Origin of the sequence: Kitasatospora sp. NPDC057223 (assembly GCF_042669755.1) — a bacterium.
Taxonomy (GTDB): Bacteria; Actinomycetota; Actinomycetes; order Streptomycetales; family Streptomycetaceae; genus Kitasatospora.
Genome location: NZ_JBHUWW010000002.1, coordinates 55,141 through 169,632, shown reverse-complemented (window position 1 = coordinate 169,632; position 114,492 = coordinate 55,141). Strand labels below are relative to the sequence as shown.

Genomic DNA, 114,492 nt, shown 5'->3' with positions numbered 1-114,492 from the left:
GCGGTCCGCCGCCGGGCCCCGGTGGCCGCCTACCTGGCCGGTTCGGCGGCCCTCGCGGCGGAGGCGCAGTGGCTGGTCGCCGACCCGGTCTCGCCGTACGCCAACCTGATCGGCCTGTACTCGCTCGGCCTGTACGCCACCCGCACCCGGGCCCGCTTCGGGCCCCTCGCCGTGCTGCTCGGCATGGCCGGCTACTTCGCCGACCGGTCGGGCGGGCTGCCGGAGATCCCCGGCGGGGTGCTCTTCCTCTGGCTGCTCGCCTGGGCCCTCGGCTACGCCACCGCCCGGCGCCAGGAGGACCGCGCGCGGGCCCGGCGCCGGCTCCGCCACCAGGTCGCTGCCGAGGAACGAGCCTGGATCGCACGGGAGTTGCACGATCTGGTCGGGCACACCGTGAACGTGATGCTGGTCCAGGCCGGGGCCGCCCGACGCACCCTGGAGCGGGACCGCGAGCGCGCCACCGAACTGCTCTCCGGCCTGGAGCAGACCGGTCGCGAGGCCTTGGACGAACTCGACCGGGTGCTGGGGCTGTTGAGGCGGGACGCCGCACCGGCCTTCGCCGCCGGGCACGATCCGGCGCCGAGCCTCCAGCCCGGCCTGGCCGATCTGCCCCGGCTGGCCGCCCGGCTGGCCCAGGCGGGGACTCGGGTGACCCTGCGGCTGGCGCCGTCCACCGGCCGGCTGCCGGCCACCGTGGACCGCTCCGCGTACCGGATCGTCCAGGAGGCGCTCACCAACAGCGTCAAGCACGGCCGTGCGGCCGGGGCCGAGGTCGTCGTGGGCCGCCGCGGCGCCACCCTGGAGATCGTGGTGCGCGACAACGGCTGTGGCCCGGCCCCGGGTTACGCACCCGGGCGGGGCCTGCTGGGGATCGCGGAGCGGGTCGCGGTGCTCGGCGGCACCGTCCGGCACGGGGGCGGTGACGGGGGCGGGTTCCAGCTGCGTGCGCTGCTCCCGCTGTCGTGACCGCCGGGGTGCCGGCCGGGGCCCCGGTCCGGGCCCTGCTGGCCGACGACGACGCCATCCTCCGGGCCGGCGTCGCCCTGGTGCTCGGCACGGACGAGGGCATCGAGCTGGTCGGCGAGGCCGCCGACGGCCTGCGCGCGGTGGAGCTCTGCCACGCCCTGCGCCCGGACGTCCTGCTGATGGACGTCCGGATGCCCGGCATCGACGGCATCGAGGCGACCCGCCGGATCGTCGCGGCGGGCCTCGCCACCCGGGTCCTGGTGCTGACCACGTTCCACCACGACGAGTACGTCTGGGGTGCGCTGCGCGCCGGCGCCGCCGGCTTCCTCCTCAAGCGTGCCTCGCCCGAGCGCCTGATCGACGCCGTCCACACCCTCGCCGCCGGACAGGCACTGCTCGACCCGGCCGTCACCCGCGACCTGATGACCCAGCTCGCGGCCTCCCCGCCGCCGCCCTCCGGGCCGCCGGACGACCACCGCCTCGCCCGGCTCACCGGGCGCGAGCGGGAGGTGCTCCGCCAGGCCGCCGAGGGCCGCTCCAATGCCGAGATCGCGGAGGAGCTCTTCCTGGCCGAGTCGACGGTCAAGACGCACATGAAACGCGTGCTGGCCAAGACCGGTGCCCGCGACCGCACCCAGGCCGTCGTGATCGCCTACCGGGCGGGCCTGATGGCCGGGCCCTGACCGTCCGTCGCCTGCCCGTCCGCCGCCTGGCCCGCCGCGGCCAGCACGGCCGGCAGCAGGCCGGGGAAGCGGGCGTCCAGGTCCTCGCTGCGCAGCCCCGTCAGCCGCCGGGTGCCCTCGGCCCTGGTCCAGGTCACCCCGGCCTCGCGGAGCACCTTGAGGTGGTGCGACAGCGTCGACTTGGAGAGCTGGACGTCCAGTTCGCCGCAGTACCGCTCGCCGGCCGCGCCCAGCTGCGCCACTATCGCCAGCCGGACGGGGTCGCTCAACGCGTGGAAGAGGCCGGGGAGCTGGATGTCCTGACGGGCCGGATGGCTGGGGGTGCGCACTGCGGTCTCCTGTCCGCCCGGGCGGCCGGGGCCGTACCCGGCGGGCGAGCGCGATTCTACGGCGCCCGCCGCCGCTACCAGGCGTCCCAGTGCGCGATCTGCTCCGTACCCACCCGGGGGCCGGGCCGGAAGTCGGTGCCGACGGTGTGGGCCAGCGGGATCAGCGCCGCCTGGACGGCCGTGTCGTACGGGATGCCGAGCAGCTCCGCGGCCTCCCGCTCGTAGTGCAGGTGCGGGGTCGTCCAGGCGGTGCCCAGCCCGCGGGAGCGGGCGGCCAGCATGAACTGCCAGACGGCGGGCAGGATCGAGCCCCAGGTGTTGGCCTGGCCGACCGGCGTCCCGAGCTCCTGGCGGTTCTCGACCCGTACGCACGGCACCACCAGGACGGGCACCTCGTGCAGGTGGTCGAAGAGGTGCTGGGCGCTCTCGGCGAGCCGGAGCCGGCGGGCGGTGTCGTGCGCGGTGCGGTCCACGCCGGTGCCGGCGAGCCGCTGCCGGGGGCTGGTCAGTCCGAGCCGGTAGAGGCCGGCCAGGGCGGCCCGCCGGGCGGGGTCGGTGACGATCACGAAGTCCCACCGCTGGCGGTTGCGCCCGGTGGGTGCCTGGGTGGCCAGTTCCAGGCACTCCTCGATGAGTTCGCGCTCGACCGGGCGCCGGAGGTCGAGGCGCCTGCGGACCGCCCGGGTGGTGCTGAGGAGCTCGTCGGTGGTCAGGCCGAGCTGCGTCATGGTCGCCCTCTCTTGGTGAATGTTCGTCAGAAGTACGTGTTGCCATGGCAGTTGAACTGTTTCTATGATTCGAGAACCATAGAACATTCGAACTGTGCCCGAAAGGCTGCGACCGGATGAATCCCGACGACCCCCGGCTCTCCTGGGACGGCATCTGCGGCTGGGAGCGCGGCCCGCGCGGCCTGCTCCCGCTGCGCATCCCGCAGCAGCGGATCGCCACCACGCTGTCCGCCAACTTCGCGCGGCTGGCCCGGATGCCGGCCGGTGCCCGGTTCGCCGTCCGGACGGACGCCGCCGAACTCGTCCTCGAACTCGACGCCGACCCCGGGCCGGCCCCGCTCGACGTCCGGCTGGACGGCGAACTCCTGCACCGCAGGCAGCCGGCAGGCGGCCCGCAGCGCCTCGCCCTGCCGCTCGGGCCCGGCGGCCGGGCCCGCGAGGTCGAGGTCTGGCTCCCGCACCTCAGCGAGACCCGGCTGCGCTCCGTCTCCTTCCCCGGCCACAGCGAGCTGGAGCCGGTGCGGCGCACCGGCCCGCGCTGGATCGCGTACGGCAGCTCGCTCACCCACGCGATGTTCCCGGCCGGCCCCTCGGAGAGCTGGACCGCCCTGCTCGCCGCCCGCCAGGGCCGGCGGCTGCGCAACCTCGGCTTCGCCGGCGAGGCCTACCTCGACCCGGTGGTGGCCCGGGCCGTCCGGGACACCCCGGCCGAGCTGATCACCCTGGAGATCGGCACCAACGCCTACATCCGCAACGTGTTCACCGCCCGCAGCTGGGGCTCGGCGGTCTGCGGCTTCGTGGAGACCGTCCGGGACGGGCAGCCCGACGCCGCGATCGCCGTGATCACCGCACTGCCCTCGGTGGAACGCGAGAACCTGGTCAACACGGCGGGCGTCACGCTGGCCGGCATCCGCGAGCTGACGGCGGAGGCGGTCCGGGTCCTCCAGGACCTCGGGGACAGCCGGCTGTACCTGGTGGACGGCCTCGCCGTGCTGCCGGTGGCCGACGCCGACGGCCTCTACGCGGACGGCCTGCACCCCACCCCGGAGGGGGAGTACCGACTCGCCGACCGGGTCGAGCCGTTCATCGAGGCGATCCCCCTCGGCAGGTAGCCGGCGGCAACCGTCCGGACCGGCCCCCGCCGTCGCGGGGGCCGGCCCGGACGCCGGGTCGCGGCGCCCGTCAGCCACCGGCGACCGGCAACCGGGCAGCGCTGGCCGGCCGGCCGGGCAGCCGGGGCACGGCCGCCAGCAGCTCCCTGGTGTACGGGTGTCCGGGGTTGCGGAACACCTCGTCCGCCCGGCCGTACTCGACCGCCCGGCCGTCCTTCATCACCAGCACCCGGTCGCTCACCTGCCGGACCACCGCCAGGTCGTGCGAGATGAAGAGCATCGCCAGCCCCAGCCGCTCCCGCAGGCCGGCCAGCAGGTCCAACACCTGCGCCTGCACCGAGACGTCCAACGCCGACACCGGCTCGTCGCACACCAGCAGGCGCGGTCCGGTCGCCAGCGCGCGGGCGACGGCGACCCGTTGGCGCTGGCCCCCGGAGAGCCGGACGGGCCGCCGCTCCAGGTGCTCCGCGCCCAGCCCGACCTGTTCCAGCAGTCGCAGGGCCCGCTCCGCCCGGCGGGCCCCCCGGGGCTCGCCGGCCACCGACAGGGCCTCCGCGAGAATCCGCCGGACGGTGAACCGGGGATCGAAGGAGCCCAGCGGATCCTGGTGCACCAGTTGGATCTGCCGGCGCAGCGGCCGGCGCTCGTGCTCCCGCAGCGCACTCCACGGCCGGCCGTCCAGCAGCACCTCGCCGCCGTCCGGCGCGAGCATGCCCATCACCAGTTGCGCGGTACTGCTCTTGCCCGATCCCGACTCGCCGACGATGCCGAGCGTCTCACCGGGCGCGAGCCCGAACGACAGCCCGGACACCGCCTCCCGGACGCCCCCGCCGGGGGTGCGGTAGCGCTTCACCAGGTTCCGTACGGTGAGGAGTTCGGTGACCTCGGCCTCGGCACGGCCGGCGGCACCGGTATCGGCGGTGGCGCTCGCGGGCCCGGGCCGGGCGCCGTCGGGCGGGAGGCCGGGAGCGGCGTCGAGCAGCATCGCCGTGTACGGGTGCGCCGGGGCCGTCAGGACCTGCTGCGCCGGGCCGCTCTCGACGATCCGCCCGTCCCGCATCACCGCGATCCGGTCCGCCAGCCGGGCCACCACCGCCAGGTCATGGCTGATCAGCAGCAGCGCGGTGCCGGTCCTCTTCAACTCCCCGAGCAGATCGAGCACCTGGGCCTGGACCGTGACGTCCAGTGCCGTGGTCGGCTCGTCCGCGATCAGCACCCGGGGGCCGGCTGCCAGCGCGGAGGCGATCAGTGCCCGCTGCCTCAGCCCGCCGGACAGTTCGTGCGGGTACTGCCGGGCCCGCGAGGCCGGCTCCGGGATGCCGACGTCCGACAGCAACGCCTCGACCCTGGAGGGGATCTCGCTCTTCGGGGCGAGCCGGTGGGCGCGCAGCGGTTCGCCCACCTCGGCGCCCACCCGGCGCAGCGGATCGAGCGCGGAGAGCGCGTCCTGCAGGACGAGCCCGATCAGCCGGCCGCGGATCCGCCGCCACTGCCGCTCGCCGTGGCCCGACGCGTCCTCGCCGTCGATCCGCAGCCGCTCGGCCCGGACGGTGGCGCCCGGAGCGGTCAGCCCGACCAGGGCGCGGGCGGTGACGCTCTTGCCCGAGCCGGACTCCCCGACCAGGGCCAGGCACTCACCGGGCGCCAGCGACAGCGAGACGTCCCGCACCGCGGTGGTGCGGGTTCGGCCCCGGCCGAACCCGACGCTCAGGTGGACCAGTTCGACCAGCGGACCGGCCGTCCCGGGGGAGTCGTCCGGGGCCTCGTGGGCGGGAGCCGTCATGACGGTCGTCCTTCCAGGCGGGTGTGCAGCAGCCGGCCGAGCACGGTGACGGCGACCACCACCGTGGTGATCGCGGCGCCCGGGAACACCGCGATCCACCAGGCGGTGGAGAGGAAGTCCCGGCCCTGCGCGAGCATCGCCCCCCACTCGGGGGCGGGTGCCTTCGGCCCGAGGCCGAGGAAGCTCAGCGAGGACCCGGCGATCACGGCGGTGCCGATCCCGAGCGTGGCCGGGACGGTCAACGGCCCGAGGGTGTTCGGCAGGACGTGCCGCAGCACCACTCGCCGGCGCGGCAGGCCGAGGGCCACCGCCGAGCGGACGTACTCGGCGTTGCGGACCACCAGTGCCTGCCCGCGCACCAGCCGGGCGTAGCCCGGCGCCGCCGCGAACGCGATGGCCAGCAGCGAGTTACCGGTGCCCGGCCCGGTCACCGCGATCACCAGCAGGGCGAGCAGCAGCTCCGGCAGCGCCAGCAGGATGTCGACGGCGCGCATCGCGACCTGGTCGCCGACCCGGCCGGCCAGGGCCGCCGGGATGCCGGTCAGGATCCCCGCCAGGACGGACAGGGCGGTGGCGCCGAGCCCGGTCAGCAGCGAGTAGCGGGCCCCGTGCACCACCCGGGCGTAGACGTCCCGGCCCAGTTGGTCGGTGCCCATCCAGTGCCGTGCGCCCGGCGCGGTGAGTGCGGCGACGGGGTCGGCATCGGTGGGGGAGGCGTGGGCGAGCAACTCCGGGCGGACGCAGGCGAGTACGGCGAGCACCAGGACCAGCGCGGCGAGCAGCAGGCCCGGCCGGACGCGGCCGAGCAGCTCCCGCGGCGTCCGGTCCGGCGCCGCCGCCGCTTCGACGGCTCCGGTCATGCGGTCACCCCCGTGCCCGGCCGCGCGCCGCGCAGCCGGGGGTCGATGAGCAGGTAGAGGACGTCCACCAGGGTGTTGACCACCAGGTAGACGGTGGCGGAGAGCATGATCAGCCCGACCACCACCGGGATGTCGTGGCTGTTCACGGCCTCCACCGCGACCCGGCCGATGCCCGGCCTGGCGAACACCGTCTCGACCAGCACCGTCCCGCCCAGCAGTCCGCCGACCAGCCAGCCGCCGATCGTGACGGCGGGGATCAGCGCGTGCCGCAGTGCGTGCCGGGCCCGGACCGCGAGCGGGCCCACCCCGCGCGAGCGCGCCGTCAGCGCGAACGGCTGGTCGAGCGCGGCCTCGACGCCCTCGCGCAGCACCTGGGAGAGCAGCGAGCCGAACGGGACGGCCAGGGTGAGGGCGGGGAGGACCAGCGAGCGCCAGCCCTCGTCCCCGGCGACCGGGAACACCTGGAGCCGGAACGAGAACACCGTGAGCAGCAGGATGCCCAGCCAGAACGCCGGTGTGGAGAAGGCCACCAGCTCCACCCCCGACACGGTGCCGCGGACCGGGCGCCGGCGCCCGGCGGTGCTGACCGCCGACACCAGGGCGATGGCCAGGATCAGTGCCAGTGCGAGCGAGGCCAGCACGGCGGTCGAGCCGAACTGCTCGCCGATGATCCGGCCGACCGGCTGCTGCTGCTGGTAGGAGAGTCCGAGGTCGCCCCGGGCCAGGTGCCCGAGGAACGTCAGGTACTGGGTGGCCGGCGGCCGGTCCAGGCCGAACTCCCGGGTGATCTCGGCGCGTACGGCGGCCGAGCCGGTGGTCACCGATCCGCCGAGCAGCACCGTGACCGGGTCGCCGGGGACGAGGTGCAGGGCGAGGAACCCGAGACTGGCGGCGCCCCAGAGCACCAGGGCGGCGCCGGCCGCCCGGTTCAGGACCAGGCGGCCCGCGGCTCGCAGCGGGATCCGCCTCACCTGCTCTTCCAGACACCGGCGAACTGCGGCCAGGCGTTGGCGTCGAAGGCCAGGCCCTGGACGGTGTCGGAGCGGCCGGTCAGGTTGGCCGTGACGTAGAGCGGCAGCACCGTCGCGTGGTCGACGGCCCAGCGCTCGGCCCTGGTGTAGAAGCCCCTGCGCACCGCGGGGTCGGGGGTCGCGGCGCCGGCCTTCAGCCAGCCGTCCAGCTCCGCGTCCTTGCTCAGCGAGACGTTCTGGCCGCCGGTGGCCGGCGTGTTGGTCGAGAGGTAGAAACCGCCGAGGACGGCCGGGTCGGCCCGGACCCAGGAGTTGTCCCACAGGTCGTAGTCGCCGCCGGCGTAGATCTTGAAGTAGGTGCCGTTGTCGATCGGGTCGCGGACCAGTTCGACGCCCGCCTTCCTCAGGTCGGCCTGGATGCCGCCGGCCAGCGTGTCCCGCTGGTCGCGCACCAGTGCGGCGATGAACGGCCAGTGCAGGGACAGGCGTTGGCCGTCCTTCGTGCGGTACCCGTCGCCGTCCCTGGTCGTCCAGCCGGCCTCGTCCAGCAGCTTCCCGGCGGCGGCGGTGTCGTGCGTGATCGCCCCCTCGAGGGCGGGGTCGTAGGCCCCGGGAGTGACCGGGCTGAGCGGGCTCCAGGCACGCTCGTACTCCCCGAAGTAGATGCTTCTGACCAGCGCGTCCACGTCGACGCTCTGCTGGATCGCCCTGCGCACCCGCTCGTCCTTCAGCGGCCCCCGGGTGGTGTTCAGGAACAGGGAGTACGCGATGCCGGGGTTCCGGGTCTTCTGCAGGCTGATGCCCTTGGTCGCCCGGACCGTCCTGAGCGCCGTCACGGGCAGCGCCGCCACGTCCACCTGGTGGCTGGTCAGCGCGCCGGAGCGGACCGAGTCCTCGGGCAGGAAGCGGACGGTCAGGCCGTCCAGGTAGGGCGCGCCCCGGTTGGCGGCGCCCTCGGGGGCCCACGCGTAGGCGTCGTTGCGCTCGAACCCGACGTGGTCGTTCTTGACGTACTCCGTCTCCCGGAAGGGGCCGGTGCCCACCGAGTCGGCGCCGCCCGAGCAGAGCCGGTCCGCCTTCTCCGTCAGTGCCCGGGGCGACTCGATGCCCAGGTACGGCGTGCTGGCGGCCTGCAGGAACGGCACGTACGGCTCGGAGAAGGTGACCTTCACGGTGTGCGGGTCCACCACCTCGCTCCCGGTGTAGGGGCCCAGCAGGCTGGACGCGTACAGGGACTTCGTCCTCGGGTCGCTGATGTGGTCCAGGTTCGCCTTGACGGCCGCCGCGTCGAAGACCGTGCCGTCGTGGAAGGTCACGTCGTCGCGCAGGTCGAAGAGGTAGCTCCGTCCGTCGTCCGCGATCTTCCAGGACTTCGCCAGCCACGGGTGGAACACCCCTGCGGCGTCCAGGTACACCAGTGAGTCGAAGACGTTGCGCTGGATGACGGCGGTCACGTCGCCGGGGCTGACGTGCGGGTCCAGGCAGGAGGTGCCGACCGCGACCGCGTACGTGAGGGTGCCGCCGCGCACCGGGGTCGCGGACGGCTTCGCGGCGTCCTGGCCGCCGGGGGCGCAGCCGGCGAGCAGCACGGTGGCCAGCACCGCCGCGGGCGCGGCGAGGGGCCGGGAGGAGCGCCCGGGGACGGGGCGCGGTCTGCTGGGCATGGGTTCTCCCTGAAGGAATGGACGTGCTGGGCCCCGGCCGGGAGTGACGCGGCCGCGGGGGAGGGGACGGCGCGGCCCGGCCCGGCCCGGCCCGGCTGAGCCGGAGCAGGGCGGGGCGGGGCAGGGCAGGGCAGGGCAGGGCAGGGCAGGGCAGGGCTCAGGCCGGGGCGGTACCGGGGCCTGCGCCGGTCAGGAGCGCGGACAGCTGCAGCGGACCCCCGCTGCCGGGGCCCTGTCTCCGCTGCTCAGCACTGCGGCCTCCGTCGCCTGATGCGCCCGCCGGTGCGCCCGCCGGTTCGTAGCCGGGCGCGTCGCCGCGTCCCGGCGCCGAACGGTCCGGCGCCGACGACAAGGCTGCCGGGCAGCGGCGGTTCCTGGCCACCGCGGCGTTTCACCCAGTGAAAACGGAGGCCCGGTCCGGGCCGGCGCCCTCCGCCTCGGCCCCGGGGGTCAGGACGGCCGCGCCGCCGCCCCGGTCTCCTGCGCCACCGACCGGGCCACCTCCGCCCGCATCGCCAGCCCTGCCTGCCGGAGCGGCCCGGCATACCTCGCCGGCTCGACGGCCGCGGGCACCACCAGGCCCAGCGCGGCCAGCACGCTCCCGTCCGGGTGGAGCACCGGGACGGCCGCCGCGCCGTAGGCGAGCTGCGTCTCCCGTCGCGCATAGGCGATGCCGTCCGCCCGCACCGACGCCAGCTCCTGGGTCAGCCGGCCCGGGGCGGTCAGCGTGTGCCGGGTGTGGCGGGGCGTGCCCGCACCCAGCCCGGCGGTCACCTCGCGGACCAACTGCTCGGGGGCGTGGGCCAGCAGGGCCCGGCCGGCGGCCGTCGCGTGCAGCGCCAGCCGGCCGCCGACCCGGGCCCGCAGCGGCGGGGAGGCCGCGGCGGCGCCCGGCAGCCGGTCCAGCAGCAGTGCGCTGCGACCGTCCAGGGCGGCGACCAGGACGGTCACCCCCGTCCGGGTGTGCAGGTCCTGAAGGACGGGCTGGGCGAGTTCGCGGATCCGGCGCAGGCACGGCGAGAGCGAGCCGAGCGCCCAGAGCCGCCCGCCCAGCCGGTAACTGCCGTCCTGCTGGCGCTCCAGGCCGCCCCAGCCGACCAGTTCGCGCACCATCCGCAGTGCGGTGGGCACCGGCAGGCCGGCCAGCCGGGCGATCTCGGTCAGCCGCAGGGACTCCGCGCCGCCGGCGAACACGTCCAGCACGGCGAGGACCCGCCCCACCGTCGAACGGCCGGATTCCGACGTGTTGCCCGCCATCGTGCTCCCCTGTCCGCCCTGTCCGCCCCGCCCGACCGCCGCCGGCCGCCCCGCCCGCCGGTTCACTGCCCGCCCCAACAGCAGGCCCGCGTCGCTGATTCCGGGGCGGCGCGCGGTCACCGCCCCGCTCCGGAGCGGAGCCCGTCCGGGTGCCCCGCCGGTTCGGCTACCCTTGAGGGTCACCCCAGTTCCTGTCGTAAGGGTTGCTAGTTACATGACTGTCGAATCGGTCTTCCCACGCCTGGAGGCCCTCCTCCCGCACGTCCAGAAGCCGATCCAATACGTCGGCGGCGAGCTCAACTCGACCGTCAAGGACTGGGACGCCTGCGACGTCCGCTGGGCCCTGATGTACCCCGACGCCTACGAGGTCGGGCTGCCGAACCAGGGCGTCATGATCCTGTACGAGGTGCTCAACGAGCGCGAGGGCGTGCTCGCCGAGCGGACGTACAGCGTCTGGCCGGACCTCGAAGCGCTGATGCGCGAGCACAGGGTGCCGCAGTTCACGGTGGACGCGCACCGCCCGGTCAAGGCGTTCGACGTGTTCGGCCTGAGCTTCTCCACCGAGCTCGGCTACACCAACATGCTCACCGCGCTGGACCTCGCGGGCATCCCGCTGGAGTCCAAGGACCGCACGCTCGACGACCCGATCGTCCTCGCGGGCGGCCACGCGGCCTTCAACCCCGAGCCGGTCGCGGACTTCATCGACTGCGCGGTCGTCGGCGACGGCGAGCAGGCCGTGCTCGACATGACCGAGATCATCCGGGCCTGGAAGGCCGAGGGGCGCCCCGGCGGCCGGGACGAGGTGCTGCTGCGCCTCGCGCGGACCGGCGGCTTCTACGTGCCGCGCTTCTACGACGTCGAGTACCTGCCGGACGGCCGCATCGGGCGGGTCGTGCCCAACCGGGCCGGCGTGCCGTGGCGGGTCTCCAAGCACACCGTGATGGACCTCGACGAGTGGCCCTACCCCAAGCAGCCGCTCGTCCCGCTCGCCGAGACCGTCCACGAGCGGATGTCCGTCGAGATCTTCCGGGGCTGCACCCGTGGGTGCCGCTTCTGCCAGGCCGGCATGATCACGCGCCCCGTGCGGGAGCGAAGCATCACCGGCATCGGCGAGATGGTCGAGCGCGGCCTGAAGGCGACCGGCTTCGAGGAGGTCGGCCTGCTCTCGCTGTCCTCCGCGGACCACACCGAGATCGGTGAGATCGCCAAGGGCCTGGCCGACCGCTACACCGAGGACAAGATCGGCCTGTCGCTGCCGTCCACCCGCGTCGACGCCTTCAACATCGACCTCGCCAACGAGCTGACCCGCAACGGCCGCCGCTCGGGTCTCACCTTCGCCCCGGAGGGCGGCAGTGAGCGGATCCGCAAGGTGATCAACAAGATGGTGTCGGAGGAGGACCTGATCCGCACCGTCGCCGCGGCCTACGGCAACGGCTGGCGCCAGGTGAAGCTGTACTTCATGGTCGGCCTGCCCACCGAGACCGACGAGGACGTGCTGCAGATCGCCGAGATGGCGAAGAACGTCATCCAGAAGGGCCGCGAGGTCACCGGCCAGAACGACATCCGCTGCACCGTCTCCATCGGCGGGTTCGTGCCCAAGCCGCACACCCCGTTCCAGTGGGCGCCGCAGCTGTCCGCCGAGGCCACCGACGCCCGGCTCGGCAAGCTGCGCGACGTGATCCGCCAGGACCGCAAGTACGGCAAGAACATCGGCTTCCGCTACCACGACGGCAAGCCCGGCATCGTCGAGGGCCTGCTCTCGCGCGGCGACCGCCGGATCGGCGCGGTCATCCGCGCCGTCTACGAGGACGGCGGCCGCTTCGACGGCTGGCGTGAGCACTTCTCGTTCGACCGCTGGATGGCGAGCGCCGAGAAGGGCCTGGCCGGCACCGGAGTCGACGTCGACTGGTACACCACCCGCGAGCGCGCCTACGAGGAGGTGCTGCCCTGGGACCACCTGGACAGCGGCCTCGACAAGGACTGGCTCTGGGAGGACTGGCAGGACGCCCTCGAAGAGGTCGAGGTCGACGACTGCCGCTGGACCCCGTGCTTCGACTGCGGCGTCTGCCCGCAGCTCGGCCTGGACATCCAGATCGGCCCCACCGGCCAGAAGCTGCTGCCGCTGACGGTCGTCAAGTAACCCGTACGCCCCGGATCCCCGGCCGGACGCCTCCGGCCGGGGATCCGTCGTATCCGGGCGCCGGGGCGCTGCACTACGATCACGAGTTCGAGACCGCCGCCGGGCGCACGGAGTTGAACACCCGTCGGCCGGCGCAGCCGGTTCGCCGGGGCGGGACGACTGACGGGGCGTGGGGCGATGGGCGGGTCCGACGGGCCGTCGGCGAGAGTCGACCTGGCGAAGGCGGAGCCGCCGCCCGAGGGGTGCCTGGTCGGGGTGATCCGGCTGCCGGTGCGGGTGTTCGCGTTCGCGGTGGTCGTGCCGCTGCGGTTCCTCTGGGAGCTGCTGCGCCTCGTGCTGCGCCCGGCCGGGGTCGCGCTGGCCCGGTGCGGGCGGCTGCTGGGGCGCGTCCTGTACGGCTTGCTGATATGGCCGTTCACCGCCCTCTACCGCTACCTGCTGACACCGCTCGGGCGCCTGCTGGTCCGGCTGCTGGCATGGTCGGCCGCCGCCCTGTTCCGCTACCTGCTGGCGCCGCTGGGGCGGGCACTGGCCTGGACCGGGCGTTCGGTGGTCCTCCCCGCGCTGCGGGCCCTGGTCAGGTATCTGCTGGTGCCGCTCGGCCGGGCGCTGGCGTGGCTGGTCCGCGTCCTGCTGGTGGTCCCGGTGGTCTGGCTCCTGCGGGTGGCGCTGCCGTGGTGCGGGCGGCTGCTGGGGCGCGTCCTGTACGGGCTGCTGGTGTGGCCGGCCGCCGTGCTGTACCGGCATTTGCTGGCGCCGCTGGGGCGCCGGCTGGCCTGGACCGGGCGTTCGGTGCTGCTGCCCGCGCTGCGGGCCCTGGTCAGGTATCTGCTGGTGCCGCTCGGCCGGGCGCTGGCCTGGCTGGTCCGCGTCCTGCTGGTGGTCCCGGTGGTCTGGCTCCTGCGGGTGGCGCTGCCGTGGTGCGGGCGGGCGCTGATCCGTGCCGACATCGCGGTCGGCCGGGCGCTCGTGCAGGCGGTGGGGCTGCTGGTGCGGGGCCTGGCCCTGCTGGTCGAGTACCTGCTGGTGCGGCCCGCCCGGCTGGTGTGGCGCTACCTGCTGGTGCCGGTGCTGAAGGCGCTGGTGTGGCTGGTCCGCGTCCTGCTGGTGATTCCGCTCGGCCTGCTCTGGCGGACGGCGGTGTTCCCGGTGCTGCGCGTGCTGGGCCGGGCCGTCGTGTGGGCCTGGCACCTGGGCGGGCGGCTCTGGCGCTTCCTGGTGCTGCGGCCGTGCCGGTGGCTGCGCCGCGAGGTGTGGTGGCCGGTCCGGGACGAACTGCGACGGGCCGTCCGGTCGGCGCGGGCGGCGATCGCCGCGACGATGCGTGAGGTCCGGCGCTCCGTCCGGGCGGCGCGGGAGACGACCGCCGCGACGATGCGTGAGGTCCGGCGGGCCTTCCGGGGCTGATCTTTCCGTTGATCATGGCGCTGACCTGGGGCGGAGCGAGGTGGGTGGTCAGGCGCGTACCCTTTGACGTGACAGAGTCCGGGCCGGGCGAGCGCCCGTGGCCGGACAGGGACACTGACTAAGGACTGAGCGCCCTGGCACGCCGTACGCCCGACGGTCCGCCGCCTGCGCCGACGGTGCAGCGCATCCGTCTCCGCTACACCAAGCGCGGCAGGCTGCGATTCACCAGCCACCGTGACTTCCAGCGCGCCTTCGAGCGCGCGCTGCGCCGCTCGGCGGTGCCGATGGCCTACTCGGCAGGATTCACCCCGCACCCCAAGGTCTCCTACGCGAACGCCGCCCCCACCGGGGTGGCCAGCGAGGCGGAGTACCTGGAGATCGGCCTCGCCGCCGTCCGCGACCCGGAGGCACTGCGCGCGCTGCTCGACGAGTCGCTGCCGGTCGGCCTGGACGTCACCGACGCGGTCGAGGTCCGGACCCCGAACTTCGTGGAGCGCCTGGAGGCCTCCGAATGGCTCGTCCGCCTGGACGGGGTGGCTCCCGACGAGGCCGCCCGCGCGGTCGCGCTGTTCCTCGCGCAGGAGCAGGTCGAGGTGCGGCGCCAGACCAAGAACGGCATGCGGGTCTTCGACGCGCGCGGGCCCGTCGCGGCGCTCGGCGTCGTCGAACCGCAGGTGGGAAATGGTCCGGACGTGCACTCGGAGGGGGAGTCCGATGTTCGGACGGCCCGTCCCTGTGCGATACTGCGCCTGGTAGTACGACACGCCACACCCGCCGTACGACCCGACGACGTTTTGTCCGGACTCCGTGTGACGGCCGACCTGGCGCCGCCGGTCCCCGCTGAGGTGACCAGGCTGGCGCAGGGGCCGCTCGACGAGGAGACCGGCACGGTGACCGACCCGCTGGCGCTCGACCGCGCCGCGGCCCCGGAAGGCCCTGTAGAGGCTGCCGGGCCGCGCGCAATCGCGTCCGCCTAGCGGGCGGAGGCCGGGTCCAGGACTACTGGACCGTCTGGCACTCCAGGCCCCCGCGGCTCCCCAGGGGAGCGAGCGTCGTCGAAGCACAGGCCGGCCCCTTGTGGCCCGCCGACCCCGATGGTCGGCGGGCCCGAGGACCCCTTCCGGGAGCCACCCGGGGTTGGGGGACGGCGCAGCTTGGGAACACCTGAGAAGACTGGTCAGACCAGAAGACTTTCGACACCCCGCAACTGTGCGGGGCGCCGAGCGAGACTACGAGCCCCTGTGCGGCCTCGCGTCCGCACGGTGGCACCGAGGAAGGTCCGGCAGCGGCATCCGCGAGGATGCCGGCCGGCCACCGGTGCCGTGCCGTGCCCGATGCGGAGCCCGGGGGTCTGACGGGAGATCCACCCGCATGCTCGATAACACCGATCCGCAGCAGTCCGCGGCCGCCCCGGACACCGAGGGCGGCAGCACCGAGGGCGCTTCCGCCGCCCCGCCGCGCAAGCGCCGCCGCGCGGTCTCGCGCCCGGCGGGCGCGCCGCAGAGCGCCGCCGCCGAGGGCGCCGGGAGCGCGGCCCCGGCCGAGCCCGCCGCCGAGCCGGTGGCCGAGCCGGCCGCCGAAGCCCCCGCCGAGAAGCCGGTCCGGGCCCGCCGTACCCGTAAGCGGGCCGAGGCCCCCGCCGGGGCGCCGGAGGCCGCCGAGGCCGTCGCCGCACCGGTCGTGCCCGCCGCCGAGCCGGCCGCCGAGGCCCAGCCCGCAGCGGCCGAGGCCGAGCCCGCCGCCGAGAAGCCCGTCCGGGCCCGCCGGGCGCGCAAGCGTGCCGAGGCCCCCGCCGGAGCGCCCGCGGAGGCGCCCGCCGCCGAGACCGTCGCCGAGGCCGCACCGGTCACCGGGAAGCCGGTCGTCGAGGAGCCCGCCGCCGCCGAGCCGGTCGCCGAGGAGGCCCCGGCCGCGCCGGCCCGCCGCCCGGCCCGCCGCCGCCGCGTGGTGGAGAGCGCCCCGGTCGTCGAGGAGACGCCGGTCGCGCAGGCCGAGCCCGCCGAGGAGGAGGAGCCGGCCGTCGAGCCCGAGGCCGCCCCCGTGGCCGAGCCCGCCCCCGCCCCGGTCGCCGCCCCCGCCCCCGCCGCCGAGTCGGCCGAGCCCGCGCCGCGGGTCCGCCGTCGCGCCGTGCGCCCGTCCACCGCGATCTTCCAGGCCCCGGTGTTCCAGGAGCCCGCCCCCTTCGTCGCACCGGCGCAGCCGCCGGCCCAGGCTCCCGCCCAGGCCGCGCCGCCGGCCGCCGCCAAGGCGCCCGCCGCGGCCCCCGCCGCAGCTGCGGCCCCGGCCGCCGCACCCGCCCCGGCCCCGGCCGCCGCCGAGTCCGAGGACGAGTTCGAGTACAGCGGTGTCGGCCGTCGCCGCCGCACCCGCACCCAGGTCCGCGTGCAGCCGCAGGGCGGCGGCCGCCGCTCCGCGGCGCCGGCCAAGGCCGCGCCCGCCGCCGCCCCGGCGCCGGCTCCGGCAGCGGTCGTGGAGCCGGCCGCGCCGGTGGCCCCGCCCGTCCAGGCCCCGGCGCTGGTGCAGGCCGCGCCGGCCAAGGCCGAGCCCGCCGCCGGCCCCGAGCACGAGGGTGACTGGGAGGAGGACGGCCGTCCGTCGCGCCGTCGCCGCCGGGGTGGCCGTCGCCGCCGTCGCGGTGAGGCCGAGGACTTCGAGCCGGAGACCCACGAGACCCCGGAGGCCGAGCAGGCCGCCGAGGAGCCCGTCCGGATCGACGAGGACGAGGACGAGGACGACGACCTGGCCTCGGGCCTGGCCTCGTCGCGCCGTCGCCGCCGTCGTCGTCGCCGCAGCGGTGAGACCGGCGCCGAGCCGGCCGAGGCCGCGCCCGCCGAGGACGGCGTGCGCACGGTCGTGAAGGTCCGCGAGCCGCGCCGCCGTTCCACCGAGCCGTCGTTCGACCCGGACGAGGTGCAGTCCATCAAGGGCTCCACCCGTCTGGAGGCCAAGAAGCAGCGCCGCCGCGAGGGCCGCGAGCTGGGCCGCCGCCGCGTGCCGATCATCACCGAGGCCGAGTTCCTGGCCCGCCGGGAGTCGGTCGAGCGCGTGATGGTGGTGCGCCAGAACGGCCTGCGCACCCAGATCGGCGTGCTGGAGGACGGCGTCCTCGTCGAGCACTACGTCAACAAGGAGCAGGCGACCTCGTACGTCGGCAACGTCTACCTGGGCAAGGTCCAGAACGTGCTGCCGTCGATGGAGGCCGCGTTCGTCGACATCGGTAAGGGCCGCAACGCGGTGCTGTACGCCGGTGAGGTCAACTTCGGTTCGCTGGGCGGCCACGGTGGTCCGCGCCGGATCGAGTCGGTGCTGAAGTCGGGCCAGTCCGTGCTCGTCCAGGTCTCCAAGGACCCGATCGGCCACAAGGGCGCCCGCCTGACCAGCCAGATCTCGCTGCCCGGCCGCTACCTGGTGTACGTCCCCGAAGGCTCGATGACCGGGATCAGCCGCAAGCTGCCCGAGAACGAGCGCGCCCGCCTGAAGCAGATCCTCAAGCGGATCGTCCCGGACGACGCGGGCGTCATCGTGCGCACCGCCGCCGAGGGCGCCAGCGAGGACGAGCTGACGCGCGACGTGCAGCGCCTGCAGGCGCAGTGGGAGGAGATCCAGAAGAAGGCCGCCACCGGCAACGCCCCGGCGCTGCTGTACGGCGAGCCGGACATGACCGTCCGGGTCGTCCGCGACATCTTCAACGAGGACTTCACCAAGGTCATCGTCTCCGGCTCCGAGGCCTGGAGCACCATCCACGAGTACGTCTCGAACGTGGCCCCGGACCTGGCCGACCGCCTCCAGCGCTGGACGTCGGACGTGGACGTCTTCGCGACGTACCGGATCGACGAGCAGCTGATGAAGGCGCTGGACCGCAAGGTCTGGCTGCCCAGCGGCGGTTCGCTGGTGATCGACCGGACCGAGGCGATGATCGTCGTCGACGTCAACACCGGCAAGTTCGTCGGCCAGGGCGGCAACCTCGAGGAGACCGTCACCCGCAACAACATCGAGGCGGCCGAGGAGATCGTGCGCCAGCTGCGGCTGCGCGACCTCGGCGGCATCATCGTGATCGACTTCATCGACATGGTGCTGGAGTCCAACCGGGACCTCGTGCTGCGCCGTCTGCTGGAGTGCCTGGGCCGCGACCGGACCAAGCACCAGGTGGCCGAGGTCACCTCGCTGGGCCTGGTCCAGATGACCCGCAAGCGGGTCGGCCAGGGCCTGCTGGAGTCGTTCTCCGAGCCGTGCGTGCACTGCAACGGCCGCGGCGTCATCGTGCACATGGAGCAGCCGACCGCCCCCGGTGGCGGCGGCGGCCCGGTGGGCACCTCGGGCGAGACCGCGACGGCGGGCAGCAAGCGCCGCCGCCGGGGCAAGGGCGGCGCGGGCCAGGACGAGCCGCAGCCGCACCTGCTGGACGAGGAGCTGGCCGGCGAGCACGCCGAGGCCGACGAGCACGACCACGAGCACGAGGAGTTCGAGATCGTCTCGGGCGGCGAGCAGCTCGTGATCGACGTTCCGGCGACCGAGCCGGCCGAGCCCGCCGAGGCCGCCGCCGAGGCGACCGTCGTCGAGGCCGTCGTGGCGGAGCCCGAGCGCCCCAGCCTGGTCGAGATCCCGGCCGCGCCGGCCGCCGGCGGCCGTGTCCGCCGTCGTGCGGTGCGCAAGGCGACGGCCCCGGCCGGTGCCCCCGCCGAGGCCGAGATCGTGGTCCTGCAGGCCCGCGCGGACGCGGCCATGGAGGCGGCGCTCGCCGCCGCCGCCCCGGCCGAGACCGTCGAGGTGCCCGAGGTCACCGCCCCCGCCGAGGCCGAGGCCGAGGTTGAGGCCGAGGCCCCCGCCGAGGTCGCCGAGGCCGCCGAGGAGGAGGCTCCCGCACCGAAGAAGCGGGCGCCCCGCAAGGCCGCCGCCAAGAAGACTGCGACCGCTGCCAAGAAGACCACCACCGCGGCAGCGGCGAAGAAGACCACCGCTCGCAAGCCCGCCACCAAGCGGACGAGCGCGGCGGCCAAGAAGGCAGCGGCCGCCGAGGGTGATTCGGCGGCCGAGTAGGCCCGTCACCGGGGGCGGGCAGCCACTGCCCGCCCCCGGTGCGTACGGATCGGCCGTGCCCGCGGGACGGCCGGTTTGCCCCAGGGGCGACCGATCCGTATTCTTGACCTTCGGCGTGTCTACGCCGTGCTCCCGAGCAGATCACCTCCCAGACCCTCCGGGGAATGGGGGAGGCCCCTGTGTCCGTACCCAGGTGGCTGGCATCGAGGGTTCCGACCGAGTACAGAAAGCAGGTACCGCATGTACGCGATCGTTCGCGCCGGCGGCCGCCAGCACAAGGTCGCCATCGGCGACGTGCTGGAGATTGACCGCGTTGACGTCAAGCCGGGTGACTCGGTCGAACTGTCGACCATCCTGCTTGTCGACGGCGAAGCCGTCACCTCCGACCCGTGGGTCCTCGCCGGTGTGAAGGTTCACGCCGAGGTCGTCGACCACACCAAGGGTGAGAAGCTCATCATCCTTCGCTACAAGAACAAGACCGGCTACCGTCGGCGCCAGGGTCACCGCCAGCGTCACACCGCCGTCCGCATCACGAGCATCGACTCCGCGAAGTAAGTAAGGGGATAGCGAGATGGCACACAAGAAGGGCGCAAGCTCTACCCGCAACGGCCGTGACTCGAACGCCCAGCGCCTCGGCGTCAAGCGCTTCGGCGGCCAGGTCGTCAGCGCCGGCGAGATCCTCGTCCGCCAGCGCGGCACCCACTTCCACCCGGGTGCGGGCGTCGGCCGCGGTGGCGACGACACCCTGTTCGCGCTGAACGCCGGTGCCGTGCAGTTCGGTACCCGTCGTGGCCGTCGTGTCGTGAACATCGTGGCCGTCGAGGCCTGATCTTCCTGACGTCGCGTCAAGCGACAACGGCAGCACAAAGTGGAGGGTGGACCGGCCCCAGTTCGACCTGGGGAATCCGGTCCACCCTTCACTGCTTTACACCAGAGCGGTTCGTCCGCTCTGACCCAAATTTTCCTAGCTGGAGGCAAACCGATGACCACCTTCGTGGACCGCGTCGAACTGCACGTCGCCGCGGGTAACGGGGGCCACGGCTGCGCCTCCGTGCACCGGGAGAAGTTCAAGCCGCTCGGCGGCCCCGACGGCGGCAACGGCGGCGACGGCGGCAGCGTCACCCTGGTCGTGGACACCAGCATCACGACCCTGCTGGAGTACCACCACTCGCCCAAGCGCAAGGCCGTCAACGGCCGGCCCGGCGCGGGCGGCCACCGCACCGGCTCCACCGGCGACGACCTCGTCCTGCCGGTGCCGGACGGCACCGTCGTGCTGGACCGCGAGGGCAACGTCCTCGCTGACCTGGTCGGCCACGGCACCAGCTTCATCGCCGCCGCCGGCGGCCGGGGCGGCCTCGGCAACTCCTCGCTGGCCTCGGCCCGCCGCAAGGCCCCCGGCTTCGCGCTGCTCGGCGAGCCCGGCGAGGCCCGCGACATCGTGATGGAGCTCAAGTCCGTCGCGGACGTCGCGCTGGTCGGCTACCCGAGCGCGGGCAAGTCCTCGCTGATCTCGGTGATCTCCGCCGCCAAGCCGAAGATCGCGGACTACCCCTTCACCACCCTGATCCCCAACCTCGGCGTGGTCACCGCCGGCGACACCGTCTACACCGTCGCCGACGTCCCCGGCCTCATCCCCGGCGCCAGCCAGGGCAAGGGCCTGGGCCTGGAGTTCCTGCGCCACGTCGAGCGCTGCACCGTGCTGGTGCACGTGCTCGACTGCGCCACCCTGGAGCCGGGCCGCGACCCGCTCTCGGACCTGGAGACGATCGAGGCCGAGCTCTCCCAGTACGGCGGTCTGGAGGACCGGCCGCGCCTGGTCGCCCTCAACAAGATCGACGTGCCGGACGGCCAGGACCTCGCCGACATCACCCGCGCCTCCCTGGAGGAGGCCGGCTACCGGGTGTTCGAGGTCTCCGCGTCCTCCCGCCAGGGCCTGCGCGAGCTGAACTTCGCGATGGCGCAGATCGTCGCCGAGGCCCGGGCCGCCAAGCCGGCCGAGGAGAGCACCCGGATCGTGCTGCGGCCCAAGGCCGTCGACGACGCCGGCTTCACCGTCACCGAGGAGGACGGCGCGTACCGCGTGCGCGGCATCAAGCCCGAGCGCTGGGTCCGCCAGACCGACTTCTCCAACGACGAGGCCGTCGGCTACCTCGCGGACCGGCTGGCCCGCCTGGGCGTCGAGGAGAAGCTCTGGAAGGTCGGCGCCAAGGAGGGCGACACCGTCATCATCGGCTCCGAGGAGAACGCCGTCGTCTTCGACTGGGAGCCCAGCATGGCCGCCGGCGCGGAGATGCTCGGCCGCCGCGGCGAGGACCACCGGATGGAGTCCCCGCGCCCGGCCGTCGACCGCCGCCGCGAGAAGCAGAAGGGCCGCGACGCCGCCGAGACCGAGTACCTGGCCTTCGAGGCGCTGTCCAGCAGCCGCCCGAGCGCCATCGACGAGGTCGACGACGAGGACATCTGACCCTCCGCCAGGCCGCCGCGGCCCCCGCCCTCCCCGCCACGGGAGGGCGGGGGCCGTCCGCCTGCCCGGCCCGTCCGGCCCGGCCGTCCAGCGGGTGACATGCCGTACGGGCCCGGTGCCCCGATCGCGTAGATTGCGGGGGAGCGGCAGGCTCCCGCGCCTGTCGTCCGGCCACAGCGAAGGGCACCAGCGCGATGAGCGAGCAGTCACTCCGTGAGGAGGTCCTGACCGCCCGGCGGATCGTCGTCAAGGTCGGTTCGTCCTCACTCACCACCGCCTCCGGCGGTCTGGACGCCGACCGGGTCGACGCCCTGGTGGACGCGATCGCCAAGGTCCGCAGCCAGCCGGACGCCCCCGAGATCGTGCTGGTCTCCTCCGGCGCCATCGCCGCCGGCCTCGCCCCGCTCGGCCTGGACCGCCGGCCGCCGGACCTGGCCCGCCAGCAGGCCGCCGCCAGCGTCGGCCAGGGCCTGCTGGTCGCCCGCTACACCGCCTCCTTCGCCCGGTACGGCATCCGCGTCGGCCAGGTGCTGCTGACCGCGGAGGACGCCAGCCGCCGGGCCCACTACCGCAACGCCTACCGCACCCTCGACCAGCTGCTGGCGATGGGTGCGATGCCGGTCGTCAACGAGAACGACACCGTCGCCACCGCCGAAATCAGGTTCGGGGACAACGACCGGCTGGCCGCCCTGGTCGCCCACCTCGTCCGCGCCGACCTGCTGGTCCTGCTCTCCGACGTGGACGGCCTCTACGACGGCGACCCGAGCCGCCCCGGCACCAGCCGGATCGCCGAGGTGCGCGGCAAGCAGGACCTCGAGGGCATCCAGATCGGCAGCTCCGGCAAGGCCGGTGTCGGCACCGGCGGCATGGTCACCAAGGTGGAGGCCGCCCGGATCGCCACCGGCGCCGGCATCCCGGTCGTGCTGACCGCCGCCAGCCACGCCGCCGACGCCCTCGCCGGGCGCCCCACCGGCACGCTGTTCCTGCGCACCGGGAGCCGCAGTGCCGACCGGCTGCTCTGGCTCGCCCACGCCAGCAGCCCGCGCGGCTCGCTGCACCTGGACCAGGGCGCCGTGGACGCCGTGGTCTCGGGCGGCGCCTCCCTGCTGCCCGCCGGGGTCACCAAGGTCGACGGCGATTTCGCCGCGGGTGATCCGGTGGACCTTCTTGCCGAAAACGGCCACATCGTGGCGCGCGGACTGGTCAACTTTGATGCGAGGGAGTTGCCCCGCCTGCTCGGCCGGTCCACCCGTGACCTGGCCCAGGAGTTCGGTGCCGCGTACGAGCGCGAGGTCGTCCACCGCGACGACCTGGTCGTCCTGCGCGGCTGAGGGCCGCTCCGCACGGGGGCGGGGGAGCGCGCCGCCCGCCCGGGACGGGGCGGGCCGGGGCAGCCGTAGCGCCGGGCCGGGGCCCCGGCCCGCACGACGACACGACATCGCCGAACAGGAGGCCGCCGGTGGGACGCAGGCACGACGGATCCCTGGCCGGAGCGACCGCCGAGCGCAGGCTCAGCAGCATCGCGGGTGGCCGCACCGCCGACGGGACGGCCACTTCGCCGGCCACCCCCGCTCCAACGGAACCGGCCGACACCGTAAGGGAGTTGCGCCCGGGCGCGCGGGCCGACGCGACCGCGCCGGCGGCGCCCGAGGAGCGGCTCTGGCACGTGGTGCTGAGCGTCGCGGGCGAGAACACCCCCATCGCCGCGCTGCGCGCCGGGCTGGAGCAGCTCGCGCACGACCACTCCTTCTTCCTCACCGCCCGGTACGCCACCGGGCACGCCGAGATCCGCTACTGGGAGCAGGCCCGCGACCTGCACGACGCGGCGGCCATCGCGCTGCGCCTGTGGGGCGAGCACAAGGCGACGGCCGGCCTGCCGCCCTGGGAGATCGTCGGCCTGGAGGTGGTGGACCGCGCGACCTACCACAAGCGGGTCGCGGAGGGCTTCGGGGACCCGCCGCCCCAGCTCGGCGGCGTGCACCCGTACTGACCGGCGGGCCCGTCTCACCGGACGGAATACGGCCCGGCCCGGGGCCGGGCAGTCGTTACCCTGTGCACCATGACCAGCGACCTCGCCACCGCCGACAGTCCCGTCCTCGCCGCCGCCCGCCGGGCCCGGGAGGCGGCCGCCACCCTCGCCCCGCTCCCGCGCCGGGCGAAGGACGCCGCGCTGCTGGCGATCGCGGACGCCCTGGTGGCCCGCAGCGCCGAGATCACCGCCGCGAACGCCGAGGACGTGGCCCGGGCCCGCGCGGCCGGTACCGCCGAGTCCGTCGTCGACCGGCTCACCCTCGACCCCGGGCGGATCGCGGCGATCGCCGCCGACGTCCGCGACGTGGCGGGCCTGCCCGACCCGGTCGGCGAGGTGGTCCGCGGCTACACCCTCCCCAACGGGCTGGACGTCCGCCAGGTGCGGGTGCCGCTCGGCGTGGTCGGCATCATCTACGAGGCCCGCCCCAACGTCACCGTGGACGCCGCCGCGCTCTGCCTCAAGTCGGGCAACGCCGTCCTGCTGCGCGGCTCCGCGTCCGCCTACCGTTCCAACACGGCGCTCACCGGCGTGCTGCGCGACGCCGTCGCCGGGGCCGGCCTGCCGGCCGACGTCATCCAGCTGGTGCCCGGCGAGAGCCGCGAGTCGGTGACCGAGCTGATGCGGGCGCGCGGGCTGGTCGACGTCCTGATCCCGCGTGGCGGTGCGTCGCTGATCCGGACCGTCGTCGAGGGCTCGACCGTCCCCGTGATCGAGACCGGCACCGGCAACTGCCACGTCTACGTGGACGCGGGCGCGGACCTGGCGATGGCCGTCGGCATCCTGCTGAACTCCAAGGCCCAGCGGGTCAGCGTCTGCAACTCCGCCGAGACGCTGCTCGTCCACCAGGACATCGCCGACACCTTCCTGCCGCTCGCGCTGGCCGCCCTCGCCGGGGCCGGGGTGACCGTGCACGGCGACGACGCGGTGCTGAAGGCCGCCGAGGGCTCGGCGGCCACCGTCGTGCCGGCGACCGACGCGGACTGGGAGACCGAGTACCTCTCGTACGACCTCGCGGCGGCCGTGGTGCCCTCGCTGGACGCCGCCGTCGCGCACATCCGCCGCTGGTCCTCCGGCCACACCGAGGCGATCGTCACCACCTCGCAGGCCGCCGCCCGCCGTTTCACCCAGCAGGTGGACGCGGCCACCGTCGCGGTCAACGCGTCCACCCGGTTCACCGACGGGGGTGAGTTCGGTTTCGGCGCCGAGATCGGGATCTCCACCCAGAAGCTGCACTCGCGGGGCCCGATGGGCCTGCCCGAGCTGACCTCCACCAAGTACATCGTCACAGGTGACGGCCACGTCCGGGGCGAGGCCGCGCAAACCGTGGGCGGATCCGGTACCGCCGTCTGAGCGGCGGGTGTCACACAGGTGACGGAGCAACTGCGAGGAGCCACAGACAAATCGGCCGCCCGGTAATACGCTGAGTCCGTGGCAGAGGATGTGGGGGGTTCTCCGTACCCTGACGACGCCGACCACGGTGCTGCGGACGACGAGTTCGCCACCGTGGTCTTCGACGAGGCCTTCGTACGGTCCGCCGCCGTGCACGAGCCGAGCGCCAGGGAGCGGCAGCTGGCCGCCGCCGAGGCCCGGTTCGAGCCCGAGACGGCGGGGCCGGGCTGGGGCTACGAGCTGTCCGCCGGGATCACCGGTGACGGGCTCCCGCTGGAGCTGCGTCCCTACCCGAGCGGCCTGGACGAGGACCACCTCTACCCCGACCCGTGGTCCGGCCCCGGCCGGAGCAGCGGGCGGAGCCGGGCGGGCCGCTGGGGCAGGACGGGCCGCTGGGGCCGGCACGCCGCCTACGACCCGGTCCGGGCGGCTCGCGGCCGGTCGGTCGCGCAGCAGCGCTGGCACCGGCCGGTGGCCTGGGTGCTCGCCGTGATCATGGGCGTCAGCCTCGTCGCGGTGGCGGTCGCGGCCGTCTGCCAGGGCGTCGGAGCAGCAGGCGCCGGCTCCCCGCAGCGCCCCGCACCAGGCAGCAGCAGCGCGGGGACGGCGCCCGCGGGGCCCCGCCCGGTGCCCTCGCTCGCGGTGAATGCCCCGGCGGGGTGAGCCACCGGGCGTGCCGTGCCCGGGCCCTCCCGGCACGGTCACCGGGCGTCGGGCACAAGTTGCGCGCGAGCCCTCGTGGCATGCTCCGCCGCGCCTTACCCTGGTCCTATGGGTGACCCGCGAGAGCCTCCTGAGGGTGGGCCCGAGGGCGGTTCCGGGAACGAGGACGAATACCGGTCCGTCGTCTTCGACGAATCGTTCGTCCGGGCTGCCCGCATCCAGGAACTCTCGGCGCGCGAGCGGCTCGGCAGCGGCTACGGCCGGGCGACCAGGCCCCGGCTCGGCCTCGGCGGACTCGGCTCCGTCCCCCGGCAGGCGATCGCCCTGCTGCTGCTCATCGTGGTGGCCTTCGCCGCCGCCGTGTACTTCGGGATCAGCTCACCGACCAGGGGCGGCAGCCGCCCCGCGGGCAGTCAACTGACCGTCAGCCTGATGGCACTCAGCCCCACTTCGCCGGTCCTGCCGGCGGCCGATCCCGCCAACCCCTTCGCCGGCCTGCCCGCCGGGTACGGGGACGGCCGGGCAGGCCTCGCGGTGCCGGCCGGGGCGGCCACCGCGCACTACACCAAGATCGAGGTGGCCCGGGCGCTGGACACCGTGCAGAGCTATCTGGTCGTCTCCGCACTGGCCCCGTCGACCCTGATCAAGGGCGACACCGGCGCCGTCCGGGACTTCGTCACGGCCGGCCAGCTGGCCCAGTTCGACCAGAGCGTGGCGGCCCCGCGCGACGACCGGCACCACGCGGCCACCGGCTGGATGGTCCGCTTCGACCCCGCGCACACCGTCCTCGCGACCGACACCGTCAAGGTGGCCGGCAGCATGCGGGTCGACGAGGCCGACGACGGGGCCCTGCAGGTCACCACCGACCACACCTTCGTCTACGCCCTGCAGGCCGAGGGGGCCGCGGCCAGCGCCCCCGTGACGGTACTGAGTGTGCGCCGCGAGCTGCGCTTCGAGTTCGACCGCGCCGAGCTCGCCGCCTCCCAGCTCCGGCTGGTCGACGCCGCCGTCCAGACCGGGCCCGCCGCCTGCGACACCCCGCAGACCACGTACCTGCAGCCCCTCCTCGCCACCGTCGGAGGTACGAAGCCCCCGGCGCCGCCCGCCGTCGACCCGGGCAGCCACAGCGTCCCGGCCTGGCAGCTGTGCGGTGTGCTGGCGGGCGGCTGACGCCGGCCCCCGGGGCCCGGGGGCCGGCTACCGGCCGGGTGGTCAGCCCTCTTCGCCCGGAGCGGCGCCCGGAGCGGCGCCGGCGGCGCTACCGGCCCGGGCACCGGTGAAGGTGTCGCGGAGCTTGCCGCCGACGGTGCCGACGCCGCCGGCCACGTCCCGGATCAGGCCCATCAGCGGGTCCTTGCTCTCCTTGACGGAGGTCGTGTAGTGGTCGGCGGCGGCCTTCCACTGGTCGGTGACGGAGGCGTCCGGGTCGCCGCCGCGGCGCGGGTAGGCACCGGCCAGGATCGAGCGGTACTCGTCGCTCTCCGACCACTTCTTCAGCTGGGCGACCCGGACGACGGCGAAGGGGTGGGTCTGCGGCAGGACCTGGAGCAGCTTCAGGACGCCGTCGCGCAGGTCACCGGCCTTCTCGTACTCCGCGGCCTGCTCCAGGAACGCGTCCACGTTCATCTCGCCGAGGTTGTGGCCGCCGGCCAGCTTCATCAGGCCGCGCATCGACGCCTGGAGGTCCTGGCCGGCGAGCAGCCCCGCGCGGTCGCAGGAGAGTTCGGCCTTGCGGAACCACTCCTTGAGCGCGGTGACCAGCGCCATGATGGCCAGGTTGCCGAGCGGGATCCAGGCGATCCGGGTGGCGATGTTGGTGAGGATCAGCAGCATCGTCCGGTAGACGGCGTGGCCGGACATCGCGTGGCCGACCTCGTGGCCGACCACTGCCCGCAGCTCCTCCTCGTCGAGCAGTTCGACCAGGCCGCTGGTGAGCACGATGATCGGGGTGTCGATGCCGATGCACATCGCGTTGACCGTCGGGTCCTGCGTGACGTAGAGCTCGGGGACCTTCTCCAGGTCCAGCACGTACGCGGCGTCGCGCACCATGTCGTACAGCTCGGGGAACTGACGTTCGGAGGTCTTCACCGCGGTGGCCAGGAACATCAGCCGGATGGAGCGCTCGGAGACCAGGCCGGCGAGCTTCTTCAGCACGTCGTCGAAGCCGGTGAGCCTGCGCAGCGCCACCAGGGCGGACCGGTCGGCGGGGTGCTCCCACGCTCGGGTGGAGATCTCGGGGAAGCGCTGGCGGCGCCGGCTCGGGCTCTTCGCCTGGCTGGTATCGGTCATGTTCTGAGTACCTCCTGGTCGACGCCGGTCCCGGCCGCTGGCCGGCCCCCGCTTCTCTCTGCCTGCAACGACTGCCTGTGCAACGCGTGCGGTTGCGTACTCGTCCCCGTGGGTCACCATACGCCGTGCGGTTGACGGCCTCCGAGGGTCCGGCGGGGGGTGTGGCCCGGCGGTGCGGCGGCCCGGTCTAGGCTGGACGCTCTGGAGAACCGGGACCAGATCTGGCCGCGGTGCAGAGCCGACCGAGGAGCCCGCCGATGTCCCCCGCCACCCTTGTCACCCTGGCCGCGCCGATCTCCGGCGAGGGCGGCCCCGGGCTGTTCCTGCGCACGATCGTGGTGGCCTCCTTCGTCGGCGTCGGCCTGCTGGCCTGGGTGCTGCTGCGGGCCGGCCGCAAGGGCTGAACGGCAGGCCGCCGGTGGCCGCGGGCCCACGCGTGGTCAGACGCGGTGGGGCGCCGCGCGGTTGCACGACGCCCACCCGTACGATGAACCGGTGGGCCCTCACCGGCCCAGACCCCTGGTCCGTCACCCGAGCCGAGAAGGTCCTGCGACCATGAGCACTGCCGCTGCACTCCCCGTTCTGAACCTGATCGCCGAGGGCGAGGGTGGCAACCACGAGAGCCTCAGCCCGTACCTCACGGGCGGCGCCGGGCTGTTCATCCTGCTGCTGCTGCTCTACATCACCACCCGGTTCAACCGCGACCGCTGAGCGGGCGGGCCGCCGGGTCCGTCCGGCGGCGGCAGGTCCGGCGGACCAGGCCCAGGGAGCGCCCGGCGCAGCCGGGGACGCTCCCTTTGCCATGTCCGCGCCGATAGGTACGCCGGGGGTGGCCAACGCGCAACGGGCGTCGCGTAAGGTGTGGCGGCATGGGACAGCAGGCCGAGACCCCCGGCGGACACGAACCGGCAAAGAAGCGCCTCGGCGTGATGGGTGGCACCTTCGACCCGATCCACCACGGGCACCTGGTCGCCGCCAGCGAGGTGGCCAGTGCGTTCCACCTCGACGAGGTGGTCTTCGTGCCCACCGGGCAGCCTTGGCAGAAGGTCGACCACACGGTCACCCCCGCCGAGGACCGCTATCTGATGACGGTCATCGCGACCGCCGAGAACCCGCAGTTCTCGGTCAGCCGGATCGACATCGACCGCCAGGGGCCGACGTACACCGTCGACACCCTGCGCGACCTCCGGGCACTGCATCCGGACGCCGACCTCTTCTTCATCACCGGCGCCGACGCACTCGCCCAGATCCTCTCCTGGCGGGACTCCGAGGAGCTCTTCTCGCTCGCGCACTTCATCGGCTGCACCCGCCCGGGACACGTTCTTTCGGACGCCGGGCTCCCGGCGGGCGGGGTCTCCCTGGTGGAGGTCCCCGCGCTGGCCATTTCCTCCACGGACTGCCGCAACCGGGTCGCCAAGGGCGAACCGGTCTGGTACCTCGTCCCGGACGGCGTGGTCCGCTACATCGACAAGCGGGCGCTCTACGCGCCGGCCCAGCCTTGATCCCGGGAGGGGCGGCGTGAGCGGAACGGCAGACCGCAGGGGCCAGCAGGACGACGGCTGGCCCGCCGGGCAGCAGCAGTCCTACCAGCAGTACCAGCAGCAGCCCGGCTACCAGCAGCCGGCCTACGAGCAGCCGGCCTACGAGCAGCCGGTGTACGAGCAGCCGCTGTACGAGGAACCGGTCTACGAGCCGTACGACCAGTCCGGCTACGCCCGGCCCCAGCAGCAGCCGTACCCGCAGGAGACGTACCCGCAGGAGGCCTACGGCGGCGGGTACGAACAGGCGGGCCACCAGGCGCAGGCGTACGGCCGCCCGCAGGCCTACCCGCAGCAGCAGGGCTACGACGGCTACCCGCAGCAGGACCAGCAGCAGGGCTACGGGCAGCAGGCCCCGTACCAGCAGCCCGGCTACGACCAGCCGGCCTACGAGCAGTACAGCCCGCCCGCGCCGCCGGAGCAGTACGCCCCCGCCCCGCCGCCGGCCGCCGCGCCGGCCCCGCCGCGCCCCCGCCGGCCCCGGCCGGTGCCCGCGCCCCAGGCGCCCGCCCAGCCGGAGCAGCCGTCCGAGCAGGTGGGCGGCACCCGACCGGCCAAGGCGGCGAAGGCGCCCGCGGACGACTACGCCACCGGCGAGTTCACCTTCGTCGAGGAGGAGGCGGAGGAGTCCGAGGACGTCATCGACTGGCTGAAGTTCGCCGAGTCGCGCAGCGAGCGCCGCGACGAGCGCCGCCGCAAGCTGCGCAACCGGCTGGTCGGCGCCGTCGTCGTACTGGCGGTGCTCGGCGGCGCCGGCACCGGGTACCTCTGGGTGACCGGGAAGCTCGGCGCCGCCGAGACGGCGGCCTCGGCGGCCGGGCCGCGCGAGGTCAACGTGGTGCACCTGCGCGACCTCCAGGGCAAGGTCTCCACCGCCCTGCTGGTGAACGACGCCTCCGGCCACAAGGGCTCGGTGCTGCTGCTGCCGGAGACCCTGACGCTGCCCGGCACCGGCGACGCCGCGACCGTCCCGCTCGGCCAGGCGATGGACACCCTCGGCACCTCCGACACCCGCGGCGGGCTGGGCACGGTCCTCGGCGCGAGCGTGGCCGGCACCTGGCGGCTGGACACCCCGTACCTGCAACTGCTGGTCGCCCAGCTGGGCGGCGTCCGGGCGGACACCAACGCGGAGATCCGCGAGGGCGGCAAGCCGGACGGCAAGGTGCTGGCCGCGGTCGGCAAGAACGTCCTGCTGAGCGGCCAGGCCGCGGTGGGCTACGCCACCTACCAGGCGGCGGGCGAGAGCCGGGACGCCCAGCTCGCCAGGTTCGGGCAGGTGCTGGACGCGATCGTGCGGACGATGCCCACCGACCTGAAGGAGGCCAAGGACGTCGTCCAGCGGATGGGCGCGGTCCTCGACCCGTCCCTCCCGCAGGACGCGCTGGCCGGGGTCCTGGTGCAACTGGCCCTGCAGGCCAAGGCCGGGCACTTCGCCACCTCGGCACTGCCGGTCGGGCCCGACGGCACGCTGGACGACGCGACCGCCGGCCAGCAGGTCAAGGACGTGCTCGGCGGTACGGTGCACAGCGCCGACAGCGCCGGCGCCGCGGCCCGGGTGGTCATCCAGGACGGCTCCGGCAACGACCAGGCGGCTGCCGCCGCCCAGGTCCAGATCGTGAACGCCGGCCTCACCTTCGTACCGGGCAGCACGAAGACCGCCCCGCAGGCGACCTCCGAGATCCGGTACACCGACGACGCCCGGCTGGCCGCCGCGAAGTCGCTCGCGACCAGCCTGAGCCTGCCCGAGACGGCGGTGAAGAAGGTCACCGGCGCACAGAGCGCGGACCTGCTGGTCGTGCTCGGCAAGGACTACCAGGCGCCGAAGACGCAGTAGCGCCCGGCGGCCACGCCGCCCGTCCCGCAGTGGCCCCGGAGTTAATCCGTCCGGGGTCGCTGCGGCGGCGTGAGATCCTGGACTGGGACCCCTCTGCCCGTTGGCGGGCCGGAGGGCGCCCATCTCTGCAGCCGAGCCGGAAGAACACAGTGACCGTCACCGACCACAGCCAGGAACTCATCAACGCGGCCGCCCAGGCGGCGGCCGACAAGCTGGCCCACAACATCATCGCGTTCGACGTCAGCGAGGTGCTGTCGATCACCGACGCCTTCCTGATCGCCTCCGCGAACAACGACCGCCAGGTCAAGTCGATCGCCGAGGAGATCGAGGACCAGCTGCGCGAGAAGCTGGACGTCAAGCCGGTGCGCCGTGAGGGCGAGCGCGAGGGCCGCTGGATCCTGCTCGACTACCTGGACATCGTCGTGCACGTCCAGCACTCCGAGGAGCGCTCCTTCTACTCCCTCGACCGGCTGTGGAAGGACTGCCCCGAGCTGCCCCTGCCCGAGGACGCCGTCGCGAGCCGCAACCGCCCCGAGGGCGCGGAGACCGACGCGGCCGGCAACGTCACCGCCCCGCCGGCGGACGACTTCGGCGTCGGGATCTACGTCTCCGAGGACCCCAGCTGAGCCGGGAGGCGCGGGGACCGCGCATCGTCTTCTGGCGGCACGGCCAGACCTCCTGGAACCTCGAATCGCGCTTCCAGGGCACCACCGACATCGAGCTGACCGGCCAGGGAGTGCTGCAGGCGCAGCGGGCGGCCCGGCTGCTCGCGGGGCTGCGTCCGGACCTGCTGATCTCCTCCGACCTCCGGCGGGCGGCCCGGACGGCCGCCGAGCTGTCCGCGCTCACCGGGCTGGACGTCCAGCATCACGAGGGTCTGCGCGAGACCTACGCGGGTGACTGGCAGGGCCTGACCAACGCCGAGATCCGCGACCGCTTCCCCGAGCAGTACGAGGCCTGGGCGCAGGGCGAGCCGGTGCGCCGCGGCGGCGGGGAGCTGTCCACCGAGGTCGCCGACCGCTCCGTCCCGGTGGTGCTGGAGGCTGCCCAGAAGCTGCCGGAGGACGGGACGCTGGTGGTCGTCAGCCACGGCGGCACCATCCGCACCATGCTCGGCCGGCTGCTCGACCTGGAGCCGGAGATGTGGGAGTGCTTCGGCGGCCTCTCCAACTGCTGCTGGTCGGTGCTGGGCCGGGGGGCGCGCGGCTGGCGGCTGCTGGAGCACAACGCGGGCACCCTGCCGCAGCCGGTGATCGGCGACGACACCTGACGGTGGTGGGTCTGCCGCGGGCGGGATTTCGCAGTTCCGGGCCTGACCAGCTAGAGTCTTCCTCGTTCGCAGGTGAGAACGCGGCCCGGAAGGGAAGCGGGAGAACCACACGAATGCGGGGCTGTAGCTCAGTTGGTAGAGCGCTTGCATGGCATGCAAGAGGTCCGGGGTTCAATTCCCCGTAGCTCCACTCCGCACCAGCGGTCCGAGAGGGCCGGTCGTGTCGCGGGGCTGTAGCTCAGTTGGTAGAGCGCTTGCATGGCATGCAAGAGGTCCGGGGTTCAATTCCCCGTAGCTCCACAACGATTCGAAAGGCCGTCACCCACCGGGTGGCGGCCTTCCGCGTTTCCGGCGGCCTTCCGCTCTTCCGGCGCCGTCAGCCGTGCGGACACCTCAACGGCGCGGCGGGCAGGCCGGCCATCCGCTCGACCCGCTCGCGGTCCACCGGACCGTCCGGGGTGTAGACCACCATGTAGTGCTCGGGCGCCGCCGGGATGGTCAGGTACGCGGCGGTGAACCGCAGCTCCCCGACGACCGGGTGCCGGAACACCTTGCGGGCCGGTCTGGCCGGCGCCACCTCCTGCCGGGCCCACAGCTCACGGAACGTCCCGCTGGCGAGCGCCAGTTCGCGGATGTACTGCTCCCAGACCGGTTCGCCCACGTGCTTGCCGTACGCGGCCCGCAGCACCCCGACCATCCGGGGCAGCTCCTCCTCCCGGTTCAGGAAGGTGTTGCAGCAGGCCGGGCCGGTGATGGCGCACCACAGGCTGTTGAACGTGCCGTGCGGCGCCGTCGGCCGGTCCGCCCCGAACAGCGACTCGTACGGCGCGTTGTGGAGCAGCACGTCGTACCGGCCGTTGCAGACCGCGGCCGGCAGCGGCGCCAGGGCGTCCAGGATGACCTGGGTGGACGCGTCGAGATGGGCGTGCGCGCCGTCGCCGCGCGGCTGCGGGGGCACCCCGGCCAGCCGGAACAGGTGGTCGCGCTCGGTGGCGTCCAGCCGCAGCGAGCCGGCCACCGCGGCCAGCACCTGCTCGCTGGCGTTGATCGGCCGCCCCTGTTCGAGCCAGGTGTACCAGGTCACCCCGACCCCGGCGAGCTGCGCCACCTCCTCGCGGCGCAGCCCCGGTGTGCGCCGCCGGAGCCCGGGCGGCAGGCCGACGTCCTCCGGGGTGACCCGGGCCCGGCAGGCCTTCAGGAACCTGGTGAGTTCGGTGCGGCGCCGGTCCTGGTGCTGCGGCGCGGATCTCTCGTCCAGGGTGGTCATGCGGCCCATCGTGCCGCAGAACGGGCCGCCCTTACAGGGTGCTGTCAGTACCAGGATCAGCAGGCTCTAACCACCGGTACCGGTACTCGGCCAGGCTGGGCCCATGACGGACCTTCAGACCAGACCCGCCGCCTCCGAGGGCGCGCCGGGGCGGCGGGCCGCCCGGCCCGGACCGCTCCTCGCCCTCGTGCTCACCGGCCAGTTCATGGCCGTCCTCGACGTCTCCATCGTCAACGTGGCCGTCCCCACCGTCCGGACGGACCTGCACGCCTCCGGCGCCGCGCTGCAACTCGTCATCGCGGGGTACACCATCGCGTACGCCGTGCTGCTGATCACCGGCGCCAGGCTCGGTGCCCGGTTCGGCTACGGGCGGCTGTTCCGGTTCGGCCTGGCCGGCTTCACCGCCGCCTCGCTGGCCTGCGGCCTGGCGCCCGGCACCGGCTGGCTGATCGCCTTCCGGCTGCTCCAGGGGGCCGGCGCCGCGCTGATGGTGCCCCAGGTGATGAGCCTCATCCAGCGGACGTACACCGGCGCGGCCCGGACCAGGGCGCTCGGCCTCTACTCGGCCGTGCTGGCCGGCGGGATGGCCTTCGGCCAGGTGGCCGGCGGCCTCCTGGTCAGCGCCGACCTCTTCGGGACGGGCTGGCGCCCGGTGTTCCTGGTCAACGTGCCGATCGGGCTCGCGCTGCTCGCGGCCGGCTCCCGGATGCTGCCGGCGGACCGGGGGGACCGCACCCGCGGCTTCGACGTCCCCGGCCTGGTGGTGCTGGCGGCGGCGCTGGGCCTGCTGGTGGTGCCGCTGGTGCTCGGCCACGAACTCGGCTGGCCCGCCTGGGGCTGGGCGATGCTCGGCGGCAGCGCGTCGATGTCCGCCCTGTTCTGGCTGGTCGAGCGACGGATCGCGCGGCGCGGCGGGCAGCCGCTGATCTCCGGGCGGGTCCTGCGCGCCCCGGGCCTGCTGCCGGCCGCCGGGGCGATCTTCATGATCATGGCCGGGTTCGCCGGGTTCATGTTCGCCTTCGCCCTGCACCAGCAGGCGGGCCTCGGCCACAGCGCCCTGCGGGCCGGTCTGCTGTCCGCCCCCGTCTCGGTCGGCTTCGGCCTCTCCAGCCTGCACTGGCAGCGCCTGCCGGCCCGGTTGCACGCGTTCCTGCCCGTGCTGGCCACGGCCGTGGTCGGCCCCGGCTACCTGTCCCTCGGCCTGCTGCTGCGGGGCGGCGCGGACGTCGGGCCCGGCACCGTCCTGCTGATGACCGGGCTCGGCCTGGCGGCCGGCTGCGCCTACGCCCCGCTCTTCGCCCGGGCGCTCGCCCGGGTCCGGCCGTCCGACGCGGCCGACGCGAGCGGGGTGATGGTGACGGTCATCCAGTTCGGGCAGGTGGTCGGGGTCGCACTGCTCGGCTCGGTCTTCCTGGGGCGGGCGGCCCTGCCGGCCCCGGCCCGCGAGTCCGGGCACGCCCTGCTGGTGACCACCGTGGTGATCGCGGCGGCGATCACGGCCGCCGGCGCCCTGGCGGCCCGCACGGTGCGCGCGGCCCGCGCCGGGTAGCGCCCGCTCCCGCCGTCCCCGCCGCCGTCCCCGCCGCCGCGCTCGCCCGCCGCCGCCCGTGGTCGCCGCCCCCGGGCCCCGTCCGGATACGGATTCGTGGAGCACCCCTGTGACCGTGTAAAGTAAGTGATGTCGCCGAGGGAAACCACAGTGTGGGCCTACGGTGACATCGCAGGTCAAGGGGCTGTAGCTCAGTTGGTAGAGCGCTTGCATGGCATGCAAGAGGTCCGGGGTTCAATTCCCCGTAGCTCCACAGGAACGAAGGGCCGCCTCCCGGCAACGGGAGGCGGCCCTTCGCGTTGCCGCGCCCGCTCCGGCCGATCGGCGGCCCCTTCCTGGGCCCGACGGCCGACCGCTACCGTCGATGACATGGCCGACCTGGTACGGAAGCGGAACGAAGAGCTGGCCCGGATACTGCACCAGCTCGGCTGGAGCCCGGAGCGGCTCTCCCGCGAGGTCAACCTGACCCTGCCGGCCGGCCTCGCGATCAGCTCCACGGCCCCGTACAAGTGGCGCGACCGCGGCATGGTGCCGCGCGCCCCGCACGACCAGACGGTGTGCGAGGTGCTGAGCCGCACCCTGGGCATCGCCGTCACGTACGAGCAGCTCTGGGGCCGGATGGGCGGCAACCGGGGCGCCAAGACGCTGTCCGCGCGGTTGCTCACCGACCCGTGGACGGCCGACACCGCGCAGACCGCGCTGCGCGAGGCGGGCGCCGACGCCGGGCCCGTCCGCCTCACCGCGCTGTTCCGCGGCGACGAACTCGAACAGGCCGCCCGGCACTGGGCCTCGCCGCCGCCCGCCGTCACCGGCGGCGAGGGCGCCCTGCGGATCGCCCCCGAACAGCTCGCCGACCTCAGGCTCTCGTACGCCGGGAAGCAGCGCCTCGAACAGGCCAGCGGCGGCGGCCTTGTCCTCGACCCGGCCAAGGCCGAACTCGCCATGGTCGGCAAGCTCCTCGAACTCGGCTCCTACGGCGAGGAGCTCGGCCGGGAGCTCTACGCGGCGGCGGCCCGCCTCTCCCGGCTCGTCGGCTGGGCCAACTACGACATGGGCAACGACGCCGCCGCGCAGCGCGCCTTCGTCGCCGCCCTGCGGGCCGCCCACGTGTGCGGCGACCCCCGGCTCGGAGTGAGCGTCGTCGGCTGCCTCGCCGTGCAGGCCACCGCCACGTACAACTCCGGCGGCCGGGGCCTCGACGCGGTCGCGATGCTCTCCACCGCCCTGCGCGCGGCCGACGAGGTGCTGACCCCCGCCGAACGGGCCCTCCAACTCGGCCGGATCGCCCGCGCGCACGGCCGCCGGGGCGAGCGGGACGGCGTCGAGGAGGTCGCCGGGCGGGCGTTCCTGACGCTGGGGGACGGGCCGCGGCACCGGCAGGAGCGCGCCGACCTGGACGGCATGGTGGGGGAGGCGTACCTCTTCCTCGGCGAGCACGAACGGGCCAGGGACCTGCTGCGCGGCGCGGTCGCGGTGCTGGAGCCGGCCCGGGCGCGCGCCAGGGCCCTGCTGATGGTGCGCCTCGCCGACTCCTGCCGGCGCACCGGCGAGGGCGGCGACGCCGGGCGGATCGCCGACGAGGCCCGGCTGCTGGCCGCCGGCATGCAGTCCGCCCGGGTCGCCCGGGCGTTGCGGGACTTCGACGCGGCGGCCAGGGCGGCATAACCGCCTGGGCCCTCACGGGCTTGCGGTACCCTGAGCCCATGCGAACCGTGCGCCTGCTCCTTAGCCGGCCGCGCTGACCAGGACCGGCCGCACCCTCGGGTGGGTGCCGGAGTCGGCGTGGCGTCCCCTCCTGCGAGGGGATTTTTTGTTTTCCGGCTCCCACCGGAACCCCCCGGGGTGCTTCCGGACCCGCCGACGGACTTCGCCGCCGGTTCGCTAACTGACATCGATGGAGCTTGAAGGATCATGACCGAGACGACACCTGCCTCCGGCGCGGCCGACGCCGCCACCGAGCCCTTCCGCGCGGAGTCTGCTTTCAAGTACACCGCCGCGCTGGCGGCCGAGATCGAGTCCCGCTGGCAGGACGTCTGGGAGAAGGAGGGGACGTTCAACGCCCCCAACCCCACCGGCGCGCTGGCGGATCCGGCGGCCGGTGACGTCTCGGCGAAGCCGCACAGCTTCATCATGGACATGTTCCCGTACCCGTCGGGCGCCGGCCTGCACGTCGGCCACCCGCTGGGCTACATCGCGACCGACGTGTTCGCCCGCTACCAGCGGATGACCGGCCACAACGTGCTGCACACCCTGGGCTACGACGCGTTCGGCCTGCCCGCCGAGCAGCACGCCGTCGCCACCGGCCAGCACCCCCGGATCACCACCGAGGCCGCGATGGCCAACATGCGCCAGCAGCTGCGCCGGCTGGGCCTGGGCCACGACTCGCGCCGGTCGATCGCCACCATCGACCCCGAGTACTACCGCTGGACGCAGTGGATCTTCCTGCAGATCTTCAACTCCTGGTACGACGCCGAGGCCGGCCGGGCCCGCCCGATCGCCGAGCTGGTCGCCCAGTTCGAGGACGGCGCACGGCCCGCCCCGGGCGGCCGCGCCTGGGCCGAGCTGTCCGCCGCCGAGCGCGAGGACCTGCTGGGCGAGTACCGGCTGGCGTACTCCAAGGAGGTGCCGGTCAACTGGTGCCCCGGCCTGGGCACCGTGCTGGCCAACGAGGAGGTCACCGCGGACGGCCGCTCCGAGCGCGGCAACTTCCCGGTGTTCAAGTCGAACCTGCGCCAGTGGATGATGCGGATCACCGCCTACTCCGACCGCCTGATCGCCGACCTGGACCTGCTGGACTGGCCCGAGGCCATCAAGCTGCAGCAGCGCAACTGGATCGGCCGCAGCGAGGGCGCACGCGTCGACTTCGCGGTCGACGGCGACCGGGCGATCACCGTCTTCACCACCCGCCCGGACACCCTGTTCGGAGCCACCTACATGGTGCTGGCCCCCGAGCACGCCCTGGTCGACTCGATCGTCCCGGCCGCCTGGCCGGCCGGCACCCACGACGACTGGACGGGCGGCGCAGCCACCCCCGCCCAGGCCGTCACCGCCTACCGGGCCGCCGCCGCCGCCAAGTCGGACGTCGAGCGCCAGGTCGAGGCGAAGGTCAAGACCGGCGTCTTCACCGGCGCGTACGCGACCAACCCGGTCAGCGGCGAGCCCGTCCCGGTGTTCATCGCCGACTACGTGCTGATGGGCTACGGCACCGGCGCCATCATGGCCGTACCCGCCCACGACCACCGCGACTTCGCGTTCGCCCGCGCCTTCGACCTGCCGATGCGCTGCGTCGTCCGGCCCACCGACGGCCGTGCCGAGGACCCGCACACCTGGGACGACGCGTTCGACACCTACGACTCCGTCATCGTCAACTCGGCCCACGCGGAGGGCACCGAGAACGGCATCTCCCTGGACGGCCTGAGCGTCGTCGGGGCCAAGGCCGCCGTGACCGCCTGGCTGACCGAGCACGGCATCGGCGAAGGCACCGTCAACTACCGCCTGCGCGACTGGCTGTTCAGCCGCCAGCGGTACTGGGGCGAGCCCTTCCCGATCGTCTACGACGAGGACGGCGTGATGCACGCGCTGCCCGACTCGATGCTGCCCGTCGAGGTCCCCGAGGTCGAGGACTACTCGCCGCACACCTACGACCCGTACGACGCCACCTCCTCGCCGAAGACCCCGCTGTCGCGCAACGCCGACTGGGTCAACGTCGAGCTGGACCTGGGCGACGGCGTGAAGCGCTACCGCCGCGAGACCAACACCATGCCCAACTGGGCGGGTTCGTGCTGGTACGAGCTGCGCTACATCGACCCGGCGAACAGCGACAAGGTCGTCGACCCGGCCAACGAGCGGTACTGGCTGGGCGCGACCGCCGAGAAGCCGGCCGGCGGCGCCGACCTGTACGTCGGCGGTGCCGAGCACGCCGTGCTGCACCTGCTGTACGCCCGGTTCTGGCACAAGGTGCTGCACGACCTGGGGCACGTCTCGTCCGTCGAGCCGTTCCACAAGCTGTTCAACCAGGGCATGATCACCGCCGACGTCTACCGCGACGAGCGGGGCTTCCCGGTGCCCGCCGCCGAGGTCGAGGAGCGCGACGGCGGCTACTTCTGGAACGGCGAGGCGGTCAAGCGCGAGGCCGGCAAGATGGGCAAGTCCCTGAAGAACGCCGTCGCGCCCGACGAGATCGCCGACGAGTACGGCGCGGACACCCTGCGCCTGTACGAGATGTCGATGGGCCCGCTGGACGTCTCCCGCCCGTGGGACACCCGCGCCGTCGTCGGCTCCTACCGGTTCCTGCAGCGGCTGTGGCGCAACGTCGCCTCCGAGACCACCGGCGAGCTGGTCGTCACCGACGAGCCGGCCGACGAGCCGACCCTGCGCGCCCTGCACAAGGCCATCGACGGCATCCGCGGCGACATGGCCGGGCTGCGCTTCAACACCGCCGTCGCCAAGGCCATCGAGCTGAACAACTACCTGGTGAAGCGCGGCTCCACGCCGCGCGAGGTGGCCGAGCAGCTGGTCCTGCTGGTCGCCCCGCTGGCCCCGCACATCGCCGAGGAGCTGTGGCGCAAGCTGGGCCACGACGAGTCGCTGGCCTACGCCGACTACCCGGTCGCCGACCCGGCGTACGTGGTCGACGAGTCGGTCACCTGCGTGGTCCAGATCAAGGGCAAGGTCAAGGCCCGCCTGGAGGTCTCCCCGGAGATCTCCGACGCCGACCTGGAGGCCCTGGCACTGGCCGACCCCGCCGTGGTCGCGGCCATCGGCGACGCGCCCGTCCGCAAGGTCATCGCGCGGGCGCCCAAGCTGGTGAACATCGTCACCGGCTGATCACCGGCCGAGCGTCGGCCGGCAGTAGGGCGGTCCCGCCGGGATTCCGGTGGGGCCGCCCTTTCGCTGCCGTCACGCTGCGGGCCGACGGCCCCGAGGACGGGGCCCGGGTGTGGGGGAGAACCCCGATCTGTCCCTGATCTCCGGGCCGGACGGCCTCACGCCCCGCACCGCGGCCGCCCGGGCGGCTACCGTGGAACCCTCGGCGCGTGCGGCCGGGCCGTGCACCCGTGCGGCCCGCCCGCGCACCAGGCCCGGTGTGCCCGGCTCGGCGGAAGGTGGCTCGTGATGGACGCACTCGGAGTGGTGCTGGCCCTGGTGATGCTGTTCGGCATCGGACTGCTGACCCTCGCGGTGGTCGGCACCGTCAAGGCAGCCAAGGCCGTTGCGGCGAAGGTCGAACGGCACGAGACCAACGCCAGGCGCGCGGTGGAGAACGTCACCCTGAAGGCGAAGTCGTACACCAAGCCCGGCCCGCAGGGCCGGATCTCGGCCACCCGGCTGGCGCTGCGCACCTCGCTCGACGGCACCCGCCAGGTCCTGGAGGCCGGCCTCGCCGAGGACGGCCAGCTCGCCGACTCGCTCCGGCTGCTCGCCCGGCTCGACGCCCACGCCGCCGAACTGGACGGCGAGTTGCGCATCCTGGAGCGCGAACCGGACGCCGGCCGGATCGCCGCCAAACTGCCCGAACTGCGCGAGCGTGCCGAGCGGATCACCCACTCCGCCGAGACCATGCGCTGGGCCGCCCAGGACCGCATGCACCGCTTCGCGGACGACGAACTGGCCCGGCTCGGCAAGGAGTGCGAGAGCGAGGCCGGGGTGCTGCGGCACTGGGACGCGGTGCCCCCGGCCGGAGCCTCTCCGGCGGACCCGGCTGCTGCCGCTTCCGGGGCCTCGTCGGCGGCCCCTTCCGCCGCGTCGGATCCGGGTGCGCCGCCGCGCCGCTTCGGGCTGACCGGCGGCAGCGGCCGGCCGAGCGCGGAGGAAGCGCTCGGCCTGGCCGACCCGTTGGCCCGGATCGCGCAGCGCCTGCGCAAGCCCTCGACGGGGTCGTCCGCCGGCTGAGGCTGCGCCGCGCCGCTCTGCCCCGGGCCGGGGTGATCGCTCGGGAGGCCCGGTCGGGTTGGTCCGGTCAGGTTGGTTCGCTCAGGTCGGTCCGGGCGGGCGCTCTGTCGGGCCGGTCCGGTCGGGTTGCCCACCCCCGGGTCGAAAGCGTGTGCGCCCGCCCGCGTGTCCGCCGCTGTCCTCAGGGGCGGACGGGGAGTAACCTCCGGCTCATGCCCGCCGACCTCGCCATCGTCACCGATTCCACGGCCTACCTGCCCCAGGACGCAGTCGACCGCCACGGGATCACGGTGGTGCCGCTGAGCGTCGCGGTCGGCGACGAGGCCCTCGTCGACGGCGTGGAGATCTCCCCGAAGGACGTCGCCGAGGCGATGCGCGCCAAGCGCCGGGTGACCACCTCCCGGCCCAGCCCCGAGACCTTCGCCGCCGCCTACCGGGCGGCCGCCGAGGCGGGCGCCCTCGGTGTCGTCTCGCTGCACCTGTCGGCGGAGCTGTCCGGCACCTGCGAGGCCGCCCGGCTGGCCGCGGCCGAGGCCCCGATCCCCGTCCGGGTGGTGGACACCCGGCTGATCGGGATGGCCCTCGGCTACAGCGTGCTGGCGGCCGCCGAGGCCGCCGAGGCCGGGCTCAGCCTGGACGAGGCCACCGCCGCCGCTGCGAACCGGGCCTCGCTGACCAGCGGATTCTTCTACGTCGACACCCTCGAATACCTGCGCAGGGGCGGGCGGATCGGCGCGGCCCGCGCGCTGCTCGGCTCGGCGCTCGCGGTCAAACCGCTGCTGCACCTGTCGGGCGGCCGGATCGAACCGCTGGAGAAGGTCCGGACGGCCTCCCGGGCCATCGCCCGCCTGGAGGAGATCGCCGTCGAGCGGGCGGGCGACCGCGAGGTCGACATCACCGTCCACCACCTCGCCGCCGAGGACCGCGCCGAACCGCTCGCCGAGCGGCTGCGCGAGCGCGTGCCCGGACTGCGGGAGCTCGTGCTCTCCGAGGTCGGTGCCGTGATCGGCGCCCACGCAGGGCCGGGGCTGCTCGCCGTGGTGCTCTCACCCCGCTCCCGCTGAGCCGCCTGGTCCGAAACAACCGGTCGGAGCCGACCGTCCCGAACCACCCGTCCGGGGGACACCGGTTGTCCACAGGCCGGAGTTGTCCACAGGCTCTCGGCGGATTCCCCGCCGGGCACGCTGCGGCCCGTACCGTCCTGCGCCATGAGAACCCTGACGCCGGGCGCGGCCAAGCGCCGCGAGACCGCCGAGACCGTCCGGGGCCGGCTGACGCACCTCCTCGCCATCCAGCCCCCGGCGGGTGACCTCCCGCCGGGCGGGCCGCCCGCGCCGCCCGGGGAGCCGCCCGGGGAGCCGCCGGAGGTGCCGCCGGGAGGCGAGCCGGAGCCCGTTCCGCCCCCGGAGCCCGAACAGCGCCCGCCCGCGCCCGTCCTTCGCCCGGCCGCCTTCGCCCGCCCGGTGCCCGCCCTCGACCGGCGGGCGGTGCTCGCGCTGGCCGTCCTGCTCCTCCTCGCCCTCGCCTACGCCGTGCAGCACTTCTGGCTGGGCCGCCCCCGGGCCGTACAGGTCCCGGTGGCCGCAACGGCAACGATCAGCTCGGAGCCGGGCCGGGGCGCCGGTCCCGAGCCGGCCGTCGTGGTGGTGGACATCGCCGGTCGGGTCCCGAGCCCCGGCGTCCGCGCGCTGCCGGCCGGATCCCGGGTGGCCGACGCCCTGCGGGTGGCCGGCGGAGCACTGCCCGACACCGACACCAAGCAGCTCAACCTGGCCCGCGTACTGACGGACGGTGAGCAGGTCCTGGTCGGCGAACCCGCCCCGCCGCCGAGCGGCGGCCCAGCCCCCGGAAGCCCCGTCAGCCTCAACCACGCGACACCCGAACAGCTCGACACGCTCCCCGGCGTCGGGCCGACGCTCGCCCAGCGCATCATCGCCTTCCGCCAGGCCCACGGGTCGTTCCGCTCGCTGGACCAGCTCAGACAGGTCAGTGGCATCGGAGCGCGCACCTACGACGAGATGAAACCGCTGCTCACCCTCTGATCCCGGACAGGCCGGGCCGAGAGGAACCGGACCAACTCGAACCGGTCCGAAGGAGGTGACCCCCGATCGCCGCACCCCTCTCCGGGCGGCCGCCGGACGGCCTGCCCGGCCCTGCCGCCGACCTCCGGCTGCTGCTCCCCGCCGCCTCCGCCTGGGCGGTCACCGCAGCCGTCCTCCGGCTGGGGCCCGGCCACCGCCCGGTTGCGGTCGCCGGAGCAGCAGCCGCTGCCACCGCAGCCGTCCTGCTGCTGCTCGACCGGCCCGGGCGCCGACCCCGGGCCCGCGCCACCCTTGCCGCCGTCCTCCTCACCGCGGCCGCCGCCACCGCCGCCACCGTCCTGCACACCGCCGACCTCCACCGCGGCCCGCTGGCCGCCCTCGCCCAGCCCCGCCCGGCCGCCACTCTGCCCGCCGGGCCCACTGCCGGTCCGACCACCGGTCCCCCTACCGGTCCCACCACCGGTCCCACCACCGGGCCTACTGCGGAGCCTTCCGCCGAACCGCCGCCGCCCCCCGACCTGCTGGTCGAACTCGTCATCGCGGGCGACCCGCGCAACCGCACCTCACGCGCCCGTGGGACGGCCCCGGGGCAGTCCCTGCTCACCGTGGAGGCAGTCGCCGAACGGGTGACCGTGCCCGAAGGCGCCGGGCCGGTCGGCACCACCCGGACCAGCACACCCGTCACGGTCATGGTCCGGGCCCAGGACGCGGCCGGCTGGCAGCCGTTGCTCCCCTCCACCCGCGTCGCCGCCGACGTCCGGGTGAGGCCGGCGGGAGACGGACCCGACGACGGCGCCGCACTGCTCCTCGCCCACGGGCCGCCCCGGCTGCTCGCACCGCCGAGCCTCCCGCAGCGCATCGCGGGCCGGTTGCGGGCCGGCCTGCGCTCCGCCGCCGACGGCCTTCCCCCCGACGCGCGGGGGCTGCTCCCCGGTCTCGTCGTGGGTGACACCTCGCGGCTGCCCGACGACCTCCGCGAGGCCTTCCGCGCCACCGACCTCGCGCACCTCTGTGCGGTCAGCGGGGCCAACCTGATGATCCTTTTGGCCGTCCTGCTCGGCGCCCCCGGCCGCGCGGGCAGCGCCGAACGCGGCGGCCTCGCCGGCCTCCTCGGCCTCTCGCTGCGCAAGACCGCGGTGCTCGGCACCGCCCTGACCCTCGCCTTCGTGACCGTCTGCCGGCCCGATCCCAGCGTGCTCCGCGCCGCCGCGACCGGCCTGATCGGGTTGCTGGCCCTGGCTGTCGGGCGCCCGCGCCACGCGGTTCCCGCCCTCTCGGGCGCCGTCCTCGTCCTCGTCCTGTTCGACCCCCTGCTCGCCCACTCCTACGGGTTCCTGCTCTCCGTGCTCGCCACCACCGGTCTGCTGGTCCTCGGCCCGCGCTGGACGGCCGCCCTGCGCGAGCGCGGTTGGCCCGGGCCGCTCGCAGCCGGGTTCGCCACCGCCGCTGCCGCCCAGGCGCTCTGCGCGCCCGTCACGGTGCTGTTGGCGCCACGGATCAGCCTGGTCGCGCTGCCCTGCAACCTGCTGGCGGAACTGGCGGTCGCCCCGGCCACCCTGCTCGGGTTCGTGGTGCTGGCGGTCGAACCGGTGTCGGCCCCGCTCGCCCACCTCCTGGCGCGGCTCGCCGGGCTGCCGGCCGGCTGGCTGGCCGCCGTCGCCCGCCACGGTGCGGCCCTGCCCGGCGCTCAACTGTCCTGGCCCGGAGGGCTCTCCGGTGCGGCCCTGCTGGCTGTGGCCACCCTCGCCGCGTACTGGGCCCTGCCGCTGCTGCTGCCGCCCACCGGGCGCCAGGGCGGCGTGGACGGCCCGTGGACGGCCCGCGCCGCCCGGCTGCGGGCCCTCGGGACCGCCGCCCTCGCCCTCACCCTGCTGGTGATCCTGCTCAGGCCGCCGACGCTGACCAGAATCGCCACGGGCTGGCCGCCCGCCGGGTGGCGCCTGGCGATGTGCGACATCGGCCAGGGCGACATGCTGGTGCTGCCGGTCCTCTCCGACGACAGGGCCGGCGGTGCCCCCGACAGCGCGGTCGTGATCGACGCGGGGCCGGATCCGGACGCGGCCGACACCTGCCTGCGGGGCCTCGGCATCACCCGGGTTCCACTGCTGCTCCTGACGCACTTCCACGCCGACCACGTGGAGGGCGTCCCGGGCGTGCTGCGCGGTCGCGCGGTCGGCGCAGTCGAGGCCACGACCCTGGATGAGCCGCCCGGCGAGGCGGCCCGGGTACGGGGCTGGGTGGCGGCGGCCGGCCTGCCGCTCCTGCGCGCGGTGCGGGGAGAGCACCGTACGGCCGGTCCACTGCTCTCCTGGGACGTGCTCTGGCCCGCCGGGCCACCGGGCCCGGCCTCACCCACGGCGCCTCCCGTACGCCCCGTGCTACCGGCGCCGGGCCCGAACAACGCCAGCGTCGCGCTGCTCGCCACCGTCGGCCGCGGCGGCGGGCCGGGCGGGGCCCTGCGGATCGCCCTGCTCGGAGACCTGGAGCCCCCGGCCCAGGCGGCGCTGACGGCCCGTTCCGTCCCGGGCCCGGTGGACGTCCTCAAGGTGGCCCACCACGGCTCGGCGAACCAGGACTGGAGCCTCACCACCGCCTGGCGCCCGCGCCTGGCCCTGGTCTCCTGCGGCCGGGACAACCCCTACGGCCACCCCGCGCCCCGCACGCTCGACCGACTGCGGGCCCTCGGCGCGACCGTCCTGCGGACGGACCTGGCGGGGGACGTCGCGATCCTCGGCGACACCCCCGCGACCCTCGCGGCAGCCACCCACCCGCACGACCGGCCGCCGGGCCACCGGTGACGAGCGTTCACCCGGTCCGGCCCGTCAGCCCCTCACCCCTTCACCCCTCCTCGCGCCAGCCCTCGTACTCGGCGGCGAGCGCCTCCAGCTCCAGCAGCAGTTCGCCCGTCCACCCGTCCTCCGGAGCCTCGACCACCACCAGCCACTGCGCGTCCTCCGCGTCGTCCTCACCGGCCAGCGCGTCCCGGACCACGTCGAGGCGGCCGAGGGCGGGGCGGCGCTCGGCCAGCTCCTGTGCGGCCTCGTCGGCGGCATCGCGGTCGGGCAGCACGAGCAGCTGGCGTGCGTGGAGGTCCGGGGCTTCGTCGTTCTCGTTCACGCCCCCATTCTCCAGACCCCGCCCACCGCGCCGGACCCCGCCCGGGCCGTCCGCCACCTCCCGCCCCGCGCCTCGGCCCCGCCCCGCCCCGCCCACCCTGCGCCCCGCCCGCCCTGCGCCCCGCCTGCCCTGCACCCTGCCCGCGTGCGCGATGCCCCGCTCCGCACCCCGGCGGGATTGTCGGGAGCCCGTGGGATGCTGGTACGCGATGGCCAGGAAGAGTGCACCCGATGACCTGCTCGCCCCGCTGACCCTCGCGGTCGGCCAGGAGGAGCTGCTGCTCGACCGTGCGGTCGCCCAGGTGGTGGCGGCGGCGAAGGCGGTCGACTCCGACACCGACGTACGGGACCTGGCTCCCGGTGCCCTCCAGCCGGGCAGCCTCGCCGAGCTGACCACACCTTCGCTGTTCTCCGAGCGCAAGGTCATCGTGGTCCGGGCAGCCCAGGATCTGTCCGCCGACTCCGTGAAGGAGGTCAAGGCGTACCTGGAGGACCCGGCCGACGAAGTGATCGTGATCCTGGTGCACGCCGGCGGCGTGAAGGGCAAGGGCCTGCTGGACGCCGGGCGCAAGGCGGGTGGCCGTGAGGTCGCGTGCGCGAAGCTGACCAAGGCGGGGGACCGGCTCGCCTTCGTCCGCAACGAGTTCCGCACGCTGGGCCGGTCGGCGAGCCAGGAGGCCTGCCAGGCCCTGCTGGACTCGCTCGGCAGCGACCTGCGCGAGCTGGCCGCCGCGTGCAGCCAGCTGACGGCCGACGTCGAGGGCACCATCGACGAGACCGTGGTGGCCCGCTACTACAGCGGCCGGGCCGAGGCCACCGGCTTCGAGGTGGCCGACCTCGCCGTCACCGGGCGGGCCGCGGAGGCGCTGGAGCGGCTGCGCTGGGCCCTCGCCGTCGGCCAGCCGCCCACCGGGATCACGTATGCGCTGGCCTCGGGCGTCCGCAGCATCGGCCGCCTCGCGACCACCGGCCGGAACATGCGCCCCGCCGACCTGGCCCGCGAGCTGGGCATGCCGCCGTGGAAGGTGGACCGGGTCCGCCAGCAGATGCGCGGCTGGACGGGCGACGCCGTCGCCGTGGCACTCACCGCGATCGCGCAGGCCGACGCGGCCGTCAAGGGCGGCTCCGACGACCCGGCCTACGCCCTGGAGCGCGCGGTGGTCACCGTCGCCAGGGCGGCCCGCTCAGGAGCCCGCTCGTACTGACCTCCGCCCTCGCCGGCCCCTCGGTTCCGTACCGGCCCCCGGTTCCGTACCGGCCCCCGGTTCCGTACCGGCCCCCGGTGCCGGCCGTCCTCAGGGGCCGCCGAGGGCCTTGAGCAGGTCCCGGCTGTCGGCGAGCAGCGCCTGCCGGATGGTCTCCCGGTCGGGCGGTGTGCTCCGGCCGTCCTGGTAGCTCCCGGACCAGGAGAGGTAGTACGTCATGCCGCCGTCCCGGACCTGCAGTTCGTGCGAGACGCTGTGCCAGCTCCGGTCGGTGCTGCCCGGCTCGTCCCGGTAGGCGAGGTAGGCGTCCTCGCCGAGACCGGGCACGTCGCTGGTCTGGTAGTGCTGCTGCTGCATCCCCGCCCGCTCGGCGTCGAACTCCAGACTCGCGTTGACGGCCTTGTGCAGGTTCACCCGCAGGTACAGCGAGGCGTAGTCGTCACCGCTGCTGCTACTGCTCGAATTCCGTTGCAGCGAAAGGATGCAGGACATCGAGTCGAGTGCCGGGTGCCGTTCGGTGTGATGGGCCGGCGAGCCGTCCGGGCTCGGGTACAGCTGGGTGAACCTGACCAGCCTGGCCGTCCGGCACAGGTCGTCGACCGGGCGGTACCCGTGCACGCTCTGCGGCGAGGCGGCCGTGGTCACCATCCCGGGCACGTTCAGCACGGCGGCGCCCCACACGGCCGAGGCGAGCACGGCGCCTGTGAAGGCCCACCCTGCCCTGCGGCGCAGCTCCCCGCGCGCCGTGGGCCCGCCCCCTGCGGGCTCACCCGGAGTCTGCGCCGGGCGGCCCGGGCCCGGAGTCTGCGGAGTGCGGCTCCCGTACGCCGGACCGGTCCGTGGCGGCGTCGACATGTCTGTGCGTCCTCCCCGCGGGTCCACCGCCGGCGGCCGGTGGTGACGGCCCGCTGCCGCTGCCGCCCCGCCGCCCTGGCGCCGCTGCGACGACCATAGCGGGAGCCCCCGGCCGCCCGGCCGGGTTGTGGCGGAATCCGTCAGCGGGGCCCCGGGCGGGCATGGCCTCGGAACGCGGACTGCCCGCCCGGAGTGATCCGGGCGGGCAGTGGGCGGACGGCCTGTCGCCAGGCGGGTCCGCGGTCGATCTGTGTGCACCGCACCCGCGTGGCGAACGCAGGCCGCGTGCGGTACGAGTCTGTGCGCCTCAGGGTCCCGGGTAGAGGGCCGGTTCGACCTGAGGGGGTGGGGCCGTGACGGCCCCGTGGCGTCAGGCCTGGACGGTCGCGTTGACGCGCTTGGTGATGGCCGACTTCTTGTTGGCGGCCTGGTTGGCGTGGATGACGCCCTTGCTGACGGCCTTGTCGAGGGCCTTGGAGGCCTCGCGGGCCAGCACGGTGGCCTTCTCGGTCTCGCCGGCGGCAGCGGCCTCGCGGGCCTTGCGCAGGGCGGTCTTGAGCGAGGACTTGACGGCCTTGTTGCGCAGGCGCGCCTTCTCGTTGGTCTTGTTGCGCTTGATCTGGGACTTGATGTTCGCCACGAAGGAGCCTCAGTCTTGTTCGTAATGGTTCTGACTAGGTCGCACCGCACGGTCCCGGTCTGCTGAGAGGGCATGCCAGGGCCAGGTGCAGCGGCCAACGCTACCAGGGGCCGGGGCCCCATCCCAAACCGGGCGCGAGCCGGTCACCGGTGGGGCTGCGCCGTGAGCAGCGCGTCCCCGTAGTGCTCGACCTCGGGGAACGGCGCGTAGAAGGGGTGCAGCAGCGCCCGCCAGCGCTGGTACTCGGCGGAGCGGCGGAACCCCTCGGTGTGGTCGGCGAGGGTGTCCCACTCCACCTGGAGGAGGAAGCGGGAGGTGCGGCCCTCGTCCAGGCAGCGGCGGACCGCCAGGGAGCGGAACCCCCGCTGCACCGCGATCAGGGGCTTGGCCTCGGCGAAGGCGGCGAGGAACTCGTCCTCGCGGCCGGGCAGGACGTCGAGCAGGGCGCTTTCCAGGATCACGGACGGATCGTAGCGGCCGTTCCGGGGGAGGCCGGACGGAGCTGGACGGCGAGCCGATGCGCGCTCGTGGGAGGATGGTCGGAGCCATATCGATCGGACGAGACCGTCCGGTCCCCGGGAAGCGGCTCCTTCGGTCGGCGTCAGTGCGATGTCGACGACGTTGAGGGGGGCGAGCGCCCGGCCCCCGGACCAACGGAGAATCGGACCAAGGTGCCCGCGACCCCCAGCAATGTGCCACAGCCCAGCCGTACCGACCCGGCGCTGATCCGCAACTTCTGCATCATCGCCCACATCGACCACGGCAAGTCGACGCTCGCCGACCGGATGCTCCAGATCACCGGTGTCGTCGACCCCCGGCAGATGCGTGCCCAGTACCTCGACCGCATGGACATCGAGCGCGAGCGCGGTATCACCATCAAGTCGCAGGCGGTCCGCCTCCCGTGGGCGCCGACGGTCGGCGAGGGGGTGGGGAAGACCCACATCCTCAACATGATCGACACCCCGGGCCACGTGGACTTCACGTACGAGGTGTCCCGTTCGCTCGCCGCCTGCGAGGGCACCATCCTCGTGGTGGACGCCGCCCAGGGCATCGAGGCGCAGACCCTCGCCAACCTGTACCTGGCGCTGGAGAACAACCTCACGATCATCCCGGTGCTGAACAAGATCGACCTGCCGGCCGCCCAGCCCGAGAAGTACGCCGCCGAGATCGCGCACATCATCGGCTGCGACCCGGAGGACGTCCTCAAGGTCAGCGCCAAGAGCGGCCTCGGCGTGCCGGAGCTGCTCGACCACGTGGTCGAGAAGATCCCGGCGCCGGTCGGCGTCAAGAACGCCCCGGCCCGCGCGATGATCTTCGACTCGGTCTACGACACCTACCGCGGCGTGGTCACCTACGTCCGCGTGGTCGACGGTGAGCTCACCAAGCGCGAGCGGATCGCGATGATGTCGACCGGCGCGACCCACGAGCTGCTGGAGATCGGCGTCATCTCGCCGGAGCCCAAGGTCGCGGACGGCCTCGGCGTCGGTGAGGTGGGCTACATCATCACCGGTGTGAAGGACGTCCGGCAGTCCAAGGTCGGTGACACGATCACCTCGATGCACAAGGGTGCGACCGAGGCGCTGGGCGGCTACAAGGAGCCGCGCCCGATGGTGTTCTCCGGCCTCTACCCGCTGGACGGCAGCGACTACCCGCTGCTGCGCGACGCCCTCGACAAGCTCCAGCTCAACGACGCGGCCCTGGTGTACGAGCCGGAGACGTCGGTCGCGCTGGGCTTCGGCTTCCGCTGCGGCTTCCTGGGCCTGCTGCACCTGGAGATCGTCCGGGAGCGGCTGGAGCGCGAGTTCAACCTCGACCTGATCTCCACCGCCCCCAACGTCGTCTACCGGGTGGTCATGGAGGACGGCACCGAGCACACCGTCACCAACCCGAGCGAGTTCCCGACCGGCAAGATCGCCGAGGTGAACGAGCCGGTGGTCCGCGGGTCCATCCTGGTGCCGAACGAGTTCGTCGGCGCCGTCATGGAGCTCTGCCAGGGCCGCCGCGGCAACATGCAGGGCATGGACTACCTGTCCGAGGACCGGGTGGAGCTGCGCTACACCCTCCCGCTCGCCGAGATCGTCTTCGACTTCTTCGACATCCTGAAGTCCAAGACCCGCGGCTACGGCTCCTTCGACTACGAGCCGATCGGTGAGCAGACGGCCGACCTGGTGAAGGTCGACATCCTGCTGCACGGCGACGCGGTCGACGCGTTCTCCGCGATCGTGCACAAGGACAAGGCGTACAACTACGGCATCATGATGGCCGGCAAGCTGCAGAAGCTGATCCCGCGCCAGCAGTTCGAGGTGCCGATCCAGGCCGCCATCGGCTCGCGCGTGATCGCCCGTGAGACCGTCCGCGCGATCCGCAAGGACGTCCTCGCGAAGTGCTACGGCGGTGACATCTCGCGCAAGCGCAAGCTGCTGGAGAAGCAGAAGGAGGGCAAGAAGCGGATGAAGATGGTCGGCCGCGTGGAGGTCCCGCAGGAGGCCTTCATCGCCGCGCTGTCCACCGACGCGGACGCCCCGAAGGAAAAGAAGTAGCGGCACCCCGGACACGGCGGAGGGGGCCACGGGCAGTCGTCCGTGGCCCCCTCCGCCGTATCCGGCCGCAGGTCAGTCGACCTCGGCCACCGCCTCGGCGAACTGTGCCTTGTACAGCCGCGCGTACGCGCCGCCGACGGCGATCAGGTCGTCGTGCGAGCCCTGCTCGACGATCGCGCCGTCCTCCATCACCAGGATCACGTCCGCGTCGCGGATGGTGGAGAGCCGGTGGGCGATCACGAAGCTCGTCCGGCCGCTGCGCAGGCGGGCCATCGCCCGCTGGATGAGCACCTCGGTGCGGGTGTCGACGGAGCTGGTCGCCTCGTCGAGGACGAGGATGCTCGGCTGCGCGAGGAACGCCCGGGCGATGGTGATCAGCTGCTTCTCGCCCGCGCTGACGCCGGTGCCCTCGTCGTCGATGACGGTGTCGTAGCCGTCCGGGAGGGTGCGCACGAAGCGGTCGACGTGCGCGGCCTTCGCCGCCTCGACGACCTGCTCGCGGGTGCTGGCGCCGTCGGCGCCGTACGCGATGTTCTCGGCGATGCTGCCGCCGAACAGCCAGGTGTCCTGGAGCACCATGCCGATGCCGGCCCGCAGCTCCTCGCGGGACATCGCCGCGATGTCGACGCCGTCCAGGGTGATCCGGCCGTGGCTGACCTCGTAGAACCGCATCAGCAGGTTGACCAGGGTGGTCTTGCCGGCGCCGGTCGGGCCGACGATGGCCACCGTGTGGCCGGGCTCGACCTTGAGCGAGAGGTCCGAGATCAGCGGCTTCTCCGGGTCGTACCGGAACGCGACGTCCTCGAAGGCGACCCGCCCGCGCAGCTCGGCCGGGCGCTCCGGCATGGCCGGCTCGGCGGACTGCTCGGGGGCGTCCAGCAGCTCGAAGACCCGCTCCGCCGAGGCGACGCCGGACTGCACCAGGTTGGCCATGCTCGCGACCTGCGTCAGCGGCTGGCTGAACTGGCGCGAGTACTGGATGAACGCCTGCACGTCGCCGATCGACAGCGCGCCGCTCGCCACCCGCAGACCGCCGACCACGGCGACCAGCACGTAGTTCAGGTTGCCGATCAGCATCATCGCGGGCTGGATGATCCCGGAGATGAACTGGGCCCGGAAGCTGGAGGCGTACAGCGCCTCGTTGTGCTCGCGGAACGTCTCGGCGGACTCCTTCTGCCGGCCGAACACCTTCACCAGCGCGTGGCCGGTGTACATCTCCTCGATGTGGGCGTTGAGCTGCCCGGTGGTCTTCCACTGGGCCACGAACTGCGGCTGCGCCCGCTTGCCGACCCGGGTGGCCACGACCACCGAGACCGGCACCGAGACCAGCGCGATCAGCGCGAGCAGCGGGGAGATCCAGAACATCATCGCCAGCACGCCGACGACGGTGAGCAGCGAGTTCACCACCTGGCCCATGGTCTGCTGCATGGACTGGCCGATGTTGTCGATGTCGTTGGTGACCCGGCTCAGCACCTCGCCGCGCGGCTGCCGGTCGAAGTAGCTGAGCGGCAGCCGGGTGAGCTTGGCGTCCACGGACTCGCGCAGCCGGAAGACCGTCCGCTGGATCGCGGTGGTGGCGATCCGGCCCTGGACGATGCCGAACACGGCGGAGGCGACGTAGATCGCCAGCACCCAGAGCAGGACGGTGCCGATGGCGCCGAAGTCCATGCCCTGGCCGGGGGTGAAGTCGACCGAGTTGAGCAGGTCGGCGACGCCGCTGTTGCCCTCCTGGCGCAGGCCGTCGATGACCTGGGCCTTGCTGACCCCGGCGGGGCTCTGCCGGCCGACCACGCCGGCGAAGATCAGGTCGGTGGCGCTGCCGAGCACCTTGGGCCCGACCACGGCGCAGCCGATGCTGAGCACACCGAGGCCGAGGACGCCGGTGAGGGCCGCCCGCTCGGGGCGCAGCAGGTTGAGGAGCCGCTTGCCGGAGCCCTTGAAGTCCATCGACTTCTCGGCGCCCTGGCCGCCCATGAACCGGCCGGGGCCGGCCGGACCGCGCCGGGCCGCTGCCGTCTGCGAGTCGCTGACCGGCGGCTTCGGGGCGTCCTTCGTGAGCCCGGGAGCGGTGTCCTTCGCGGGCCCGGAAGTCTCGGGGCCCTGGTCGTCCGGGGTGGTCACGCCGCCTCCTGCTCGGTGAGCTGGGAGAGCACGATCTCCCGGTATGTCGGGTTGTCGGCCATCAGCTCGTGGTGTGTCCCGGTGCCGACCACGGCGCCCTCGTCGAGGACGATGATCCGGTCGGCGTCCCGGATGGTGCTGACCCGCTGGGCGACGATCAGCACGGTCGCGTCGGCCGTCTCCTGGGCCAGTGCCTTGCGCAGCTTGGCGTCGGTGGCGTAGTCGAGCGCGGAGAACGAGTCGTCGAAGAGGTAGATCCCGGGCCTGCGGACCAGGGCCCGGGCGATCGCCAGGCGCTGGCGCTGCCCGCCGGAGACGTTGCTGCCGCCCTGGGCGATCGGGGCGTCGAGGCCCTCGGGGAAGGTCTCGACGAACTCCTTGGCCTGTGCGACCTCCAGCGCGTGCCAGAGTTCCTCGTCGGTGGCGTCCGGACGGCCGTAGCGGAGGTTGCCGGCCACCGTGCCGGAGAACAGGTACGGCTTCTGCGGGACGAGGCCGACCGTCTCGGCGATCAGCTCGGGTGCCAGGGTGCGGACGTCCACGCCGTCCAGCAGGACGGTGCCGCCGGTGGCGTCGAACAGTCGCGGGACGAGCCCGAGCAGGGTGGACTTGCCGCTGCCGGTGGAGCCGATCACGGCGGTGGTCTGGCCGGGCGCGGCCAGGATGTCGATGCCGCGCAGCACCGGGGCCTCGGCGCCCGGGTAGCGGAACTCGACGTCGCGCAGCTCCAGGTTGCCCCGGCGCAGCAGCTCGGTGACCGGATCGGCCGGCGGGACGACGCTGGACTCGGTGGCCAGCACCTCCTGGATCCGCTCGGCGCAGACCTCGGCGCGCGGCACCATCATGAACATGAAGGTGGCCATCATGACGCTCATCAGGATCTGCATCAGGTAGGAGAGGAAGGCCGTCAGCGCGCCGATCTGCATCCCGCCGCTGTCGATCCGGTGCGCTCCGAACCACATAACGGCGACGCTGGAGGCGTTCACCACGAACATGACGCTCGGGAACATGAAGGCCATCGTCCGGCCGACCCGCAGCGAGACGTCCGTGAGTTCCTGGTTGGCGCCGCCGAAGCGCCGCTGCTCGTGGCCGTCCTTCACGAAGGCGCGGATCACCCGGATGCCGGTGATCTGCTCGCGCAGCACCCGGTTCACCGTGTCGATCCTGGTCTGCATCGAGCGGAACGCCGGCCGCAGCCGGCGCACCAGCAGCGTCACCACGACGCCCAGCAGCGGGACCACGACCAGCAGCAGTGCCGACAGCGGCACGTCCTGGTTGAGGGCCATGATCACGCCGCCGAGGCACATGATCGGCGCGGCGACCATCATGGTGAAGCCCATCAGCACCAGCATCTGGACCTGCTGGACGTCGTTGGTGGTGCGGGTGATCAGCGAGGGCGCGCCGAACTGGCCGAGTTCGCGGGCCGAGAAGCTCTGCACCCGGTCGAAGACCGAGGCCCGGATGTCACGGCCGACGGCCATCGCGGTGCGGGCGCCGTAGTAGACGGCGCCGACCGAGCAGACGGCCTGGGCCAGGGTGACGGCGATCATCACCGCGCCGATCTGCAGGATGTAGGTCGTGTCGCCCTTCACCACGCCGTCGTCGATGATGTCGGCGTTCAGGGTGGGGAGGTAGAGCGCTGCGATGGTCGACACCAGCTGGAGCAGCACCAGCAGGGAGATCGGTCGGTGGTAGGGCCTCAGATGGGCCCTGAGCAGTCTGATCAGCACTGGCAACACTCTCATGCTCGACAGCGGGATTCGCATCCCGATTTTCGGTCCCGTGCGGACTTGTGTACGGCTGTTCCCGCAATGGCTTCGCCTTGCTCCGACCCTGAGACTAGCGACGCGCTCTGCACTCACGACGCGCCGGTGTGCCAGCTGGTGTCACCCTCTTACGGAACGGCTGCTTACCCCCTAGGCTGCTGCCATCCCTTGTTACCAGTGAGTTAACAAGATTGGGTCAAAAATGCCGGGCCCGGCGGCCTCCCCCAAGGCCGGCCGGTCACCGCCCACCCTCGGCCACCCGCCCCCCGGAGGTCTCGTTGAGTTCCGCGCAGTCCCTGATCGGCTCCGGCAGTGTCGACATCGTCGCCGGGCGCCCCGCCTCCGTCGCCCACCTCTTCCTCGACCGGGTGGCGGCGACGCCGAACGGTGAGGCCTATCGCTACCCCGTGCCGGTGGACGAGCACGCGGCGGACGGCGCCCCGGGTGCCGAGCAGTGGCGCTCGCTGACCTGGGCGCAGACCGCGGTCCGGGTCCGGGCCGTGGCCGCCGGCCTGATGTCGCTGGGCATCCGGACGGAGGACCGGGTCGCCCTGTCCTCCTCCACCCGGGTCGAGTGGATCATCGCCGACCTCGGCAACATGTGCGCCGGTGCGGCCACCACCACCGTCTACCCCAGCACCAACGCGGACGAGACGGCCTACCTGCTCGCCAACTCCGGCTCCAGGGCCCTCTTCGCGGAGAACAGCGCCCAGCTCGACAAGGTCGTCTCCCAGCTCGGACAGCTGCCCGAGCTGCGGACGGTCATCCTCTTCGACGCCCCCGACCAGCTCCCCGAGCCCGCGGGCGTGGCCGTCCTCACCCTCGCCGAGCTGGAGCGGCTCGGTACCGAGTACCTGGAGGAGCACCCCGACGCCGTCGACAAGTCCGTCGCCGCGCTGGACCGGGAGCAGCTCGCCACCCTCATCTACACCTCCGGCACCACCGGCCGCCCCAAGGGCGTGCGCCTGGTGCACGACTGCTGGGCGTACGAGGGCCGGGCGCAGGAGGCCAGCGGGCTGCTGCGCGCCGACGACGTGCAGTTCATGTGGCTGCCGCTGTCGCACGTCTTCGGCAAGACCCTGATCTCCGGGCAGATCGCCACCGGCCACGTGATGGCGGTGGACGGCCGGGTGGACCGGATCATCCACAACCTGCCGGTGGTCCGCCCGACCATGATGGCCTCGGCGCCGCGGATCTTCGAGAAGGTCTACAACGGCATCGCCGGCAAGGCCCGCGCCGAGGGCGGCGCCAAGTACAAGATCTTCCTCTGGGCGGCGAAGGTCTCCCGCGAGTACGCCCGTACCGCCCAGGCCAGCCGGATCGCCACCGGCCGCGAGTCGGTGCCGTTCGGGCTGAAGCTCCAGCACTCGCTGGCCGACAAGCTCGTCTACGCCAAGATCCGGGCCGCCTTCGGCGGGCGGATGCGCGGTTCGGTGTCCGGCAGTGCCGCGCTCGCCCCCGAGATCGGCTACTTCTTCGCCGGTGCCGGCGTGCCGATCCTGGAGGGCTACGGCCTGACCGAGACCAGCGCCGGCTCCACCGTGAACCGCGAGGAGGACTTCCGGGTCGGCACCGTCGGCCAGCCGCTGCCCGGCACCGAGGCCCGGATCGCCGAGGACGGCGAGATCCTGCTGCGCGGCCCCGGCGTCATGCGCGGCTACCACGAGCTGCCCGAGCAGACCGCCGAGGTGCTGGAGGCCGACGGCTGGTTCCACACCGGCGACATCGGCGAGCTCGACGCGAGCGGCTTCCTGCGGATCACCGACCGCAAGAAGGACATGTTCAAGACCTCCGGCGGCAAGTACGTCGCGCCGAGCGAGGTCGAGGGCAAGTTCAAGGCGGTCTGCCCGTTCGTCAGCAACATCCTGGTGATCGGCAACGGCCGCAACTTCTGCACGGCGCTGATCGGCCTCGACGAGGCGGTCATCATGCCGTGGGCGGCCGGGCACGACCTGGCGGGCAGGTCGTACGGCGAGGTGGTGGCCGCACCGCAGACGCAGGCGCTGATCGAGGGCTTCGTGCAGAAGCTCAACGGCGACCTCCAGCGCTGGCAGACGATCAAGAAGTTCACGCTGCTCCCGCGCGACCTGGACATCGAGCACGGCGAGCTGACCCCGAGCCTCAAGATCAAGCGCCCGGTCGTCGAGCGGACGTACGCGGACGCCGTCACCGAGATGTACGCCGGCACCCTGGAGGCCTGAGCCCCCGGCCCCGCCGGCTCCCGCCGTCCGGTACGGTCCACCCGGGCCGTACCGGACAATGGACGCATGCCCTCCGCACTCCCCGACGGCGAACCCGTGCCGTCCGACGGTTCCCTGCCCGCCCACGCCCTCGCCGGCCTCGGGGAGCGGCCCTTCGGCTTCTACGTGCACGTGCCGTACTGCGCGACCCGCTGCGGGTACTGCGACTTCAACACGTACACCGCCACCGAGCTGCGCTCCTCCGGTGCCATCGCCACCCAGGAGACGTACGCCGGCAACCTGGTCGCGGAGATCCGGCTCGCCCGCAAGGTGCTCGGCTCCGCCGAGCTGCCCGTCGAGACGGTCTTCCTCGGCGGCGGCACGCCCACCCTGCTGCCGGCCCGCGACCTGGTGACGATGCTGGCCGCGATCCGCGACGAGTTCGGCCTGGCACCCGGCGCCGAGGTCACCACCGAGGCCAACCCCGAGTCCGTCGACCCGGCCTACCTCGCCGAACTGCGCGAGGGCGGCTTCAACCGGATCTCCTTCGGGATGCAGAGCGCCCGCCCGCACGTCCTGGAGCTGCTCGACCGCCACCACACGCCGGGCCGACCCGAGGCCTGCGTCGCCGAGGCCCGCGCGGCCGGCTTCGACCACGTCAACCTGGACCTCATCTACGGCACCCCGGGCGAGTCCGACGACGACTGGCGCGCCTCCCTCGACGCCGCCATCGGCGCCGGCCCCGACCACGTCTCCGCGTACTCGCTGATCGTCGAGGACGGCACGAAGCTCGCCGCCCGGGTCAAGCGCGGCGAACTGCCGATGATCGACGACGACGTGCACGCCGACCGCTACCTGATCGCCGAGGAGGCCCTCGGCAAGGCCGGCTACAGCTGGTACGAGGTCTCCAACTGGGCCACCACCGAGGCCGGCCGCTGCCGCCACAACGAGCTCTACTGGACGGGCGCCGACTGGTGGGGCGCCGGCCCGGGCGCGCACAGCCACGTCGGCGGCGTCCGCTGGTGGAACGCCAAGCACCCGGCCGCCTACGCCCAGGCCCTGGCCGAGGGCCGCACACCGGGCCAGGGCCGCGAAGTCCTCCCCGAGGCCGACCGCCGGGTCGAGCGGATCCTCCTGGAGCTCCGCCTGGTCGCCGGCTGCCCGCTCACCCTGCTCGCCCCCGCCGGCCTGGAGGCCGCCCACCGGGCCCTGGCCGACGGCCTGCTCGACCCCGCCGCCTTCGAGGCCGGCCGCGCCGTCCTGACCCTCCAGGGGCGGCTGCTGGCGGACGGCGTCGTGCGTGACCTGGTGGACTGAGTCCCGTTGACGCGGGAGCAGCCGTCCGGGGGAGTGGTGACGACCGCCGTGGACAGGCGCTCAGTCGGCGAGCGTGACGAAGTCGATCAACTCCTCGACCCGGCCCAGCAGGGCCGGGTCGAGGTCCCTGTACGAGTTCACCGAGGCGAGGATGCGCTTCCAGGCGGCAGGGGTGTCCACCGGCCAGCCGAGGCGGCGGCAGACGCCCTCCTTCCAGGACTCGCCGCGGGGGACCTGCGGCCAGCCGGGGATGCCGACGCTGCCCGGCTTCACGGCCTCCCAGACGTCGATGTACGGGTGGCCGACGACCAGCACGGACGTGCCGGTGACCCGGGCGGCGATCCGGTGCTCCTTGGTGCCGGGCAGCAGGTGGTCGACCAGGACGCCGAGGCGCCGGCCGGGGCCGGGGGAGAAGTCGGCGACGATCGCGGGCAGGTCGTCGATGCCCTCCAGGTACTCCACGACGACGCCCTCGATCCGCAGGTCGTCGCCCCAGACCCGCTCGACCAGCTCGGCGTCGTGCCGGCCCTCGACGTAGATCCGGGACTCGCGGGCGACCCGCGCGCGGGCGCCGGGGACGGCCACCGAGCCGGAGGCGGTGCGGCCGGACGCCTTCACCGTAACGGCCCCGGCGGGCCGCACCAGGGTGACGACCTGACCCTCCAGCAGGAAGCCGCGCGGGCCCATCGGGAAGACCCGGTGCTTGCCGAAGCGGTCCTCCAGGGTGACGGTCAGGCCCTCGGCCGTCTTCTCGCACCGCACCACGGCCCCGCAGAAGCCGGTGGCGGCCTCCTCCACCACGAGGTCCCGCTCCGCGGGTACGTCGGGGGCGGGTGCCTGCCGCTTCCACGGCGGGGTGAGGTCCGGGCCGTAACTCCTGCTGTGCATAGGAGGACTATAGGAAATCCGACGGGGGCTCAGAGCCCCGGCGCGCCCCAGACCGGGAACCAGCGGGACAGGTCGGACTCGACCCGCAGGTCGTTGCCGAGCATCGCCTTGACCTGGAGTTCCAGCGGGCTGTTGCGCTTCTCGCCGCCGCCCGGCATCGGGGCGAACGGGTAGAAGGTGCCGCGCTTGTAGAGGTAGACCAGGGCGAGCGGCCGGCCGGCGTCGTCGCGGAAGGCGACCAGCGAGCAGAGCAGCTGCGGGCCGAAGCCGTTGGCCTCCAGCTCGCTGTTGACCGCGTGCAGGTCGTTGACCAGGTCGGGCAGTTCCTCGGGGGTGTGCCGGGCGAGCAGCCAGGAGTAGCCGTAGCCGTCCTGGCTGGCCTCCACGGGGACGCCGCCGCGTCCGGTGTCGGCGTCCAGCAGGGCGCGGACCTGGCGTTCGACCTCGCCGAAGGCGCCGCCCTCGACGGCGGCGAAGCAGACCGAGCCGAGCCCGGTGGGCCTGAAGCCGGCGGCGGCCTCCAGGGTGAGCGCGGCCGAGGGCACGCCGAACAGCTGGTCGAGGTCGGGCCGGACGGGCTTGCTGCGGCCGAGCAGGGCATCCAGGAATCCCACGGGTGTCTCTCCTCCGGAGGTGGGTCAGCGGCCGAGGTCGGTGGAGATCTTCGCGAGCTGCTCCAGCCGCTTCTCCAGCGACGGGTGGGTGGACAACAGCTGCGAGGCGGCCTCCCGGGCGCTCAGCGCGGGGGCGAAGTAGAACGCGTTGTAGGGCTGAGCCTGGCGCAGGTCCTTGGTGGGGATGGCGGCGATCTGGCCGGTCACCTTGGTCAGGGCGGAGGCCAGCGCGCTGGGGCGCCCGGTGAGCTGGGCGGCCGCCCGGTCGGCGGCCAGTTCGCGGTAGCGGGAGAGCAGCCGGGTGAGCAGGAAACTGATCGCGTAGACGACCATCGAGACCAGCGGGATGACGAGCATCGCGATGGCGGCGTTCTGGTCGTTGCTGTTGCGGTTGCCGCCCATCATCCCGCCGTACATGGCCATCCGGGTCATCGCTCCGGCGAGCACGCCGAGGAAACCGGCCACCGTCATCACGGCGACGTCCCGGTGGGCGACGTGCGACAGCTCGTGGGCGAGGACGCCCTCCAGCTCCTCGGGTTCCAGCCGCCGCAGCAGGCCGGTGGTGACGCAGACCACGGCCTTTTCCGGTTTGCGGCCGGTGGCGAAGGCGTTCGGCATGTCGTTGTCGGCGACCGCGACCCTGGGCTTGGGCATGTCGGCGAGCGCGCAGAGCCGGTCAATGGTGCCGTGCAGTTGGGGGTACTGCTCGGGGGTGACCTCGTGGGCGCCCATCGCCCGTTCGGTGATCCTGTCGCTGAACCAGAACTGGGCGACGAACAGGCCGCCCGAGATCAGCACGATGATCGGCCAGGCCCCGCGCAGCAGCACGATGAGCAGACCGGTGAAGCCCACGTACAGCAGGCCGATCACGAACATCGTGGCGACCATCCGGCCGGTGAGTCCACGGTCGGGTGCGAAGCGGGTGTGCTGGCCCGAGGCTGACATTGCTGCTCCTCCGATTAGCCGGTTGCCTTCGATGCTGCCACCTGGCCGGGCCGCGGGCATCACGCACCGGTGGCCGGGTGCGTGCAGGATCACCCCGGTCGTGCCGTTCCTGCCGTCTGTCCCGGGCCTTACACTGGCAGGTACGGTTCTGGCACTCGACTGTCCTGAGTGCCAAACGATCCGCCGCGAGAGATCCACATCGATCCACATCGAGTCATATCGGACAACGTGCGAAGACGGAGGTGCGTGCCCCATGGTCAGCGAGCGCAGGGCCGAGGACCGCAAGTCCGAGCCCCGCAAGTCCGACGGCCGGATCGACACCCGGCAGATCGACACCCGCCAGATCGAGGGCCGCCAGCTGGACGTGCGTCCGCTGGACGACCGCAAGCTGGCGGTGCTGCGGGCGATCGTCCAGGACTACGTGGGGACGGAGGAGCCGGTCGGCTCCAAGGCGCTGGTCGAGCGGCACAGCCTCGGGGTCTCCCCGGCGACCGTCCGCAACGACATGGCGGCCCTGGAGGAGGACGGCTACATCCAGCAGCCGCACACCAGTGCCGGCCGGATCCCGACCGACAAGGGCTACCGGCTGTTCGTCGACCGCCTCGCCGAGGTCAAGCCGATGACGGCGCCCGAGCGCCGTGCCATCCGGCACTTCCTGGACGGCGCGGTGGACCTCGACGACGTGGTCGCCCGTACGGTGCGGCTGCTCGCGCAGCTCACCCGGCAGGTCGCCGTCGTGCAGTACCCGTCGCTGTCGCGTTCGACCGTGCGGCACATCGAGCTGGTCGCGCTCGCGCCGACCAAGGTGATGCTCGTCCTGATCACCAACACCGGCCGGGTCGAGCAGCGGATGGTCGACTGCCCGGGCACGGTCGGCGAGACGGTGCTGGCGGAGCTCCGGGCCAAGGCCAACGCGCGGGCCTGCGGGCAGCGCCTGCCGGACGTCCCGGAGCTGCTGGAGGCCCTGCCGGCCGCCTTCGAGCCCGCCGACCGCCCGACCGTCACCACCGTGCTGGCCACGCTCTTCGAGGCGTTGGCCGAGCAGAACGAGGAGCGGATCATGCTGGCCGGCACGGCCAACCTGACCCGCTTCGGGCACGACTTCCCGCTCACCATCCAGCCGGTGCTGGAGGCTCTGGAGGAGCAGGTCGTCCTGCTCCGCCTGCTGGGCGAGACCGGCGACGCGTCGATGATGGTGCGGATCGGCCGGGAGAACGCGTACGAAGGGCTCAATTCCACCTCGGTGGTCTCGGTCGGTTACGGTTCGGGCGACGAGAGTGTGGCGAAGCTGGGCGTGATCGGTCCGACCCGGATGGACTATCCGGGCACAATGGGGGCGGTGCGAGCGGTGGCAAGGTACGTGGGCCAGATCCTGGCCGAGTCATAGAAACGACCACCGTCAGCCCTCTGACGGTGGCAACCCAGTCGCAGCACTTCTAGAGGCGGAACAAGCGGAGCATTTGGTGGCCACGGACTACTACGCGGTACTCGGCGTCCGACGGGATGCGGGGCAGGACGAGATCAAGAAGGCGTTCCGGCGCCTCGCCCGTGAACTGCACCCGGACGTCAACCCGGACCCGAAGACGCAGGAGCGGTTCAAGGAGATCAACGCCGCTTACGAGGTGCTCTCCGACCCGGCCAAGCGCCAGGTCTACGACCTCGGCGGCGACCCCCTCTCCCCGAACGGCGGCGCGGGCGGCTTCGGCGCGGGCGCGGCGGGCTTCGGCTTCTCCGACATCATGGACGCCTTCTTCGGCGCCGCCTCCGGCCAGCGCGGGCCCCGCTCGCGCACCCGGCGCGGCCAGGACGCCATGATCCGCCTGGAGATCACCCTGGAGGAGGCCGCTTTCGGCACCACCAAGGAGCTCCAGGTCGACACGGCCGTCACCTGCACGACCTGCTCCGGTGAGGGCGCGGCGCCCGGCACCTCGGCGCAGACCTGTGACATGTGCCGCGGCAAGGGCGAGGTGTCGCAGGTCACCCGGTCCTTCCTGGGCCAGGTCATGACCTCGCGCCCGTGCCCGCAGTGCCAGGGCTTCGGCACCGTCGTGCCGACCCCGTGCCCCGAGTGCGCCGGTGACGGGCGGGTGCGTGCCCGCCGTACGCTCACCGTCAAGATCCCGGCCGGTGTCGACAACGGCACCCGGATCCAGCTGGCCGGCGAGGGCGAGGTCGGCCCCGGCGGCGGCCCGGCCGGCGACCTGTACGTCGAGATCGCCGAGACCGCGCACCCGACCTTCCAGCGCCGGGGTGACGACCTGCACTGCACGGTCACCATCCCGATGACGGCGGCCTCGCTGGGCACCCAGGTGCCGCTGCAGACCCTGGACGGGCTGGAGGAGGTCGACATCCGGCCCGGCACGCAGTCCGGCCAGTCGATCCCGCTGCACGCCCGGGGCATCACCCACCTGCGCGGCGGCGGCCGTGGCGACCTGATAGTGCATGTCGAGGTGCAGACGCCCACCAAGCTCGACCCCGAGCAGGAGGACCTGCTGCGCCGCCTCGCGCTGCTGCGCGGCGAGGAGCGCCCCTCCGGGACGTTCGCGCCCGGCCAGCAGGGCCTGTTCTCCCGGCTGAAGGACGCCTTCAACGGCCGCTGAGCCGTCCGGAGTCCGTACCCAGGGGCGCGGGGCCCCCGCCGCACCGGCGGAGCCCCGCGCCCCTGGGGTCTGCCCGTTCCGTCCCGCACCACCGGAGGTTCCCGCCATGACCGCCCCCGTCTTCGTCGTCGGGACGTCGCAGCTGACCGGCCTGTCCGCAGGCGCTCCGGTCCGCCTCGACGGCCCGGAGGGCCGCCACGCCGCCGCCGTGAAGCGGCTGGAGCCCGGCGAGGCCGTCACCCTCACGGACGGGCTCGGCCTCGGCGTGGACGGCACCGTAGCGGCCGTGCACGGCAAGGACGCGATCGACGTCACGGTCGGCGCGGTGCGCCGCGAGGCCGAGCCGGTGCCCCGGATCGTGGTCGTCCAGGCCCTGCCCAAGGGCGACCGGGGCGAGCTGGCGGTCGAGACCATGACCGAGGTCGGCGTGGACGTGGTGATCCCCTGGCAGGCCTCGCGCTGCATCACCCAGTGGAAGGGCGAGCGCGGTGCCAAGGCGCTCGCGAAGTGGCGCTCCACCGCCCGGGAGGCCGGCAAGCAGTCCCGCCGGCTGCGGTTCGCCGACGTCCGGGAGCCGATGACGACCCGGCAGCTCGCGCCGCTGCTGGCCGCCGCCGCGTTCGCCGCCGTGCTGCACGAGGACGGCGCCGAGCCGCTGGCCGACGCCGCGCTGCCCGCCGCCGGCGACCTGGTGCTCGTCGTCGGCCCCGAGGGCGGCGTCTCGCCCGACGAGCTGGCCGCCTTCGCCGCGGCCGGCGCCCGCCCGTACCGGCTCGGCGCGTCCGTGCTGCGCACCTCGACGGCGGGCGTGGCCGCCGGCGCGCTGCTGCTGGGGCGTACCGGCCGCTGGTCCTGACGGCCCGCTCCCGGCCCGTCCCCCGTGCGGGGAGCGGGGTGGGGGAAAAGCCTTCGCGTGGTGCGTGCACGTGCATAGGCTGACGCCGTGACCGATCCCCAGAACACCCTCGCCGGCGCGTACCTGCGCCACCCCCACCTGCACGGTGAACTGATCACCTTCGTTGCCGAGAACGACGTCTGGCTCGCCCCCATCGACGGCGGCCGGGCGTGGCGGCTGACCGCCGATCAGGTCCCGGTCTCCCACCCGAGATTCTCCCCGGACGGGCAGCACGTCGCCTGGGCCTCCACCCGCGACGGCGCGCCCGAGATCCACCTGGCGCCCGCCGACGGCGGCCCCTCGCGCCGGCTGACGTACTGGGGCAGCGGCCAGACCAGGCTGCGCGGCTGGACGGCCGACGGCCGCCCCGTCGCCACCACCACGGCCGGCCAGGCCACCCTGCGCCGCAGCTGGGCGTACGCCGTCCCGCTGGACGGCGGCGAGCCCGACCGGCTGCCCTACGGCCCGGTCGGCGGCCTGGCCCAGGAGCCGGGCGGCGACGGCGTGCTGCTGCTCTCCGCCGCCAGTCGCGAACCGGCGCTGTGGAAGCGCTACCGGGGCGGTACGGCCGGCAAGCTGTGGATCGGTACCGACGAGTTCGCCCGGGTGCACGCCGGGCTGGACGGCAACATCGAGTCCCCGCTCTGGGTGGGCGGCCGGATCGCGTTCCTGTCGGACCACGAGGGCTACGGCCGGCTGTACTCCAGCCTCCCGGACGGCACCGACCTGCGGGCCCACAGCAGCTCCGACGACGGCTTCTACGCCCGCAACGCCTCCACCGACGGCGCCCGCGTCGTCTGGCACAGCGCCGGCGACCTGTGGATCCTGGACGACCTGGACGGCGCCGAGCCGCGCCGCCTCGACATCCGCCCGGCCGGGCCGGCGACCGGCCGTCGCCGCCGGCCGGTCAGCGCCGCGCACTGGCTGGAGACGGCCGCCCCGGACCGCACCGGCCGCGCCAGCGCCGTCGTCGTGCGCGGCAGCGTGCACTGGCTGACGCACCGGGAGGGCCCGGCCCGGGTGCTGGACGAGACGCCCGGCGTCCGCGCCCGGCTGACCAGGGTGGTGCCCGGCGAGGACGGCGCGCAGGGCGTCGTCTGGGTGACCGACGCCGAGGGCGACGACGCGATCGAGTACGCCCCCGCCGTGCTCGGCGAGGAGCGCCGCCGGCTCGCCGCCGGACAGCTCGGCCGGGTGCTCGGCCTGACCGTCTCACCCGACGGCAAGCAGCTCGCCGTCGCCTCGCACGACGGCCGGGTGCTGCTCGTCGGCCTCGCCGACGGCGCCGTGCACCAGCTGGCCCGGAGTGCGGACGGCGAGGTCAACGGGCTGGTGTTCAGCCCCGACTCGGCCTGGCTGGCCTGGTCGCAGCCCGCGCTCGGCCCGTGGTCGCTGCGCCAGATCGCCCTGGCCAACCTGGCCACCCGGACGGTCGGCGAGGCCACCCCGCAGCGCTTCATCGACACCTCGCCCGCCTTCACCGCGGACGGCAAGCACCTCGCGTTCCTGTCGGTGCGCAACTTCGACCCGGTGTACGACGCGCACGTCTTCGACCTGTCGTTCCCCACCGGCTGCCGCCCGTACCTGATCACGCTGGCCGCCGACACGCCGTCCCCGTTCGGCCCGCAGCGCGCCGGCCGGCCGTTCGGCGGCGAGGACGACGAGGCCAAGGGGAAGAAGGCGGACGCCGAGGAGACCGCCGACACCCCGCCCGTCACCCGGGTCGACCTGGACGGCATCGCCGACCGGATCATCCCCTTCCCGGTCGAGGGCGGCCGCTTCGGCAGCCTGCGCGCCGCCAAGGACGGCGTGCTCTGGAGCCGGCTGCCGCTGGTCGGCGAACTCGGCGACGACGCCGCCTCGCTGGAGGACGAGCGGCCGCGCCCGGTGCTGGAGCGCTTCGACTTCAAGAAGCTCCGCGCCGAGGAACTGCTCGCCGGACTGGACGCGTTCGCGGTCAGCGGCGACGGCGCCCGGCTGGCCGTCCTGGACGAGGGGCAGCTGCGGATCCTCCCGTCCGACCACAAGGCCGCCGGCGACGACGACGAGACCGACGTGGACCTCGCCCGGCTGCGGGTCACCGTCGACCCGGCGGCCGAGTGGCGGCAGATGTTCGACGAGAACGGCCGCATCATGCGCGACAACTTCTGGCGCGCGGACATGGGCGGCTTCGACTGGGCGGGCACGCTGGAGCGCTACCGTCCGCTGGTCGAGCGGCTCGGCTCGCACGACGACCTGGTGGACCTGCTCTGGGAGGTCCAGGGCGAGCTGGGCACCTCGCACGCCTACGTGACCCCGCCGGGCACCGGCACCGAGGCCGCCCGCCGGCAGGGCCTGCTGGGCGCCGACCTCGCCAAGGACGGCGACGTCTGGCGGATCGGGCGGATCCTGCCCGGCGAGTCCTCCGACCCGCGGGCCCGCTCACCGCTGGCCGCCCCCGGCGTGGCCGTCCGGCCGGGCGACGCGCTGCTCGCCGTCAACGGCCGCCCGGTGGACCCGGTCACCGGCCCCGCCCCGCTGCTGGCCGGCACGGCGGGCCAGCCCGTCGAGCTGACCGTGGCCGGCAAGGACGGCACCGACCAGCGGCACCCGGTGGTCGTCCCGCTCGCCGACGAGGAGCCGCTGCGCTACCACGACTGGGTGGCCGGGCGCCGGGCCGCCGTCCGCGAGCTGTCGGCCGGCCGGCTGGGCTACCTGCACATCCCGGACATGGTCAGCGCCGGCTGGGCGCAGCTGCACCGCGACCTGCGGGTGGAGATGGCCAAGGAGGGCGTGGTCGTCGACCTGCGGGAGAACCGCGGCGGCCACACCTCGCAGCTGGTGATCGAGAAGCTCAACCGGCGGATCATCGGCTGGGACATCGCCCGGGACGTCGCCGGCGCCCAGCCCTACCCCGGGGACGCCCCGCGCGGCCCGGTGGTGGCGCTGGCCAACGAGTTCTCCGGCTCGGACGGCGACATCGTCAACGCCGCCATCCAGGCGCTGGGGATCGGCCCGGTCGTCGGCACCCGCACCTGGGGCGGCGTGATCGGCATCGACAACAAGTACGGCCTGGTCGACGGCACCCGGGTCACCCAGCCGAAGTACGCCTTCTGGCTGGAGGGCTACGGCTGGGGCGTGGAGAACCACGGCGTCGACCCGGACGTCGAGGTCGTGATCGCCCCGCACCAGTACGCGGCCGGCGAGGACCCGCAGCTCGCCGAGGGCGTCCGCCTCGCCCTCGCGGCGCTGGCCGAGACCCCGGCGAAGACCCCGCCGCCGCTGCCCGAGCTGTAGCGCGGGCTGCGGGCCGGGCAGGGGCGTCCACCCCTGCCCGGCCCGCCCCGGCCCCCGGGCCCGCGGCCCGCGCACGGTGCGGTGGCGGCACCTGCGGGCGCCGCGGCTCGGCTAGCATGCGGCCGGTAGCCACCACGTGGTCACGCAGTACTCACGACGCCAGGAGACACCGATGGCCGGCGAGCCGCAGTCCGACTGCCTGTTCTGCAAGATCCTCGCGGGCAGCATCCCCGCGACCGTGGTCCGCGAGACGGAGCGCACCCTCGCCTTCCGGGACATCAACCCGCAGGCACCGACCCACATCCTGGTCATCCCGCACGCGCACTACCCGAACGCCGCCGAACTGGCCGCCGCGGAGCCCGCCGTCGCGGCCGAACTGCTCACCGAGGCGGCGGCGGTCGCCACCGGCGAGGGCCTCGCCGACTACCGCCTGATCTTCAACACCGGCGCCGGCGCCGGGCAGACCGTCTTCCACGCGCACGTGCACCTGCTCGGCGGCGCCCCGCTGCGCGAGGGCCTGGTCTGACACCGTGTCGCAACGCGAACTGGTCGTCCTCGGCACCGCCAGCCAGGTGCCCACCCGGCACCGCAACCACAACGGCTACCTGCTGCGCTGGGACGGCGAGGGCCTGCTGTTCGACCCGGGGGAGGGCACCCAGCGGCAGATGCTGCACGCCGGCGTCTCCGCCACCCAGATCACCCGGATCGGCATCACGCACTTCCACGGCGACCACTGCCTGGGCCTCGCCGGGGTGATCCAGCGGATCAACCTGGACCGCGTGCCGCACCCGGTGGACGTGTACTTCCCGGCCTCCGGCGAAGTGTTCTTCCAGCGCCTGCGGCACGCCACCGCCTTCCACGAGACGGCAGTGCTGCGCCCGCACCCGGTCGAGGAGGCCGGCCCGCTGCCCGCCCCCGGCGCCCGCTTCACCCTGGACGCCCGCCGGCTCTCGCACCCCGTCGAGTCCTTCGGCTACCGGCTCGCCGAGCCCGACGGCCGCCGCCTGGTGCCGGAGCGGCTCGCCGCACTCGGCATCCGCGGGCCCGCCGTCGGGCAGCTCCAGCAGCAGGGCTCGATCGAGCTCGACGGCCGGACGGTCACCCTGGAGGAGGTCAGCGAGCCGCGGGCCGGCCAGCGCTTCGCCTTCGTGATGGACACCCGGCTCTGCGACGGCGTCGGCGAGCTCGCCGAGGGCGCCGACCTGCTGGTCATCGAGGCGACCTTCGTGGACGCGGACGAGCACCTGGCCCGCGAGCACGGCCACCTCACCGCCGCGCAGGCCGCCCGGGTCGCCGCCGAGGCCGGGGTGCGGACGCTGGTCCTCACCCACTTCTCGCAGCGCTACCCGGACCTCGGCCAGCACCTGGCGCAGGCCCGCCGGTACTTCGACGGCGAGATCGTCGTCGCCGAGGACCTCGCCCGGGTGCCCGTGCCGCCACGCCGTTGACCCCGCCCCTGACCCCGCCTCCCGCCGGCGCGGCGGAAAACCACTCGCATCGACCCCCGAACTGCCGGAGCATCGACCGCGTGCGCGATTCGTCCGCCGGGAGGTGGCGCCGCACCGCCACGGCGAACACGCGCGCGGCGTACCCTGGTGACCCCGGACCGACCGAGCGGCACCACGAGACCACGGATGGGATGAGGCAGGCCTCAGCGCCGACCTATGAGTGACACATCGCATACCCGGACGAACGGACAGTCGCGACCCGAGGCAGCCGGCACCGAGCGTGCCGCCAGCGCCAGGATCGTCATCCCCGAGAAGCACCCGATGGTCACCCTGCTCGGTGCCACCGACTCCCTGCTGCGCGTGATCGAGGCGTCCTTCCCGGCCGCCGACATCCACGTCCGCGGCAACGAGGTGACCGCCACCGGGGACGCCGCCGAGGTCGCCCTCGTCCAAGAGCTGTTCACCGAGATGATGCTGGTGCTGCGCACCGGCCAGCCCCTGACGGAGGACGCCGTGGAGCGTTCGATCGCGATGCTGCGCAGTGCCGGGGACAACCCGGGCGACCCGTCGCCGTCGCAGGTGTTCACCGCGAACATCCTGTCCAACCGCGGCCGCACCATCCGCCCCAAGACCCTCAACCAGCAGCGCTACGTCGACGCGATCGACAAGCACACGATCGTCTTCGGCCTCGGCCCGGCCGGCACCGGCAAGACCTACCTGGCGATGGCCAAGGCCGTCCAGGCCCTCCAGGCCAAGGCGGTCAACCGGATCATCCTGACCCGGCCGGCCGTCGAGGCGGGCGAGCGGCTGGGCTTCCTGCCCGGCACCCTCTACGAGAAGATCGACCCGTACCTGCGCCCGCTCTACGACGCGCTGCACGACATGATGGACCCGGACTCCATCCCCCGGCTGATGGCCGCCGGCACCATCGAGGTCGCCCCGCTCGCGTACATGCGCGGCCGCACCCTCAACGACGCCTTCATCATCCTGGACGAGGCGCAGAACACCTCGCCCGCGCAGATGAAGATGTTCCTCACCCGCCTGGGCTTCAACTCCCGCGTGGTGGTCACCGGCGACACCAGCCAGGTCGACCTCCCGGGCGGCACCCGCAGCGGCCTCAAGGTCGTCCAGGAGATCCTGGCGGACGTCCCCGACATCCACTTCTCCGTCCTCACCAGCACCGACGTGGTCCGCCACAAGCTGGTCGGGCGGATCGTGGACGCCTACGAGCGCTGGGACGCCATCCAGGAGGCCGGGGAGCAGACCCCGGCCGCCCCCGCCCGCAAGCCGGCCCAGCGGCGCAGCGTCAAGGCGCCGTCGGCCCGTGCCCCCCGCCAGTCCCATCGCACCGAAAGCTGAGTAACAGCCCCTCCATGTCGATCGACATCGCCAACGAGTCCGGTTGGGACGCCGACGAGGACGCCATCCTCGACGTCGCCCGCTACGCCCTGGACAAGATGCGGATCCATCCGCAGTCCGAACTGTCCGTGATCCTGGTGGACAGCGCGGCGATGGAGGAACTCCACATCCAGTGGATGGACCTCCCGGGCCCCACCGACGTGATGTCCTTCCCGATGGACGAGCTGCGCCCCGGCAAGGAGGGCGACGAGCTGCCGCAGGGCCTGCTCGGCGACATCGTGCTCTGCCCCGAGGTGGCCAAGGAGCAGGGCCTCGCGGCGCCCTCCAAGCATTCCATGGACGAGGAGCTGCAACTGCTCACCGTCCACGGAGTGCTGCACGTGCTCGGGTACGACCACGAGGAGCCGGACGAGGAGCGGGCGATGTTCGCGCTCCAGAAGCGGATCCTGGACGACTGGCGTACCGGTCGGGGCCTGGGCGGCATCTCGCCGGCCCCCACCACCCACTGAGCGCGGGGTCCGATCCACTGTGAGTGGTGAAAGTACGAGCTTCATCCTCGGTGCCGTTCTGCTCACCGGCCTGGGCTGGCTGGCCGCCTGCGCCGAGGCGGGGATCTCCCGGGTCTCCCGCTTCCGTGCGGAGGAGGCCGTCCGGGCCGGGCGGCGCGGCGCCGACCGGATGCTGACCCTGGCGTCCGACCCGATCCGCTACCTCAACCTGGCCACGCTGATCCGGGTGGCGGCCGAGATGGCGGCGGCCGTCATGGTCACCGTGGTCTGCGTCCGCAACGTGGAGCCGACCTGGCAGGCCGTGCTCCTCGCGTTCGGCGTGATGGTGCTGGTGTCCTTCGTCGCGGTCGGCGTCTCGCCGCGCACGATCGGCCGCCAGCACCCGCTGAGCACCGTCACGGCGGCGGCCTTCGTGCTGCTGCCGCTGGCCCGGATCCTCGGCCCGATCCCGCGGCTGCTGATCCTGACCGGCAACGCGCTGACCCCCGGCAAGGGCTACCGCGAGGGCCCGTTCGCCTCCGAGGCGGAGCTGCGAGCGCTGGTGGACCTCGCCGAGAAGGACGACGTGATCGAGGACGACGAGCGCCGGATGGTGCACTCGGTCTTCGAGCTCGGCGACACCATCGTCCGCGAGGTGATGGTGCCGCGCACCGACCTGGTGATGATCGAGCGCCACAAGACCGTCCGTCAGGCCCTCACGCTGGCACTGCGCTCCGGCTTCTCGCGGATCCCGGTGGTCGGCGACAACGAGGACGACGTGGTCGGCATCATCTACCTCAAGGACCTCGTCCGCCTCACCCACATCAACCGCGACTCCGAGTCGGAGCCGGTCGGCGGCGTGATGCGCCCGGCCGTCTTCATCCCCGACAGCAAGCCGGCCGGCGACCTGCTGCGCGAGATGCAGCAGATGCGCTCGCACGTGGCCATCGTCATCGACGAGTACGGCGGCACGGCGGGCCTGGTCACCATCGAGGACATCCTGGAGGAGATCGTCGGCGAGATCACCGACGAGTACGACCGGGAGATCGCGCCGGTCGAGGACCTCGGGGACGGCTCGTACCGGATCACCGCCCGGCTGCTGGTCGAGGACCTCGGCGACCTCTTCGGCATCGAGCTGGAGGACGAGGACGTCGAGACCGTCGGCGGCCTGCTCGCCAAGCACCTCGGACGGGTCCCGATCCCCGGTTCGGCCTGCGAGATACCGCTCCCGGAGGACGCCGCCACCGACCTCACCGCCATCCTGCTGACCGCCGAGAGCTCGGCCGGCCGCCGCAACCGGATCGGCACCGTGGTCGCGTCCCCCGTCCGCCGGCCCGAGCCCGGCGAGGGCGAGGACGGCGACCGCGCCTGACCGCGCGGGCGGCCCCCGCGGGCGGGCCGCCGGGGCCGCCCGGAAGGCTCAGCCCGAGTTGCCCGGCCGCCGGGCCGGTCACCACCATGTGGTCATGACACATCAGTTGCGCGCTGAGTACGGCCCGCAGGGCCGGTCCGGTGGCGTCAGGACCTGGCACGTGGTGCGGACCGCCGGTGCCACCGAGGCCATGTGCGGCCGCACCGTCGAGGCGGACGCCGAGTCACGGCCGGAGCACGACTGGGGGAAGACTGAGCGGCCCTGCTGCCAGCAGTGCGGTTCGCTCTACCTGCACGAGGCCCCGTTCCTGCCCGCCGACGGGGGCTGACCGCCGCCCGCCGTGCGCCCCGCGCCGGGCGGAGTAGCGTGGAACCGCGGGTCGTGAGGGTTCGCGTCCGCTCCCGCAGTCTGCCTGCGTCGTGGAGGTCCCCATGAAGCTGCAAGACGAACTGCCCGTGGACCACCGCCTCGCCCAGGTGTACCGGATCGGTGCGGGCCTGGGCGGCGTGTTCCTGCTGGTGTTCGGCATCCTCGGGCTGCTGGACCACCCGGGGTTCCTGTCCACCTCGGGCGACCGCATCTCCGGGCTGTCGACCAACGGCGCGCTGAGCCTGCTGTCCGTGGTGATGGGCCTGGTGCTGATCGGGGGTGCGGTGGTCGGCGGCAACTTCGCCTCCACCCTCAACATGGTGGTCGGCACCCTCTTCGTGCTGGCCGGCTTCTACGGCCTGGCCGTGCTCGGCCGCCCGGACGCCAACATCCTGAACTTCCGGCTGTCCAACGTGCTGTTCAGTTTCATCTTCGGGCTGGTGGTGCTGACGTTCGGCATGTACGGCCGGGTCAGCAGTCATCTGCCGCTCGACAACCCGTACTGGCGCGAGCGCAAGGAGCGGGAGCGGCCGATGCCCTCCGGTCCGCCGGCCGTGGTGAAGATCCTGAAGCCGGGGCCGCCGAATCCGATCGGCCACTGAGCGGCCGGCGGCCGGGCCCGGCCGCCTATGCTCTGCGGCATGAGTGATGTCACCGAGCTGGACCCTGAGGACAAGAAGATCATCACCCTGGCCCGCTCCGCCCGCGCCCGCAACGGCGTGCCGGAGGGGGCCGCGGTGCGTGACGAGAACGGGCGCACGTACGTCGCCGGGACGGTCGCCCTGGAGTCGCTGAAGCTCAGCGCGCTGCAGACGGCCGTGGCGATGGCCGTGGCCAGCGGGGCGAAGAGCCTGGAGGCGGCGGCCGTCGTCTCGGAGGCCGAGCGGCCGGCCGACGCCGACCTGGCCGCCGTGCGCGATCTCGGCGGCGCCGGCACGCCCGTCCTGCTGGCCGGGCCGGACGGCGCCCTGCGCCTCGCGGCCGAGGCCCGCTGAGCGGCGTCCGGACGCACCGGCGGACGCACCGGCGGACGTAAGAGGCGGACGTACGAGGGACGCCCACACCCCATTCCGGCCCGGCACCGAGCCGGGCGGGCGGATAATCTCACCGGGAGAGCTCCGGCGGAGCTCCTGAGCGGGGGGAGCCGCAACCGTGGGGCCGTGGGCGTTCTTCGCAGGACTGCTGCTGAGCGTGATGGGCATGGGAAAATGGCAGGAGACCGGATCGCCGTTCTGGCTGGCCGGCTCGCTCACCCTCTTCGTGGTCGTCCTGATCAGCGGCCTCGCCTCGCTCGGCGGCGGGAAGAAGGGCTGACAGGGGCGGCTGTCCGCCCGGGCCGGATCGATCAGGGACAATGGGGCGCATGAGCGTCACTTCCCCCTCCCAGGCCGGCACCTACCGATCCGGCTTCGCGTGCTTCGTCGGCCGCCCCAACGCGGGCAAGTCGACCCTGACCAACGCCCTGGTGGGGACGAAGGTCGCGATCACCTCCGACCGTCCCCAGACCACCCGGCACACCGTGCGCGGCATCGTGCACCGCCCCGACGCCCAGCTGGTGCTGGTCGACACCCCGGGCCTGCACAAGCCCCGCACCCTGCTCGGCGAGCGGCTCAACGACCTGGTCCGCAGCACCTGGGCCGAGGTCGACGTGATCGGCTTCTGCCTCCCCGCCGACCAGAAGCTCGGCCCCGGCGACAAGTTCATCGCCAAGGAGCTCGCCGAGGTCAAGAAGACCCCCAAGGTGGCGATCGTCACCAAGACCGACCTGGTCGACTCCAAGGCGCTCGCCGCCCAGCTGATCGCGATCCACCAGCTCGGCCTCGAACTCGGCATCGAGTGGGCCGAGATCGTCCCCGTCTCGGCCGTCGCCGACACCCAGGTCGGCCTGCTGGCCGACCTGCTCGCCCCGCTGCTGCCGGCCGGCCCGCCGCTCTACCCGGACGGCGACCTCACCGACGAGCCCGAGCTGGTGATGGTCGCCGAGCTGATCCGCGAGGCCGCGCTGGAGGGCGTGCGCGACGAGCTGCCGCACTCGCTCGCCGTGGTCGTCGAGGAGATGATCCCGCGCGAGGGCCGCCCGGCGGACCGCCCGCTGCTGGACATCCACGCGAACGTCTACATCGAGCGGCAGAGCCAGAAGGCCATCGTGATCGGCGCCAAGGGCGCCCGCCTGAAGCACGTCGGCACGACGGCCCGCAAGCACATCGAGGCCCTGCTCGGCACGCCCGTCTACCTGGACCTGCACGTCAAGGTCGCCAAGGACTGGCAGCGCGACCCCAAGCAGCTGCGCAAGCTCGGCTTCTGAGCCGCGGCCGCCGGGCCGCCGGGCCGCCGGGCCGTCGTGCGGCCCGGCAGTCCGGCAGCCCCGTGGGACGGCGGCCGACTGTCCGTCAGGCGCCTTCGCGGAGCACCAGGGAGACCAGCTCGCGCTGGGAGTCCGTCAGCTTCGGGTCGGCGCAGTGGACGGTGCGGCCGTCGACGCTGATGGCGTAGTGGAAGCCGTCCGGAACCCCGTACGAGGGGGCGCGCAGCCCGCCCACGACGGCCTCGCGGGCGAGGGCGTGCACGTGCGGGGCGTCGGTACGTTCGGCGGTGTCGAGTTCCGCGCGGCGTGCGCGGCCCGCGAGGCCACCGGTTCGGGTCACCTGGATACGCATGGTGTCCATCCTGCTACGCAGGGCTGGGGTTTGACGACGCTTTCCGACAGCTTCACCTTAAGCCGGTCTCATCCCACGCTGATGCCGACCTTGGCCCACGCGGCCGTCACCGTGTTGGCCACCGCGGGCTCCGGGTAGCGGGCCGCGGCGGCCGCGACGGTGTCCCGCGCGAAGGCGGTGAAGTCGGCGTCGGCGGGCAGCCGGCCGCCCGTCAGGGTGTCGTACCAGATCTGCCCGGCCCGCTCCCAGGCCGGCCCGCCGAGGGCGGTGGCGAGCAGGTAGAACGCGTGGTTGGGGATGCCCGAGTTGATGTGCACCCCGCCCGCGTCCCCGTCGGTGTCCACGTAGTCGCGCAGATGCGCGGGTTGCGGGTCCTTGCCGAGCCGGGGGTCGTCGTAGGCCGTGCCGGGTGCCTTCAACGAGCGCAGCCCCACGCCCTGGACGCCGGGGGCGAGCAGGCCGGCGCCGATCAGCCAGTCGGCCTCGCCGGCGTCCTGGCGCAGCGCGTACTGCTTGACCAGTGCGCCGAAGACGTCGGAGAGCGACTCGTTGAGGGCGCCGGACTGGCCGCGGTAGTCCAGTCCGGCGGTGAACTGGGTCACTCCGTGGGACAGTTCGTGGCCGATGACGTCCAGGCAGGTGGTGAAGTCGCCGAAGACCACGCCGTCCCCGTCGCCGAACACCATCCGCTGGCCGTCCCAGAACGCGTTGTCGTAGTGGCGCCCGTAGTGGACGGTGGCGTCCAGGCGCAGCCCCGCGCCGTCGATCGACGGCCGGCCGTACACCTCGGCGAACAGCGCGTAGGTGGCGCCGAGGCCGTCGTACGCGTGGTTGACGGACTCGTCGTGGACGGGGGGCGCGCCCTCGGTGCGCACCGTGCGTCCGGGCAGCTGTTCGGTGTGCCGGGCGTCGCGGATGACCCGCCGCGGGCGGGCCGGGCCGGGGGCCGGTGTGCCGGGCAGCAGGCGGGCCTCTCGGTGCACGGCGTCGATGGCGAGCGAGCGGACGGCGGCCAGATGGCCCTGCTCGGCGAGCCGGTCGAGGACGTAGGGCGGAACGATCGCGCAGAACGGGGAGACTGTGGTCATGTTGCCCAGGGTGACGCATCAGTAACCCTTTGTCACTGCTTCCTCAGGGAGGCATTCGTCTCAACGGGTGGAAAACTCCCACGATGCGCTTCGGCCTCGTGGGGCCCTGGGTTACGCTTGGCCACATCATGCGTATCGGGCTGCTTCTTCTTAGCTGCCGCGGCGAGGGCCTGTAGTCCACTGAGGCCGGCTCCCTCGCCGCGGGGGACTGTGCTGTGCGCGTATGAACGCCGATCGCGGCAGCAGCCGGCCCGTCGGGTGTCCACCACCCCGACCAGCCCGCATCACACGGAAGCCGAGAGTCACTCCATGACCGAGCAGAGCTCCGCCACGTCGATCCCCGCCGGGCGCCCGTTCGTCGACCGTCCGACCCCGATCACCGCAGCCGCCGTGCAGCAGAAGCCCTCGGGCATGCCGTTCGGGCGCTACGTGCCCTTCGGCACCATCGACCTGCCGGACCGCACCTGGCCGAGCAAGGTGATCACGCAGGCGCCGCGGTGGCTGTCCACCGACCTGCGGGACGGCAACCAGGCGCTGATCGACCCGATGTCGCCGGCCCGCAAGCGCAAGATGTTCGACCTGCTGGTGAAGCTGGGCTACAAGGAGATCGAGGTCGGCTTCCCCTCCTCCGGCGCCACCGACTTCGCCTTCGTCCGTTCGCTGATCGAGGAGAACGCGATCCCGGACGACGTCACCATCTCGGTGCTGACGCAGGCCCGCGAGGACCTGATCGAGCGCACCGTGGAGTCCCTGGTCGGTGCGAAGAACGCCACCGTCCACCTGTACAACGCGACCTCCCCGCTGTTCCGCCGGGTGGTCTTCAAGGGCAGCAAGGACGACATCAAGGCGATCGCCGTGGACGGCACCCGCCTGGTGATGGAGTACGCGGAGAAGCTGCTGGGCGACGACACCGTCTTCGGCTACGAGTACTCGCCGGAGATCTTCATCGACACCGAGCTGGACTTCGCGCTGGAGGTCTGCGAGGCGGTGATGGACGTCTGGCAGCCGAGCGAGGGCCGCGAGATCATCCTGAACCTGCCGACCACGGTCGAGCGGTCCACGCCGAACGTCTACGCCGACAAGATCGAGTGGATGTCGCGGAACCTGTCCCGCCGCGAGTTCGTCTGCCTGTCCACCCACCCGCACAACGACCGCGGCACCGGCGTCGCCTCCGCCGAGCTGGCCGTGATGGCCGGCGCCGACCGCGTCGAGGGCTGTCTGTTCGGCCAGGGCGAGCGGACGGGCAACCTGGACCTGGTCAACGTCGGGATGAACCTGTTCTCGCAGGGCGTCGACCCGATGATCGACTTCTCCGACATCGACGAGATCCGCCGCACCGCCGAGTACTGCAACCAGATGCCGGTGCCGGAGCGCCACCCCTACGCCGGCGACCTGGTCTACACCTCGTTCTCCGGCTCGCACCAGGACGCCATCAAGAAGGGCTTCGACGCCCTGGAGGCCGACGCGAAGGCGGCCGGCGTACCCGTCGGCGAGTTCACCTGGGGCGTCCCGTACCTGCCGATCGACCCGAAGGACGTCGGCCGCAGCTACGAGGCGGTCATCCGGGTCAACAGCCAGTCCGGCAAGGGCGGCATCGCGTACGTCCTGAAGAACGACCACAAGCTGGACCTGCCGCGCCGGATGCAGATCGAGTTCTCCCGGATCATCCAGGCCAAGACGGACACCGAGGGCGGCGAGGTCACCCCCGCCGACATCTGGGCCGTCTTCCAGGACGAGTACCTGCCGACGCCCGCCAACCCGTGGGGCCGGATCTCGCTGAGCGGCTCCCGCAGCCTGACCACCGAGGACGGCCGGGACGCCCTGACCACCCAGGCCGTGGTGGACGGTGTCGAGACCACGCTGACCGGCACCGGCAACGGCCCGGTCTCCGCCTTCGGCGACGCGCTGGCCGGGATCGGCATCGACGTCCGCGTCCTGGACTACGCCGAGCACGCCCTGAGCGAGGGCGGCGACGCCCAGGCCGCCGCGTACGTCGAGTGCGCGGTCGACGGCAAGGTCCTGTGGGGCGTCGGCATCGACGGCAACACCGTGCTGGCCTCCCTGAAGGCGATGATCAGCGCCGTCAACCGGGCGCAGCGCGGGTAATCCGGACGGATACCCCCGGGCCACCGAGCGGGCCGCCCTTCCGGGCGGCCCGCTCGCGTGTGTTCTGTGCCACATTTTTCTGCGTCGGAACCCGTTCGGGGTGCTGACACGTGCCGGTAACCGTGGCAACATCGACCCACCGGAAATCCGGGGTCGGTGGGACGGCCACGGGTCCGGTCGCGTGACCTGCCCATTGTTGTGCAGGCCGCCTGCCATGTCTGGGGAGTGGCGCCGTGACAGGGTTGTGGGGTGTCCGTCCTCGCTGGCGGACTGACGTTCTCGGTGACTTCTTCTGCCCAGGCTGCGGCGGAGACCGCAACTACCGTCGGCAGCACGGCCGGCGGTGGCTGCGGGTTCTCGGCACACCGGTGCTCCCGCTCGGCCCGGTGATCGGCAGCGTGCAGTGCACCTCCTGCCACGGCCGCTACGGGGTGCAGAGCCTGGAGCAGCTCACCAGCGTCCGGCTCTCCGGCATGCTGCGCGACGCCCAGTACACCGTCGCCCTCGCCCTGCTCGCCGCCGGCGGCACCGGCAGCCGCAGCGCCCGGGAGGCCGCCTGCAGCGTCGTCCGGGAGGCCGGCTTCGAGGACTGCGGCGAGGCCCAGGTGATCGCCGCGCTGGCCGCCCTGTCCGGGCTCGGCGGCGAACTGCACGAGGCGCACGGCCTCGCCGACGGCCTCACCGTCGAGCTCCACGCCGCCCTCGAACCGCTCACCCCCCACCTCGCCCAGCAGGGCCGTGAGCGGCTGCTGCTGCAGGGCGCCTGGATCGCGCTCGCCGACGGGCGGTACCTGCCGCAGGAGCGCGAGGCGCTGGCCGCCGTCGGCCGATGTCTCGCCCTCGGCGAGGACCGGGTCGGCACCCTGCTGGAAGCGGCCACCCGCGCCGCGCACTAGCCCGGCCCGTCACCGGCCCACTGCCGGTTCACCCCCGAGCCGGGCCCGACCCGCTCCCGGCCGCAGGCCGGGCGGCGCCCCCACGTTCCGGGCCCGCTGTGACCCGCACCGGCGGACATCCCCCCACGGACCCGGTGCGGGTACACGGCTGCCCGCCCGGCGGCCGGTGCGCGGGTGCGGGTGCGGGAGAATGGGGGGATGTCCACTCTGTTCGCCGGCGGCCCGCCCGGTAGCCCGTCCGACCGCTGCGAGGCACCGGCATGAGCCTGTACCGGGACGACGGCGTCGTGCTGCGGGCGCAGAAGCTCGGCGAGGCCGACCGGATCATCACCCTGCTCACCCGCCACCACGGCAAGGTGCGCGCCGTCGCCCGCGGGGTGCGCAAGACGAAGTCGAAGTTCGGCGCCCGGCTGGAGCCGTTCTCGCACGTGGACGTCCAGTTCTTCAGCCGCAACAGCGACCTGGTGAGCCGCAGTCTGCCGCTCTGCACCCAGGTCGAGACGATCGCCCCGTACGGCGGCCGGATCGTCACCGACTACGGCCGCTACACGGCCGGCACGGCCATGCTGGAGACGGCGGAACGATTCGCCGAGAACGAGGGCGAGCCGGCCGTCCAGCAGTACCTGCTGCTGGTCGGCGGCCTGCGGACACTGGCCGCCGGGGCGCACGAGTCCCACCTCGTGCTGGACGCGTTCCTGCTGCGCTCGCTCGCCGTCAACGGGTACGGCGCGAGCTTCACCGACTGCGCCAAGTGCGGACTCGAAGGACCCAACCGGTTCTTCTCGCTCCAGGCCGGCGGGGTGCTCTGCGGGGACTGCCGGGTGCCCGGCTGTGCCGTACCCTCCCCTGAGACACTGGTACTGCTCGGCTCGCTGCTGTCAGGGGACTGGCAGACGGCCGACGCCTGCGAGCCGCGGTACTGGCGGGAGGGCAGCGGCCTGGTCGCGGCCTATCTGCAGTGGCACCTGGAGCGGGGAATCCGCTCGATGAGATACGTGGAGAAGTGAGCATGGCAGCGCGACGGCTCTTCGGCGGCAGCAAGCAGAGGGAGTACCTCCCCCCGACCCCGCACCCCAGTGGCGCACAGCCGCCGAAGATCCCGGGTGAGCTGGTCCCCGAGCACGTCGCCATCGTGATGGACGGCAACGGCCGCTGGGCCAAGGAACGCGGGCTGCCCCGCACCGAGGGCCACAAGGTGGGCGAGAGCGTCGTCCTCGACGTGCTCAAGGGCGCCATCGAGCTGGGCGTGAAGAACATCTCGCTGTACGCCTTCTCCACCGAGAACTGGAAGAGGTCCCCCGAGGAGGTGAAGTTCCTGATGAACTTCAACCGGGACGTCATCCACCGCCGCCGCGACGAGATGGACGCGATGGGCGTACGGGTCCGCTGGGCCGGCCGGATGCCCAAGCTCTGGAAGAGCGTCGTCCAGGAGCTCCAGGTCGCCGAGGAGCAGACCAAGGACAACGACGCCGTCACCCTCTACATGTGCGTCAACTACGGCGGCCGGGCCGAGGTCGCGGACGCGGCCGCGGCCATCGCCGCCGACGTCGCGGCCGGCAAGCTCGACCCGAAGAAGGTCAACGAGAAGACCGTCGCCAAGTACATGTACCACCCGGACATGCCGGACGTGGACCTCTTCCTGCGTCCGAGCGGCGAGCAGCGGACCTCCAACTTCCTGCTCTGGCAGTCCGCGTACGCCGAGTTCGTGTTCCAGGACGTGCTCTGGCCCGACTTCGACCGCCGGGACCTCTGGCGCGCCTGCGAGCAGTACGCCCGCCGCGACCGCCGCTTCGGCGGCGCGCTGCCCAACGAGGTGGCCGGCGCCGAGGTGCCGCCGCAGCGCTGACCGGCCGGCCGGGGAACGCGTGAGGGCCCGTGGGAGGTGACTCCCACGGGCCCCTGCGCGTTCCGGCTCAGGACTTCTTGGCGCACTCCGCGCAGGTGCCGAAGATCTCCAGGGTGTGCGCGATGTCGCTGAAGCCGTGTTCGGCGGCGACCGCGTTGGCCCAGCGCTCGACGGCGGGGCCCTCGACCTCGACGGTGGCACCGCAGTGACGGCAGACCAGGTGGTGGTGGTGCCCGCTGCTGCAGCGGCGGTAGACGGCCTCGCCGTCGGAGGTGCGCAGCACGTCGACCTCGCCGGCGTCGGCGAGCGACTGCAGGGTGCGGTAGACGGTGGTCAGGCCGACCGAGTCACCCCGGTGCTTGAGCATGTCGTGCAGCTCCTGCGCGCTGCGGAAGTCCTCGATCTCGTCCAGGGCCGCCGAGACGGCGGCTCGCTGCCGGGTCGATCGGGCGCGCGGCGTCGGGCCTGCGGTGGTCACCGTGGGTCCTCCTGGGGGTGGGGGCATCTCGCAGCTCATTGTGCCAGGCCCGCCCCGGCCTCCGGGCCGCCCGGGACGGCAGTATTCGGCGTGAGCACGCCCTGTCCGGGCAGTCGGACGTCGCAGACCTCCGGGCCGTGGTCCGGCCGGGCCCGGTGCCTGCGCCGGGCGAGCGGGGCCGCGAGCAGGCTGAACAGGGCGAAAACGGCGATGGCCAGCAGCACGATGGCCGGGCCGGAGGGCACGTCCAGCTGGTAGGAGCCGGTCACGCCGGCCAGCGAGACGACCACGCCGAGGGCGATCGCGGCGGCCTGGGTGGCGGCGAACGAGCGGGTGAGCTGCTGGGCGGCGACCACCGGCACCACCATCAGGGCGCTGACCAGCAGCAGGCCGACCACCCGCATGGCGACGGTGACGGTGACCGCGGCCATCACCGCGAGCAGCAGGTTGAGGAAGCGCACGGGCAGACCGGTGACCTTCGCGAACTCCTCGTCCTGGCAGATCGCGAAGAGCTGGCGGCGCAGCCCCACGGTGACGGCGACCACGACGGCGCCGAGCGCGGCGATGGTGGCGAGGTCGGCGGGGGCGACGGTCAGGATGGAGCCCCACAGGTAGCTCTCCAGGCTGCCGGAGCCGGCCTGGGCGGAGAGCGAGACGAGCAGCTTCCCGCAGGCCATGCCGCCGTAGAAGAGCATCGCGAGGGCGATGTCGCCGCGCTGGTTGCCGCGCGAGCGGACCAGCTCCATGGCGACGGCGCCCAGCACGCAGACCAGGACGGCCATCCAGACCGGGCTGGTCTGGAAGAGGAAGCCGAGGCCGACGCCCGTCATCGCGACGTGCCCCATGCCGTCGCCCATCAGCGCCTGGCGCCGCTGCACCAGGTAGATGCCGACGGCGGGCGCCGTGACGCCGACCAGGACGGCGGCGAGCAGCGCCCGCTGCATGAAGTCGTAGGAGAGCATCTCGGTCATGCCAGCAGCCTCGGGGTCGTCAGACGGTCGTCGTCCGCGTGCGGGTGGACGTGGTCGTGGCCGGGCAGCGCGTGCAGGCCGGTGTTCGGCACGGGCGGGCCGTCGTGGGCGACGCAGCCGTCGCGCAGCAGCACGACGCGGTCGATCAGCGGCTCCAGCGGCCCGAGTTCGTGCAGCACGAGCAGCACGGCGGTGCCCCGGGCGACCTCGCTGCGCAGGGTGTCGGCCAGCACCTGCTGGCTGGCGGCGTCCACGCCGGCCATCGGTTCGTCCATGATCAGCAAGTCCGGCGAGCCGACCAGCGCGCGGGCGATCAGCACCCGCTGCTGCTGGCCCCCGGAGAGGTCGGCGACGCCGTCCTGGGCGCGGTCCAGCATGCCGACGGCGGCCAGCGCGCGGTCGACCGCCTCGCGGTCCCGGCGGCGGAACGGCAGCAGCCGGTGCTGCGGCAGGCGCCCGGTGGAGACCACCTCGCGCACCGTCGCGGGCACGCCGCCGGCGGCGGTGGTGCGCTGCGGGACGTAGCCGATCCGGTGCCAGTCCCTGAACTTCGCGAACGGCGTGCCGAACAGTTCGAGGCCGCCGCGCTCCAGCGGGACGGCGCCGATCACGGTCTTGACGGTGGTGGACTTGCCGGAGCCGTTGGCGCCGAGCAGGGCGACCACCTCGCCGGGCTGCACCAGGAGGTCGACGCCGCGCAGGACGGGCCGGCCGCCGAGCGAGGCGACGGCGTCGCAGAGGCAGACGGCCGCGGGGGTGTGGGGCATGGTGCTGTCTCGTCCCGTCAGCTGGTGGCGCCGAGTGCGGCCCGCAGGTTGGTGAGGTTCTGCTTCATCACCGTCAGGTAGTCGGCCCCGGCGGTGCCGCCGGCCGACTCCGGCTTGATGCCCTCGATCGGGTCGAGGACGGCGGTCTTCAGGCCGAGGTCCTTGGCGACGGTCTCGGCCAGCTTGGGGCTGACCAGCGACTCGAAGAAGATCGTGGTGACGCCGTTCTCCCGGGCGGCCTTCTGCACCTCGGAGAGGCGGGCCGGGGTGGGCTCGGCCTCCGGGTCCACGCCGTTGATGGCGACCTGGGTCAGGCCGTAGTGGTCGGCGAGGTAGCCGAAGGCGGCGTGGCTGGTGACGAAGGTCTTCGTGGTGGTGTCGCGCAGACCGTCCCGGAACTCCTGGTCCAGGCCGGTGAGCCGCTTCACCAGGTCGTCGGTGTTCCTGGTGTAGTCGGCGGCGTGGGCCGGGTCCGCCTTGGCGAACTCGGCGCCCACGCTCCGGGCGACCGCCGCGTAGCGGGTCGGGTCCAGCCAGATGTGCGGGTCGCCGGCGGTCGCGGGGTGGTCGTGGCCGGCCTCCTCGGTGCCCTCGTCGAGGTGGTGGTCGACCAGCGGGCTCGCGGCGGTGGCGTCGATGACGTGCTTGGCGTGGGACTGCTCGACGGCCTGGTCGACGGTGGGCTGCAGGCCCTTGAGGTAGAGCAGCGCGTCGGCCTTCTGGACGGCGGCGACCTGCTTGGCGGTGAGCTCCAGGTCGTGCGGCTCGACGCCGGCGGCGGTCAGGTCGGTGACGCTGACGTGGTCGCCGCCTATCTGCCCGGCGAGGTACTCCATCGGGTAGAAGGACGCGACGACGTGCAGCTTGCCGTCCGATCCCTCGGCGCTGCTGTTCCCGCCGCAGGCGGAGAGCGCGAGCGCGCCGATCACGGCCGTGGCGGTCAGGGCTATGGCGCGGGGAAGGCGGCGGGTCATCGTCATGACAACCATTCTCATCTTATGTGGAAATGATTGTCAACTCACCCGATCGGATGAATGTCGTACGGGCGTGCGAGTGCCCTGCGCGGCCATCCGGCCGTCGCCGGCCCGGCACCTCGTGGCCGATACCGATTTGAACCCGGTACCCGTATGGCCGGTAACCTGAGGTATTCGGGTACGAGCAACCAGCCGTGCCCTGACCGTGCCGTCGTTATGAAGAGAGCACTGTGGCCGCCGACAAGATCGACACGATCGTCAGCCTGAGCAAGCGCCGTGGCTTCGTCTACCCCTGCAGCGAGATCTACGGTGGCCAGCGCGCCGCCTGGGACTACGGGCCACTGGGTGTCGAGCTCAAGGAGAACATCAAGCGCCAGTGGTGGCGTTCGATGGTCACCGCGCGGGAGGACGTCGTCGGGCTCGACTCGTCGGTGATCCTGGCCCGCGAGGTCTGGGAGGCCTCCGGCCACGTCGCCACGTTCAACGACCCGCTGACCGAGTGCCTCTCCTGCCACAAGCGGTTCCGCGCGGACCACCTGGAGGAGGCGTACGAGGCCAAGCACGGCAAGCTGCCGGCCAACGGCCTCGCCGACCTCAACTGCCCCAACTGCGGGAACAAGGGCTCCTTCACCGAGCCCAAGGAGTTCTCGGGCATGCTGAAGACCCACCTCGGTGTCACCGAGGAGGCCGGCGGCCTGGCCTACCTGCGCCCGGAGACCGCGCAGGGCATCTTCACCAACTTCAAGGCCGTCCAGCAGACCTCGCGCAAGAAGCCCCCGTTCGGCATCGCCCAGACCGGCAAGAGCTTCCGCAACGAGATCACGCCCGGCAACTTCATCTTCCGCACCCGCGAGTTCGAGCAGATGGAGATGGAGTTCTTCGTCAAGCCGGACGAGGACGAGAAGTGGCACGAGTACTGGCTCCAGCAGCGCTGGGACTGGTACGTCGGCCTCGGCCTGCGCACCGAGAACATGCGCTTCTTCGACCACCCGAAGGAGAAGCTCTCGCACTACGCCAAGCGCACGGTCGACATCGAGTACCGCTTCAACTTCGGCGGCTCCGAGTTCTCCGAGCTGGAGGGCATCGCCAACCGCACGGACTACGACCTGCGCGTGCACAGCGAGCACTCCGGCCAGGACCTCAAGTACTTCGACCAGGAGTCCGGCGAGCGCTACTTCCCGTACGTCATCGAGCCGGCAGCGGGCCTCAACCGCGCCATGCTGGCCTTCCTGCTCGACGCGTACTTCGAGGACGAGGCGCCCAACGCCAAGGGCGTCATGGAGAAGCGCGTCGGCATGCGCCTCGACCCGCGCCTCGCGCCGGTCAAGGTCGCCGTGCTGCCGCTCTCGCGCAACGCCGACCTCTCGCCGAAGGCCCGCGGCCTCGCCGCCGACCTGCGCACCGCGTGGAACGTCGAGTTCGACGACGCCGGTGCGATCGGCAAGCGCTACCGTCGCCAGGACGAGATCGGCACGCCGTTCTGCGTCACCGTCGACTTCGACACCCTTGAGGACAACGCCGTCACCATCCGTGACCGCGACACCATGGCGCAGGAGCGCGTCTCCCTCGACCAGGTGAAGACGTACCTGGCGGCCCGTCTGATCGGCTGCTGACACCACGGCACTCCCGAGGCCCCCGTGCACCGCTCCGGTGCGCGGGGGCCTTCGCGTTGTGGCCGGCCCACCGGCTGACCGGCTCCGCCCGGCTCGGGTCGGCAGGGTCCGGCTCGGCTCAGCGCCGGCCGCGTCGGCCCCGGGGAGGCTCGGCGGCCGTCGGCAGGCCCGCCGAGCGCAGTGCGGCCGCGGCGGCGCGCTGCCGCCCCTCGCCGGACTCGGCGACGGCGTCCAGCAGCGCGGCGTACCGGCCGGGGTCGCCGGTGAGGCCCCCGGCGACCAGCGCCAGGTCGGTGGGCGGGCGCAGCGCCACCAGCTCGCGCAGCAGCACGGCGGCCAGTTGCCCGTCCAGGGTCGCGGCCAGTTCGGCCACCTGCGGGACGGGCATCGCGGCCGCCTGGCGCAGCAGTGTCCGGGTGTCGGCCGGGCGGTCGGCCGCGGCCAGCAGCGCGGCCAGCGCCGCCAGTTCGGCCGGCGGCGCCGAGCCCCACTCCCAGAGCAGGGTCTGCCCGTCGGCGCCCTGGCCGGTGTGCTCCAGGGCGGCCAGCAACTCGGGCAGCGTGGCGGCCGGATAGCCCCACAGGGCGTGGAACAGCTCCGTCGCCTCGCCGCTCAGACCGGCCCGGCGCAGTTCGGCGAGGGTGCCGGCCGCGTGGCCGGGCGTGCCGTGCGCGACGGCGCGGGCCAGGTACGCGGCCGCACCCGCCGGGCCGCCCGAGCGCAGCAGCGCGGCGAGCCGGGAGACGTCGGCCGGGGTCAGCGTCACCGCGGCCTGGGCGACCAGGGCGGCCGACTCGTGCGTGGAGCCGCGCCGGTGCAGTCCGCCGATCCGGGTGGCGAGGGCGGTGAGTTCGGCTTGCGTGCGGGGCTGCGGGGCGGCAGCGGGGGCCGGGGCGGCGGCAGCCACCGGCGGTTGCGGTGCGGCTTCGGGCGCCCCGGTGTGCACACCGCCGAAGCGGGCTCCGGTCGCTCGCGGCGCGGCCGGAGCCGTTACCGGAACGGGTGCGGGAGCGGCCGGTTCCTGCTCGTACACGCCGCCGAAGCGCGCCCCCGTGGGGCGCTTGCGCCGGGGTTCCGGTACGGGAGCCGGCGCGGTCACGGGGGCGGGGGCAGGTGCGGGCTCAGGGATGCGCCGGCGCAGGTGGTCCTCGACGCCGAGCAGGCGCTCGCTCAGCTCCAGGCAGCGTGCGCCGAGCCCCTCGCGCAGGTGTCGCGCATGGTCGAGCTGCCGCAGCAGGTCCGGGTCCGGCCGCTGCTGCGGGTGGGCGTACCCGTGGTCGCGGTCCGGCTGGGCCGCCGCCTGCACGGCCTCGGCGAGGTGGCGTTCGCGCTGCGTCGCGTACTGCCTGGCGCGCAGCAGTTCGTCGAGTTCCGCGCGCAGTGCCTGGGCGTCCTGCTCCGCCGACGGGCGGATCCTGCTCTCCTGGTGCACCGTCATCGCGCCGTCCGATCCCTCCACCGCGCCCCGACCTTCGGAGCCGGGCCCCGAGAGACCGGCTCTGACTGCGGGTCATCCTCGCGGGGCGATACGGCGGGCGTGTTACGGCGGTGAGTCGGCTCGTTTTCGCAGCGGTTCGGGGGCGGTGCGGACGTGTCGGTCGGCGAGTGCGCAGACCCCGACGACCGTCAGCAGGAAGGCCGTCGCACCCCGGAGCAGGGCGGCCTCGTAGTACGCGTCGGCGGTGAGGCGGACGGCCGCCCAGGCAACCGCGGCCCCGGCCAGGCCTGCCGCCGTGACGACGCGCCCGTGCGTCAGCGCGGCCGCCGACCACAGGAGTACGAGGGCCGCGGCGGCCGCCGCCAGGGCCGGGGTGCCGAACGAGGCGCCGTACCGGATCGCCAGCGCGGGTACGAAGAACAGCACCAGCGCCCGGCCCAGCACGTCGGCGACCGTCGCCACGGCGGGACCGGCGGCCGGTGCCCGCCGTTCGGCCACCGCGGCGCCGTACTCGGCGGCGGCCAGCACGGCCAGTGCCGCAGCCGCGCCCGGCAGCCGGTCGCCGAGCCGGGCCAGGTTGTAGAGCAGCGCGGTGTCGTAGACGACCAGCACGAGATACCCGACGGCCCACAACGAGACGCCGGACAGCAGCAGGCCCGGTACCGACACCGGCCGTTCCTGGGCCCGCTCCCGCGCCGCCACGGCCCGGACCAGCAGCGGGGCGGCCACCGCGGACAGCAGCCTGAGCAGGATGTCGTCGACCGTGTAGGGGTTGTGCAGATCCCACTCGACCACGCAGAACGCCACCGTGTACGAGGCCGCGGCGAGCAGCAGCAGCGGGGAGCGCACCACCCGCAGGTACCGGCCGCCGTCCAGCCGGCGCAGCACCGTCGCGAACGCCAGGAGCACGAAGGGCAGTTCGAGGAACGCCTGGACGCGCAGCACGGTCGGCGCCAGCAGCCCGGGAGCGGGCACGTGCGCGGCCAGCCAGCGGACGGGCGCGTTTCCGTCCGCCACCGCGAACCAGCCCGGCGGCAGGTACCGCGCGACGAACGAGGTGTCGCCGCCGTGCACCCGGAGCACGTACACGCCGAACAGCACCTGGTTCAGGTAGATCAGCGCGACCACGGCCGCCAGTGCCGCCGCCGGACCGCCGAACCACCTGCGGCGCGCGGGGGCCGACGGCGGCACGGGCCGGCGCAGCACTCCCGGCGCAACGACCAGGGCGGCGCTGGCCGACACCACCACGGTGGCGTCCAGGAGCAGGGCGGTACGGGACAAGGCCCGCCCGCCTCAGTACGCCAGCCGGGCGCGGGCCTCCATCAGCGCGAAGCCGAGCAGGTTCAACCCCCGCCACTGGGACGGCTTCACGGCGTTCTCGTCGTCGGCCGCGAGCCCGATGCCCCAGATCCGGTCCAGCGGGCTGGCCTCCACCAGTACCCGTTGCGAGGTGCCCAGCAGGTACGCCCGCAGCGCCTGGTCCTGCCCGAACTTGGCGACGCTGCCCGCCACCACCAGCTCGAACCGGCCCGCCACCCAGCGCTTCTCCTCGAAGTTCTTCACCTGCCGGCCCAGCGACTTCGCCTCGGCCGGCGTGCGGGCCTTCAGGATGCGCGGCACGATCTGCTCGTCCCCGAAGATCCGTGCCTTGCCCGCCATCATCCAGTGCTCCGCCGTCGGGTACGTCTCGCCGTCGACGACGAACGGCGACGGCCACCACTGGCTGAGCGCCCCCGGCCCGATCTGCCCGCCCGGCTGCGGCCGGTGACCCCAGAACAGCAGGTACTTCGGCCGGGCGCCGGACGCCACCAGAGTGGTGAGCTCCTCGCGGGTGCGGGTCTCGGCGGGCGTGCTGGGCGTGGTCGTCGTCATGGCGCGATGATCCCACCGGGCACTGACACTCTTCCAACGGTTTGGCGCGGGCGGTACCTCGTGCACCTGTCCCGGCGTGTCCCCGGCGGGTTCGCCGGCGCCCGTGTCCGGGTCCGTTCCCGCGCAACTTCGTTGACTGGAAGATCATTTGGGTGCGATCTAGTGCAGGCGGGTGAATCGCGCCGTGGCGAGTGGCAATGGGCCTGCGCGGGCCTTAGCTTGACAGCACCTCACCCCTGGCGTTGAGGATGGCCAGGGGTGACCTGTTCGTCTACGATCAGATGGAGAGAAATGACCCTTCGTCAATGCAGTTCCGCCCATTGCAGCGGTGCCGACGAGGAGATCAACGAGGTCTGCAAGTCGGAGGGCTGGGCCGTCAACCACCCGGTCATCACCCGGGACGAGAACGGGATCTGCAACTGCTCCTGTTCCTGTCTCGCCTTCGGCACGCTGGTGCAGGAGGGGAGCGGCTCGTTCAAGGCGATCGAGACCTATCTTGTGGGCGACGAGGTGCTGGCCGCCGGGACGGGGCTGAACTGGGCGCCCCAGCGCGTCGTCTTCAGCGGTGGCACCACGGGCGCCTCGCGACAGAAGTACACGGTGCTGGTGCGCTACGACGACACCGCGATCGCCGTCACCAGCGACCACCTGTTCCTCCTGGCGGGGCCCGACAAGCTCCTCAGGCGGGCCGACCGGCTGAACGTCGAGGACCGCCTCGTCTCCCCGGCCGGTGAGCCCGTCGAGATCAAGGGCGTCCACATCGGCGACTACCTGGCCGGCTTCCACCACGTCGCCGCCTCCTCCCGCGGCCCGGTCGGCCCGGACCTCGACGGCCACCTGCTGAACACCAACGGCGTCGTCAGCGCCGACTACGTGGTGCAGATCACGGCCCGCAGCACGGATGTGGCCGGCTTCAACGTCGCGGCCCACCAGGACCTGCCGGTGGTCGGATCCCCCGCGTACATCGAGCGGTTCGGCGAGGCCAGCATCCAGGCTCCCGAGCTGCCCGCCGGCTTCGCCGGTGACTCGCCGATCAGGATCAGCAACAACAACGTCGCCGACCAGGAGACCGGCAACACCTTCATCCCCGCGGAGGCGACGAAGATCAGGATCCCGGAGGACGCCTGCAGCTTCCTCCCGCCGGACGTGGCGGAGGCGAAGAGGGCCTCGCCCAAGCGGGGCTTCAACGACCCCATGTCGCGCGAGTGGGTCGAGGCGCTGATCGCCCAGCACAAGCCCTTCTACCCCGATGTCACCTACTCGTTGGACTGGGCGAGCGACGAGGTCAACGCCTACGCCTGGGTCGAGAACGGGATCCGGCGCGTCGACCTCAAGGGGGGTCTCGTCCGTGACGCGGACCTGGAGCTGGAGGGCATCTCCGTCGTGCTCGCGCACGAACTGGCCCACCACTACGGGGGCGTGCCCACCTTCCCCAGCGGGATGTCCTGTGAAGGGCAGGCGGACTACCGAGGGGTGCGCAACATCATGCGCAAGGTGTGGTTCGGCGAGTCGTACTTCACCATGGTCGACCCGGGCATCGCACAGATGGCCGCCTTCTTCGGCGTGCCGAACAGCCCGACGGCCCCCGGCGGTTCCGCGGGATGCGGGCACCCCGCCGGGGCGTGCCGGGTCGCGACCTACCACGCGGCGGTCTCCTTCAGCGGAAAGCCGGCGTGTGCCGGATAGCCGGTGACTCCCCTCCGCCCGGGGCGCGGGCCCCGCTGAGGCAGGGCGCTCGGCGGCAGTCAGGTGGAGCGGCCGAGCGCTCGCGGCGGAAGCAGGATTCGCCGGGCAGTTGTGCACTTATCCGGATTCTTTTGAGGGAATTGAGAACATGACAGTCCAACAGGTCGAGGACGGCGCGGCAGTAGAGGGAGCGGATTCGGAGGAGATCGCGAGAAAGCTGGGCATTCCGGCCCAGCTGCTGACGAGTTCGGTGCTCACCCAGATCGTGGACGATCCGCTCTACCTCCATCACCTCGAACTCTGCAGGAACGACCCGGCGATGCTGGGTCTCCTCCTCGGGCCGGAGGCCGGCCGCACCGCCCCGCCGGAGATCCGCACCACCGAGCTGCTGTCGCGGGCCGGCGTGGCGATCGGGCGCTGGGCCGCCTCCGGGTTCGGACGGGTGCCCGAGGACGCCTACCGGGCTCGCATGACCGCCTGCCAGGGCTGCGAACACCTGGCCGTCCCGCCGAAGAGCAGGCTCTACCGGCTGACCGGCTCCGCGCAGCAGAAGAGCGTCTGCGGGCTCTGCGGCTGCGACGTCCGACGCAAGGCCTGGCTGCCCACCGAGCACTGCCCCGACGGCAGATGGAGCGCGGAGGGTTGACCGGGCAGCAGGTCGACCAGCCGGTGCGGATCACGGACAACGGAGTGCGCAGCTTCATCCCGCCCACCTTCTGCTTCGAGCTCCACCACGAGTCCGGAAGCCTGGTCGCCACGGTGTCGGAGGTTCTCCTGGCCGCGCGGAACGTCTCGGACTTCGAGGCTCTCGAACTGCTCCGGGCGGAGGGCCTGCGGGCGACCGGCACTCTCTCCGAGTACGACGCCGGGCCGCAGGCCCGCCAGGCCGGCCTTCGCTTCACCATCCGGAACACCGTGGCCGCCCCGGGCTAGCGCCTGTCCGGCCATTCCCGCCGGGCGCACGACGCCGGGCATCCTCCCAGCCGTCAGCCGTCAGCCGTCAGCCGTCAGCCGGTAGCCGGTGACGGCCCGGTCCACGTGGACGGGGTGCCCGCCGGCGGTCGCCACCCGGGCGGCCGTCCCGTGGGCCCGCTCCGGCGTCCCACGGCTCCGTCAGCCAAGGGGGCCGGCCGCCGGGCGCAGCATCTCGGCGCGGTGCCACGCCTCCAGGTGGTCCAGGCACCAGCCGCAGACCCGCAGCGGCACCGGTACACCCCCGGCCGTCAGGGTGCCGACGGGCGTCACGTCCTGGATCGCCAGGCACCCGAAGCAACGCCCCTCGGCCCAGCTGACGTCCGGAGCGGCAGCCGTCATGCCGGGCCCGCCGCCGTGCCCGGCTCCGGCGCCCGGTCCGCCCCGGGCGGACGGACGATCCACCGGGGGCCGGTGTCCCACTCCGGCCCGCCGGACACGGGTCGCAGGTACACGGCACCACCGAGCCTGTCCATGAAGGTCCCGAGGCGCCCGGACCGGACGTCGAGCACGAGTTCGCCCCGGACGCTCGGACGGTACGGGACGCCGGGCGGCGCGGCACCGAGGTGAGCCGGCTCCGGGGGAGTGACCGTCAGCAGTGCCTCGGGCCGCCCGTCGCACCGGGGACCGGCACATCGGCAGGGCGGGAAGGCGCGCTGTTCGGTCACGGGCCGGGGTTCGTTGTCTGCATGACGACCGGTCACGACTACCACTCCGCAGGGATGTTCGACTCTCAGCATTGTCACTGACTGTGCCTCCAGCGTGACTGTGCGCCGCTACGATCGGAAGTGTCTGAAGTCGCCACTTCGGGCAGGTTCAATTGGAGGCGGCCGTGAATCGCAAGGACCTCGACCCGGCGTCGTCCCCCCACGCCGCGCTGGGCGTGCAGCTCCGCCGGTCACGCGAGGCACAGGGTCTGACGCAGATCGGGCTCGGCGGCGTGATCCGGTACTCGGGTGCCTACATCTCCAGCGTCGAGCGTGGCGCGCGCCCGCCGAGCCGCAGGTTCGTGGAGGCGGCCGACGAGGCGCTTGTCACCGGCGGGACGCTGACCTTGATGCTCGACCAGCTTGAGCACAGTGTGCTGATCGAGGGCTTTCCGGAGTACGCGAGCAGGGAGGCCGAGGCCGTCGCCATCCGGTTCTTCCAGCTGGGAGTCATCTCGGGCCTTCTCCAGACCCTGGAGTACGCGACCGCCTACGAGTCCGCGCCCGTCCGGCGGGGCACCGCCACCCAGCAGCAGGCGGACGAGCGAGTGAGGTTTCTCCGGGCGCGGCAGGAGCGGCTGGACGCGGCCTCGCCCCCTTTCGTGCAGGCGGTGATCGACGAGTGGAGCATCCGGCGGCCCATCGGCGGCCCGGCCGTGATGGCAGCACAACTCGGGCACTTGGAGCAGCTCTCGGACCGGCCCAATGTGATCATCCAAGTGGCGCCGCTCAGCCTCGGGGAGGCCCGTCCGTTCACGCATCCCGTGACTCTGCTCACCATGCGCAACCGCACGGTGATCGGGTACACCGAGACCCATCAGAGGGGCTACCTGGAGCGTGACGTGGACACAATCGCGTCCTGGGCCAGGGACTACGATCGATTGCAGGTCGAGGCGCTCTCGCAGGCCGCGTCCTTCGAGCTGATCCGCGCAGTACGGAAGGAATTTGAGAGCCATGCACATTGACCTGTCCGGTGCCGGCTGGCGCAAGAGCACTGCGAGTGGCCAGGGGGGCGAGTGCATCGAGGTCGCCGACGGCTTCCCCGGCGTGATGCCCGTCCGTGACTCGAAGGACCCCGAGGGGCCCGCCCTGGTCTTTCCCGCCGATGCGTGGCGGGCGTTCGTGACCGCCACCGCCTGCGGCGAGTTCGGCGCCGTCTGACAACCGGGGGACGGGGACGGGCCCGCCCGGTGCTCAGCCTGCGGTGAGCGTCTCCCGGAGGAAGCCGAGCAGGATCGGGTTCACCGCGTCGGGCCGCTCCAGGTTGGGCAGGTGGCCCGCCCAGGGGAGTTCGAGGTGGCGTGCGTCCGGCAGCCGGTCGGACAGGTGGGCGGCGATCTGCCGGAAGTCGGCGAAGTCGTGGCTGCCGCTGACGAGCAGGGTGCGGGCGGTGACGGCGGAGAGGTCGGTGTCGTACCGGATCTGGGCGAACTCCTCGACTGCGGCGAGCTGGACGTCGAAGGCGTTGCGCTGCATCTCCCGTACCTTCTCCCGGGTCGCGTCGTCGGCCTCGGGGCCCAGCCAGGCGGCCACGTTGAGGTCGGTCGCCCCGGCGACGTCACCGGCTTCGAGCAGCGCGTCCTCACGGTCGCCGAAGGCGCTGAGTCCGGAGCTGGGCTGGTGTCCCGCGAGCGCGGTGCAGAGCAGTGCGAGCGCGGTCAGCCGCTCCGGCCGGCGGGCCGCGATCTCCAGGGCGACCCGGCCGCCGCCGGAGGAGGCGATCAGCGCCGCCTGCCCGACGCCGAGGTGGTCCAGCAGGTCCAGGACGTCCTCGGCGTTGTTGTACGGCCCGTCCGGTACCGGGGTCCGGCCGAAGCCGCGCAGGTCGCAGCGCACCACCCGGTGGCCGGCGGCGGCGAGGGCGGGCAGTTGCGGGTCCCACATCCGCCGGTCGCAGACGGTGGAGTGCAGCAGGACGACCGCCGGACCTGTCCCGGTCACGTCATGAGAAATGATCATCGAGTCACCGTAGGGAACCGGTGCGCGCCGCGCATCCCGGTTTTCACCACGACCCGGCCACCGGCCGGGCGCGGCCGAGCCGCAGCCGCTCCGCACTGCCGCCCCGGACGGCCTCCACCCCGCTGAACCGGCCCTCGGCCCGGGCCGTCCAGAACGCGCCCGACACCGTGACCACCCGGGCCGGGCAGCGCAGCGGCCGCAACCGTCCGCCGGTGAACTCCACCAGGGGCGGGCGGCCGTCCGCCGGGAGCCGGCCCCAGGCGAGGCCGACGGCCCGGCCGGCGGTGACCGAGCGCCGGGCCCCGCACAGCAGCGCCGGTGACAGCCGCGACAGCACCACCACGTCCAGCAGTTCGCCGTGCTCGTACACCTCCAGGGCGGCCCGCCCCCGCCGGCCGCCGGCGGCGCGTACCGACCACGGGCCCGCCGGGACGAGGAGGGCGGGGCCGGGCCGCTCCGGGGCTGCCTTCGCTGATGTCGTCATGCCGTCAAGGCTTCCGGACCGGGGCGCCGCTGTCAGTAGCGTGATCCACCCGACGGTGGTGTACCCAGCTCCACCCCCGGAACTGCAGCCTCCTTCATGGCGGGGCAAGACCACCGCGCGCCGGGCCGGTCCGCACGTCCTCCACCACGTTGCGGGTCCGGCGACCGCAGCATCGATCCGGTGCCGGCCGACGCCGGCTCGGCGCGAGCATCGACGTGGCCACCGGCTCGGGGTCGGTGATCATCGCCTCGTCCGGGAGCTGACGGGTCACTCGGCCGGGTGGGGGACAATGAAGAGTCCCGCACACTTCCCGCCGAGACCGCCTATCTCCTGAGGACGCCGCCCGCATGACCGCCACGCCCACCGCCAACGCCGACACGGCCACCGACCCCGTCACCCCCGCCGGGCCCGCGCCCGCCCCGGTCACTGCTCCGGCCGCCGCCGAGTTCGCGCCGCTGACCATCGGCCCGATGCAGGTGTGGCCGCCCGTGGTGCTGGCCCCGATGGCGGGCATCACCAACGCGCCGTTCCGCACCCTGTGCCGCGAGCAGAGCGGCGGCAAGGGCCTGTACGTCAGCGAGATGATCACCACCCGGGCGCTGGTCGAGCGCAACGCGAAGACCATGCAGCTGATCCGCTTCGACCCGAGCGAGAAGCCGCGCTCCATCCAGCTGTACGGGGTGGACCCGGTGACGGTCGGCAAGGCCGCCCGCATGATCGCGGACGAGGGCCTGGCGGACCACATCGACCTCAACTTCGGCTGCCCCGTCCCCAAGGTGACCCGCAAGGGCGGCGGCTCGGCGCTGCCGTACAAGCGGAACCTGCTGCGGGAGATCCTGCGCGAGGCGGTGGCGGGCGCCGGCGGGCTGCCGGTCACCATGAAGATGCGCAAGGGCATCAACGACGAGCACCTGACCTACCTGGACGCCGGGAGGATCGGCGCCGAGGAGGGCGTCTCGGCGATCGCCCTGCACGGGCGCACCGCCGCCCAGCACTACGGCGGCACGGCGGACTGGTCGGCGATCGCCAGGCTGCGGGAGTCCGTGCCGGCGCACATCCCGGTGCTGGGCAACGGCGACATCTGGTCCGCGCCGGACGCCGTGCGGATGATGCGCGAGACCGGCTGCGACGGCGTCGTGGTCGGGCGCGGCTGCCTGGGGCGCCCGTGGCTGTTCAAGGACCTGGTCTCGATCTTCGAGGGTGACACCGACCCGGCCCGGCCGTCCTTCGCGGACGTGGCGCGGGCGATGCTGCGCCACGCCCAGCTGCTGGGGGAGTGGATGGGCGACGAGCAGCGCGGCGTGGTGGACTTCCGCAAGCACGTCGCCTGGTACACCAAGGGCTTCTCGGTCGGCTCGGAGCTGCGGGTGCGGCTGGCGAACTCCAGCTCGCTGGAGGAGCTGGGCGCCACGCTGGCCCAGGTGGAGCAGTCGCAGCTGTGGCCGGCCGGCGCCGACGGTCCGCGCGGCCGGACCAGCGGCAACAACCGGGTGGTCCTCCCGGAGGGCTGGCTGGACGATCCGTACGACTGCGCGCTGCCGGGCGTTGACGCCGAACTGGACACCTCTGGCGGCTGACCCTGACGATCCGGCCAAGATGCCCCGCGAGGGGTGACTGCCGGAGCGGCCGAGCCCTCTTGGACAACCTGGCCAAGAGGGCTCCTTCAAGGCCAGTTCCGGTCACGGAACGAACTCGTTTCCGGACGCAGGGCGACGATCTGCGCGAGTCGGCTACGCACGACAGGTGAGATGCGTCCGTGACCCTGACCACATACGGTGGCGGCTGACGCCCGGTCAGGGTCCGATCCGGGCCGCAAGGGCGCCAAACGCCTTCCGAAGGGGGTCGGAGGCGTATCGGGTGGTTCGGGTGCAGGAAATCAATCCGGGGCAACACGGGGGGCGCCCGACCGCTACGCTCCGTCGGCCATATGTGATCTTCGTGTTTCCATTCCTTCAAGAGTTGAACGCTAGCTAGCGTCACGCGGACGATTTCCCCACCAGAGGTGAACGCCCGTAGGTGCATTCGATCCGTTGGGTTACCCATCGGTACCGGCCTCGTACGGCCTATTGGCAGCGCGACAACGCCTTGGAAATGGGTATGTTCTCCGGCGTCAGGGCAACCGTGTGCGAGGAGACCGACCCGTGCCGTCCACACAGAAGTTTGTTTACTCCTTCACTGAAGGAAACAAGGACCTCAAGGATCTTCTCGGCGGCAAGGGCGCCAACCTCGCAGAGATGACCAACCTGGGCCTCCCCGTCCCTCCGGGGTTCACCCTCACCACCGAGGCCTGCAAGGTCTTCCTGGAGACCGGCAGCGAGCCGGCCTCGCTCCACGCCGAGGTGAGTGCGCACCTCGACGCCCTGGAGCAGGAGATGGGCAAGAAGCTCGGCCAGCCGGACAACCCGCTGCTGGTCTCCGTCCGCTCCGGGGCCAAGTTCTCGATGCCCGGCATGATGGACACCGTGCTCAACATCGGGCTCTCCGACACCTCGGTGCTCGGCCTCGCCGCGCAGTCCGGCAACGAGCGCTTCGCCTGGGACTCGTACCGCCGCCTGGTGCAGATGTTCGGCAAGACGGTGCTCGGCGTCGAGGGCGACCTCTTCGAGGAGGCCCTCGAAGAGGCCAAGCGCGCCAAGGGCACCACCGACGACCTGGACCTGGACGCCTCCGACCTCCAGGTACTGGTCGAGACCTTCAAGGGCATCGTGCTGAGCGAGACCGGCCGCGAGTTCCCCCAGGAGCCGCGCCGCCAGATGGACCTCGCCATCCACGCGGTCTTCCACTCCTGGAACGGCGACCGGGCCCGCCTGTACCGCCGCCAGGAGCGGATCCCGAACGACCTCGGCACCGCCGTCAACGTGTGCAGCATGGTCTTCGGCAACCTCGGCGAGGACTCCGGCACCGGCGTCGCCTTCACCCGCGACCCCTCCACCGGCGCCGTCGGCGTGTACGGCGACTACCTCTCCAACGCCCAGGGCGAGGACGTCGTCGCCGGCATCCGCAACACCCTCCAGCTCGCCGAGCTGGAGCAGCTCGACAAGAAGTCGTACGACGAGCTGATGGCGATCATGCACAAGCTCGAACTGCACTACCGCGACCTGTGCGACATCGAGTTCACCATCGAGCGCGGCAAGCTCTGGATGCTCCAGACCCGGATCGGCAAGCGCACCGCCGCGGCCGCCTTCCGGATCGCCGTCCAGCTCGTCGACCAGGGCCTGATCGACCTGGACGAGGCGCTGCACCGGGTCACCGGCGGGCAGCTCGCCCAGCTGATGTTCCCGCGCTTCGCCCCCGACGCCACCTCCAAGCAGGTGGCCTGGGGCATCGCCGCCTCGCCCGGCGCGGCCGTCGGCAAGGTCGTCTTCGACTCCTACACCGCCGTGAAGTGGTCCCGCTCCGGGGAGCGGGTCATCCTGGTCCGCCGGGAGACCAACCCGGACGACCTGGACGGCATGATCGCGGCCGAGGGCATCCTCACCTCGCGCGGCGGCAAGACCTCGCACGCGGCCGTCGTCGCCCGCGGCATGGGCAAGACCTGTGTCTGCGGCGCGGAGGAGCTGGAGGTCGACACCAAGCGCCGCCGCTTCACCACCGCCGACGGCCGGGTCGTCGAGGAGGGCGACATCGTCTCCATCGACGGTGCGAGCGGCAAGGTCTACCTCGGCGAGGTGCCGGTGCTGCCGTCGCCGGTGGTCGAGTACTTCGAGGGCACCCTGCACGCCGGCGCCGACGTCCAGGGCGGGCTGGTCCAGGCCGTGCACCGGCTGATGTCGCAGGCCGACGTACGCCGCCGGCTCGCGGTCCGCGCCAACGCGGACAACGCCGAGGACGCCAACCGCGCCCGCCGCTACGGCGCCCAGGGCATCGGCCTGTGCCGCACCGAGCACATGTTCCTCGGCGAGGAGCGCCGCAAGGAGGTCGAGCACCTGATCCTGGCGGACAACGACAAGGACCGCGAGGTCGCGCTCGGCACCCTGCTGCCGCTCCAGAAGGGCGACTTCGTCGAGCTGTTCCAGGCGATGGACGGGCTGCCCGTCACCGTCCGGCTGCTCGACCCGCCGCTGCACGAGTTCCTGCCCGACATCACCGAGCTGTCGGTGCGCGTCGCCCTCGCCGAGGCCCGCAAGGACCCGAACGAGAACGACCTGCGGCTGCTCCAGGCCGTGCACAAGCTGCACGAGCAGAACCCGATGCTGGGCCTGCGCGGAGTCCGGCTCGGCCTGGTCATCCCCGGCCTGTTCGGCATGCAGGTGCGGGCCATCGCGGAGGCCGCGGCCGAGCGCCGGCTGGCCGGCGGCGACCCGCGGCCCGAGGTGATGATCCCGCTGGTCGGCACGGTCCAGGAGCTGGAGATCGTCCGCGACGAGTGCGAACGTGTGCTCGCCGAGGTGGCCTCCTCCACCGGCGTCAGGCTGGACATCAAGCTCGGCACCATGATCGAGCTGCCCCGCGCCGCCCTGACGGCCGGCCAGATCGCCGAGGCCGCCGAGTTCTTCTCCTTCGGGACGAACGACCTCACCCAGACCGTCTGGGGCTTCTCCCGCGACGACGTGGAGGCCTCGTTCTTCACCGCGTACCTGGAGAAGGGCATCTTCGGGGTCTCCCCGTTCGAGACCATCGACCGGGACGGCGTCGGCGCGCTCGTCAAGCACGCCGTCGAGGCCGGCCGGGCCACCCGCCCCGATCTCAAGCTCGGCGTCTGCGGCGAGCACGGCGGCGACCCCGAGTCGGTGCACTTCTTCCACGAGGTGGGGCTGGACTACGTCTCCTGCTCCCCCTTCCGGATCCCGGTGGCGCGCCTGGAGGCAGGCCGCGCCGCCCTCGAAACGGCGGGCAGCGACTCGCGCTGACGGCGGCGGGCACCCGGGCGGCCAGGCATCGGCCGCCCGGGGCCCGACCTCCGCAGCGACGACCGCTGACCGCATCCCCTCCCACCGGGGAGGGGCGTACACCGGAGCTCGGCGCAGGAGAACCGGCGTACGTACAGCAGTTGGGGCGGGAGGGGACAATGGCGTCCGCTCCCGCCCCGACCGCATGCTCTGAGCCGATCGGGTGATGACCGCGCCCCGCTCGGACCACCCGCCGGGCGCTCCCGGCAAGCTGGGGCCATGACCAGCTCCATGACCAGCCGCAACCGCATGATCGCCGTCGCCGTGCTCCTGGTCTGCGCCATCGCCGCCGCGGGCGCCTACGCGCTCACCGGCCACCAGGACAAGCCGGCCACCGGCGCCCGGCCCTCGGCCTCCGCCGCCCCGGCGGGCGGCTGGACCCCGGACAGCGCCGCCCTCGCCGACGTCTGCCGGACGAAACTCCCCGGCCAGGCCCGCGACACCCTCACCCTGATCGCCCGGGGCGGTCCGTACCCCTACCGCTCGGACGGCATCGTCTTCGAGAACCGCGAGAGCCGGCTGCCCAGGCAGCGCACCGGCTACTACCACGAGTACACCGTCGTCACCCCGGGCTCCGGCGACCGCGGCACCCGCCGGGTCGTCACCGGCGGCGCCGGCGAGCAGTACTGGACGGCCGACCACTACGCGAGCTTCCAGGAGATCGACGCCCGCTGCTGACCGGCCCGGCAAAACCCCTGGGCAGGATGTTCTCAGTCTGAGAAGATGCCGCCCGATGACTGATCCCACAACCGACTCCACGACCGACTCCACGCCGGCCGCTCCCGCGACCACCGATCCCGCGACCACCGATCCCGCGACCACCGATCCCGCGCTCGACTCCCTGCACGGACTCTCGGTCGCCGACGCCCTCGGTGCCCAGTTCTTCGTCCCCGGCGCCGGCGCCCACCTCGCCGCCCGCACCGCCCCGCCCGGCCCCTGGCCGTGGACGGACGACACCGAGATGGCCTGCTCGGTGCACGCCGCCCGTACCGAGCGCGGCAGCATCGACACCTTCGACCTGACCCGCGCCTTCGCCCTCCGGCACGACTTCGACCGCGGGTACGGGCCCGCCGCCAACCGGCTGCTGCGGCTGGTCCGCGAGGGCGGCGACGCGAAGCGGCTCGCGTCCGAGGCCTTCGACGGGCAGGGCTCGTACGGCAACGGCGCCGCGATGCGGGTGGCCCCGCTCGGCGCCGCCTTCGCGGCCGACCCGGCGGCTGCCGTCCGGCCGGCCGCCGACACCGCCGTGATCACCCACACTCACCCGCAGGCCGTCGACGGCGCCGTCGCCGTCGCGGTCGCCGCCGCCCACGCCGCCCGCCGGGAGCCGCTCACCCCGGCGGCGTTCCTGGCGGCGGTGCGCGACCTCACGCCGCACGGCGCAGTCCGCGACGGGATCGGCGAGGCGATCACCCTGCTCGCCGAGCCGGACCTGCGTACCGCCGCCCGGGTGCTCGGGAACGGCAGCCGGGTCAGCGCCGCCGACACCGTGCCGTACGCGCTCTGGTGCGCGGCCCGCAGGCTCGACGACTACCCGGGCGCGGTCTGGGACGCGATCAGTGCCGGCGGGGACGTCGACACCACGGCGGCGATCACCGGCGGGATCGTCGCCGCCCGCACCGGCACGGCGGGCATCCCCGCCGGGTGGCTGGCCGCCCGCGAACCGCTGCCCGCCTGGGCCCTGCCCGAGCCGGGCAGCGTGGCGACCGCCGCGACCTGGCAGGGCGGGGTGGAACCGTTGCTGCTGCCGCGTCCGCACCCCGTCCCGGCGGTGGAGTGGAGTGCGGCGCAGTGGGAGCGCATCCGGCACGGCCTGCGGCCGCGCGAGATGGAGCAGCGGTGGGTCTCCCACACCGCCGAGGGCACTCTCCACCTGTGCCGCAGCTGGACGGGGTTCGCGGTCTGGGCGGTCACCGTGGCGCCGGTCCGGGGCGGTGCTGTGCGGCCCGTGTCGGCGCTGGTGGAGTGTCACCCGGGCCGCTACGGCGGTCCGGGTGACCAGGCCCTGCTCGGTCAGGTCCTGGGCCTGGCCGAGCAGGGCTACCGGTACTGACGTGCGCTAGGCGGAGATCAGCTGCCCGCTGCCGCCGCCGTGTCTAAGGCACTCCTGGTTGATCGCCCGGTCCGGGGCGCTGGGCGAGGTGGCGGCGGCGATCCGCAGTTCGATGATGTCGCGCACGGCGGGCCACTCCTCGTCCAGGATCGAGTAGAAGGCGGTGCTGCGGACGACGCCGTCGAGCCCGCGCGAGTGGGCCCGGCGGACGCCCTCGCAGGTGGCGCCGAGCCGCTCGATGGCGGTGCGGGAGCGCTGGTTGCGGGCGTCGGCGCGCATCGAGATGCGCTGGACGCCCCAGACCTCGAAGGCGTGGCGGAGCATCAGCAGCTTCGCCTCGGTGTTGATGCCGGTGCCCTGGGCGCGCGGCGAGAGCCAGGTGTTCCCGATCTCGGCGGCGTCGGGCACGGCGGTGGCCGGGTCGCCGAACGGGATGCCCGGCACCGGCGGCCAGACCAGCGGGCCCTGCCAGTAGTCGAGTTCGAGGAAGCGGGTGGAGCCGACCACCCTGCCGTCGGCGACGCTCACCGTGGCGAACGGCAGCGAGCGGCCGGCCGCCCGGTCGGCGAGGGCGCGGGCGACGTAGTCGCGGGCCGCCTCCAGGCCGTGCGGGACGGGGGTGAAGGCGTAGGTCGAACGGTCCTCGGCGCCGGCCTGGGCCAGCGCTTCGGCGTGGTACGCGGCGAGGGGCTCCAGCCGGACGGTGCGGCCGTGGAGGATGACGGGTACGGGCACGGAACCTTCGGTCCTTCGGCGGTCGGAGGGGGACCTCGCGTGCCGGGGTACGGCGCGGAGGGCGACTGGACGTTCGCCCCGGCTCCGGACGACACCGCCCGTTCCCGCGTACGCCGGCGTGCCCGGTTCGTACGGAATGGGGGGTGGCGGCCCCGGAATCGGGCAGCGCGGTGCCGGAACGGACACGGGTCGACGGACCGGTCCGGCGGGATGAGCGAGGGGACAGTGTGCGTCCGCGAGATGGCCGAGGAAGGAACGGGAGCGCGAAGGGAAACAGGCGGCCAGATGAAGGCAAGGTGCGTCGTGTGGGCTGGCCCAGCAGCGGTCCGGGACGTGGTCAACGGCGTTACCGACGACGAGACGACGACGCGACGATGCGAGGCAGCGAGAGGACGATACCCGTGAAAGGGCGGTGCGTCACTTCGCGGCACGCGAATGGGGGCGCGTGGGCCGGCGGCGTACGCCGCGGCGGCTGCGCGTGGGCCCCGGAATCTGCCCGGCGCGCGGCGCGAGGAGCCATTGGAGGGGGTGTGACCAGCGGGTTTCCGCCGGGGTGCGATGATTCTCGGGTTCCGGGCCGGCGGGTGACAGTTCCTTGGACGAAGCACGGCCGCAACGGGAATGCCGACGGCGTCCGGCACGCTGGAGATGGCGAGAGCGCCGTGACGGCGGCGGCCCGCGCCGGGCCGCCGGTGGGCGGCACGGACGGACACGGAACCTACACCCGGCCGGTCGACCCGACCGGCACGGCCGACGACGAGAACGAACGGGGTTGGGTGCACGGTGCAAGATCCCCAGGCGCTGTACGAGCTGGAACAGCAAGGTGTGGCGGCGGTGGCCGCCGCGAACGCGGCGCTGGGCGACACGGGGGCCGGTCTGGTGCTGCTGTACCACTTCGAGGGCTTCATGGACGCCGGCGAGGCCGGCGGCCAGGTGGTCGCCCACCTGCTGGAGGAGGGCGCCCCGCAGGTGGTCGCCCGCTTCGACCACGACCGGCTGGTGGACTACCGCGCCCGGCGCCCCGCGATGCTCTTCGACCGTGAGCACTGGGCTTCCTACGACCCGCCGGAGATCCTCCTCCAGCTGGTGCACGACGCGGCCGGCTCGCCCTTCCTGGTGCTCACCGGCCCCGAGCCCGACGTCGAGTGGGAGCGCTTCGCGGCGGCCGTGCGCGAGCTGGCCGACCGCTTCGAGGTCCGGCTGTCGCTGGACTTCCACGGCATCCCGATGGGCGTGCCGCACACCCGCCCGGTCGGCCTGACGCCGCACGGCAACCGGCTCGACCTCGCGGCCGGCTACCCGCAGTGGTTCGAGCAGGCCCAGGTGCCGGGCAGCGCCCAGGCACTGCTGGAGTACCGGCTCTCCGAGGCCGGCCACGACGTGCTGGGCTTCGCCGTGCACGTGCCGCACTACGTGGCCCGCTCCGCCTACCCCGCCGCGGCCGTGCTGATCCTGGAGGCCGTCCAGTCGGCCACCGGCCTGGTGCTGCCCGGCAACTCGCTGCGCGAGCGGGTCGGCGAGGTCTACGCGGACATCGAGGAGCAGCTGGCCCAGGGCGACGGCGAACTGCGCTCGGCCATCCGGGGCATGGAGGGCCAGTACGACGCGGTGGCCGGCGCGGAGAGCCGGGAGAGCCTGCTCGCCGAGGCCGCCGCCGACCTGCCCTCCGCCGACGAGCTGGGGCGCCGCTTCGAGCAGTTCCTCGCCGAGCACGAGCGGGACGTCGACTAGCCGGGCGGCCGGCCGGGTGGCGGGGTAGCGCCGGGGGGTACGGGAGTCATCGGGCGGGGTCCGTTCGTTGGGGTGCCGAGGTGCCCGGGGGACGGGCCGCCGTCCGAGCGCGTACCGAGGGCGTGCTGATTCCTACCCCGGGGGGACCAATGCCGAGACGACACCCGCTGCCGGGCAGGCGGCGGGCCGCCGCCGCGTCCGCGCTCGCCGGGCTGCTGCTGGCCGCGGGCTGCTCGGGCGCCGTGCCCGCGCGGCCCGCGCCTGCGCCGTCCGGGCCCGCGACGCCCACCCCCACGCCCACTCCCACGCCGCCCCCCGGCCCGTACGTCGCGCTCGGCGACTCGTACACCTCGGGGCTGATGATCGGGCCGCAGACCGGGGAGCCGAAGGGCTGCGCGCGCTCCGCCGTCAACTACCCCTCGCTGGTGGCGGGGGCACTCGGCCTGGCGGGGGCGGACTTCCGGGACGTCAGCTGCAGTGCCGCGCGCACGGGCGACCTGACGGGCACCCAGCGGACCGACGGCGGGACGAACCCGCCCCAGCTGGACGCGCTGTCGCCGGCCACCCGGCTGGTGACGCTCGGCATCGGCGGCAACGACGCCGGTTTCGTCGACGTCATCACCGAGTGCGCCCGGCAGAACCTGGTGCAGTCGCTCATGACGGGCCTCGGCGCCGGCCCGGCCGCCGCCGCCCCCTGCCGCGACCACTACACCGCCGGAAGCGGCGCCGACCAGGTGCAGCGCAAGGTGGAGGCGGCGGGGGAGCAGCTGGCCGGCGTGCTGCGCGAGGCGGTCCGGCGGGCCCCGCAGGCCAGGCTGTACGTGGTCGGGTACCCGGCGCTGCTGCCCGCCGATCCGGCGGCCTGCGCACCCGTGCTGGGTGACGCCGTGACGCCCGCCGATCTGGACTTCCTGGCGGAGAAGGAGCAGCAGCTCAACGCGATGCTCCAGCGGCAGGCCCGGGCGGCCGGGGCGGGGTTCGTCGACGCGGCGGCGGCGTCCGCCGGGCACGACATGTGCGCCGGCGAGCAGGCGCGCTGGGTCGAACCGCCGGCCCCGGCGCCGGGTCTGGCCCCGGTGCACCCGAACGCGCGCGGGCAGCAGGGGATGGCGCAGGCGGTGCTGAAGGCCGTCCGGCAATGACGGAGCCGGCGGCCGTCCGCAGGTCAGGGCGCTGACTGCGGACGGCCGCCGGGGATTCGGGCGGGCGGGGATCAGGCGGGGGTCACCCGCGTGGTGTGGACGTCGATCCGGACGCTGTCGTCGTCCAGGCACTCGCCGGTGAGCAGGTCGAACCGCTGCTTGAGCAGCGGCGACGCGACGTAGATCCGGCCGTCCGGGGTGGAGCCGAGCAGGCCGCGGGAGAGGACGTACGCGCCGGTGAACGGGTCGCGGTTGGCGACGGCGTGCACCCGGCCGAGGTGGTCGCGGAACACCGCGGCCTGCCGCCCGTCCGGGAGCAGGGCGGCGACGCCGCGGCCCGGGACGAGCAGGGCCAGGTCGCAGAGCGGGGCCCAGGCCGTGCCGGCGAGCACCTCGACCACGGCGGTGGCCTCGAAGGGGTCGGCCGGGACGGCGAGATCGGTGGCAGTGGCGACGGTGGTCATCGGGCCTCCAGCAGGGGCGAGTTGTCGGGGTCGAGGCGGGCGAGCAGTTCGGCCTCGGTGGCGAGCAGCAGGAGGTCGGGCTTGACCTGGCCGCGCTCCGGGGTGAACCGGATGCTCGGGTCCTCGATACCGGGGGCGTTGACGAAGGAGACGAAGCGGCGCATCCGGTCCGGGTCGGCCAGCGTGGCGGCCCACTCGTCCTGGTAGTCGGAGACGTGGTTGGCCATCAGGGCCTCCAGCTCGTCGGCGATGCCGAGGCTGTCGTTGACGACGACGTCACGGACGTGGTCGAGCCCGCCCTCGATCCGGTCCAGCCAGGCGGAGGTGCGCTCCAGCCGGTCGGCGGTGCGGATGTAGAACATCAGGAACCGGTCGATGAGCTTGATCAGCTGCTCGTCGTCGAGGTCCTGGGCCAGCATGTCGGCGTGCCGGGGGGTGGCACCGCCGTTGCCGCCGATGTACAGGTTCCAGCCGTTGGAGGTGGCGATCACCCCGAAGTCCTTGCCGCGGGCCTCGGCGCACTCGCGGGCGCAGCCGGACACCGCCGACTTGAGCTTGTGCGGGCTGCGCAGGCCGCGGTAGCGCAGCTCCAGGTGGATCGCCATGGCGACCGAGTCCTGGACTCCGTACCGGCACCAGGTGGAGCCGACGCAGGACTTGACGGTCCGCAGGGACTTCCCGTACGCGTGGCCCGACTCGAAGCCGGCCGCCACCAGACGGGACCAGATCAGCGGCAGCTCGTCCACCGTGGCGCCGAAGAGGTCGATCCGCTGACCACCGGTGATCTTGGTGTAGAGGCCGAAGTCGCGGGCCACCTCACCGATCACGATCAGCTTCTCCGGGGTGATCTCACCGCCGGGGATGCGCGGCACGACCGAGTAGGAGCCGTTCTTCTGGATGTTGGCCAGGAAGTGGTCGTTGGTGTCCTGCAGCGCCGCCTGCTCGCCGTCCAGGACGTGGCCGGAGGCCTCCAGCTCGGGCGCCAGCGAGGCGATGATCGAGCCGACGGTCGGCTTGCAGACCTCGCAGCCCTCACCGCCGAGCCGCCCGTGCTCGGCCAGCAGCCGGCGGTGGGTGGAGATCCGCTTCACCCGGACGATCTCGTACAGCTCGGCGCGGGTCTGGCCGAAGCACGGGCACAGGCCCCGGTCGACCTCGACGCCGGACGCCTCCAGCTCGTCGGTGACGATCGTGGAGAGCAGCTTCACGCAGGAGCCGCAGCCGCTGCCGGCCTTGGTGCACTTCTTGACCTCGGGCACCGTGGTGCAGCTGTGCTCGGTCACCGCGTTGCGGACGGCGCCCTTGGTGACGTTGTGGCAGTTGCAGACCACCGCGTCGTCCGGCAGCGCGGAGCTGCCCAGCGAGACCGGCGCGCCCATTCCGGCGGGCAGCACCAGCGACTCGGCGGGCACCGGCAGCGGGATGCCGGTGCCGGCCAGCGGGCGCAGCGAGGAGTACGACTCGGCGTCGCCGACCAGGATGCCGCCGAGCAGCGCGCCCTCGGGCGTCACCACGAGCTTCTTGTAGATGCCGGAGCGGGAGTCGGAGTAGACGACGTCCAGCGCGCCGGGGGTGGTGGCGAAGGCGTCGCCGAAGCTCGCCACGTCCACGCCGAGCAGCTTCAGCTTGGTGGAGAGGTCGGCGCCGGTGAACGGCTTGTTGGCCTGTCCGGCGAGCTGCTGGGCGACGGTGATCGCCATCTCGTAGCCGGGGGCGACCAGGCCGTACACCCGGCCGTCCACGGCCAGCGCGCACTCGCCGATGGCGAAGACGTGCTCGTCGGAGGTGCGGCAGTGCTCGTCCACCGTGATGCCGCCGCGCTCGCCGACCGTCAGGCCGCAGTCGCGGGCCAGCTGGTCGCGGGGGCGGACACCCGCCGAGAAGACCACCAGGTCGGTGTCGAGGCTGCTGCCGTCGGTGAAGGTCATCCCGGTGGCGGCGCCCTCGGGGGAGACGATCACGGCGTTGGTGCCGATGCCGGTGTGGACGACGACGCCCATCTCCTCGATGGTGCGGCGCAGCGCGTCACCACCGGCCGGGTCCACCTGCACGGGCATCAGCCGGGGGGCGAACTCGACCACGTGGGTGGTCAGGCCGAGCCCCTTGAGCGCGCCCGCCGCCTCCAGGCCGAGCAGACCGCCGCCGACCACCGCGCCGACCCGGGAGCCCGCCGCGTACGCCTCGATGGCGTGCAGGTCCTCGATGGTGCGGTAGACGAAGCAACCCTCCGCGTCCTTGCCGTCGACCGGCGGGACGAACGGGTACGAGCCGGTGGCGAGCACCAGGGTGTCGTAGGAGATGCTGCGGCCGCTGGCGGTGGTGACGATCCTGAAGTCGCGGTCGATGGAGGTCGCCGGGTCCGAGAGGTGGATCTCGTAGCCGTGCTTCTCCGCGAAGCCGTCCTCGCCGAGCAGCAGGTCCTCGGGGGTCTTGCCGGAGAAGTACGAGGTCAGGGCCACCCGGTCGTAGGCGTGGCGGGGCTCCTCGGCGAGGACGACGACCCGGTAGCGGTCGGCGGCTCCGGCTTCGGCCAGGGCTTCCAGGAAGCGGTGGCCGACCATGCCGTATCCGACCAGGAGAACAGTCGGCTTGGTGGTGGTGGTCATCGGGTCCCTCCGGGGGTCGTGCTGCTCTGCGTGGTGGCGGTGAGCAGGTGGAGCGGGTGGGCTGACAGGGCCTCGTCGCCCTCCCAGGTGTGAGCCAGGGTGCCGACGGTGCCGAGATCGCCGAGCAGGACACCGCCGACCAGGCGGTCACCGCCCTGCTCGTCGCGGCGGACGATCACCTTGCGGTAGGTGCCGCGGGCGGCGTCGGCGAGGCGGATCACGCGGTCCTCGGGGGTGGACGGCTCGGTCTCCCCGAAGGCGGCGAGGTCGAGCGGTTCGTGGCCGGGGCCGGTCAGGGTCAGGCGGGTGAGCAGCCGGCTGCCGGAGTAGCCGGCGGAGCCGTCCGCGCTCCCGGTGCCGGTGGTGCCGGCGAGGTGGCGGGCCAGCAGGTCGGCCTGCTCCTGGGCGGGGCCGGCCAGGCCGTAGAGCACGCCGCGGTGCTCGGCGCAGTCACCGACCGCGTGGACGTGCGGGTCGCTGGTGCGCAGCCGGTCGTCGACGACGACGCCCCGGCGGGTCTCCAGGCCGGCCGCCTCGGCGAGGCCGGTGCGGGGGCGGACCCCGACGGCGACCACCAGCAGCCCGGCGTCCAGCCGGAAGCCGTCGGCGAGCTCGACGCCGGTGACGGTGCGGTCCTCGGTCAGCACGGACCGTACCCGGCACTCGGTGTGCACCTCGATGCCGAGGTCGGTCAGGTGCCGCCGGAGCAGCGCGCCCGCCTCGGGGTCGAGGTGGCGCTCCATCAGGTGCTCGCCCTGGTGGGCGAGGACGACGGCGACGCCGCGCGCCGCCAGTGCCCGGGCGGCGCTCACCCCCAGCAGACCGCCGCCGACCACCACGGCCTGCCGCACACCCGGCAGGTAGCCGTCGATGTCGGCGCAGTCGGCCATGGTGCGGAAGGCGAAGACACCGTTCGGCAGCTCGTGCCGGCCGCTGCCGGTCAGACTGTCGTCGAACAGGCCGCGCAGCGCGGGCAGCACCGGGTTGCTCCCGGTGGCGAGCACCAGGTCGCCGTAGCCGAGCGCCGAGCCGTCGTCGCAGAGCACCTGGCGCTGCTCCCGGTCGATCCGCACCACGCGGGCGTGGCGGCGTTCGACCTGCGGGGGCAGGGCCGCCAGGGCGGCGATCTCCGGTGCGTAGCGGCCCGCCAGCACCTCGGCGAGCAGCACCCGGTTGTAGGGCGCGTGCTCCTCCTCGGCGAGCAGCACGATCTCGCGCCGGGTGCCGTGCAGGACGAGCTGCTGGGCCAGTCGGTGGCCGGCCATCCCGGCGCCGACGACCACGATGCGGTCCGCTGGGGGAGTGTCGGTCGCTGTCATGCAATTGAGCATGCGAGACCGGTGTTTCCCGTCCGGGGCCGGTCTGTTTCGCGGGCGGAACGTTGACCTCAGCGGCGCCGTGAGCCCGGTGTGAGTCTGCGCGGAGCCCGTCACGGGGCGTGAGAATGCCGCCGCCGGCGTCGGCCGGCGGCGGCACGGGGCAGCCCTCGCGGGTCTCCTACGGCGCGCTCACGCCCTCGGCGGCGGCCTCCAGCCGCACCGCGCAGGCCTTGAACTCGGGCATCCGGGAGACCGGGTCGAGCGCCGGGTTGGTGTGGACGTTGGCGCTGCCCTCACCCGCCCAGTGGAACGGCATGAAGACGGTGTCGGGCCGGATCGCGGTGGTCAGCCGGGCGGGGGTGACGGTCCTTCCGCGTCGGCTCACCACCGCGACCCGGTCTCCGTCCCGCACTCCCAGCCGGTCGGCGAGCAGCGGGTGCAGCTCGACGAACGGGCCGGGGGCGGCGGCATTGAGGGCGTCCACCCGGCGGGTCTGCGCGCCGGACTGGTACTGGGCCAGCACCCGGCCCGTGGTCAGGCGCACCGGGTACTGTGCGTCCGGCTCCTCCGCGGCCGGCCGGTGCTGGACGGCGGTGAAGCGGGCCCGTCCGTCCGGCGTGGCGAAGCGCTCCAGGAACAGCCGGGGCGTGCCCGGGTGGTCGGCGGACGGGCAGGGCCAGAACACGCCGTCCTCCGCCGCGATCCGCTCGTAGCTGATGCCGGCGTAGTCGGCCGGCCCGCCCGCCGAGGCGCGGCGCAGCTCGTCGAAGGCCTTCTCGGCGTCGGTCGGGAACCCCTCGCCGTGGCCGAGCCGCGCCGCCAGGCCGTGCAGCACCTCAAGGTCGCTGCGCACGCCCCCCGGCGCGTCGACGGCCTTGCGGCGCAGGATGACCCTGCCCTCCAGGTTGGTCATCGTCCCGGTCTCCTCGGCCCACTGGGTGACCGGCAGGACGACGTCGGCCAGCTCGGCGGTCTCGGAGAGCACCACGTCGCTGACGGCCAGGAAGTCCAGCGAGCGCAGCCGCTCGGTGACATGGCTCGCGTGCGGCGCCGAGACGACCGGGTTGGAGCCCATCAGCAGCAGCGACTTCACCGCGCCGCCGAGGGAGTCCAGCAGCTCGTACGCGCTGCGTCCGGGCGCGGGCAGCGAGTCGGGGTCGACCCCCCAGACGGCGGCGACGTGCGCGCGGGCCGCCGGGTCGTCCAGCTTGCGGTAGCCGGGCAGCTGGTCGGCCTTCTGGCCGTGCTCGCGCCCGCCCTGCCCGTTGCCCTGGCCGGTGAGGCAGCCGTAGCCCGCGTTCGGGCGGCCGGCGTTGCCGGTGGCGAGGCAGAGGTTGATCCAGGCGCTGACGGTGTCGGTGCCCTTGGCCTGCTGCTCGGGGCCGCGCGCGGTGAGCACCATCGCGGTGGCGGCGTCGCAGAACAGCGCCGCGGCCTCGCGCAGCTGCGGCAGCGGCACGCCGGTGACCGCCTCGACGTGCTCGGGCCAGTGCGCCATCGCGGCGGCCCTGGCCTCCTCCCAGCCGGTGGTGCGGGCTGCGATGAACTCCTCGTCGGTGCGGCCGTCGGCGACCACCAGGTGCAGCAGGCCGAGGGCGAGGGCGAGGTCGGTGCCGGGGCGCGGGGCGAGGTGCAGGTCGGCGAGTTCGGCGGTGCGGGTGCGGCGCGGGTCGACGACGATCAGCGTGCCGCCGTTCTCCTGCAGCTCGCGCAGGTAGCGGACGAACGGCGGCATGGTCTCCGCCGGGTTGCCGCCGACCAGGATCACGCAGCCGGTCTTCGGGATGTCGGCGACCGGGAACGGCAGGCCGCGGTCCAGGCCGAAGGCCCGGATGCCGGCCGCCGCCGCCGAGGACATGCAGAACCGGCCGTTGTAGTCGATCGACGAGGTGCCGAGCGCGACCCGGGCGAACTTGCCCAGCAGGTAGGCCTTCTCGTTGGTCAGCCCGCCGCCGCCGAAGACGCCGACCGCGTCGCGCCCGTGCGCGCCGGCCGTCGCGGAGAAGCGCTCGGCGACCAGGTCCAGCGCCTCGTCCCAGCGGGCCGGCCGCAGCTGCCCGTCCCGGCGGATCAGCGGGGTGGTCAGCCGGGCACCGGGCGCCAGCACGGCGGCGGCGCTCGAACCCTTGCCGCACAGCGCGCCCTGGTTGACCGGGAAGCCGGGCCGTTCGACCACCGAGACCGGGACGGGGCCCTCGGCCGGGCGCAGGCCCATGCCGCACTGGAGGGCGCAGTACGGGCAGTGCGTGTCGGTGGTGGCGACGGCGTTGCTCATGCCGCCACCTTGCTACGGCGCTGTTTCGCCGCCACGACCCGTGCGTTACGACTGCCGCACACCTGCCTCACCCCGGAGGGCCCCCGCTGTGAGGGCAGGGAAACCAGTCGTGACCGCGGGGCAACGGGAGGGAAACAGCGGGCGGCCACTCTGGACGCATGACGCAGCCCACCTGGACCTCCAGCTCCTCGGACCTCCTCAGCGAGATCTCCCAGCAGTTCAACGCCCGGTCGGCCGCGCTCTGGTCCGGCCGCCCCGCCGCCCGGGCCCCCCGCGTCCTGCACTCCGCCCGGCGCCCGGCCCTCGTCCTGGTCGCGCACGGCTCCCGGGACCCGGCGGCCCTCGCCGAGATCCGCCGCCTGACCGCCGCCCTCCAGGGCGCCCGCCCCGAACTGGACATCCGCCTCGCCCACCTCGGGCTGAACGCGCCGCTGCTCCCGGACGTCCTGGCGGAGCTGGCCGGCCCGGTCGTCCTGGTGCCGCTGCTGCTCGGCCGCGGCTACCACGTCAAGGTCGACCTGCCCACCATGCTGGCCGCTGCCCCGCAGGTCAGCGGCATGATCACGGCCCCGCTGGGGCCGGACGGACTGCTCACCGAGATCCTCTACGACCGGCTGGCCGAGGCCGGCTGGACGGATCCCGCCACCGTGCGCGAGCGGCAGCGCCACGGACGCGACGCCGTCGTGCTGGCCGCCTCCGGCTCCCGCGACCCGGACGCGGCCACCGACACCGAGGCCCAGGCCCGGCTGCTCGCGGCCCGCCTGCACGTGCCCGTCCTGCCCGGCTACGTCGCGGCCGGCGGGCCGAGCGTCGCCGAGGCCGTCGCCCGGCTCAGGGCCCGCGGCTACCGCCGGGTCGCGGTGGCGGGCTACTTCACCGCCCCCGGCGACTTCGCCCGGCTGGCCGCCGCCGCCGGGGACTGGCTGACCAGCGCCCCGCTCGGCGCCCACGAGCTGATGGGCCGCCTCGTGCTCGCCCGCTACGAGCAGAGCCGGCTGTCCGCCGCGGCCTGAGCCCCGGGCGCCCTTCCGCGCGGCCGCCGGCCCTCGTGCGCGCGGGCGCGCCGTGGGAGGGTGTCGCCGTGAACTCCGCCACCGCGCAAGGGAAGAAGCCCGTCCGCACGCCGGACGTGCTCCGCTTCACCGTCGAGCTGATCGCCTGGACCGCCACCCCGTGGGCGCTGGCACCGCACTCCGTCCCGCTCGCCGTGCTGTCCGTCGTCGTGCTGATCGGCCTGCCGACGGTGTTCGCCACCCCGGGCGACAAGAGCCAGGTGCTGGTCGCCGTGCCCGGCGCCGGGACGATCGCCCTGGTGCTGCTCCAACTGCTCGCCGCCGTGGTCTCCTCCTGGGCGGCCTGGCCGCTGCCGGTCGCCGTCGGCGTGAGCGCCCTCGCGCTCGCCTGCGCGGTGGCCGAGCTGCCCCGCTGGCGCACCCTGCTCGCCGGGTAGCCGGGCGCGGTGCGGCAGCGCGCGGCACACCCCCGGTGTCCGACGGGCGGCGTACCGTGACAGGCATATGGATGACACCGCTATGGACGCCGCCGCGCACCGCACCACCGACCCGAACCCGTACGACGGCGCCGCCGAGGCCCGCTGGGTGCCC

100 protein-coding genes and 3 tRNA genes (2 of these 103 cut by a window edge) are annotated in these 114,492 nt (G+C 73.5%); 68 read left to right on the top strand and 35 right to left on the bottom strand.

From position 1 onward, the window contains the following. Positions 1–966 carry the 3' portion of a sensor histidine kinase gene (locus ACFUK0_RS02085; protein ID WP_380246064.1) on the top strand. It extends 255 nt beyond the left edge of the window, so only the last 966 of its 1,221 coding nucleotides appear in the window; its start codon lies beyond the left edge, outside the window; it ends in the stop codon at positions 964–966. After that, positions 963–1,649 carry a response regulator gene (locus ACFUK0_RS02080; protein WP_380246063.1) on the top strand — a complete coding sequence of 229 codons (687 nt, stop codon included), beginning with the start codon at positions 963–965 and terminating at the stop codon, positions 1,647–1,649. The genes ACFUK0_RS02085 and ACFUK0_RS02080 overlap by 4 nt, the downstream gene beginning before the upstream one ends. Here the strand turns inward: ACFUK0_RS02080 and ACFUK0_RS02075 are convergent. Both ACFUK0_RS02075 and ACFUK0_RS02070 read right to left on the bottom strand, forming a co-directional pair. Next, complete coding sequence (locus ACFUK0_RS02075; protein WP_380246062.1) at positions 1,619–1,978, bottom strand: ArsR/SmtB family transcription factor; 360 nt, start codon at positions 1,976–1,978, stop codon at positions 1,619–1,621. The genes ACFUK0_RS02080 and ACFUK0_RS02075 overlap by 31 nt on opposite strands. A gap of 74 nt (positions 1,979–2,052) precedes the next feature. After that, entirely contained in the window at positions 2,053–2,706 is a 654-nt protein-coding gene (locus ACFUK0_RS02070) for a nitroreductase family protein (protein ID WP_380246061.1), read from the bottom strand. Between the two features lie 116 nt (positions 2,707–2,822). Here ACFUK0_RS02070 and ACFUK0_RS02065 point away from each other — a divergent pair, with 116 nt between their 5' ends. Then, positions 2,823–3,818 carry an SGNH/GDSL hydrolase family protein gene (locus ACFUK0_RS02065; protein WP_380246060.1) on the top strand — a complete coding sequence of 332 codons (996 nt, stop codon included), beginning with the start codon at positions 2,823–2,825 and terminating at the stop codon, positions 3,816–3,818. A gap of 70 nt (positions 3,819–3,888) precedes the next feature. On the opposite strand, the gene ACFUK0_RS02060 is transcribed toward ACFUK0_RS02065, so the two are convergent. The 5 genes from ACFUK0_RS02060 to ACFUK0_RS02040 form a co-directional block, all read right to left on the bottom strand. Then, on the bottom strand, positions 3,889–5,601 hold the full coding sequence (locus ACFUK0_RS02060) for a dipeptide ABC transporter ATP-binding protein (protein WP_380246059.1): 1,713 nt from the start codon (positions 5,599–5,601) through the stop codon (positions 3,889–3,891). Continuing rightward, positions 5,598–6,461, bottom strand: coding sequence for an ABC transporter permease (locus ACFUK0_RS02055; RefSeq protein WP_380246058.1), 864 nt, complete (start codon positions 6,459–6,461; stop codon positions 5,598–5,600). The genes ACFUK0_RS02060 and ACFUK0_RS02055 overlap by 4 nt, the downstream gene beginning before the upstream one ends. Beyond that, complete coding sequence (locus ACFUK0_RS02050) at positions 6,458–7,432, bottom strand: ABC transporter permease (RefSeq protein ID WP_380246057.1); 975 nt, start codon at positions 7,430–7,432, stop codon at positions 6,458–6,460. The genes ACFUK0_RS02055 and ACFUK0_RS02050 overlap by 4 nt, the downstream gene beginning before the upstream one ends. Then, positions 7,429–9,096, bottom strand: coding sequence for an ABC transporter substrate-binding protein (locus ACFUK0_RS02045; RefSeq protein WP_380246056.1), 1,668 nt, complete (start codon positions 9,094–9,096; stop codon positions 7,429–7,431). The genes ACFUK0_RS02050 and ACFUK0_RS02045 overlap by 4 nt, the downstream gene beginning before the upstream one ends. 450 nt (positions 9,097–9,546) lie before the next feature. Next, positions 9,547–10,353, bottom strand: coding sequence for an IclR family transcriptional regulator (locus ACFUK0_RS02040; protein WP_380246055.1), 807 nt, complete (start codon positions 10,351–10,353; stop codon positions 9,547–9,549). Between the two features lie 214 nt (positions 10,354–10,567). On the opposite strand from ACFUK0_RS02040, the gene ACFUK0_RS02035 reads away from it, so the two are divergent. From ACFUK0_RS02035 to ACFUK0_RS01980, 12 genes are all read left to right on the top strand, one after another. After that, positions 10,568–12,493 carry a TIGR03960 family B12-binding radical SAM protein gene (locus ACFUK0_RS02035; RefSeq protein WP_380246054.1) on the top strand — a complete coding sequence of 642 codons (1,926 nt, stop codon included), beginning with the start codon at positions 10,568–10,570 and terminating at the stop codon, positions 12,491–12,493. Between the two features lie 177 nt (positions 12,494–12,670). Beyond that, complete coding sequence (locus ACFUK0_RS02030) at positions 12,671–13,900, top strand: hypothetical protein (RefSeq protein WP_380246053.1); 1,230 nt, start codon at positions 12,671–12,673, stop codon at positions 13,898–13,900. 176 nt (positions 13,901–14,076) lie between these two features. Continuing rightward, a complete protein-coding gene (locus ACFUK0_RS02025) occupies positions 14,077–14,877 on the top strand; it encodes a TIGR03936 family radical SAM-associated protein (protein ID WP_380246052.1) in 801 nt (266 codons plus the stop codon). A 394-nt stretch (positions 14,878–15,271) separates the two neighbouring features. Then, positions 15,272–18,937: a ribonuclease E/G gene (locus tag ACFUK0_RS02020; RefSeq protein ID WP_380246051.1), complete on the top strand. Its 3,666-nt coding sequence runs from the start codon at positions 15,272–15,274 to the stop codon at positions 18,935–18,937. Positions 18,938–19,177: 240 nt separating this feature from the next. Beyond that, positions 19,178–19,492 carry a 50S ribosomal protein L21 gene (rplU, locus tag ACFUK0_RS02015; RefSeq protein ID WP_380246050.1) on the top strand — a complete coding sequence of 105 codons (315 nt, stop codon included), beginning with the start codon at positions 19,178–19,180 and terminating at the stop codon, positions 19,490–19,492. 16 nt (positions 19,493–19,508) lie between these two features. Next, on the top strand, positions 19,509–19,766 hold the full coding sequence (rpmA, locus tag ACFUK0_RS02010; protein ID WP_380246049.1) for a 50S ribosomal protein L27: 258 nt from the start codon (positions 19,509–19,511) through the stop codon (positions 19,764–19,766). A gap of 153 nt (positions 19,767–19,919) precedes the next feature. Further along, positions 19,920–21,401, top strand: coding sequence for a GTPase ObgE (gene obgE / locus ACFUK0_RS02005; RefSeq protein ID WP_380246048.1), 1,482 nt, complete (start codon positions 19,920–19,922; stop codon positions 21,399–21,401). Positions 21,402–21,595: 194 nt separating this feature from the next. Further along, positions 21,596–22,732 (top strand): glutamate 5-kinase, encoded by a 1,137-nt coding sequence (proB, locus tag ACFUK0_RS02000; RefSeq protein WP_380246047.1) that lies wholly within the window; start codon positions 21,596–21,598, stop codon positions 22,730–22,732. Positions 22,733–22,860: 128 nt separating this feature from the next. After that, complete coding sequence (locus ACFUK0_RS01995) at positions 22,861–23,391, top strand: hypothetical protein (protein WP_380246046.1); 531 nt, start codon at positions 22,861–22,863, stop codon at positions 23,389–23,391. A gap of 69 nt (positions 23,392–23,460) precedes the next feature. Further along, complete coding sequence (locus ACFUK0_RS01990) at positions 23,461–24,783, top strand: glutamate-5-semialdehyde dehydrogenase (protein ID WP_380246045.1); 1,323 nt, start codon at positions 23,461–23,463, stop codon at positions 24,781–24,783. Between the two features lie 78 nt (positions 24,784–24,861). Next, entirely contained in the window at positions 24,862–25,485 is a 624-nt protein-coding gene (locus ACFUK0_RS01985; protein ID WP_380246044.1) for a hypothetical protein, read from the top strand. A gap of 108 nt (positions 25,486–25,593) precedes the next feature. Further along, entirely contained in the window at positions 25,594–26,655 is a 1,062-nt protein-coding gene (locus tag ACFUK0_RS01980) for a hypothetical protein (RefSeq protein WP_380246043.1), read from the top strand. A gap of 42 nt (positions 26,656–26,697) precedes the next feature. On the opposite strand, the gene ACFUK0_RS01975 is transcribed toward ACFUK0_RS01980, so the two are convergent. Further along, positions 26,698–27,774, bottom strand: a complete 1,077-nt coding sequence (locus ACFUK0_RS01975) for a M48 family metallopeptidase (RefSeq protein WP_380246042.1) — start codon at positions 27,772–27,774, stop codon at positions 26,698–26,700. 257 nt (positions 27,775–28,031) lie between these two features. Here ACFUK0_RS01975 and ACFUK0_RS01970 point away from each other — a divergent pair, with 257 nt between their 5' ends. From ACFUK0_RS01970 to ACFUK0_RS01935, 8 genes are all read left to right on the top strand, one after another. Continuing rightward, positions 28,032–28,178 (top strand): hypothetical protein, encoded by a 147-nt coding sequence (locus tag ACFUK0_RS01970; protein ID WP_380246041.1) that lies wholly within the window; start codon positions 28,032–28,034, stop codon positions 28,176–28,178. A 151-nt stretch (positions 28,179–28,329) separates the two neighbouring features. Next, a complete protein-coding gene (locus ACFUK0_RS01965; RefSeq protein WP_380246040.1) occupies positions 28,330–28,485 on the top strand; it encodes a hypothetical protein in 156 nt (51 codons plus the stop codon). Positions 28,486–28,643: 158 nt separating this feature from the next. Beyond that, positions 28,644–29,276: a nicotinate-nucleotide adenylyltransferase gene (nadD, locus tag ACFUK0_RS01960; protein WP_380246039.1), complete on the top strand. Its 633-nt coding sequence runs from the start codon at positions 28,644–28,646 to the stop codon at positions 29,274–29,276. 16 nt (positions 29,277–29,292) lie between these two features. Further along, the gene (locus ACFUK0_RS01955; protein ID WP_380246038.1) at positions 29,293–31,146 is read left to right on the top strand and encodes a LytR C-terminal domain-containing protein; all 1,854 of its coding nucleotides are present in this window, start codon (positions 29,293–29,295) and stop codon (positions 31,144–31,146) included. Positions 31,147–31,295: 149 nt separating this feature from the next. Beyond that, on the top strand, positions 31,296–31,772 hold the full coding sequence (gene rsfS, locus ACFUK0_RS01950; RefSeq protein ID WP_380246037.1) for a ribosome silencing factor: 477 nt from the start codon (positions 31,296–31,298) through the stop codon (positions 31,770–31,772). Next, positions 31,769–32,416 carry a histidine phosphatase family protein gene (locus tag ACFUK0_RS01945; protein WP_380246083.1) on the top strand — a complete coding sequence of 216 codons (648 nt, stop codon included), beginning with the start codon at positions 31,769–31,771 and terminating at the stop codon, positions 32,414–32,416. The genes rsfS and ACFUK0_RS01945 overlap by 4 nt, the downstream gene beginning before the upstream one ends. Positions 32,417–32,533: 117 nt before the next feature. Then, positions 32,534–32,606 (top strand) — tRNA-Ala (locus ACFUK0_RS01940). A gap of 37 nt (positions 32,607–32,643) precedes the next feature. After that, a tRNA-Ala gene (locus ACFUK0_RS01935) sits at positions 32,644–32,716 on the top strand. A 76-nt stretch (positions 32,717–32,792) separates the two neighbouring features. Here ACFUK0_RS01935 and ACFUK0_RS01930 read toward each other — a convergent pair. Then, complete coding sequence (locus tag ACFUK0_RS01930; RefSeq protein ID WP_380246036.1) at positions 32,793–33,683, bottom strand: helix-turn-helix transcriptional regulator; 891 nt, start codon at positions 33,681–33,683, stop codon at positions 32,793–32,795. A gap of 103 nt (positions 33,684–33,786) precedes the next feature. Here ACFUK0_RS01930 and ACFUK0_RS01925 point away from each other — a divergent pair, with 103 nt between their 5' ends. From ACFUK0_RS01925 to ACFUK0_RS01890, 8 genes are all read left to right on the top strand, one after another. Further along, positions 33,787–35,232 (top strand): MFS transporter, encoded by a 1,446-nt coding sequence (locus ACFUK0_RS01925; RefSeq protein WP_380246035.1) that lies wholly within the window; start codon positions 33,787–33,789, stop codon positions 35,230–35,232. Positions 35,233–35,412: 180 nt separating this feature from the next. Continuing rightward, positions 35,413–35,485, top strand: a tRNA-Ala gene (locus tag ACFUK0_RS01920). 116 nt (positions 35,486–35,601) lie between these two features. Next, positions 35,602–36,897 (top strand): hypothetical protein, encoded by a 1,296-nt coding sequence (locus ACFUK0_RS01915; RefSeq protein WP_380246034.1) that lies wholly within the window; start codon positions 35,602–35,604, stop codon positions 36,895–36,897. A 246-nt stretch (positions 36,898–37,143) separates the two neighbouring features. Beyond that, positions 37,144–40,059: a leucine--tRNA ligase gene (gene leuS / locus ACFUK0_RS01910; protein ID WP_380246033.1), complete on the top strand. Its 2,916-nt coding sequence runs from the start codon at positions 37,144–37,146 to the stop codon at positions 40,057–40,059. A gap of 288 nt (positions 40,060–40,347) precedes the next feature. After that, positions 40,348–41,124 (top strand): hypothetical protein, encoded by a 777-nt coding sequence (locus tag ACFUK0_RS01905; RefSeq protein ID WP_380246032.1) that lies wholly within the window; start codon positions 40,348–40,350, stop codon positions 41,122–41,124. A gap of 212 nt (positions 41,125–41,336) precedes the next feature. After that, positions 41,337–42,188, top strand: a complete 852-nt coding sequence (locus tag ACFUK0_RS01900) for a DegV family protein (RefSeq protein ID WP_380246031.1) — start codon at positions 41,337–41,339, stop codon at positions 42,186–42,188. A gap of 144 nt (positions 42,189–42,332) precedes the next feature. Continuing rightward, positions 42,333–43,166 carry a helix-hairpin-helix domain-containing protein gene (locus ACFUK0_RS01895; protein ID WP_380246030.1) on the top strand — a complete coding sequence of 278 codons (834 nt, stop codon included), beginning with the start codon at positions 42,333–42,335 and terminating at the stop codon, positions 43,164–43,166. 605 nt (positions 43,167–43,771) lie between these two features. Next, positions 43,772–45,964, top strand: coding sequence for a ComEC/Rec2 family competence protein (locus ACFUK0_RS01890; protein WP_380246029.1), 2,193 nt, complete (start codon positions 43,772–43,774; stop codon positions 45,962–45,964). 40 nt (positions 45,965–46,004) lie between these two features. On the opposite strand, the gene ACFUK0_RS01885 is transcribed toward ACFUK0_RS01890, so the two are convergent. Beyond that, a complete protein-coding gene (locus ACFUK0_RS01885) occupies positions 46,005–46,283 on the bottom strand; it encodes a hypothetical protein (protein ID WP_380246028.1) in 279 nt (92 codons plus the stop codon). A gap of 208 nt (positions 46,284–46,491) precedes the next feature. Here ACFUK0_RS01885 and holA point away from each other — a divergent pair, with 208 nt between their 5' ends. After that, positions 46,492–47,487, top strand: coding sequence for a DNA polymerase III subunit delta (gene holA, locus ACFUK0_RS01880; protein WP_380246027.1), 996 nt, complete (start codon positions 46,492–46,494; stop codon positions 47,485–47,487). Positions 47,488–47,577: 90 nt separating this feature from the next. On the opposite strand, the gene ACFUK0_RS01875 is transcribed toward holA, so the two are convergent. The 3 genes from ACFUK0_RS01875 to ACFUK0_RS01865 form a co-directional block, all read right to left on the bottom strand. After that, on the bottom strand, positions 47,578–48,183 hold the full coding sequence (locus ACFUK0_RS01875; RefSeq protein WP_380246026.1) for a hypothetical protein: 606 nt from the start codon (positions 48,181–48,183) through the stop codon (positions 47,578–47,580). A gap of 529 nt (positions 48,184–48,712) precedes the next feature. After that, positions 48,713–48,982 (bottom strand): 30S ribosomal protein S20, encoded by a 270-nt coding sequence (gene rpsT / locus ACFUK0_RS01870; protein ID WP_073927651.1) that lies wholly within the window; start codon positions 48,980–48,982, stop codon positions 48,713–48,715. 143 nt (positions 48,983–49,125) lie between these two features. Then, positions 49,126–49,443 carry an antibiotic biosynthesis monooxygenase family protein gene (locus ACFUK0_RS01865; protein WP_380246025.1) on the bottom strand — a complete coding sequence of 106 codons (318 nt, stop codon included), beginning with the start codon at positions 49,441–49,443 and terminating at the stop codon, positions 49,126–49,128. A gap of 210 nt (positions 49,444–49,653) precedes the next feature. Between ACFUK0_RS01865 and lepA the strand changes: the two genes are divergently transcribed. After that, positions 49,654–51,522, top strand: coding sequence for a translation elongation factor 4 (gene lepA, locus ACFUK0_RS01860; RefSeq protein ID WP_380246024.1), 1,869 nt, complete (start codon positions 49,654–49,656; stop codon positions 51,520–51,522). 72 nt (positions 51,523–51,594) lie between these two features. Here the strand turns inward: lepA and ACFUK0_RS01855 are convergent, their stop codons facing one another. Beyond that, entirely contained in the window at positions 51,595–53,496 is a 1,902-nt protein-coding gene (locus tag ACFUK0_RS01855; RefSeq protein WP_380246082.1) for an ABC transporter ATP-binding protein, read from the bottom strand. Between the two features lie 143 nt (positions 53,497–53,639). Continuing rightward, entirely contained in the window at positions 53,640–55,373 is a 1,734-nt protein-coding gene (locus ACFUK0_RS01850) for an ABC transporter ATP-binding protein (RefSeq protein ID WP_380246081.1), read from the bottom strand. A gap of 314 nt (positions 55,374–55,687) precedes the next feature. Between ACFUK0_RS01850 and ACFUK0_RS01845 the strand changes: the two genes are divergently transcribed. Together ACFUK0_RS01845 and hemW are read left to right on the top strand one after the other, a co-directional pair. Then, on the top strand, positions 55,688–57,610 hold the full coding sequence (locus ACFUK0_RS01845; RefSeq protein WP_380246023.1) for an AMP-dependent synthetase/ligase: 1,923 nt from the start codon (positions 55,688–55,690) through the stop codon (positions 57,608–57,610). Between the two features lie 66 nt (positions 57,611–57,676). Beyond that, entirely contained in the window at positions 57,677–58,906 is a 1,230-nt protein-coding gene (hemW, locus tag ACFUK0_RS01840; protein ID WP_380246022.1) for a radical SAM family heme chaperone HemW, read from the top strand. 60 nt (positions 58,907–58,966) lie between these two features. Here the strand turns inward: hemW and ACFUK0_RS01835 are convergent, their stop codons facing one another. The 3 genes from ACFUK0_RS01835 to htpX are packed head-to-tail and all read right to left on the bottom strand — an operon-like array spanning position 58,967 to position 61,353. Then, positions 58,967–59,794, bottom strand: a complete 828-nt coding sequence (locus ACFUK0_RS01835; RefSeq protein WP_380246021.1) for a DUF3097 domain-containing protein — start codon at positions 59,792–59,794, stop codon at positions 58,967–58,969. A gap of 29 nt (positions 59,795–59,823) precedes the next feature. Continuing rightward, entirely contained in the window at positions 59,824–60,408 is a 585-nt protein-coding gene (locus ACFUK0_RS01830) for a hypothetical protein (protein ID WP_380246020.1), read from the bottom strand. Between the two features lie 24 nt (positions 60,409–60,432). Further along, complete coding sequence (gene htpX, locus ACFUK0_RS01825) at positions 60,433–61,353, bottom strand: zinc metalloprotease HtpX (RefSeq protein WP_380246019.1); 921 nt, start codon at positions 61,351–61,353, stop codon at positions 60,433–60,435. Between the two features lie 253 nt (positions 61,354–61,606). Between htpX and hrcA the strand changes: the two genes are divergently transcribed. The 14 genes from hrcA to era all read left to right on the top strand — a co-directional run bounded on the left by hrcA (position 61,607) and on the right by era (position 75,465). Further along, positions 61,607–62,740 (top strand): heat-inducible transcriptional repressor HrcA, encoded by a 1,134-nt coding sequence (gene hrcA, locus ACFUK0_RS01820; protein ID WP_380246018.1) that lies wholly within the window; start codon positions 61,607–61,609, stop codon positions 62,738–62,740. A gap of 76 nt (positions 62,741–62,816) precedes the next feature. Further along, a complete protein-coding gene (gene dnaJ, locus ACFUK0_RS01815) occupies positions 62,817–63,953 on the top strand; it encodes a molecular chaperone DnaJ (RefSeq protein WP_380246017.1) in 1,137 nt (378 codons plus the stop codon). 106 nt (positions 63,954–64,059) lie between these two features. Further along, positions 64,060–64,809 carry a 16S rRNA (uracil(1498)-N(3))-methyltransferase gene (locus ACFUK0_RS01810; protein ID WP_380246016.1) on the top strand — a complete coding sequence of 250 codons (750 nt, stop codon included), beginning with the start codon at positions 64,060–64,062 and terminating at the stop codon, positions 64,807–64,809. 87 nt (positions 64,810–64,896) lie between these two features. Beyond that, on the top strand, positions 64,897–68,124 hold the full coding sequence (locus tag ACFUK0_RS01805) for a PDZ domain-containing protein (RefSeq protein WP_380246015.1): 3,228 nt from the start codon (positions 64,897–64,899) through the stop codon (positions 68,122–68,124). A 172-nt stretch (positions 68,125–68,296) separates the two neighbouring features. Further along, the gene (locus ACFUK0_RS01800; protein WP_380246014.1) at positions 68,297–68,650 is read left to right on the top strand and encodes an HIT domain-containing protein; all 354 of its coding nucleotides are present in this window, start codon (positions 68,297–68,299) and stop codon (positions 68,648–68,650) included. Between the two features lie 4 nt (positions 68,651–68,654). Next, on the top strand, positions 68,655–69,572 hold the full coding sequence (locus tag ACFUK0_RS01795; protein ID WP_380246013.1) for a ribonuclease Z: 918 nt from the start codon (positions 68,655–68,657) through the stop codon (positions 69,570–69,572). A 321-nt stretch (positions 69,573–69,893) separates the two neighbouring features. After that, positions 69,894–70,931, top strand: a complete 1,038-nt coding sequence (locus ACFUK0_RS01790; protein WP_380246080.1) for a PhoH family protein — start codon at positions 69,894–69,896, stop codon at positions 70,929–70,931. A 14-nt stretch (positions 70,932–70,945) separates the two neighbouring features. After that, positions 70,946–71,440 carry an rRNA maturation RNase YbeY gene (gene ybeY, locus ACFUK0_RS01785; RefSeq protein WP_380246012.1) on the top strand — a complete coding sequence of 165 codons (495 nt, stop codon included), beginning with the start codon at positions 70,946–70,948 and terminating at the stop codon, positions 71,438–71,440. Between the two features lie 19 nt (positions 71,441–71,459). Then, a complete protein-coding gene (locus ACFUK0_RS01780; RefSeq protein ID WP_380246011.1) occupies positions 71,460–72,791 on the top strand; it encodes a hemolysin family protein in 1,332 nt (443 codons plus the stop codon). Positions 72,792–72,885: 94 nt separating this feature from the next. Then, entirely contained in the window at positions 72,886–73,119 is a 234-nt protein-coding gene (locus tag ACFUK0_RS01775; protein WP_380246010.1) for a hypothetical protein, read from the top strand. 103 nt (positions 73,120–73,222) lie between these two features. Continuing rightward, positions 73,223–73,762, top strand: coding sequence for a DUF4383 domain-containing protein (locus ACFUK0_RS01770; RefSeq protein WP_380246009.1), 540 nt, complete (start codon positions 73,223–73,225; stop codon positions 73,760–73,762). 39 nt (positions 73,763–73,801) lie between these two features. After that, complete coding sequence (locus tag ACFUK0_RS01765) at positions 73,802–74,155, top strand: cytidine deaminase (protein WP_380246008.1); 354 nt, start codon at positions 73,802–73,804, stop codon at positions 74,153–74,155. A 157-nt stretch (positions 74,156–74,312) separates the two neighbouring features. Then, positions 74,313–74,474 carry a hypothetical protein gene (locus tag ACFUK0_RS01760; RefSeq protein WP_380246007.1) on the top strand — a complete coding sequence of 54 codons (162 nt, stop codon included), beginning with the start codon at positions 74,313–74,315 and terminating at the stop codon, positions 74,472–74,474. 40 nt (positions 74,475–74,514) lie between these two features. Further along, a complete protein-coding gene (gene era, locus ACFUK0_RS01755) occupies positions 74,515–75,465 on the top strand; it encodes a GTPase Era (RefSeq protein WP_380246006.1) in 951 nt (316 codons plus the stop codon). A gap of 85 nt (positions 75,466–75,550) precedes the next feature. Here the strand turns inward: era and ACFUK0_RS01750 are convergent, their stop codons facing one another. Together ACFUK0_RS01750 and ACFUK0_RS01745 are read right to left on the bottom strand one after the other, a co-directional pair. Then, on the bottom strand, positions 75,551–75,817 hold the full coding sequence (locus ACFUK0_RS01750; RefSeq protein WP_380246005.1) for a protealysin inhibitor emfourin: 267 nt from the start codon (positions 75,815–75,817) through the stop codon (positions 75,551–75,553). 68 nt (positions 75,818–75,885) lie between these two features. Continuing rightward, positions 75,886–76,905 carry a M4 family metallopeptidase gene (locus ACFUK0_RS01745; RefSeq protein WP_380246004.1) on the bottom strand — a complete coding sequence of 340 codons (1,020 nt, stop codon included), beginning with the start codon at positions 76,903–76,905 and terminating at the stop codon, positions 75,886–75,888. 309 nt (positions 76,906–77,214) lie between these two features. Here ACFUK0_RS01745 and leuA point away from each other — a divergent pair, with 309 nt between their 5' ends. From leuA to ACFUK0_RS01725, 4 genes are all read left to right on the top strand, one after another. Next, positions 77,215–79,011, top strand: coding sequence for a 2-isopropylmalate synthase (gene leuA, locus ACFUK0_RS01740; RefSeq protein ID WP_380246003.1), 1,797 nt, complete (start codon positions 77,215–77,217; stop codon positions 79,009–79,011). 386 nt (positions 79,012–79,397) lie between these two features. After that, positions 79,398–79,907: a TerB family tellurite resistance protein gene (locus tag ACFUK0_RS01735; RefSeq protein ID WP_380246002.1), complete on the top strand. Its 510-nt coding sequence runs from the start codon at positions 79,398–79,400 to the stop codon at positions 79,905–79,907. A 260-nt stretch (positions 79,908–80,167) separates the two neighbouring features. Further along, entirely contained in the window at positions 80,168–80,914 is a 747-nt protein-coding gene (gene recO, locus ACFUK0_RS01730) for a DNA repair protein RecO (protein WP_380246001.1), read from the top strand. A gap of 2 nt (positions 80,915–80,916) precedes the next feature. Continuing rightward, the gene (locus ACFUK0_RS01725; protein ID WP_380246000.1) at positions 80,917–81,753 is read left to right on the top strand and encodes an isoprenyl transferase; all 837 of its coding nucleotides are present in this window, start codon (positions 80,917–80,919) and stop codon (positions 81,751–81,753) included. Positions 81,754–81,820: 67 nt separating this feature from the next. Here ACFUK0_RS01725 and ACFUK0_RS01720 read toward each other — a convergent pair whose 3' ends face one another. The 4 genes from ACFUK0_RS01720 to ACFUK0_RS01705 are packed head-to-tail and all read right to left on the bottom strand — an operon-like array spanning position 81,821 to position 84,949. Further along, positions 81,821–82,231 (bottom strand): Fur family transcriptional regulator, encoded by a 411-nt coding sequence (locus ACFUK0_RS01720; protein WP_380245999.1) that lies wholly within the window; start codon positions 82,229–82,231, stop codon positions 81,821–81,823. 35 nt (positions 82,232–82,266) lie between these two features. Beyond that, positions 82,267–83,202, bottom strand: coding sequence for a metal ABC transporter permease (locus ACFUK0_RS01715; RefSeq protein ID WP_380245998.1), 936 nt, complete (start codon positions 83,200–83,202; stop codon positions 82,267–82,269). Beyond that, entirely contained in the window at positions 83,199–83,969 is a 771-nt protein-coding gene (locus ACFUK0_RS01710) for a metal ABC transporter ATP-binding protein (RefSeq protein WP_380245997.1), read from the bottom strand. The genes ACFUK0_RS01715 and ACFUK0_RS01710 overlap by 4 nt, the downstream gene beginning before the upstream one ends. A 17-nt stretch (positions 83,970–83,986) precedes the next feature. After that, positions 83,987–84,949, bottom strand: coding sequence for a metal ABC transporter solute-binding protein, Zn/Mn family (locus ACFUK0_RS01705; protein WP_380245996.1), 963 nt, complete (start codon positions 84,947–84,949; stop codon positions 83,987–83,989). Between the two features lie 224 nt (positions 84,950–85,173). On the opposite strand from ACFUK0_RS01705, the gene ACFUK0_RS01700 reads away from it, so the two are divergent. Continuing rightward, the gene (locus ACFUK0_RS01700) at positions 85,174–86,556 is read left to right on the top strand and encodes a glycine--tRNA ligase (RefSeq protein WP_380245995.1); all 1,383 of its coding nucleotides are present in this window, start codon (positions 85,174–85,176) and stop codon (positions 86,554–86,556) included. A 118-nt stretch (positions 86,557–86,674) separates the two neighbouring features. On the opposite strand, the gene ACFUK0_RS01695 is transcribed toward ACFUK0_RS01700, so the two are convergent. From ACFUK0_RS01695 to ACFUK0_RS01685, 3 genes are all read right to left on the bottom strand, one after another. Further along, on the bottom strand, positions 86,675–88,015 hold the full coding sequence (locus ACFUK0_RS01695; RefSeq protein ID WP_380245994.1) for a hypothetical protein: 1,341 nt from the start codon (positions 88,013–88,015) through the stop codon (positions 86,675–86,677). Positions 88,016–88,096: 81 nt separating this feature from the next. Beyond that, positions 88,097–89,275 carry a hypothetical protein gene (locus tag ACFUK0_RS01690; protein WP_380245993.1) on the bottom strand — a complete coding sequence of 393 codons (1,179 nt, stop codon included), beginning with the start codon at positions 89,273–89,275 and terminating at the stop codon, positions 88,097–88,099. Positions 89,276–89,287: 12 nt separating this feature from the next. After that, positions 89,288–89,866, bottom strand: a complete 579-nt coding sequence (locus ACFUK0_RS01685; protein WP_380245992.1) for an NADAR family protein — start codon at positions 89,864–89,866, stop codon at positions 89,288–89,290. Positions 89,867–90,157: 291 nt separating this feature from the next. Between ACFUK0_RS01685 and ACFUK0_RS01680 the strand changes: the two genes are divergently transcribed. From ACFUK0_RS01680 to ACFUK0_RS01670, 3 genes are all read left to right on the top strand, one after another. Continuing rightward, a complete protein-coding gene (locus ACFUK0_RS01680; protein ID WP_380245991.1) occupies positions 90,158–91,552 on the top strand; it encodes a hypothetical protein in 1,395 nt (464 codons plus the stop codon). Between the two features lie 148 nt (positions 91,553–91,700). Continuing rightward, positions 91,701–92,198, top strand: coding sequence for a hypothetical protein (locus ACFUK0_RS01675; RefSeq protein WP_380245990.1), 498 nt, complete (start codon positions 91,701–91,703; stop codon positions 92,196–92,198). Continuing rightward, a complete protein-coding gene (locus ACFUK0_RS01670) occupies positions 92,195–92,485 on the top strand; it encodes a hypothetical protein (RefSeq protein ID WP_380245989.1) in 291 nt (96 codons plus the stop codon). Before ACFUK0_RS01675 ends, ACFUK0_RS01670 begins: the two co-directional genes overlap by 4 nt. Positions 92,486–92,665: 180 nt before the next feature. On the opposite strand, the gene ACFUK0_RS01665 is transcribed toward ACFUK0_RS01670, so the two are convergent. Further along, the gene (locus ACFUK0_RS01665; RefSeq protein ID WP_380245988.1) at positions 92,666–92,866 is read right to left on the bottom strand and encodes a hypothetical protein; all 201 of its coding nucleotides are present in this window, start codon (positions 92,864–92,866) and stop codon (positions 92,666–92,668) included. A gap of 490 nt (positions 92,867–93,356) precedes the next feature. On the opposite strand from ACFUK0_RS01665, the gene ACFUK0_RS01660 reads away from it, so the two are divergent. Both ACFUK0_RS01660 and ACFUK0_RS01655 read left to right on the top strand, forming a co-directional pair. Continuing rightward, positions 93,357–94,196, top strand: a complete 840-nt coding sequence (locus ACFUK0_RS01660; protein ID WP_380245987.1) for a helix-turn-helix domain-containing protein — start codon at positions 93,357–93,359, stop codon at positions 94,194–94,196. Next, a complete protein-coding gene (locus tag ACFUK0_RS01655) occupies positions 94,186–94,392 on the top strand; it encodes a DUF397 domain-containing protein (RefSeq protein WP_380245986.1) in 207 nt (68 codons plus the stop codon). The genes ACFUK0_RS01660 and ACFUK0_RS01655 overlap by 11 nt, the downstream gene beginning before the upstream one ends. Before the next feature lie 33 nt (positions 94,393–94,425). Here the strand turns inward: ACFUK0_RS01655 and ACFUK0_RS01650 are convergent, their stop codons facing one another. Beyond that, the gene (locus tag ACFUK0_RS01650) at positions 94,426–95,190 is read right to left on the bottom strand and encodes an alpha/beta fold hydrolase (protein WP_380245985.1); all 765 of its coding nucleotides are present in this window, start codon (positions 95,188–95,190) and stop codon (positions 94,426–94,428) included. 43 nt (positions 95,191–95,233) lie between these two features. Continuing rightward, on the bottom strand, positions 95,234–95,674 hold the full coding sequence (locus ACFUK0_RS01645) for a hypothetical protein (RefSeq protein WP_380245984.1): 441 nt from the start codon (positions 95,672–95,674) through the stop codon (positions 95,234–95,236). A gap of 470 nt (positions 95,675–96,144) precedes the next feature. On the opposite strand from ACFUK0_RS01645, the gene dusB reads away from it, so the two are divergent. The 4 genes from dusB to ACFUK0_RS01625 all read left to right on the top strand — a co-directional run bounded on the left by dusB (position 96,145) and on the right by ACFUK0_RS01625 (position 102,616). Next, complete coding sequence (dusB, locus tag ACFUK0_RS01640) at positions 96,145–97,251, top strand: tRNA dihydrouridine synthase DusB (RefSeq protein WP_380246079.1); 1,107 nt, start codon at positions 96,145–96,147, stop codon at positions 97,249–97,251. A gap of 564 nt (positions 97,252–97,815) precedes the next feature. Continuing rightward, entirely contained in the window at positions 97,816–100,524 is a 2,709-nt protein-coding gene (gene ppdK / locus ACFUK0_RS01635; protein ID WP_380245983.1) for a pyruvate, phosphate dikinase, read from the top strand. Positions 100,525–100,782: 258 nt separating this feature from the next. Continuing rightward, positions 100,783–101,241 carry a ribonuclease gene (locus tag ACFUK0_RS01630; protein WP_380245982.1) on the top strand — a complete coding sequence of 153 codons (459 nt, stop codon included), beginning with the start codon at positions 100,783–100,785 and terminating at the stop codon, positions 101,239–101,241. 55 nt (positions 101,242–101,296) lie between these two features. After that, a complete protein-coding gene (locus ACFUK0_RS01625; RefSeq protein WP_380245981.1) occupies positions 101,297–102,616 on the top strand; it encodes an ADP-ribosylglycohydrolase family protein in 1,320 nt (439 codons plus the stop codon). A 6-nt stretch (positions 102,617–102,622) separates the two neighbouring features. On the opposite strand, the gene ACFUK0_RS01620 is transcribed toward ACFUK0_RS01625, so the two are convergent. After that, positions 102,623–103,351 (bottom strand): GNAT family N-acetyltransferase, encoded by a 729-nt coding sequence (locus ACFUK0_RS01620; RefSeq protein ID WP_380245980.1) that lies wholly within the window; start codon positions 103,349–103,351, stop codon positions 102,623–102,625. A 783-nt stretch (positions 103,352–104,134) separates the two neighbouring features. Here ACFUK0_RS01620 and ACFUK0_RS01615 point away from each other — a divergent pair. Continuing rightward, entirely contained in the window at positions 104,135–105,082 is a 948-nt protein-coding gene (locus ACFUK0_RS01615; protein ID WP_380245979.1) for a PAC2 family protein, read from the top strand. Between the two features lie 149 nt (positions 105,083–105,231). Then, positions 105,232–106,224, top strand: coding sequence for an SGNH/GDSL hydrolase family protein (locus tag ACFUK0_RS01610; RefSeq protein ID WP_380245978.1), 993 nt, complete (start codon positions 105,232–105,234; stop codon positions 106,222–106,224). A 71-nt stretch (positions 106,225–106,295) separates the two neighbouring features. Here ACFUK0_RS01610 and ACFUK0_RS01605 read toward each other — a convergent pair whose 3' ends face one another. The 4 genes from ACFUK0_RS01605 to ACFUK0_RS01590 all read right to left on the bottom strand — a co-directional run bounded on the left by ACFUK0_RS01605 (position 106,296) and on the right by ACFUK0_RS01590 (position 112,888). After that, positions 106,296–106,688: a nitrite reductase (NAD(P)H) small subunit gene (locus ACFUK0_RS01605; RefSeq protein ID WP_380245977.1), complete on the bottom strand. Its 393-nt coding sequence runs from the start codon at positions 106,686–106,688 to the stop codon at positions 106,296–106,298. Further along, positions 106,685–109,294 carry a nitrite reductase large subunit NirB gene (gene nirB / locus ACFUK0_RS01600; RefSeq protein ID WP_380245976.1) on the bottom strand — a complete coding sequence of 870 codons (2,610 nt, stop codon included), beginning with the start codon at positions 109,292–109,294 and terminating at the stop codon, positions 106,685–106,687. The genes ACFUK0_RS01605 and nirB overlap by 4 nt, the downstream gene beginning before the upstream one ends. Beyond that, positions 109,291–110,613, bottom strand: a complete 1,323-nt coding sequence (locus ACFUK0_RS01595; RefSeq protein ID WP_380245975.1) for an NAD(P)/FAD-dependent oxidoreductase — start codon at positions 110,611–110,613, stop codon at positions 109,291–109,293. Before ACFUK0_RS01595 ends, nirB begins: the two co-directional genes overlap by 4 nt. A gap of 178 nt (positions 110,614–110,791) precedes the next feature. Next, complete coding sequence (locus ACFUK0_RS01590; protein ID WP_380245974.1) at positions 110,792–112,888, bottom strand: molybdopterin oxidoreductase family protein; 2,097 nt, start codon at positions 112,886–112,888, stop codon at positions 110,792–110,794. A gap of 158 nt (positions 112,889–113,046) precedes the next feature. Between ACFUK0_RS01590 and ACFUK0_RS01585 the strand changes: the two genes are divergently transcribed. From ACFUK0_RS01585 to ACFUK0_RS01575, 3 genes are all read left to right on the top strand, one after another. Beyond that, a complete protein-coding gene (locus ACFUK0_RS01585) occupies positions 113,047–113,901 on the top strand; it encodes a sirohydrochlorin chelatase (protein WP_380245973.1) in 855 nt (284 codons plus the stop codon). Positions 113,902–113,969: 68 nt separating this feature from the next. Beyond that, positions 113,970–114,338 carry a hypothetical protein gene (locus ACFUK0_RS01580; RefSeq protein ID WP_380245972.1) on the top strand — a complete coding sequence of 123 codons (369 nt, stop codon included), beginning with the start codon at positions 113,970–113,972 and terminating at the stop codon, positions 114,336–114,338. 67 nt (positions 114,339–114,405) lie between these two features. Continuing rightward, positions 114,406–114,492, top strand: the 5' portion of a protein-coding gene (locus ACFUK0_RS01575) for a deoxyguanosinetriphosphate triphosphohydrolase (protein ID WP_380245971.1). Its footprint extends 1,236 nt past the window's final position; only the first 87 of its 1,323 coding nucleotides appear in the window; its start codon is at positions 114,406–114,408; its stop codon lies beyond the right edge, outside the window.

Coding starts and splice junctions, on each gene's coding strand:
- ACFUK0_RS02030 (WP_380246053.1), top strand. CDS start 12,671: ATGGGCGGGTCCGACGGGCCGTCGGCGAGAGTCGACCTGGCGAAGGCG.
- dusB (WP_380246079.1), top strand. CDS start 96,145: ATGCAGGTGTGGCCGCCCGTGGTGCTGGCCCCGATGGCGGGCATCACC.
- ACFUK0_RS01765 (WP_380246008.1), top strand. CDS start 73,802: ATGAGTGATGTCACCGAGCTGGACCCTGAGGACAAGAAGATCATCACC.
- ACFUK0_RS01590 (WP_380245974.1), bottom strand. CDS start 112,888: ATGAGCAACGCCGTCGCCACCACCGACACGCACTGCCCGTACTGCGCC.
- ACFUK0_RS02020 (WP_380246051.1), top strand. CDS start 15,272: ATGCTCGATAACACCGATCCGCAGCAGTCCGCGGCCGCCCCGGACACC.
- ACFUK0_RS01855 (WP_380246082.1), bottom strand. CDS start 53,496: ATGGGCGGCCAGGGCGCCGAGAAGTCGATGGACTTCAAGGGCTCCGGC.
- ACFUK0_RS01990 (WP_380246045.1), top strand. CDS start 23,461: ATGACCAGCGACCTCGCCACCGCCGACAGTCCCGTCCTCGCCGCCGCC.
- ACFUK0_RS01975 (WP_380246042.1), bottom strand. CDS start 27,774: ATGACCGATACCAGCCAGGCGAAGAGCCCGAGCCGGCGCCGCCAGCGC.
- leuA (WP_380246003.1), top strand. CDS start 77,215: ATGACCGAGCAGAGCTCCGCCACGTCGATCCCCGCCGGGCGCCCGTTC.
- ACFUK0_RS02045 (WP_380246056.1), bottom strand. CDS start 9,096: ATGCCCAGCAGACCGCGCCCCGTCCCCGGGCGCTCCTCCCGGCCCCTC.
- ACFUK0_RS01585 (WP_380245973.1), top strand. CDS start 113,047: ATGACGCAGCCCACCTGGACCTCCAGCTCCTCGGACCTCCTCAGCGAG.
- ACFUK0_RS02035 (WP_380246054.1), top strand. CDS start 10,568: ATGACTGTCGAATCGGTCTTCCCACGCCTGGAGGCCCTCCTCCCGCAC.
- ACFUK0_RS01665 (WP_380245988.1), bottom strand. CDS start 92,866: ATGACGGCTGCCGCTCCGGACGTCAGCTGGGCCGAGGGGCGTTGCTTC.
- ACFUK0_RS01800 (WP_380246014.1), top strand. CDS start 68,297: ATGGCCGGCGAGCCGCAGTCCGACTGCCTGTTCTGCAAGATCCTCGCG.
- htpX (WP_380246019.1), bottom strand. CDS start 61,353: ATGTCAGCCTCGGGCCAGCACACCCGCTTCGCACCCGACCGTGGACTC.
- ACFUK0_RS02040 (WP_380246055.1), bottom strand. CDS start 10,353: ATGGCGGGCAACACGTCGGAATCCGGCCGTTCGACGGTGGGGCGGGTC.
- ACFUK0_RS02065 (WP_380246060.1), top strand. CDS start 2,823: ATGAATCCCGACGACCCCCGGCTCTCCTGGGACGGCATCTGCGGCTGG.
- ACFUK0_RS01810 (WP_380246016.1), top strand. CDS start 64,060: ATGACCGCCCCCGTCTTCGTCGTCGGGACGTCGCAGCTGACCGGCCTG.
- ACFUK0_RS01895 (WP_380246030.1), top strand. CDS start 42,333: ATGAGAACCCTGACGCCGGGCGCGGCCAAGCGCCGCGAGACCGCCGAG.
- ACFUK0_RS01710 (WP_380245997.1), bottom strand. CDS start 83,969: ATGCCCCACACCCCCGCGGCCGTCTGCCTCTGCGACGCCGTCGCCTCG.
- ACFUK0_RS01835 (WP_380246021.1), bottom strand. CDS start 59,794: ATGCACAGCAGGAGTTACGGCCCGGACCTCACCCCGCCGTGGAAGCGG.
- ACFUK0_RS01775 (WP_380246010.1), top strand. CDS start 72,886: ATGACACATCAGTTGCGCGCTGAGTACGGCCCGCAGGGCCGGTCCGGT.
- ACFUK0_RS01630 (WP_380245982.1), top strand. CDS start 100,783: ATGACCAGCTCCATGACCAGCCGCAACCGCATGATCGCCGTCGCCGTG.
- ACFUK0_RS01770 (WP_380246009.1), top strand. CDS start 73,223: ATGAAGCTGCAAGACGAACTGCCCGTGGACCACCGCCTCGCCCAGGTG.
- ACFUK0_RS01725 (WP_380246000.1), top strand. CDS start 80,917: ATGGCAGCGCGACGGCTCTTCGGCGGCAGCAAGCAGAGGGAGTACCTC.
- ACFUK0_RS01680 (WP_380245991.1), top strand. CDS start 90,158: ATGACCCTTCGTCAATGCAGTTCCGCCCATTGCAGCGGTGCCGACGAG.
- ACFUK0_RS01610 (WP_380245978.1), top strand. CDS start 105,232: ATGCCGAGACGACACCCGCTGCCGGGCAGGCGGCGGGCCGCCGCCGCG.
- ACFUK0_RS01925 (WP_380246035.1), top strand. CDS start 33,787: ATGACGGACCTTCAGACCAGACCCGCCGCCTCCGAGGGCGCGCCGGGG.
- ACFUK0_RS02055 (WP_380246058.1), bottom strand. CDS start 6,461: ATGACCGGAGCCGTCGAAGCGGCGGCGGCGCCGGACCGGACGCCGCGG.
- leuS (WP_380246033.1), top strand. CDS start 37,144: ATGACCGAGACGACACCTGCCTCCGGCGCGGCCGACGCCGCCACCGAG.
- hrcA (WP_380246018.1), top strand. CDS start 61,607: ATGGTCAGCGAGCGCAGGGCCGAGGACCGCAAGTCCGAGCCCCGCAAG.
- nirB (WP_380245976.1), bottom strand. CDS start 109,294: ATGACCACCACCACCAAGCCGACTGTTCTCCTGGTCGGATACGGCATG.
- ACFUK0_RS01980 (WP_380246043.1), top strand. CDS start 25,594: ATGGGTGACCCGCGAGAGCCTCCTGAGGGTGGGCCCGAGGGCGGTTCC.
- ybeY (WP_380246012.1), top strand. CDS start 70,946: ATGTCGATCGACATCGCCAACGAGTCCGGTTGGGACGCCGACGAGGAC.
- rpmA (WP_380246049.1), top strand. CDS start 19,509: ATGGCACACAAGAAGGGCGCAAGCTCTACCCGCAACGGCCGTGACTCG.
- nadD (WP_380246039.1), top strand. CDS start 28,644: ATGGGACAGCAGGCCGAGACCCCCGGCGGACACGAACCGGCAAAGAAG.
- ACFUK0_RS01650 (WP_380245985.1), bottom strand. CDS start 95,190: ATGATCATTTCTCATGACGTGACCGGGACAGGTCCGGCGGTCGTCCTG.
- ACFUK0_RS01625 (WP_380245981.1), top strand. CDS start 101,297: ATGACTGATCCCACAACCGACTCCACGACCGACTCCACGCCGGCCGCT.
- ACFUK0_RS02060 (WP_380246059.1), bottom strand. CDS start 5,601: ATGACGGCTCCCGCCCACGAGGCCCCGGACGACTCCCCCGGGACGGCC.
- holA (WP_380246027.1), top strand. CDS start 46,492: ATGGCCAGGAAGAGTGCACCCGATGACCTGCTCGCCCCGCTGACCCTC.
- proB (WP_380246047.1), top strand. CDS start 21,596: ATGAGCGAGCAGTCACTCCGTGAGGAGGTCCTGACCGCCCGGCGGATC.
- ACFUK0_RS01655 (WP_380245986.1), top strand. CDS start 94,186: ATGCACATTGACCTGTCCGGTGCCGGCTGGCGCAAGAGCACTGCGAGT.
- ACFUK0_RS01745 (WP_380246004.1), bottom strand. CDS start 76,905: ATGACCACAGTCTCCCCGTTCTGCGCGATCGTTCCGCCCTACGTCCTC.
- ACFUK0_RS01705 (WP_380245996.1), bottom strand. CDS start 84,949: ATGACGATGACCCGCCGCCTTCCCCGCGCCATAGCCCTGACCGCCACG.
- ACFUK0_RS01750 (WP_380246005.1), bottom strand. CDS start 75,817: ATGCGTATCCAGGTGACCCGAACCGGTGGCCTCGCGGGCCGCGCACGC.
- rplU (WP_380246050.1), top strand. CDS start 19,178: ATGTACGCGATCGTTCGCGCCGGCGGCCGCCAGCACAAGGTCGCCATC.
- obgE (WP_380246048.1), top strand. CDS start 19,920: ATGACCACCTTCGTGGACCGCGTCGAACTGCACGTCGCCGCGGGTAAC.
- ACFUK0_RS01905 (WP_380246032.1), top strand. CDS start 40,348: ATGGACGCACTCGGAGTGGTGCTGGCCCTGGTGATGCTGTTCGGCATC.
- ACFUK0_RS01715 (WP_380245998.1), bottom strand. CDS start 83,202: ATGACCGAGATGCTCTCCTACGACTTCATGCAGCGGGCGCTGCTCGCC.
- recO (WP_380246001.1), top strand. CDS start 80,168: ATGAGCCTGTACCGGGACGACGGCGTCGTGCTGCGGGCGCAGAAGCTC.
- ACFUK0_RS01965 (WP_380246040.1), top strand. CDS start 28,330: ATGAGCACTGCCGCTGCACTCCCCGTTCTGAACCTGATCGCCGAGGGC.
- ACFUK0_RS01595 (WP_380245975.1), bottom strand. CDS start 110,613: ATGACAGCGACCGACACTCCCCCAGCGGACCGCATCGTGGTCGTCGGC.
- ACFUK0_RS01675 (WP_380245990.1), top strand. CDS start 91,701: ATGACAGTCCAACAGGTCGAGGACGGCGCGGCAGTAGAGGGAGCGGAT.
- ACFUK0_RS01930 (WP_380246036.1), bottom strand. CDS start 33,683: ATGACCACCCTGGACGAGAGATCCGCGCCGCAGCACCAGGACCGGCGC.
- ACFUK0_RS01790 (WP_380246080.1), top strand. CDS start 69,894: ATGGTCACCCTGCTCGGTGCCACCGACTCCCTGCTGCGCGTGATCGAG.
- ACFUK0_RS01900 (WP_380246031.1), top strand. CDS start 41,337: ATGCCCGCCGACCTCGCCATCGTCACCGATTCCACGGCCTACCTGCCC.
- ACFUK0_RS02070 (WP_380246061.1), bottom strand. CDS start 2,706: ATGACGCAGCTCGGCCTGACCACCGACGAGCTCCTCAGCACCACCCGG.
- ACFUK0_RS01970 (WP_380246041.1), top strand. CDS start 28,032: ATGTCCCCCGCCACCCTTGTCACCCTGGCCGCGCCGATCTCCGGCGAG.
- ACFUK0_RS01685 (WP_380245992.1), bottom strand. CDS start 89,866: ATGACGACGACCACGCCCAGCACGCCCGCCGAGACCCGCACCCGCGAG.
- era (WP_380246006.1), top strand. CDS start 74,515: ATGGGGCGCATGAGCGTCACTTCCCCCTCCCAGGCCGGCACCTACCGA.
- ACFUK0_RS01605 (WP_380245977.1), bottom strand. CDS start 106,688: ATGACCACCGTCGCCACTGCCACCGATCTCGCCGTCCCGGCCGACCCC.
- hemW (WP_380246022.1), top strand. CDS start 57,677: ATGCCCTCCGCACTCCCCGACGGCGAACCCGTGCCGTCCGACGGTTCC.
- ACFUK0_RS01915 (WP_380246034.1), top strand. CDS start 35,602: ATGGCCGACCTGGTACGGAAGCGGAACGAAGAGCTGGCCCGGATACTG.
- ACFUK0_RS01645 (WP_380245984.1), bottom strand. CDS start 95,674: ATGACGACATCAGCGAAGGCAGCCCCGGAGCGGCCCGGCCCCGCCCTC.